The organism is Bradyrhizobium vignae (assembly GCF_004114425.1).
GTDB lineage: Bacteria > Pseudomonadota > Alphaproteobacteria > Rhizobiales > Xanthobacteraceae > Bradyrhizobium > Bradyrhizobium vignae.
This window is the reverse complement of the sequence record NZ_RDQF01000015.1, coordinates 55609-164602: the sequence shown is the minus strand read 5'-3', so window position 1 is coordinate 164602 and position 108994 is coordinate 55609. Positions and strand designations below refer to the sequence as shown.

The 108994-nt window shown below is 64.0% G+C and carries 120 protein-coding genes, 1 tRNA gene, 4 pseudogenes and 1 riboswitch (2 of these 126 running past the window's edge); of the genes and pseudogenes, 66 read left to right on the top strand and 59 right to left on the bottom strand.

The annotated features are described in order from the left end of the window. Together EAV90_RS15800 and EAV90_RS15795 are read left to right on the top strand one after the other, a co-directional pair. A protein-coding gene (locus EAV90_RS15800; protein WP_129143920.1) for a DUF4118 domain-containing protein crosses the window boundary here: on the top strand, positions 1-227 show its 3' portion. It extends 193 nt beyond the left edge of the window; the window shows 227 of its 420 coding nt (coding positions 194-420); its start codon lies beyond the left edge, outside the window; it ends in the stop codon at positions 225-227. A 129-nt stretch (positions 228-356) separates the two neighbouring features. Continuing rightward, a complete protein-coding gene (locus tag EAV90_RS15795; RefSeq protein WP_129143919.1) occupies positions 357-554 on the top strand; it encodes a hypothetical protein in 198 nt (65 codons plus the stop codon). Between the two features lie 242 nt (positions 555-796). On the opposite strand, the gene EAV90_RS15790 is transcribed toward EAV90_RS15795, so the two are convergent. Beyond that, positions 797-1774, bottom strand: a complete 978-nt coding sequence (locus EAV90_RS15790; RefSeq protein WP_129143918.1) for a LysR family transcriptional regulator — start codon at positions 1772-1774, stop codon at positions 797-799. 120 nt (positions 1775-1894) lie between these two features. Here EAV90_RS15790 and EAV90_RS15785 point away from each other — a divergent pair, with 120 nt between their 5' ends. The 11 genes from EAV90_RS15785 to EAV90_RS15740 all read left to right on the top strand — a co-directional run bounded on the left by EAV90_RS15785 (position 1895) and on the right by EAV90_RS15740 (position 11671). Further along, entirely contained in the window at positions 1895-2932 is a 1038-nt protein-coding gene (locus EAV90_RS15785) for a class 1 fructose-bisphosphatase (RefSeq protein WP_129143917.1), read from the top strand. A 10-nt stretch (positions 2933-2942) separates the two neighbouring features. Beyond that, the gene (locus tag EAV90_RS15780) at positions 2943-3818 is read left to right on the top strand and encodes a phosphoribulokinase (RefSeq protein ID WP_129143916.1); all 876 of its coding nucleotides are present in this window, start codon (positions 2943-2945) and stop codon (positions 3816-3818) included. A gap of 16 nt (positions 3819-3834) precedes the next feature. Next, positions 3835-5853: a transketolase gene (gene tkt / locus EAV90_RS15775; protein ID WP_129143915.1), complete on the top strand. Its 2019-nt coding sequence runs from the start codon at positions 3835-3837 to the stop codon at positions 5851-5853. Between the two features lie 13 nt (positions 5854-5866). Then, entirely contained in the window at positions 5867-6952 is a 1086-nt protein-coding gene (gene fba, locus EAV90_RS15770; RefSeq protein ID WP_129143914.1) for a class II fructose-bisphosphate aldolase, read from the top strand. A 31-nt stretch (positions 6953-6983) separates the two neighbouring features. Then, positions 6984-8444, top strand: coding sequence for a form I ribulose bisphosphate carboxylase large subunit (locus tag EAV90_RS15765; RefSeq protein ID WP_129143913.1), 1461 nt, complete (start codon positions 6984-6986; stop codon positions 8442-8444). Positions 8445-8455: 11 nt separating this feature from the next. Beyond that, positions 8456-8863, top strand: coding sequence for a ribulose bisphosphate carboxylase small subunit (locus tag EAV90_RS15760; RefSeq protein WP_122406815.1), 408 nt, complete (start codon positions 8456-8458; stop codon positions 8861-8863). Positions 8864-8961: 98 nt separating this feature from the next. Beyond that, the gene (cbbX, locus tag EAV90_RS15755; protein ID WP_164936958.1) at positions 8962-9897 is read left to right on the top strand and encodes a CbbX protein; all 936 of its coding nucleotides are present in this window, start codon (positions 8962-8964) and stop codon (positions 9895-9897) included. Further along, positions 9894-10631, top strand: coding sequence for a ribulose-phosphate 3-epimerase (gene rpe / locus EAV90_RS15750; RefSeq protein ID WP_129143911.1), 738 nt, complete (start codon positions 9894-9896; stop codon positions 10629-10631). Before cbbX ends, rpe begins: the two co-directional genes overlap by 4 nt. Before the next feature lie 44 nt (positions 10632-10675). Next, positions 10676-11071, top strand: coding sequence for a PAS domain-containing protein (locus tag EAV90_RS40590; RefSeq protein ID WP_430644731.1), 396 nt, complete (start codon positions 10676-10678; stop codon positions 11069-11071). Then, a complete protein-coding gene (locus tag EAV90_RS40585; RefSeq protein WP_245509533.1) occupies positions 11041-11415 on the top strand; it encodes a diguanylate cyclase domain-containing protein in 375 nt (124 codons plus the stop codon). Before EAV90_RS40590 ends, EAV90_RS40585 begins: the two co-directional genes overlap by 31 nt. A 43-nt stretch (positions 11416-11458) precedes the next feature. Next, positions 11459-11671, top strand: coding sequence for a hypothetical protein (locus EAV90_RS15740; RefSeq protein ID WP_122404736.1), 213 nt, complete (start codon positions 11459-11461; stop codon positions 11669-11671). A 19-nt stretch (positions 11672-11690) separates the two neighbouring features. Here EAV90_RS15740 and EAV90_RS15735 read toward each other — a convergent pair whose 3' ends face one another. Next, positions 11691-12527, bottom strand: a complete 837-nt coding sequence (locus EAV90_RS15735; protein WP_164936957.1) for a universal stress protein — start codon at positions 12525-12527, stop codon at positions 11691-11693. Positions 12528-12727: 200 nt separating this feature from the next. Between EAV90_RS15735 and EAV90_RS15730 the strand changes: the two genes are divergently transcribed. Next, positions 12728-14266 (top strand): Do family serine endopeptidase, encoded by a 1539-nt coding sequence (locus EAV90_RS15730; protein ID WP_129143909.1) that lies wholly within the window; start codon positions 12728-12730, stop codon positions 14264-14266. A 272-nt stretch (positions 14267-14538) separates the two neighbouring features. Continuing rightward, positions 14539-14901: a hypothetical protein gene (locus EAV90_RS15725; RefSeq protein WP_122406814.1), complete on the top strand. Its 363-nt coding sequence runs from the start codon at positions 14539-14541 to the stop codon at positions 14899-14901. A gap of 12 nt (positions 14902-14913) precedes the next feature. Here the strand turns inward: EAV90_RS15725 and EAV90_RS15720 are convergent, their stop codons facing one another. Next, positions 14914-15189 (bottom strand): DUF6496 domain-containing protein, encoded by a 276-nt coding sequence (locus EAV90_RS15720; protein WP_122404733.1) that lies wholly within the window; start codon positions 15187-15189, stop codon positions 14914-14916. Between the two features lie 88 nt (positions 15190-15277). Next, complete coding sequence (locus tag EAV90_RS15715) at positions 15278-15472, bottom strand: DUF3072 domain-containing protein (RefSeq protein ID WP_122404732.1); 195 nt, start codon at positions 15470-15472, stop codon at positions 15278-15280. 125 nt (positions 15473-15597) lie between these two features. Here EAV90_RS15715 and EAV90_RS15710 point away from each other — a divergent pair, with 125 nt between their 5' ends. Beyond that, positions 15598-15819: a hypothetical protein gene (locus EAV90_RS15710; RefSeq protein WP_122404731.1), complete on the top strand. Its 222-nt coding sequence runs from the start codon at positions 15598-15600 to the stop codon at positions 15817-15819. Positions 15820-16007: 188 nt separating this feature from the next. Here EAV90_RS15710 and EAV90_RS15705 read toward each other — a convergent pair whose 3' ends face one another. Both EAV90_RS15705 and EAV90_RS15700 read right to left on the bottom strand, forming a co-directional pair. Continuing rightward, positions 16008-16250, bottom strand: a complete 243-nt coding sequence (locus EAV90_RS15705; protein WP_122404730.1) for a hypothetical protein — start codon at positions 16248-16250, stop codon at positions 16008-16010. Positions 16251-16343: 93 nt separating this feature from the next. Beyond that, positions 16344-16601 (bottom strand): hypothetical protein, encoded by a 258-nt coding sequence (locus EAV90_RS15700; protein WP_129143908.1) that lies wholly within the window; start codon positions 16599-16601, stop codon positions 16344-16346. 141 nt (positions 16602-16742) lie between these two features. Here EAV90_RS15700 and EAV90_RS15695 point away from each other — a divergent pair, with 141 nt between their 5' ends. Continuing rightward, the gene (locus EAV90_RS15695) at positions 16743-16964 is read left to right on the top strand and encodes a hypothetical protein (protein ID WP_122404728.1); all 222 of its coding nucleotides are present in this window, start codon (positions 16743-16745) and stop codon (positions 16962-16964) included. On the opposite strand, the gene EAV90_RS15690 is transcribed toward EAV90_RS15695, so the two are convergent. Continuing rightward, positions 16961-18448, bottom strand: coding sequence for an HWE histidine kinase domain-containing protein (locus EAV90_RS15690; RefSeq protein WP_122404727.1), 1488 nt, complete (start codon positions 18446-18448; stop codon positions 16961-16963). The genes EAV90_RS15695 and EAV90_RS15690 overlap by 4 nt on opposite strands. Before the next feature lie 13 nt (positions 18449-18461). Beyond that, positions 18462-24758, bottom strand: a complete 6297-nt coding sequence (locus EAV90_RS15685) for a HAMP domain-containing protein (protein ID WP_129143907.1) — start codon at positions 24756-24758, stop codon at positions 18462-18464. 286 nt (positions 24759-25044) lie between these two features. On the opposite strand from EAV90_RS15685, the gene EAV90_RS15680 reads away from it, so the two are divergent. After that, a complete protein-coding gene (locus EAV90_RS15680) occupies positions 25045-25341 on the top strand; it encodes a hypothetical protein (protein WP_122404725.1) in 297 nt (98 codons plus the stop codon). Positions 25342-25347: 6 nt separating this feature from the next. Here the strand turns inward: EAV90_RS15680 and EAV90_RS15675 are convergent, their stop codons facing one another. Further along, positions 25348-25860, bottom strand: coding sequence for a DUF4142 domain-containing protein (locus EAV90_RS15675; protein WP_129143906.1), 513 nt, complete (start codon positions 25858-25860; stop codon positions 25348-25350). A gap of 93 nt (positions 25861-25953) precedes the next feature. Between EAV90_RS15675 and EAV90_RS40580 the strand changes: the two genes are divergently transcribed. The 3 genes from EAV90_RS40580 to EAV90_RS15660 all read left to right on the top strand — a co-directional run bounded on the left by EAV90_RS40580 (position 25954) and on the right by EAV90_RS15660 (position 26660). After that, positions 25954-26151: a hypothetical protein gene (locus tag EAV90_RS40580; protein WP_122406813.1), complete on the top strand. Its 198-nt coding sequence runs from the start codon at positions 25954-25956 to the stop codon at positions 26149-26151. Positions 26152-26197: 46 nt separating this feature from the next. Then, positions 26198-26386 carry a hypothetical protein gene (locus tag EAV90_RS15665; RefSeq protein ID WP_129143905.1) on the top strand — a complete coding sequence of 63 codons (189 nt, stop codon included), beginning with the start codon at positions 26198-26200 and terminating at the stop codon, positions 26384-26386. A 70-nt stretch (positions 26387-26456) separates the two neighbouring features. Then, positions 26457-26660, top strand: a complete 204-nt coding sequence (locus EAV90_RS15660) for a hypothetical protein (RefSeq protein ID WP_091892474.1) — start codon at positions 26457-26459, stop codon at positions 26658-26660. A 133-nt stretch (positions 26661-26793) separates the two neighbouring features. On the opposite strand, the gene EAV90_RS15655 is transcribed toward EAV90_RS15660, so the two are convergent. Next, positions 26794-27036, bottom strand: a complete 243-nt coding sequence (locus EAV90_RS15655; RefSeq protein WP_160118869.1) for a hypothetical protein — start codon at positions 27034-27036, stop codon at positions 26794-26796. A gap of 171 nt (positions 27037-27207) precedes the next feature. On the opposite strand from EAV90_RS15655, the gene EAV90_RS39520 reads away from it, so the two are divergent. Continuing rightward, entirely contained in the window at positions 27208-27375 is a 168-nt protein-coding gene (locus EAV90_RS39520; RefSeq protein ID WP_164936955.1) for a hypothetical protein, read from the top strand. Here EAV90_RS39520 and EAV90_RS15650 read toward each other — a convergent pair. The 7 genes and pseudogenes from EAV90_RS15650 to EAV90_RS15620 all read right to left on the bottom strand — a co-directional run bounded on the left by EAV90_RS15650 (position 27372) and on the right by EAV90_RS15620 (position 31787). After that, entirely contained in the window at positions 27372-27857 is a 486-nt protein-coding gene (locus tag EAV90_RS15650) for a hypothetical protein (RefSeq protein ID WP_122404721.1), read from the bottom strand. The genes EAV90_RS39520 and EAV90_RS15650 overlap by 4 nt on opposite strands. Then, positions 27857-28204 (bottom strand): DUF3147 family protein, encoded by a 348-nt coding sequence (locus tag EAV90_RS15645; RefSeq protein ID WP_129143933.1) that lies wholly within the window; start codon positions 28202-28204, stop codon positions 27857-27859. The genes EAV90_RS15650 and EAV90_RS15645 overlap by 1 nt, the downstream gene beginning before the upstream one ends. Beyond that, entirely contained in the window at positions 28201-28788 is a 588-nt protein-coding gene (locus tag EAV90_RS15640) for a phosphatase PAP2 family protein (RefSeq protein ID WP_129143904.1), read from the bottom strand. Before EAV90_RS15640 ends, EAV90_RS15645 begins: the two co-directional genes overlap by 4 nt. 76 nt (positions 28789-28864) lie before the next feature. Then, positions 28865-29082 (bottom strand): annotated as a pseudogene (locus tag EAV90_RS15635) (SDR family oxidoreductase); the annotation flags it as partial. A 41-nt stretch (positions 29083-29123) separates the two neighbouring features. After that, positions 29124-29675 carry a DUF4142 domain-containing protein gene (locus EAV90_RS15630; protein WP_129143903.1) on the bottom strand — a complete coding sequence of 184 codons (552 nt, stop codon included), beginning with the start codon at positions 29673-29675 and terminating at the stop codon, positions 29124-29126. A gap of 88 nt (positions 29676-29763) precedes the next feature. Continuing rightward, positions 29764-29991 carry a hypothetical protein gene (locus EAV90_RS15625; protein ID WP_027570944.1) on the bottom strand — a complete coding sequence of 76 codons (228 nt, stop codon included), beginning with the start codon at positions 29989-29991 and terminating at the stop codon, positions 29764-29766. 8 nt (positions 29992-29999) lie between these two features. Continuing rightward, positions 30000-31787 carry a thiamine pyrophosphate-requiring protein gene (locus EAV90_RS15620; protein WP_129143902.1) on the bottom strand — a complete coding sequence of 596 codons (1788 nt, stop codon included), beginning with the start codon at positions 31785-31787 and terminating at the stop codon, positions 30000-30002. Between the two features lie 146 nt (positions 31788-31933). Here EAV90_RS15620 and EAV90_RS15615 point away from each other — a divergent pair, with 146 nt between their 5' ends. From EAV90_RS15615 to EAV90_RS15605, 4 genes and pseudogenes are all read left to right on the top strand, one after another. Beyond that, positions 31934-32308 (top strand): PRC-barrel domain-containing protein, encoded by a 375-nt coding sequence (locus EAV90_RS15615; protein WP_129143901.1) that lies wholly within the window; start codon positions 31934-31936, stop codon positions 32306-32308. Positions 32309-32330: 22 nt separating this feature from the next. Continuing rightward, positions 32331-32489 (top strand): hypothetical protein, encoded by a 159-nt coding sequence (locus EAV90_RS39515; protein ID WP_164936954.1) that lies wholly within the window; start codon positions 32331-32333, stop codon positions 32487-32489. A gap of 198 nt (positions 32490-32687) precedes the next feature. Beyond that, positions 32688-33841, top strand: a pseudogene (locus EAV90_RS15610) (HlyD family secretion protein). Continuing rightward, entirely contained in the window at positions 33838-35451 is a 1614-nt protein-coding gene (locus EAV90_RS15605; RefSeq protein WP_129143899.1) for a DHA2 family efflux MFS transporter permease subunit, read from the top strand. The pseudogene EAV90_RS15610 and the gene EAV90_RS15605 overlap by 4 nt, the downstream one beginning before the upstream one ends. Here the strand turns inward: EAV90_RS15605 and EAV90_RS41710 are convergent. Further along, positions 35448-35574: pseudogene (locus tag EAV90_RS41710) on the bottom strand (winged helix-turn-helix transcriptional regulator); the annotation flags it as partial. The gene EAV90_RS15605 and the pseudogene EAV90_RS41710 sit on opposite strands and share 4 nt — an antisense overlap. Before the next feature lie 237 nt (positions 35575-35811). On the opposite strand from EAV90_RS41710, the gene EAV90_RS15595 reads away from it, so the two are divergent. From EAV90_RS15595 to EAV90_RS15575, 5 genes are all read left to right on the top strand, one after another. Next, positions 35812-36549 carry an SDR family oxidoreductase gene (locus EAV90_RS15595; RefSeq protein WP_122404714.1) on the top strand — a complete coding sequence of 246 codons (738 nt, stop codon included), beginning with the start codon at positions 35812-35814 and terminating at the stop codon, positions 36547-36549. 63 nt (positions 36550-36612) lie between these two features. Continuing rightward, positions 36613-37614 carry an NAD(P)H-dependent flavin oxidoreductase gene (locus EAV90_RS15590; RefSeq protein ID WP_129143898.1) on the top strand — a complete coding sequence of 334 codons (1002 nt, stop codon included), beginning with the start codon at positions 36613-36615 and terminating at the stop codon, positions 37612-37614. Between the two features lie 109 nt (positions 37615-37723). Then, complete coding sequence (locus EAV90_RS15585; protein ID WP_129143897.1) at positions 37724-38143, top strand: hypothetical protein; 420 nt, start codon at positions 37724-37726, stop codon at positions 38141-38143. Positions 38144-38256: 113 nt separating this feature from the next. Next, a complete protein-coding gene (locus EAV90_RS15580) occupies positions 38257-39822 on the top strand; it encodes an alkaline phosphatase D family protein (RefSeq protein ID WP_129143896.1) in 1566 nt (521 codons plus the stop codon). A gap of 144 nt (positions 39823-39966) precedes the next feature. After that, positions 39967-40785 carry an aldo/keto reductase gene (locus tag EAV90_RS15575; protein WP_129143895.1) on the top strand — a complete coding sequence of 273 codons (819 nt, stop codon included), beginning with the start codon at positions 39967-39969 and terminating at the stop codon, positions 40783-40785. Between the two features lie 41 nt (positions 40786-40826). Here the strand turns inward: EAV90_RS15575 and EAV90_RS15570 are convergent, their stop codons facing one another. Further along, the gene (locus tag EAV90_RS15570) at positions 40827-41279 is read right to left on the bottom strand and encodes a hypothetical protein (protein ID WP_164936953.1); all 453 of its coding nucleotides are present in this window, start codon (positions 41277-41279) and stop codon (positions 40827-40829) included. 160 nt (positions 41280-41439) lie between these two features. Here EAV90_RS15570 and EAV90_RS15565 point away from each other — a divergent pair, with 160 nt between their 5' ends. Then, positions 41440-41712, top strand: a complete 273-nt coding sequence (locus EAV90_RS15565) for a helix-turn-helix domain-containing protein (RefSeq protein ID WP_164936952.1) — start codon at positions 41440-41442, stop codon at positions 41710-41712. Between the two features lie 2 nt (positions 41713-41714). Here EAV90_RS15565 and EAV90_RS15560 read toward each other — a convergent pair whose 3' ends face one another. Further along, entirely contained in the window at positions 41715-42947 is a 1233-nt protein-coding gene (locus tag EAV90_RS15560; protein ID WP_129143893.1) for an aminotransferase-like domain-containing protein, read from the bottom strand. Positions 42948-43033: 86 nt separating this feature from the next. Next, complete coding sequence (locus tag EAV90_RS15555; RefSeq protein WP_164936951.1) at positions 43034-43561, bottom strand: DUF3124 domain-containing protein; 528 nt, start codon at positions 43559-43561, stop codon at positions 43034-43036. A gap of 67 nt (positions 43562-43628) precedes the next feature. On the opposite strand from EAV90_RS15555, the gene EAV90_RS15550 reads away from it, so the two are divergent. The 4 genes from EAV90_RS15550 (at position 43629) to EAV90_RS15535 (ending at position 49044) form a co-directional block, all read left to right on the top strand. Then, positions 43629-45359, top strand: a complete 1731-nt coding sequence (locus tag EAV90_RS15550) for a cation:proton antiporter (protein WP_129143891.1) — start codon at positions 43629-43631, stop codon at positions 45357-45359. Between the two features lie 176 nt (positions 45360-45535). Beyond that, positions 45536-46612 (top strand): 3,4-dihydroxy-2-butanone-4-phosphate synthase, encoded by a 1077-nt coding sequence (gene ribB, locus EAV90_RS15545; protein WP_129143890.1) that lies wholly within the window; start codon positions 45536-45538, stop codon positions 46610-46612. Positions 46613-46742: 130 nt separating this feature from the next. After that, positions 46743-47957, top strand: coding sequence for an acyl-CoA dehydrogenase (locus EAV90_RS15540; protein ID WP_024340297.1), 1215 nt, complete (start codon positions 46743-46745; stop codon positions 47955-47957). 166 nt (positions 47958-48123) lie between these two features. Beyond that, a complete protein-coding gene (locus tag EAV90_RS15535; protein ID WP_122404704.1) occupies positions 48124-49044 on the top strand; it encodes an MBL fold metallo-hydrolase in 921 nt (306 codons plus the stop codon). Positions 49045-49155: 111 nt separating this feature from the next. Here EAV90_RS15535 and EAV90_RS15530 read toward each other — a convergent pair whose 3' ends face one another. Together EAV90_RS15530 and EAV90_RS15525 are read right to left on the bottom strand one after the other, a co-directional pair. Then, positions 49156-50010 carry a DUF1499 domain-containing protein gene (locus tag EAV90_RS15530; RefSeq protein WP_122404703.1) on the bottom strand — a complete coding sequence of 285 codons (855 nt, stop codon included), beginning with the start codon at positions 50008-50010 and terminating at the stop codon, positions 49156-49158. 229 nt (positions 50011-50239) lie between these two features. Further along, entirely contained in the window at positions 50240-51868 is a 1629-nt protein-coding gene (locus EAV90_RS15525) for a fatty-acid--CoA ligase (protein ID WP_122404702.1), read from the bottom strand. Positions 51869-51933: 65 nt separating this feature from the next. Here EAV90_RS15525 and EAV90_RS15520 point away from each other — a divergent pair, with 65 nt between their 5' ends. Further along, complete coding sequence (locus EAV90_RS15520) at positions 51934-53067, top strand: extensin family protein (protein WP_129143889.1); 1134 nt, start codon at positions 51934-51936, stop codon at positions 53065-53067. Between the two features lie 137 nt (positions 53068-53204). Here the strand turns inward: EAV90_RS15520 and EAV90_RS15515 are convergent, their stop codons facing one another. Further along, the gene (locus EAV90_RS15515) at positions 53205-53891 is read right to left on the bottom strand and encodes a L,D-transpeptidase (protein WP_122404700.1); all 687 of its coding nucleotides are present in this window, start codon (positions 53889-53891) and stop codon (positions 53205-53207) included. Between the two features lie 336 nt (positions 53892-54227). Here EAV90_RS15515 and EAV90_RS15510 point away from each other — a divergent pair, with 336 nt between their 5' ends. Both EAV90_RS15510 and EAV90_RS15505 read left to right on the top strand, forming a co-directional pair. Then, the gene (locus tag EAV90_RS15510) at positions 54228-55205 is read left to right on the top strand and encodes a magnesium transporter CorA family protein (RefSeq protein ID WP_122404699.1); all 978 of its coding nucleotides are present in this window, start codon (positions 54228-54230) and stop codon (positions 55203-55205) included. A 206-nt stretch (positions 55206-55411) separates the two neighbouring features. Next, positions 55412-55630: a hypothetical protein gene (locus EAV90_RS15505; protein WP_122404698.1), complete on the top strand. Its 219-nt coding sequence runs from the start codon at positions 55412-55414 to the stop codon at positions 55628-55630. Positions 55631-55782: 152 nt separating this feature from the next. Here EAV90_RS15505 and EAV90_RS15500 read toward each other — a convergent pair whose 3' ends face one another. Beyond that, positions 55783-56535 carry an SDR family NAD(P)-dependent oxidoreductase gene (locus EAV90_RS15500; protein ID WP_122404697.1) on the bottom strand — a complete coding sequence of 251 codons (753 nt, stop codon included), beginning with the start codon at positions 56533-56535 and terminating at the stop codon, positions 55783-55785. Between the two features lie 50 nt (positions 56536-56585). Next, positions 56586-57227 (bottom strand): pyridoxamine 5'-phosphate oxidase, encoded by a 642-nt coding sequence (pdxH, locus tag EAV90_RS15495; protein WP_122404696.1) that lies wholly within the window; start codon positions 57225-57227, stop codon positions 56586-56588. A gap of 113 nt (positions 57228-57340) precedes the next feature. Between pdxH and EAV90_RS15490 the strand changes: the two genes are divergently transcribed. Further along, the gene (locus tag EAV90_RS15490; protein WP_162500392.1) at positions 57341-57748 is read left to right on the top strand and encodes an RT0821/Lpp0805 family surface protein; all 408 of its coding nucleotides are present in this window, start codon (positions 57341-57343) and stop codon (positions 57746-57748) included. 104 nt (positions 57749-57852) lie between these two features. After that, positions 57853-58815 carry a DnaJ C-terminal domain-containing protein gene (locus EAV90_RS15485; protein ID WP_129143888.1) on the top strand — a complete coding sequence of 321 codons (963 nt, stop codon included), beginning with the start codon at positions 57853-57855 and terminating at the stop codon, positions 58813-58815. A gap of 398 nt (positions 58816-59213) precedes the next feature. Here the strand turns inward: EAV90_RS15485 and EAV90_RS15480 are convergent, their stop codons facing one another. After that, entirely contained in the window at positions 59214-59984 is a 771-nt protein-coding gene (locus tag EAV90_RS15480) for an anti-sigma factor family protein (protein ID WP_129143887.1), read from the bottom strand. A gap of 105 nt (positions 59985-60089) precedes the next feature. Next, complete coding sequence (locus EAV90_RS15475; RefSeq protein WP_027570971.1) at positions 60090-60578, bottom strand: sigma-70 family RNA polymerase sigma factor; 489 nt, start codon at positions 60576-60578, stop codon at positions 60090-60092. 173 nt (positions 60579-60751) lie between these two features. Here EAV90_RS15475 and fabI point away from each other — a divergent pair, with 173 nt between their 5' ends. From fabI to aroC, 3 genes are all read left to right on the top strand, one after another. Further along, positions 60752-61567 (top strand): enoyl-ACP reductase FabI, encoded by an 816-nt coding sequence (gene fabI, locus EAV90_RS15470; RefSeq protein WP_027554293.1) that lies wholly within the window; start codon positions 60752-60754, stop codon positions 61565-61567. Positions 61568-61579: 12 nt separating this feature from the next. After that, positions 61580-62179 (top strand): histidine phosphatase family protein, encoded by a 600-nt coding sequence (locus EAV90_RS15465; protein ID WP_129143886.1) that lies wholly within the window; start codon positions 61580-61582, stop codon positions 62177-62179. 139 nt (positions 62180-62318) lie between these two features. Continuing rightward, positions 62319-63407, top strand: a complete 1089-nt coding sequence (aroC, locus tag EAV90_RS15460; RefSeq protein ID WP_129143885.1) for a chorismate synthase — start codon at positions 62319-62321, stop codon at positions 63405-63407. Positions 63408-63436: 29 nt separating this feature from the next. Here the strand turns inward: aroC and EAV90_RS15455 are convergent, their stop codons facing one another. Further along, entirely contained in the window at positions 63437-64273 is an 837-nt protein-coding gene (locus EAV90_RS15455) for a TetR/AcrR family transcriptional regulator (RefSeq protein WP_244607732.1), read from the bottom strand. Here EAV90_RS15455 and EAV90_RS15450 point away from each other — a divergent pair. The 3 genes from EAV90_RS15450 to EAV90_RS15440 are packed head-to-tail and all read left to right on the top strand — an operon-like array spanning position 64253 to position 66250. Then, positions 64253-64594, top strand: coding sequence for an ester cyclase (locus EAV90_RS15450; RefSeq protein ID WP_244608033.1), 342 nt, complete (start codon positions 64253-64255; stop codon positions 64592-64594). The genes EAV90_RS15455 and EAV90_RS15450 overlap by 21 nt on opposite strands. 29 nt (positions 64595-64623) lie before the next feature. Beyond that, a complete protein-coding gene (locus EAV90_RS15445) occupies positions 64624-65028 on the top strand; it encodes a hypothetical protein (RefSeq protein ID WP_122406807.1) in 405 nt (134 codons plus the stop codon). A gap of 31 nt (positions 65029-65059) precedes the next feature. Continuing rightward, positions 65060-66250 (top strand): adenylate/guanylate cyclase domain-containing protein, encoded by a 1191-nt coding sequence (locus EAV90_RS15440; protein ID WP_129143884.1) that lies wholly within the window; start codon positions 65060-65062, stop codon positions 66248-66250. A 43-nt stretch (positions 66251-66293) separates the two neighbouring features. On the opposite strand, the gene clpS is transcribed toward EAV90_RS15440, so the two are convergent. Genes clpS through EAV90_RS15415 form a run of 5 tightly spaced genes read right to left on the bottom strand, consistent with a single transcriptional unit; the run spans position 66294 to position 69035 of the window. After that, positions 66294-66599, bottom strand: coding sequence for an ATP-dependent Clp protease adapter ClpS (gene clpS, locus EAV90_RS15435; protein WP_122404688.1), 306 nt, complete (start codon positions 66597-66599; stop codon positions 66294-66296). Between the two features lie 42 nt (positions 66600-66641). Further along, entirely contained in the window at positions 66642-66983 is a 342-nt protein-coding gene (locus tag EAV90_RS15430) for a DUF190 domain-containing protein (protein WP_129143883.1), read from the bottom strand. 2 nt (positions 66984-66985) lie between these two features. After that, complete coding sequence (gene crcB, locus EAV90_RS15425; RefSeq protein ID WP_129143882.1) at positions 66986-67417, bottom strand: fluoride efflux transporter CrcB; 432 nt, start codon at positions 67415-67417, stop codon at positions 66986-66988. A gap of 6 nt (positions 67418-67423) precedes the next feature. Beyond that, on the bottom strand, positions 67424-67822 hold the full coding sequence (crcB, locus tag EAV90_RS15420; protein ID WP_122404685.1) for a fluoride efflux transporter CrcB: 399 nt from the start codon (positions 67820-67822) through the stop codon (positions 67424-67426). Between the two features lie 10 nt (positions 67823-67832). Further along, positions 67833-69035, bottom strand: a complete 1203-nt coding sequence (locus tag EAV90_RS15415) for an MFS transporter (RefSeq protein ID WP_164936950.1) — start codon at positions 69033-69035, stop codon at positions 67833-67835. 114 nt (positions 69036-69149) lie between these two features. Next, positions 69150-69226, bottom strand: a riboswitch (Fluoride riboswitch). 266 nt (positions 69227-69492) lie between these two features. Here EAV90_RS15415 and EAV90_RS15410 point away from each other — a divergent pair. Both EAV90_RS15410 and EAV90_RS15405 read left to right on the top strand, forming a co-directional pair. Then, on the top strand, positions 69493-70356 hold the full coding sequence (locus EAV90_RS15410; protein WP_122404682.1) for a DUF1194 domain-containing protein: 864 nt from the start codon (positions 69493-69495) through the stop codon (positions 70354-70356). 175 nt (positions 70357-70531) lie between these two features. Next, positions 70532-71167 (top strand): hypothetical protein, encoded by a 636-nt coding sequence (locus EAV90_RS15405; RefSeq protein WP_129143880.1) that lies wholly within the window; start codon positions 70532-70534, stop codon positions 71165-71167. Positions 71168-71257: 90 nt separating this feature from the next. On the opposite strand, the gene EAV90_RS15400 is transcribed toward EAV90_RS15405, so the two are convergent. Both EAV90_RS15400 and EAV90_RS15395 read right to left on the bottom strand, forming a co-directional pair. Further along, complete coding sequence (locus tag EAV90_RS15400; RefSeq protein ID WP_245509531.1) at positions 71258-71587, bottom strand: enoyl-CoA hydratase/isomerase family protein; 330 nt, start codon at positions 71585-71587, stop codon at positions 71258-71260. A 16-nt stretch (positions 71588-71603) separates the two neighbouring features. Continuing rightward, the gene (locus EAV90_RS15395; RefSeq protein WP_129143879.1) at positions 71604-72431 is read right to left on the bottom strand and encodes a nucleotidyltransferase domain-containing protein; all 828 of its coding nucleotides are present in this window, start codon (positions 72429-72431) and stop codon (positions 71604-71606) included. Between the two features lie 109 nt (positions 72432-72540). Here EAV90_RS15395 and EAV90_RS15390 point away from each other — a divergent pair, with 109 nt between their 5' ends. Continuing rightward, on the top strand, positions 72541-73143 hold the full coding sequence (locus EAV90_RS15390; protein WP_122404679.1) for a hypothetical protein: 603 nt from the start codon (positions 72541-72543) through the stop codon (positions 73141-73143). Here EAV90_RS15390 and EAV90_RS41245 read toward each other — a convergent pair. Further along, entirely contained in the window at positions 73140-73262 is a 123-nt protein-coding gene (locus EAV90_RS41245) for a hypothetical protein (protein ID WP_283810472.1), read from the bottom strand. The two genes, EAV90_RS15390 and EAV90_RS41245, sit on opposite strands and share 4 nt — an antisense overlap. A gap of 138 nt (positions 73263-73400) precedes the next feature. Continuing rightward, entirely contained in the window at positions 73401-74309 is a 909-nt protein-coding gene (locus EAV90_RS15380; RefSeq protein ID WP_245509530.1) for a GntR family transcriptional regulator, read from the bottom strand. Between the two features lie 90 nt (positions 74310-74399). On the opposite strand from EAV90_RS15380, the gene EAV90_RS15375 reads away from it, so the two are divergent. Genes EAV90_RS15375 through EAV90_RS15355 form a run of 5 tightly spaced genes read left to right on the top strand, consistent with a single transcriptional unit; the run spans position 74400 to position 79333 of the window. Beyond that, positions 74400-75335 carry a hydroxymethylglutaryl-CoA lyase gene (locus EAV90_RS15375; protein WP_129143878.1) on the top strand — a complete coding sequence of 312 codons (936 nt, stop codon included), beginning with the start codon at positions 74400-74402 and terminating at the stop codon, positions 75333-75335. Beyond that, positions 75332-76546, top strand: a complete 1215-nt coding sequence (locus EAV90_RS15370) for a CaiB/BaiF CoA transferase family protein (protein WP_129143877.1) — start codon at positions 75332-75334, stop codon at positions 76544-76546. The genes EAV90_RS15375 and EAV90_RS15370 overlap by 4 nt, the downstream gene beginning before the upstream one ends. A gap of 41 nt (positions 76547-76587) precedes the next feature. Further along, on the top strand, positions 76588-77634 hold the full coding sequence (locus EAV90_RS15365) for an ABC transporter substrate-binding protein (RefSeq protein WP_122404676.1): 1047 nt from the start codon (positions 76588-76590) through the stop codon (positions 77632-77634). Further along, the gene (locus EAV90_RS15360) at positions 77631-78479 is read left to right on the top strand and encodes an ABC transporter ATP-binding protein (RefSeq protein ID WP_129143876.1); all 849 of its coding nucleotides are present in this window, start codon (positions 77631-77633) and stop codon (positions 78477-78479) included. The genes EAV90_RS15365 and EAV90_RS15360 overlap by 4 nt, the downstream gene beginning before the upstream one ends. A gap of 2 nt (positions 78480-78481) precedes the next feature. After that, positions 78482-79333 carry an ABC transporter permease gene (locus tag EAV90_RS15355; protein WP_129143875.1) on the top strand — a complete coding sequence of 284 codons (852 nt, stop codon included), beginning with the start codon at positions 78482-78484 and terminating at the stop codon, positions 79331-79333. 66 nt (positions 79334-79399) lie between these two features. Here the strand turns inward: EAV90_RS15355 and EAV90_RS15350 are convergent, their stop codons facing one another. The 8 genes from EAV90_RS15350 to EAV90_RS15315 form a co-directional block, all read right to left on the bottom strand. After that, positions 79400-80647 carry a class I SAM-dependent RNA methyltransferase gene (locus EAV90_RS15350; protein ID WP_122404673.1) on the bottom strand — a complete coding sequence of 416 codons (1248 nt, stop codon included), beginning with the start codon at positions 80645-80647 and terminating at the stop codon, positions 79400-79402. Continuing rightward, positions 80640-81374, bottom strand: coding sequence for a TlyA family RNA methyltransferase (locus EAV90_RS15345; RefSeq protein WP_129143874.1), 735 nt, complete (start codon positions 81372-81374; stop codon positions 80640-80642). The genes EAV90_RS15350 and EAV90_RS15345 overlap by 8 nt, the downstream gene beginning before the upstream one ends. A 114-nt stretch (positions 81375-81488) precedes the next feature. Then, positions 81489-81671, bottom strand: coding sequence for a hypothetical protein (locus EAV90_RS15340; protein WP_129143873.1), 183 nt, complete (start codon positions 81669-81671; stop codon positions 81489-81491). A 137-nt stretch (positions 81672-81808) separates the two neighbouring features. Beyond that, positions 81809-83737: a 1-deoxy-D-xylulose-5-phosphate synthase gene (dxs, locus tag EAV90_RS15335; protein WP_122406805.1), complete on the bottom strand. Its 1929-nt coding sequence runs from the start codon at positions 83735-83737 to the stop codon at positions 81809-81811. Between the two features lie 626 nt (positions 83738-84363). Further along, complete coding sequence (locus EAV90_RS15330; protein ID WP_122404671.1) at positions 84364-84615, bottom strand: exodeoxyribonuclease VII small subunit; 252 nt, start codon at positions 84613-84615, stop codon at positions 84364-84366. A gap of 74 nt (positions 84616-84689) precedes the next feature. After that, positions 84690-85619: a histone deacetylase family protein gene (locus EAV90_RS15325; RefSeq protein WP_129143872.1), complete on the bottom strand. Its 930-nt coding sequence runs from the start codon at positions 85617-85619 to the stop codon at positions 84690-84692. Between the two features lie 122 nt (positions 85620-85741). Further along, positions 85742-87397: a bifunctional metallophosphatase/5'-nucleotidase gene (locus EAV90_RS15320; RefSeq protein WP_129143871.1), complete on the bottom strand. Its 1656-nt coding sequence runs from the start codon at positions 87395-87397 to the stop codon at positions 85742-85744. A gap of 214 nt (positions 87398-87611) precedes the next feature. Further along, complete coding sequence (locus tag EAV90_RS15315) at positions 87612-88370, bottom strand: enoyl-CoA hydratase-related protein (protein WP_129143870.1); 759 nt, start codon at positions 88368-88370, stop codon at positions 87612-87614. A gap of 189 nt (positions 88371-88559) precedes the next feature. Between EAV90_RS15315 and EAV90_RS15310 the strand changes: the two genes are divergently transcribed. Beyond that, a complete protein-coding gene (locus tag EAV90_RS15310; protein WP_245509529.1) occupies positions 88560-89867 on the top strand; it encodes an MFS transporter in 1308 nt (435 codons plus the stop codon). Between the two features lie 136 nt (positions 89868-90003). On the opposite strand, the gene EAV90_RS15305 is transcribed toward EAV90_RS15310, so the two are convergent. Next, complete coding sequence (locus EAV90_RS15305) at positions 90004-91782, bottom strand: acyl-CoA dehydrogenase family protein (protein ID WP_129143869.1); 1779 nt, start codon at positions 91780-91782, stop codon at positions 90004-90006. Positions 91783-92033: 251 nt separating this feature from the next. Here EAV90_RS15305 and EAV90_RS15300 point away from each other — a divergent pair. Both EAV90_RS15300 and EAV90_RS15295 read left to right on the top strand, forming a co-directional pair. Further along, positions 92034-92108: transfer RNA gene (locus EAV90_RS15300), tRNA-Gln, on the top strand. Positions 92109-92210: 102 nt separating this feature from the next. After that, complete coding sequence (locus EAV90_RS15295; RefSeq protein WP_129143868.1) at positions 92211-92891, top strand: hypothetical protein; 681 nt, start codon at positions 92211-92213, stop codon at positions 92889-92891. A 1025-nt stretch (positions 92892-93916) separates the two neighbouring features. Here EAV90_RS15295 and EAV90_RS15285 read toward each other — a convergent pair. Further along, entirely contained in the window at positions 93917-94261 is a 345-nt protein-coding gene (locus EAV90_RS15285; protein ID WP_129143866.1) for a hypothetical protein, read from the bottom strand. Further along, positions 94258-94881 (bottom strand): ParA family protein, encoded by a 624-nt coding sequence (locus EAV90_RS15280; protein ID WP_129143865.1) that lies wholly within the window; start codon positions 94879-94881, stop codon positions 94258-94260. The genes EAV90_RS15285 and EAV90_RS15280 overlap by 4 nt, the downstream gene beginning before the upstream one ends. Before the next feature lie 691 nt (positions 94882-95572). Here EAV90_RS15280 and EAV90_RS15275 point away from each other — a divergent pair. Beyond that, complete coding sequence (locus tag EAV90_RS15275; protein WP_245509528.1) at positions 95573-96277, top strand: hypothetical protein; 705 nt, start codon at positions 95573-95575, stop codon at positions 96275-96277. Here the strand turns inward: EAV90_RS15275 and EAV90_RS15270 are convergent. The 6 genes from EAV90_RS15270 to EAV90_RS15245 all read right to left on the bottom strand — a co-directional run bounded on the left by EAV90_RS15270 (position 96274) and on the right by EAV90_RS15245 (position 101155). After that, positions 96274-97170 (bottom strand): MBL fold metallo-hydrolase, encoded by an 897-nt coding sequence (locus EAV90_RS15270; RefSeq protein WP_129143863.1) that lies wholly within the window; start codon positions 97168-97170, stop codon positions 96274-96276. The genes EAV90_RS15275 and EAV90_RS15270 overlap by 4 nt on opposite strands. A 96-nt stretch (positions 97171-97266) precedes the next feature. Continuing rightward, complete coding sequence (locus tag EAV90_RS15265; RefSeq protein WP_129143862.1) at positions 97267-98484, bottom strand: NAD(P)/FAD-dependent oxidoreductase; 1218 nt, start codon at positions 98482-98484, stop codon at positions 97267-97269. 113 nt (positions 98485-98597) lie between these two features. Then, positions 98598-98900 carry a hypothetical protein gene (locus EAV90_RS15260; protein ID WP_129143861.1) on the bottom strand — a complete coding sequence of 101 codons (303 nt, stop codon included), beginning with the start codon at positions 98898-98900 and terminating at the stop codon, positions 98598-98600. Between the two features lie 97 nt (positions 98901-98997). Continuing rightward, positions 98998-99261 carry a hypothetical protein gene (locus EAV90_RS39510; RefSeq protein ID WP_164936947.1) on the bottom strand — a complete coding sequence of 88 codons (264 nt, stop codon included), beginning with the start codon at positions 99259-99261 and terminating at the stop codon, positions 98998-99000. Between the two features lie 210 nt (positions 99262-99471). Beyond that, positions 99472-100200: an SDR family NAD(P)-dependent oxidoreductase gene (locus tag EAV90_RS15250; RefSeq protein WP_245509527.1), complete on the bottom strand. Its 729-nt coding sequence runs from the start codon at positions 100198-100200 to the stop codon at positions 99472-99474. Positions 100201-100204: 4 nt separating this feature from the next. Then, the gene (locus EAV90_RS15245) at positions 100205-101155 is read right to left on the bottom strand and encodes a helix-turn-helix transcriptional regulator (protein ID WP_129143859.1); all 951 of its coding nucleotides are present in this window, start codon (positions 101153-101155) and stop codon (positions 100205-100207) included. A 445-nt stretch (positions 101156-101600) separates the two neighbouring features. Between EAV90_RS15245 and EAV90_RS15240 the strand changes: the two genes are divergently transcribed. The 3 genes from EAV90_RS15240 (at position 101601) to EAV90_RS15230 (ending at position 103593) form a co-directional block, all read left to right on the top strand. Continuing rightward, complete coding sequence (locus EAV90_RS15240; protein WP_245509526.1) at positions 101601-102179, top strand: hypothetical protein; 579 nt, start codon at positions 101601-101603, stop codon at positions 102177-102179. Positions 102180-102383: 204 nt separating this feature from the next. Continuing rightward, positions 102384-103136, top strand: a complete 753-nt coding sequence (locus tag EAV90_RS15235) for an SDR family oxidoreductase (protein WP_129143858.1) — start codon at positions 102384-102386, stop codon at positions 103134-103136. A gap of 67 nt (positions 103137-103203) precedes the next feature. After that, a complete protein-coding gene (locus EAV90_RS15230) occupies positions 103204-103593 on the top strand; it encodes a cupin domain-containing protein (protein WP_129143857.1) in 390 nt (129 codons plus the stop codon). On the opposite strand, the gene EAV90_RS41705 is transcribed toward EAV90_RS15230, so the two are convergent. The 4 genes from EAV90_RS41705 to EAV90_RS15215 form a co-directional block, all read right to left on the bottom strand. Then, entirely contained in the window at positions 103494-104129 is a 636-nt protein-coding gene (locus tag EAV90_RS41705; protein WP_129143856.1) for a tautomerase family protein, read from the bottom strand. The genes EAV90_RS15230 and EAV90_RS41705 overlap by 100 nt on opposite strands. A 55-nt stretch (positions 104130-104184) precedes the next feature. Next, the gene (locus EAV90_RS40150) at positions 104185-104562 is read right to left on the bottom strand and encodes an EamA family transporter (protein ID WP_208738502.1); all 378 of its coding nucleotides are present in this window, start codon (positions 104560-104562) and stop codon (positions 104185-104187) included. Next, positions 104538-105167 carry a DMT family transporter gene (locus EAV90_RS40145; protein WP_208738501.1) on the bottom strand — a complete coding sequence of 210 codons (630 nt, stop codon included), beginning with the start codon at positions 105165-105167 and terminating at the stop codon, positions 104538-104540. Before EAV90_RS40145 ends, EAV90_RS40150 begins: the two co-directional genes overlap by 25 nt. An 86-nt stretch (positions 105168-105253) precedes the next feature. Next, the gene (locus EAV90_RS15215; protein ID WP_129143855.1) at positions 105254-106105 is read right to left on the bottom strand and encodes an AraC family transcriptional regulator; all 852 of its coding nucleotides are present in this window, start codon (positions 106103-106105) and stop codon (positions 105254-105256) included. 186 nt (positions 106106-106291) lie between these two features. Between EAV90_RS15215 and EAV90_RS15210 the strand changes: the two genes are divergently transcribed. The 4 genes and pseudogenes from EAV90_RS15210 to EAV90_RS15195 all read left to right on the top strand — a co-directional run. Beyond that, the gene (locus tag EAV90_RS15210; protein ID WP_129143854.1) at positions 106292-107056 is read left to right on the top strand and encodes a DUF6875 domain-containing protein; all 765 of its coding nucleotides are present in this window, start codon (positions 106292-106294) and stop codon (positions 107054-107056) included. Positions 107057-107119: 63 nt separating this feature from the next. Further along, positions 107120-107596: a DUF6130 family protein gene (locus tag EAV90_RS15205; protein ID WP_129143853.1), complete on the top strand. Its 477-nt coding sequence runs from the start codon at positions 107120-107122 to the stop codon at positions 107594-107596. A 63-nt stretch (positions 107597-107659) separates the two neighbouring features. Then, on the top strand, positions 107660-108421 hold the full coding sequence (locus EAV90_RS15200) for an SDR family oxidoreductase (RefSeq protein WP_129143852.1): 762 nt from the start codon (positions 107660-107662) through the stop codon (positions 108419-108421). Positions 108422-108527: 106 nt separating this feature from the next. Then, positions 108528-108994 (top strand): annotated as a pseudogene (locus EAV90_RS15195) (VOC family protein) (its annotated part continues 76 nt past the right edge of the window); the annotation flags it as partial.

Genomic DNA, 108994 nt, shown 5'->3' with positions numbered 1-108994 from the left:
CGGTATTTGCCGCGCTGCTCACTGTTCCGCTGGTGTGGTGGGCGTTCATACCGCCCGCCTTCCAGTTCAACTCGCTGACCAGCGCAAATGCCGATTCCATCAACCTGTTCTGCCTCCTGGCCGTGCTCCTGATCGGCCTTGCCGATCTCTGCCGCGAGACGATGACGATCATCAGAAGCGGCGGGCTGAAACCTTCGGGCGAGAGCGCGGCAACGAATTCGCAATAGATCGCGCCGCGCACGTTGCGCTCGCGCAACAGTCCGGCAACCATCCGCGAACTTGCCGCGCGCCGCTAACTTTTCGAAAAAGATTTGGCCGCAGTTTCTCCCGCGGGAATGACGAGGGAGTTTTCGGACATGAACGGTCACGCCATCTTGGAGAACGTGCGCCGCTACCGCGGCATTGCATCGCTCTATCGCCAGACCGCAGCATTCCGCCCGGGCCAGAGCTGGTCGCTGCTGGAGCAGGCGAGGGATTGGGAAGCGCGGGCGCTGTCGGAGCTGGAGGCCTATTTCGCCACGCGCACCGACTGCAACGCCCCGCTCGCGGCCTGATCGCCGGCCGTCGGCGTGGACGTGAACCGGCTCGCCGACGGCGCGACCGCCCACGGGGCAATTACGGAGTTGCCCCCGCACTCTTGTGTGCTAGCAACGGGCCGATCGAGACATTTTTCACGTCGGCCGGGGCACGCGATGAGCACCTTCAACCGCATCTTCACGACGGAGCGTCTGCTTCAGATCATCGTGATACTGGCGGCAACCGTCGCCATGAAGCTGATGAGCTGAGCGCCGGCCGGCTACTGCCCGCCGAGTTCGGGCACATCAGGCAGATAATTCGATCCTTCCGAGCCCAGGAAATCGAACATCGCCTGCGCCGGCGGCAGCAACACCTTATCGCTGCGGCGGATCACGTACCATTGCCGTACGATCGGCAGCCCTGCAACGTCGAGCACGACGAGCCGGCCCTCGGCAAGCTCATGCGCCACCGTGTGGGCCGAGATGAAGGCGATGCCGAGCCCGGCGATGACGGCCTGCTTGATGGTCTCGTTGCTGCTCATCTCCATGCCGATGATCGGCTCGAGATCCGACTTCTGGAACATGCCCTCCATCAGTGTCCGCGTGCCCGAGCCGGGCTCGCGCGTGAGGAAGGTCTCGTGCACGAGGTCGGTGAGGTTGAGGCCGGAATCCTTCTCCAGCCAGTGGCCCTTGCGCGCGACGATGATGTGCGGATTGCGTCCGAGCTGACGGACGTCGACGCTGACGTCGGCCGGTGGCCGACCCATCACCGCGAAATCGAGGTCGTAGCCGTGCATGGCCTCGCGGATCTCCTCGCGATTGCCGATGGTCAGCTTGATCTCGATCTTGGGATAGCGCTTGGAGAACGCCGCGATCGCGTGCGGCACGAAATATTTCGCGGTCGACACCGCGCCAAGCTGCACCGTGCCGCCGGTCCGGCCTGCCAGCAGGTCCAGTGCGCCCTGGCAATCCGTGATGGCGGCCTCGACCCGCTCGGCCAGCGCCAGCACCTCCTTGCCCGCCTCCGTCAGCAGCATGCCGTCGCCAGTCCGCTGCACCAGCGGCAGGCCGGCAAGATCCTGAAGCTGCCGGAGCTGCTGGGTTACGGCCGGCTGCGTCAGCCCGAGATGGCTGGAGGCCGCCGTCACGCTGCCCTTGGCCGACAGCGCCGCAAGCGAGCGCAGCTGCCGGATCGTCAGATGCCGGAGCTGGGTCGCCGCATGGCCGGCGCCATTATAAGAAAATTCTTTGAGGCTCATTATGATTAGAAATTTTCCTTATTAGGCCGCCCCTGTCAATCTCCTGATGCCGGGACCGACCGCGCCAACCTCCAGAGGGGAGGGAAACTGGATGCGGCGCCGGCACAGGGATGGACGCAGATGACCGGGCAACTCAGGCTGGACGACCACCTTCAACGGTATTCCGAGACCGCACCTCACGCGCTCGCGGTGGCGGGCGCCGTCGATGCCATCGCAGCGGCCGCGATCGAGATTGCCGACCTCGTCGCCTCCGGCGATCTCGCCGCCGGCTCCGGTCTGACCAGGGGCCGCAACAGCGACGGCGATGTCCAACGGGATCTCGACGTCCAGGCCGACGCGATCCTGCGCCGCTGCCTCGGTCGGCTGCCGATCGCGGCGCTGGCGTCCGAAGAAATGCGCGAGGCCCAGATCGTCGACCGCGAGGGCCGCATCTGCATCGCGATCGATCCGCTCGACGGCTCCTCCAACATCGACATCAACATGACCGTCGGCACGATCTTCTCGATCCTGCCGGCGCCTGATGATCTCTCGCTGGCCTTCCATCAGCGCGGCTCGGCACAGCTCGCCGCGGGCTTCGTCACCTACGGCCCGCAGACCTCGCTGGTGCTGACGCTCGGCGTCGGCGTCGACATCTTCACGCTCGACCGCAAGGCCGGTTGCTTCCGCCTCGCGCGCAGCGGCGTGCAGATTTCCGAGGCCTGCGAGGAGTTCGCGATCAATGCGTCGAACCGCCGACATTGGGACCCGCCGGTGCGCGCCTTCATCGATGAATGCCTCGCCGGCGTCGAGGGGCCGGCCAACCACGATTTCAACATGCGCTGGATCGGCTCGCTGGTCGCGGAAGCCTATCGCATCCTCACCCGCGGCGGCGTGTTCCTTTATCCCTCGGACGCGCGCCCCGGCTACGGCGACGGCCGCCTGCGCCTCACCTATGAGGCGCATCCGATGGCGATGATCATCGAGCACGCCGGCGGCTCGGCCTCGACCGGGCGCGAGCGCATCCTCGATCTGTCCGCGCAGAGCCTGCACCAGCGCGTGCCGTTGATCATGGGCTCCAGCAACGAGGTGCGGCGCGCCGAGGAGCTGCATTGCGATCCGCTGCTGGTCGCCAGCGTTTCAGCGCCGCTGTTTGCGCGGCGTGGATTCTTCCGGCTGTAGGAGGACGAGCATGTCAAGGAAGCATCCGATCATCTCCATCACCGGCTCGTCCGGCGCCGGCACCACCTCGGTCAAGAAGACGTTCGAGCAGATATTTTTCCGCGAGAAGGTCAACGCCGTCTACATCGAGGGCGACGCCTTTCATCGCTACGACCGCGCCGAGATGCGCGCGCAGATGGCGAAGGAGGCCGAGCGCGGCAACAAGCACTTCAGCCATTTCAGCCCCGAGACCAACCTGTTCGAGGAGCTGGAGCGCGCCTTCCGCGACTACGGCGAGACCGGCACGGCGGTGACGCGGCATTACGTTCACGACGCCGAGGAATCGGTGCTGCATGGCGCCGCGCCCGGCACCTTCACCGACTGGAAGCAGCTGCCGGAGAACTCCGACCTGCTGTTCTACGAGGGACTGCACGGCGCCGTGGTCACGGATAAGGTGAATGTCGCGCGCTATGCCGACCTCAAGATCGGCGTCGTGCCCGTCATCAATCTCGAATGGATCCAGAAGCTGCACCGCGACCGCAGCGCGCGCGGCTATTCGACCGAGGCCGTCACTGACACGATCCTGCGGCGGATGCCCGACTACATCCACTACATCTGCCCGCAATTCACCGAGACCGACATCAATTTCCAGCGCGTGCCGACGGTGGATACCTCCAATCCGTTCATCGCGCGCTGGATTCCGACGCCGGACGAATCGATGGTCGTTATCCGCTTCAAGAATCCGCGCGGCATCGACTTCCCTTATCTGCTCTCGATGCTGCCGCAGAGCTGGATGTCTCGCGCCAATTCGATCGTCTGCCCCGGCGCCAAGCTCGATCTCGCGATGCAACTGATTCTGACGCCGCTGATCATGCAGCTGATCGAGCGCAAGCGCGGCTTGAAGTGAACAGGGAGAAGATCCGATGAACATCTCCGTCCATGCTGAAGCCGACCTCACGGCCGTCAAGCACAACGATCTCGCCAACGCTGTCCGCTTCCTCGCGGTCGATGCGATCGAGACATCGCAGTCGGGCCATCCCGGCCTGCCCATGGGCATGGCCGATGTCGCAACCGTGCTGTTCTCGCGCTTCCTGAAATTCGACTCGGCGCATCCCAACTGGCCGGACCGCGACCGCTTCGTGCTGTCGGCGGGCCACGGCTCGATGCTGCTCTATGCGCTGCTGCACCTGACCGGCGGCGATGTCAGCCTCGACGACATCAAGGCCTTCAGGCAATGGGGCTCGAAGACGCCCGGGCACCCCGAATATGGTCATACGCCGGGCGTCGAGACCACGACGGGCCCATTGGGGCAGGGGATCGCGACCGCGGTCGGCATGGCGCTCGCCGAGCGCATGGCCAATGCGCGGCATGGTGACGGGCTTGTCGATCACTACACCTATGTCATCGCGGGCGATGGCTGCCTGATGGAAGGCATCAGCCAGGAGGCGATCTCGCTTGCCGGCCATCTCGGGCTCGGCCGGCTGATCGTGCTGTTCGATGATAATGGCATCTCCATTGACGGCCCGACCTCGCTCGCAACGTCGGACGACCAGCTCGCGCGCTTCGCCGCCTCTGGCTGGTCGGCGCGCCGGGTCGACGGGCACGATCCCGAAGCCGTTGCGCAGGCGATTGCTGAAGAGCGCGAAACCGCAAAACCCTCGCTGATCGCCTGCCGCACCATCATCGGCTATGGCGCGCCTGGTAGACAGGGCACCGAGAAGGCGCACGGCGCGCCGCTCGGCACCGAGCAGACGGCAGCGGCGCGGCGGACGCTTGGTTGGGACTATCAGCCCTTCGTGGTGCCGATCCCGGTGCTCAAGGCGTGGCGGATGATCGGGCAGCGTGGGCAGGTCGATCGCCTCGCCTGGCTCGATCGCTACGAAGGTGCGACGCCAGAGCAGCGCGATCTGTTCGTCGAGGGCAAGGCCGTGACTCTGCCCGCCGCCTACACGCTTGCCGCGGCGAAATTGCGCGAACGCTTCGCCAGCGAGCGGCCAAAGCTCGCGACGCGGCAGGCCTCGCAACAGGTGCTCGATGCCATCGCCGGGACGATTCCCGGCCTGGTCGGCGGCTCCGCGGACCTGACGCATTCGAACCTGACGCATGCCAAGGCGCAGGCTCCGGTCAAGAGCGGTGCGTTCGCCGGCGACTACATCCATTACGGCATCCGCGAGCACGGCATGGCCGCCGCGATGAACGGCCTCGCGCTGCATGGCGGCTTCATCCCCTACGGCGGCACGTTCCTCGCGTTCTCCGATTACAGCCGGCCCGCGATCCGCCTTGCGGCCTTGATGCGGCTGCGCGTGATCCATGTGATGACGCACGACTCCATCGGTCTCGGGGAGGACGGGCCGACGCATCAGCCGGTCGAGCATCTCGCGGCGCTGCGCGTCATTCCGAACCTGCTCGTGTTCCGGCCGGCTGATGCCGTGGAGACGCTGGAGGCCTGGGATTGCGCGCTTATGGCGGAGCACCGTCCATCCGTGTTGTGCCTGTCGCGGCAGGCCCTGCCGACCTTCCGCAGCGATGCGCGCGGCAAAAACCGCGTCGCGCGCGGTGCTTACCTCGTTGTCTCCCCGGACGGCGGCCGCGATGTGACGCTCATCGCAACCGGCTCCGAAGTGTCGATTGCAATGGAAGCCGCGCGTCTGCTCGCGACCGAGCACATTCGCGCCGCTGTGGTCTCTGCACCTTGCTTCGCACTGTTCGAGGAGCAGCCGGAAGATTACCGCGCCTCCGTGCTCGGCACTGCGCCGCGCGTCGGCATCGAGGCGGCCGTGCAGAGCGACTGGTCGCGCTGGATCGGGATGGACGGCGAATTCGTCGGCATGCGCGGCTTCGGCGCCTCAGCGCCCGCGCCCGTGCTATATCGCGAATTTGGAATCACGCCGCAGAGCATTGCGAAAGCCGCCCGCCGGGCGATCGCCCGCAAGAGCCAATAAGGAGGGCGACCCTTTGGCCCGTATCACCCTTCGCCAATTGCTCGATCACGCCGCGAGTCACGGCTATGCCGTGCCGGCGTTCAACATCAACAACATGGAGCAGGGCATTGCGATCATGCAGGCGGCGGCCGAGGTCGACGCGCCCGTGATCATCCAGGCTTCGCGCGGCGCGCGCACCTATGCCGGCGATCTCATGCTCTCGCATATGATCGACGCGCTGGAGCGGACCTATCCCGATATCCCGCTCTGCATGCATCAGGACCACGGCAATGACGAGGCGACCTGCGCCTCCGCCATCGCCCATGGCTTCACCTCGGTGATGATGGACGGCTCGCTCAAGGCCGATGCAAAGACGGCGGCCGACTATGACTACAATGTCGCGATCACCCGCCGCGTCGTCGATCTCGCCCATTGGGTCGGCGCTTCGGTCGAAGGCGAACTCGGCGTGCTCGGCTCGCTGGAACACGGCGGTGGCGAGCAGGAGGACGGTCATGGTGTCGAGGGCAAGGTCAGCCACGACCAGCTGTTGACCGATCCGGACCAGGCCGTCGACTTCGTCGGTGCGACGAAGGTCGACGCCCTGGCGATCGCGATGGGCACCTCGCATGGCGCCTACAAGTTCAGCCGTAAGCCCGATGGTGACATCCTGGCGATGCGAGTGGTCGAGGAGATCCATCGCCGGCTGCCGAATACACATCTCGTCATGCATGGCTCTTCGTCGGTGCCGCAGCCACTGCAGGACATGTTCAACGAGTTTGGCGGCGAGATGCCGCAGACCTGGGGTGTGCCGGTCGAGGAGATCGTCCGCGGCATCAAGAGCGGCGTGCGCAAGGTCAATATCGACACCGATTGCCGGCTGGCGATGACCGCCGTGTTCCGGAAAGTGGCGGCCCAGGCGCGCTCCGAGTTCGACCCGCGCAGGTTCCTCAAGCCCGCGATGGACGCGATGCGAGAGCTGTGCCGCGAGCGGTTCGAGCAGTTCGGCACGGCGGGCCATGCGAGCAAGATCAAGGTGGTCCCGATGAGCGAGATGGCGCGGCGCTATCGCGCCGGCGAGCTTGATCCGCGCATCGACGCCCGCGAACCGGTCGCAGCCTAGTCATTCAGAGAGAGAAGAGCAGGAGAGAGCCATGAACGCACATGCAGGCACGGTCCGCGGCAAAGAGCGCTATCGCTCCGGCGTGATGGAATACAAGCGCATGGGCTATTGGGAGCCCGATTACACGCCGAAGGACACGGACGTGATCGCGCTGTTCCGCGTCACGCCGCAGGAGGGCGTCGACCCCATCGAGGCCTCGGCTGCCGTTGCCGGCGAATCCTCAACCGCGACCTGGACGGTGGTGTGGACCGATCGACTGACAGCGGCCGAGAAATATCGCGCCAAGTGCTACCGCGTCGATCCCGTCCCGGGCTCGCCCGGCTCGTATTTCGCCTACATCGCCTACGATCTCGACCTGTTCGAGCCGGGCTCCATCGCCAATCTTTCGGCTTCGATCATCGGCAACGTGTTCGGCTTCAAGCCGCTCAAGGCGCTGCGCCTCGAAGACATGCGCTTTCCGGTCGCCTATGTGAAGACGTTCCAGGGACCGGCGACCGGCATCGTGGTCGAGCGCGAGCGGCTCGACAAGTTCGGCCGGCCACTGCTGGGCGCGACGGTGAAGCCGAAGCTTGGTCTGTCCGGCCGCAACTACGGCCGCGTGGTCTACGAGGCGCTGAAGGGCGGGCTCGATTTCACAAAGGACGACGAGAACATCAACTCGCAGCCCTTCATGCATTGGCGCGACCGTTTCCTCTACTGCATGGAGGCGGTCAACCGCGCGCAGGCTGCCTCGGGCGAGGTGAAGGGCACCTACCTGAACGTCACCGCGGGCACCATGGAGGACATGTACGAGCGCGCGGAGTTCGCCAAGGAGCTCGGCTCGGTCATCGTCATGATCGACCTCGTGATCGGCTACACCGCAATCCAGTCCATGGCCAAATGGGCCCGGCGCAACGACATGATCCTGCATTTGCACCGCGCCGGCCATTCGACCTATACGCGGCAGAAGAGCCATGGCGTGTCGTTTCGCGTCATCGCCAAATGGATGCGCCTCGCCGGTGTCGACCACATCCATGCCGGCACGGTGGTCGGAAAGCTCGAAGGCGATCCCAACACCACGCGCGGCTACTACGATGTCTGCCGCGAGGACTTCAACCCGACCAAGCTCGAGCACGGCCTGTTCTTCGACCAGCACTGGGCGAGCCTCAACAAGATGATGCCGGTCGCTTCCGGCGGTATCCATGCCGGCCAGATGCACCAGCTGCTCGACCTGCTCGGGGAGGACGTCGTGCTGCAGTTCGGCGGCGGCACCATAGGCCATCCCATGGGCATTGCGGCTGGTGCGACCGCCAATCGCGTGGCGCTGGAAGCGATGATCCTCGCCCGCAATGAGGGCCGCGACTATGTCCACGAAGGGCCGGAGATCCTCGCCAAGGCGGCCCAGACCTGCACGCCGCTGAAGGCCGCGCTCGAGGTCTGGAAGGACGTGACTTTCAACTATCAATCCACCGACACGCCGGACTTCGTGCCGACCGCGCTGGAAACCGTCTGAGGAGAATGGAGATGAAGATCACCCAGGGCTGCTTCTCGTATCTGCCCGATCTGACCGATGACCAGATCTCCAAGCAGGTGCAATACTGTCTCGCCAATGGCTGGGCGGTGAATATCGAGTTCACCGATGATCCGCATCCCCGCAATACCTATTGGGAGATGTGGGGCCTGCCGATGTTCGATCTCCAGGATGCCGCCGGCGTGATGATGGAGCTCGCCGAGTGCCGCAGGGTCTACGGCGACCGCTACATCCGCATCAGCGGCTTCGATTCCAGCCACGGCTGGGAATCGGTGCGGATCTCCTTCCTCGTCAACCGGCCGAAGCAAGAGGCGGAGTTCGAGCTCGTGCGGCAGGAGGTGGGGGGCCGCGCAATTCGCTACACCACGGTGCGCCGGCCGGCCGCGCACGCGTCAGCTTGAGTCTTTCGCTTCCGCGCGGAGCTCTCCCTGCTCCGCATCCTTGGCGGACCACTGCTTCGTCGCTCCCCTGCGGCGAAGCCCTTTTATTCGAGGTGCCGATGCTCGATGTGCCCCACGCAACCACGACCGAACACAGCGAGACCCAATTCGATCTCCGCAAGGAGGCTGAAGCGGCCGGGATCACCGATACGCTGCAACAGCTCGATCAGGAGCTGATCGGGCTCAAGCCGGTGAGGAACCGCGTGCGCCAGATCGCCTCGTTGCTGCTGATCGAGCGCATCCGGCAGCGCGCGGGCCTTGCCGCCGCACCGCCGACGCTGCACATGTCGTTCACGGGCAATCCCGGCACAGGCAAGACGACCGTCGCGCTGCGCATGGCCAAGATCCTGCACGGCCTCGGCTTCGTGCGCCGCGGGCAGGTGATCTCGGTGACGCGCGACGACCTCGTCGGTCAGTATATCGGTCACACCGCGCCGAAGACCAAGGAGATCTTGAAAAAGGCGATGGGCGGCGTGCTGTTCATCGATGAGGCCTATTACCTGCATCGTCCCGACAACGAGCGCGACTATGGCCAGGAATCGATCGAGATCCTGCTCCAGGTGATGGAGAACCAGCGCGAGGACCTCGTCGTGATCCTCGCCGGCTATGGCGAGCGGATGACGAGCTTCTTCGCCTCGAATCCCGGCTTCCGCTCGCGGATCGCCCACCACATCGAATTTCCGGATTATTCGGAAGCCGAGCTGCTCGTCATCGCCGAGCTGATGCTGAAGGAGCGGGGTTATCGCTTCTCGGCAGCGGCACGCGAGGCGTTCGAGAAATACATCGCGCTGCGCCGGACCCAACCGTTCTTCTCCAACGCGCGCTCGGTCCGCAACGCGGTCGATCGCATCCGCCTGCGGCAGGCCGATCGCCTGGTGTCCGATCTCGACCGCATGCTCGATGTCGCCGACCTCGAAACCATCGACCCGGCGGATGTCCTCGCAAGCCGCGTCTTCAGCGGTGGTCCGGTTGCGGAAAGGAGCGTGAGGGCATGAGCAGCGAGATCCTTGTTGCCCCCTCGATCCTGGCCGCCGACTTCGCGCGTCTCGGTGAGGAGATCGCGGCCATCGATGCCGCCGGCGCCGATTGGATCCATTGTGATGTGATGGACGGCCATTTCGTCCCGAACATCAGTTTCGGCGCCGATGTGATCAAAGCGATACGGCCGCTGACGAAGAAGGTTTTCGACGTGCATCTCATGATCGCGCCGGTTGATCCCTACCTCGAGGCGTTCGCGAAGGCAGGCGCTGACGTCATCACGGTCCATGCCGAAGCGGGGCCGCATCTCGACCGCTCGCTCCAGGCGATCCGCGCACTCGGCAAGAAAGCGGGCGTCAGCCTGTGCCCCGCGACGCCGGAAAGCGCGATCCAATACGTACTCGACCGTATCGATCTCGTGCTGGTCATGACGGTCAATCCTGGCTTCGGCGGTCAGTCCTTCCTCGAGTCCCAGATCGAGAAGATCAGACGAATTCGAACAATGATCGGCGACCGGCCGATCCGGCTCGAGGTCGATGGCGGCATCACGCGCGACAATGCCGCTGCCGTTGCCGGAGCGGGCGCCGACACGCTGGTGGCGGGATCCGCGGTGTTTCGTGGCAGGGATGGCACTGAATACGCCGCCAACATTGCGGCCATCCGCCTCGCGGCCGAGACGGCGCGGGTTGCAGGATTGCACGACATTTCCGCGCAACCGGCACGTGCCAGGGAGTCTGCGCGTATCCGGTAGATTACGGATGACACGCGGCCTCAGCGCCGCTCTGCTCTGAGGAAATCTTTCCGGCGGACGTGGCCCGCATGGTCACCGAGCAGGACCGCCGGGTTATCGCGAGCGGCATGCCGATGTTCCTCGAGGAGCATCTGCTCGAAGTCGGCGAAGGCCGCGACCGCGTCGTCAATTCACGCAAAATGCTGATCGCGGATGGCGACGGGAATCCGCAATACTTGGTTGGCGTGATCGAGGACGTCACGGAGCGCGTCACCACCCGGCAGCGCATCAGCCATCTCGCGCATCATGACGTGCTGGCTGACCTGCCGAACCGCAGCGCCTCCAATGCGGCGCTCGCCGAGCGGTTGAAGCGGGCGGGGGAGGCGGCGACCAGAGCCTCGATCTCGACCGCTTCAAGGAGGTCAACGACGTGTTCGGTCACCCCGTCGGCGACCTGCTGATGCGAGCGGCGGCTGACCGACTTGCCACGGAAGCCGAAGGCGCCTTCGTCGCCCGCATCGGCGGCGACGAGTTCATGGTCTTGATGCCCGAGGACGCGCGCCGTGAGGACGTTCTGGTGCTGGCTGAACGCCTGGTCGAGACGATCGGCCAGGGAGCTGGAGGTCGACGACTATCTCTCCAACGTAGGCCTCAGCGTCGGCATCGCGTTCTGCAGTCGTTCCCGTTCGACAAGATCAAGCTCGAGGTTCCAGGCGTCCGCCGGCGCTATTTGGAACTTGGGTCTGACGACCAAGTTCAAGTGCGGGGGCGCAGCAAATCTTTTGCACAACCGCCATCGACCTGACGCAAATCAGGGCAATAACCCTTAGCAAGCGAGGGAGGGTCTCATGGAGAACGTACGTCGCTACCGGGCGCTGGCGTCCCTCTGTCGCCAGCAGGCGGCCTATCGGCCGCTCCAGAATTGGGAACTGCTCGGCCGGGCCGAACATTTCGAACATCTCGCCGAAATCGAGCTGAAGGCGCATTTCGACGCCTGCAATGTGCAACGCGACAAGGACGCCGCCGCGCCCACGACATGGGAAACTCCCGTCGCAGCGTGATGGCGCCATCCGGCACGGCTCAATGCGACATCAGCGTCGGGACCGTCATGGCATCCAGCATGGCGCGGGTGACGCCGCCGAGAACGCGCTCCTGCAACCGCGAGTGGCCGTACCCGCCCATCACCAGGAGATCGAGACTCTCGTCCGCCGCCAGTGACAGGATGGTCGGTTGAATGTCGGCGCGCGTTGCCGAGAGGGCGACCGTGCGGGTCGACAGTCCGCGCCGGCGGAGATGTTTTGTCAGACTGTTCGCTGACGCTTCGTTGGAGGCGGCCTCGGTCTCGTTGATGGTGATGATCACGATCTCTGCGGCGCGCGCCAGGAACGGTGCTGCGTCGCGCACAGCGCGGGCAGCGAGGCGGCTGCCATCCCAGCAGATGCCGATCCGGTTTGCCTTGAAGGCTCCACGGAAGGTGTAGGGTAGGAACAGGACCGGGCCGCCCGCCTGGAACAGGATCTCGCGTGGCATGTCGTTGTCGAACGAGCCTTGCGTCGGATCAGGCTGAAGCACGACGCTGAGGTCGTGCAGTCGCGCCATCTCGCCGAGCGAGCCGGCTGCATCCGCCGGGATCGAGCCGAGTGCGTGGCTGGCGTAGGAGATGCCGGCGTTCGCCGCCTCGCTCTTGAACACCGCGAGCGCGGCCTCGGCCCGCTCCACGGCGCGCTCGCGTTCCAGTTCGAACACGGCCGCCACCGTGGCGCCGCCTTCCATCACGTAAGCTGCACTGGTTGCGACATAGCCGACCGCGACCGCGTCGAGATGCGCGTTGAGTTTCGCCGCGAGCGAGATCGAGCCGTCGATCGCCGAACGCATGGGACGTTCGGTGGGAATGTGGACGAGAATGTCTTTGTACATGGCGCGCCTCCAGTGGACATCATCCGGTGGTTGCAGTTTTTCACTGCGCGAAGGACCCGTGTTGAGCTGCATCAAACGGCTGCTTGCTGCGCCTGCTCCCCCATTCTTTGCCGAGATTTAATCGGGTGGACGGGACGCCGTAAGGTAGCAACGACCATGTTGAGGGCAAGGCGACACCAGCTCAACATGGACATTTCGACATGAACGATCGCATCAATTCCAACATTACCACGTCTCGCAAGATCTTGCGGCCGCGCCGGCTCGTGCTGCTCGGCACCGTGGCCGCGCTCGGCGTGGCCGCCCTGTCAGTTGCCCCAGGCACTTCGCCGTTCGGGATGAACTCCTTCATTGCGCCGGCTCAAGCTGCGGAAGCCGTCGCAACACCGCCGGGCTTCGGCGATCTGGTCAGCAAGGTCAAACCCGCGGTGATCTCGGTGCGGGTCAAGATCGACCGGGACAACGACAAGAGCGCGATGCTGCAGCAGAACCGGATGGACCAGGACGAGGCTTCTCCGTTCGACCAGTTCTCGCGGGAGTTCGGCTTCCGCTTCCCGGGTGGCACGAACGGCGTGCCGCACCGCCACCAGGTCATCACCGGCGAAGGCTCCGGCTTCTTCATCTCCGCTGACGGCTATGCCGTGACCAACAACCACGTCGTCGACCATGCCGAGTCCGTCCAGGTGACGACCGATGACGGCACCATCTACACCGCAAAAGTGGTCGGCACCGATCCGAAGACCGACCTTGCCCTGATCAAGGTCGACGGCAAGAAGGACTTTCCGTTCGTCAAGTTCTCCGACCAGAAGCCGCGCATCGGCGACTGGGTGGTCGCGGTCGGCAACCCCTTCGGTCTTGGCGGCACTGTGACCGCCGGCATCGTCTCGGCCAGCGGCCGGGATATCGGCAACGGTCCCTATGACGACTTCATCCAGATCGATGCGCCCATCAACAAGGGCAATTCCGGCGGGCCGGCTTTCGACATGAACGGCAACGTCATCGGCGTGAACACTGCGATCTTCTCGCCCTCGGGCGGCTCGGTCGGTATCGGCTTTGACATTCCGGCTTCGACCGCCAAGCTCGTCGTCGCGCAGTTGAAGGAGAAGGGCGCGGTGACGCGCGGCTGGCTCGGCGTTCAGGTGCAGCCGGTGACGGCCGAGATCGCCGACAGCCTCGGCCTGAAGCAGGCGCGCGGCGCCATCGTCGACAATCCGCAGGACGGCAGCCCGGCGGCCAAGGCCGGCATCGAAGCGGGCGACGTCATCACCGCCGTCAATGGCACCACGATCAAGGACTCCCGCGATCTCGCCCGCACCATCGCCACCTTGGCGCCGGGCACGTCCGTGAAGCTCGATATCTTCCGCAAGGGCGACAGCAAAACGGTGACCCTGACGCTCGGCGAGCTGCCGAACGAACAGCAGGCCGCGAACAAGGCCGATGACGGCAAGATGCAGCCGAGCGCCGGTACGCCGCGCCTCGGGCTTGGTCTGGCTCCAGCCGGCGAGGTGCAGGGCGCCGGCCAGAAGGGCCTCGTCGTCACCGAGGTTGACCCGCAAGGGCCGGCGGCGCAGCGCGGCATCCAGACCGGTGACGTCATCCTCAATGTCGGCGGCAAGGCGGTCAGCAATGTCGGCGAGATGCGTTCGGAGCTGGCGCAGGCCAAAGCGTCGGGCAAGCGCAGCGTTCTGTTGCAGGTCAGAAGCGCGGATGCCACCCGCTTCGTCGCGGTGCCGCTCGCGTAAGGCGAAGCTCGACCGGCGCAAGTCCAGAAAGGCGGCCCTCGGGCCGCCTTTCGCATACGCAATCAAGCTCGCCAAGGCCCGATAACATTCTCGTTAACGGCAGGGACGATGACCCGGTGCGTCCGAAAAAGCCGTGTTCACTGGTCACAGTTCCTCGGTGCCTCTGTGCTCTGCTGCGACGTAGCCGCGGGGCCCAGTTGCAAGCCTGGAACTTCGAACCTTCCCGGCGCCTTGTGGAACTGGCCGGTGGTTCACATTTGATCGGTGCCGACATGGATCGATTGAAGCTCTCGCTGAGGAGTGCGCTGCTCCTGGCGCCATTGGTGCTCTGGCACGGAAACGCGCTCGGGCGCGACGACGGCCGCTACGCCGACTCGCCCCTCAAGCCCTGGTTCGACAGCCTGCGCAGCCATCTGGGTCCGTGCTGCTCGGATGCGGATGGGGTCGCCGTTGCCGATCCAGACTGGGAGTCGCACAACGGGCGTTACCGGGTGCGTCTCGATGGACAGTGGATCGAGGTGCCGGACGAAGCCGTCATCACCGAGCCGAACCGTGCAGGCCGCACCATGGTGTGGCCGGTGAAGACTGCGTTCGGGATTTCGATCCGCTGCTTCATGCCGGGGAGCATGATCTGAGACTGATCAGCGTCAGCGCTTGCTGGATTTGCGCTTCGACGACTTCTTCGACGACGTCCTGGAGGTCTTCTTGGCGCTCTTGCGCTTCGACGCCTTCTTCGGGACCTTCTTGCCCTTCTTGCGTGCCTTCGACAGTCCGATTGCGATCGCTTGCTTGCGGCTCTTCACGCGGCCGCCGCGTCCCCCACGGCCGCTCTTCGCGGTGCCCTTCTTGTAGCGCCGCATCTCGCTTTCGACATCGCCGCCGGCGCTGCGTGAGTAACGGCGTTTCTTTGCCTTGCGTGCCATGCATGTTCTCCCTTGGCCGAAGAAAAACCATTCGGCACGGCCATGGTTCCGGGAGCGCCTATGCAATGTTCCAAACGCGAACCGCTGCCTAGAAGGAATTCGCCAGCTCTATCTCCGCTTCGAGGGCCTGGATGCGCCGTGCGGCCTCGCTAAAGGACAGATCCCGTGCGTATTGGGCGGGTTGATAGGCCTCTTCACTCAGCCGTTTCAGCCTGAGGCCCTGCGCTCGCGTCATCTGCTCGCTCAGGAAAGCCCTGGCATCGTATTGACCTTGAACCTGCATGTCTCTCCTCCTCTCGCCTCCGTCCAGAAATCGTGACTTGACTATATGTTCTTATTTTGTTCTAACAAGGCATGGACAACAGAATTAATGAAATTCGACGTAAAATCAGAGCCTTGAGGCTTGAGATGGCCGACGTCGAGGCGTCGGTGCGCGACCTCGTCGAGCGCGATCACGACTGCACAGAAAGGGCCCTGGCGCAGATGGATCTGCGCCGGAAAATCAACCTCCTGATCGACGAATGGAGGGCGGCTGGTGGCAGCGACGTTCTGCCCGATGTCCGCGACCGGGTGCGCCTTCGTCCCGTGAAGCCAGTCGGCAATCCCGTCCACGCAATCGGACGCCGCTGAGATCTTTGGAAGCGTATGGCGGAGGAAGAGCAGGACCCATACCGGATCTCGCAACTGCCCGTCGAACCGCGATGGCGTTGAGCGTGCGTCCCGGGTGCCGGAAGCGCGTGGATGCCGGATCCTGACAGCTCGGAGCGTCGAGCAAGGGCCCCGCAGTGGCGGAGCCCTCCATGGATTACGGGGAGCGCCTATTTGGTGTTGGTCATGCCGCCTTTGTTCGTCATGGTGCCGCCCTGATCGGACCCGGGACCAGAGCCGCCTTGGCCGGAAGGATCCGCGCCCCGGGTAGACTTGGTATTGGCGCCGGTGGTCTGCGACGATGACATCGAGGATCCGTGCTTGGCCTTATGCGACTTCGCCTGGGCGGCGAACGGCGCGGCGGCTAGGCCGGTTGCCAACATTACGGCGAGAGCGAGCTTGGTCGTCTTCATGCGGGAAACTCCCTGAGTTGAATTGACGCAGGCAGCCAACCGCTATTCGCCGCAGGAGTTCCCAACAAAGCATTTCCACGCGTCACGCACGCTTCAAGATTGCTTGTCCTCTGCGAGGATGAACACGACGCCAGTGAGCGTTGCGCCGATCGCGAACGTCGTCACCAAGGTGAGGACGAAGACCACAACGGCTTGGCTTCCGCCGTTATTGAGCAGGTTGGCCACGGCCCGATTGGACAGGACGAGCGCGAGGCTGAAGATGAGGCCGAGGGCTGCGCCCATCATCGCATGCGTCATCAGCTTGATAAGGCCGCTGGCAGAGATCAGCTCAGACGACTTCTTGGTGCGCATGGGACTGAATCCCGAACTGGCATGCCAACGCACGCGCAATTGCCGGGTTCCACCAGATCGAACGAATTTGTCGTCACTCGCTTCATCCGACGTTCATGCCGGGCTTGCGAGGATGGGTGTCATCAAAACGGGAATATCGATATGGGTAAGGTAGTCTTTCTTTACCGCTCGCTGGCCTATCGTAGCGCGGCCGTGGACATCTTGCGCAAAGCCCGCAGGCTGCCGCGCGGAGCAGAGCGAAATGCGGCACGCCGCTACGCCAGGGCGTTGCGCGATCTCGCCCGAACGGAGGCCTGGCTGGAAGGACGGGTCGCGCGCGAACCGCGGATGGCCCGGCGGGTGACGAGCGCAGCGTCCGGTTAGCCGGATGCGCGCTGCAATTCGGCGGAGCCAGCGGTATCGAATTTGCCGGGTGCGCTGGTCGCCGTCTTGCGTGTCAACGGCACCTCCAGGCGGCACAACAGGCCTTCGGCTCGCCAATCGAACTGCGCCTGTCCGCCAAGCTGGGACTCGATGCTCGCAAGCAGGCTCCGCGTGCCGAAGCCGCGCGATTTCGGTGTCATGACCAGCGGACCGCCCGACTCCTCCCAACACAGCGTGAGCAGTTCGTCCTCGACCTGCCAATCGATCGCGAGCCGTCCCGATCGGGTCGAGAGCGCGCCATACTTTGCCGAGTTGGTGAAGAGCTCATGCAGTGCGAGTGCCAGCGTCTGGGCCGTTGCCGGCATCAACTGAACTTCGGGACCTGCCAATCTGATCTGGTCGCCGAGCGAATAGGGCGCAAGCTCCTCGTCGATCAACTTGGAGAGCTCAGCGCCCTGCCAACTCGACAGCGACAGGATGGTATGCACGCGCGCCAGTGCATTGATGCGCCCCTCCACCGCGTTGACATAGGCCTTGACCTCGTCGGCCCGCGTGAGGCGCACGATCGACTGCGCCAGCGCCAGCGCATTCTTGGCGCGGTGATCGACTTCCCGCGCGAGGAGGTTCTGCCGCTCTTCGGCGCGCTTGCGTTCTGTGATGTCGACGGTGACGCCGCTGACGCGCACCACGCGCCCGCTCTCGTCGACCGTCGCGGCCGCCGTGCCGACGCACCAGCGCACCTCGCCGTCGGGCCGCACGATGCGGAACTCTGTTTCATAGGCGCGCGTGCCCTTGTTGAATTCGGCGATCGCTTTGCGCAATTGATCGACGTCATCGGGGTGCAACAGCGCCTGAACGTTGGCCGGATTGACCTCGAAGCTCTCCGGGCTGACGCCGAAGATGCGGTATTGCCCCTCGTCCCACATCCAGTCGCCGCTGATCCAGTCCCAGTCCCAGGACCCCATCTTGCCGGCAGCGATCGCCATGCTGCGCCGCTGCTCACTCTCGCGCAGCTTCGCGGTGGAGCTCTCCAGTTCCGCGGTGCGTGCGCGGACGCGGTCCTCCAGCTCATGATTCAGCCGTTCGAGCTCGCGCGTCTTGCGGTAGAGCTCGGCAAACACCTTGATCTTGGCGCGCAGCACTTCCGGCACGACCGGTACCGGGACGTAATCGACCGCGCCCATCTCGTAGCCGCGCAACCGGTCGATGTCGCTGACCTGGATGGCCGAGATGAAGATCATCGCGGTCTTCTGGAAGCGCGGATGCTCGCGGATCATCGCGGCGAGCTCGAAGCCATCGAGCTCGGGCATGCAGACGTCGACCAGGATCACCGCGATCTCGGTCTTGAGCAGAACCTCCAGCGCCTCGCGCCCCGAGGAGGCGATCACGAGGTTCTCGCCGAGATCCTTCAGAATCACCTCATAGGCGAGCAGCTTGGCGGGCTGATCGTCGACGAGGAGGATGTTGACCTTTTCGTGGTCCATTCGCGGATCCAACTCAGCGGTGCAGCCACATGCGGATCGCAAGCAGCAATTGGTCGGTGTTGACGGGCTTGGCGAGGTAGTCGGACGCGCCGGCTTCGAGGCACTTCTCGCGGTCGCCCTTCATCGCCTTGGCGGTCAATGCGATGATCGGAACACGGGCGAAGGCCGGGTTCTCGCGGATCACGCCGATGGTCTGATAGCCATCCATCTGCGGCATCATGATGTCCATCAGCACGATCGCGATCTCCGGATTGGATTCGACCAGTGTTACCGCCTCGCTGCCGGTCGTCGCCGTCAGGACCTTCATGCCGCGTCGTTCCAGCACGCTCGACAGGGCGAAGATGTTGCGGGCGTCGTCGTCGACGAGCAGTGCGGTCTTGCCGATCAGGTCCTCGTCGGAACTGTTCAGCTTCTCCAGCATACGCTGCTTCTCGATCGGCAGTTCCGTGATCACGCGGTGCAGGAACAGCGCGGTCTCGTCGAGCAGGCGTTCCGGCGACTCCACCCCCTTGACCACGATGCTGCGTGCCATGGTGTGGAGCTCGGCATCCTCTTCCGCCGACAGCTCGCGTCCGGTGAACACCACGACCGGAATGTTCGACAGCGTCTCGTCATTGCGGATCTGATCAAGCACCTCGAATCCGCTCATGTCGGGCAGCCGCAGGTCGAGCACCACGCAATCGCAGGGCTGCTCGCGCAGCGTCGAGAGCGCGCCGGCCCCGGTATCCGCGGCCAGGATCTCGATGTCGTCGTGGTGCAGGAGCTCGCGGATCGAGAGCTGCTCGGCCTCGTTGTCCTCGACTATCAGCAGCCGCTTGCGCCGCGGCCGCGCATATTCCTTGATCTGCGTCAGTGCGGCCGATACGCCCTCGGTGGTCGTCGGCTTGTTGACGAATGAGAACGCGCCGCGTGCCAGCGCATGCTGGCGGTCCTCGTCGAGCGTAATGATCTGCACGGGGATGTGGCGGGTGAGCGGATTGTGCTTGAGCTGGCTCAGCACGGTCCAGCCGAGCATGTCGGGCAGGAACACGTCGAGCGAGACGGCCGTCGGCTGGTACTGCTTGGCCAGATCCAGGGCCTCGGCGCCCCGGGCAGCGACCAAGACCTTGAAGCCCTTGTCACGGGCCAGATCGACCAGCACACGGGCATAATGCGGGTCGTCCTCGACGATCAGGAGGATGGTGTCGCCAGGCTCGAGGTTAAGCCGGTCGTCGGGAAGCTGCTCGATGACGCGCTGCTGGTCAGGCACGGCCGGCTGTAGTGCCGGCGGCTGGCTGTATTGCTGTGACGCCGGCGCGGCTCGCGACGCGAGCGTCGGGCCGGAATATTTCAACGGCAGATACAGCGTGAAAGACGAGCCCTTGCCCGGCGCGCTGCGCAGGTGGATCTCGCCTCCGAGCAGGCTCGCGAGCTCGCGGCTGATCGCGAGCCCGAGTCCGGTGCCGCCATATTTTCGGCTGGTGCCGGCGTCCGCCTGCTGGAATGCCTCGAAGATCAGCTTCTGCTTCTCCAGGGGAATGCCGATGCCGGTATCGGACACTTCGAAGGCGATCACGGCCGGCGCGGAGTTCAGCACCGGGTGGTCGATCCCCCAGCCGCCGACCGCGCCGGCGACCTTCAGGCGCACTTCGCCTTCGGCGGTGAACTTGAAGGCGTTGGAGAGCAGGTTCTTCAGGACCTGCTGCAGGCGCTTGGAATCGGTGACGATGCTGCGTGGCAGGTTCGGATCGACATCGATCTTGAACGACAGATTGCGGTTGTCTGCCTCGTGCCGGAACGGCCGGCCGACGGTCTCGAGCAGGTTCGCGGTCAGGATCTCCTCGGCGTCGACCGTCACCGTGCCGGACTCGATCTTGGAGAGATCGAGAATGTCGCTGATGAGGTTGAGCAGGTCGGTGCCGGCGCCATGGATGGTGCGGGCGAATTCGACCTGTTTGGCAGAGAGGTTGCCGTCGGGGTTGTCGCTCAGCTGCTGTCCGAGGATCAGGATCGAATTCAGCGGTGTGCGCAGCTCGTGGCTCATATTGGCGAGGAATTCGGACTTGTATTTCGAGGTCAGCGCGAGCTCGGTCGCCTTCTCCTCGAGCGCGCGGCGGGCCTGCTCGATCTCCTGGTTCTTGCGTTCGACCTCGACATTGCGCTCGGCGAGCTGCTGCGCCTTCTGCTCGAGCTGGTCGTTGGTCTGCTGCAATTCGCGCTGCTGGGTCTGCAACTCGCCGGCGAGCTGCTGCGACTGCTTCAGCAGACCTTCCGTCTGCATCGTCGCTTCGATCGAATTGAGCACGATGCCGATGGAGTCGGTGAGCTGCTCCAGGAACGTCATTTGCGAGGTCGTGAAGGAGGTGAGCGAGGCGAGCTCGATCACGGCCTTGACCTGGCCTTCGAACAGAACCGGCAGCACGACGAGGTTCTTCGGGGCGACACGGAACAATGCGGAATTGATCGGCACCACGTCCGTCGGAATGTCCGCAACGACCCGCGGGCGCCTGTCGAGCGCGCACTGGCCGATCAGGCCCTCGCCGAACTGCAGCACGCGTTGATAGGGAAAGACGCCGTCGCTGGCGTAAGAGGCGAGCAGCAGGAGCTGCGGGTTGTTCTCGTTCTCGACCTGGTAGATCACGCCGGTATGCGCGTTCACCAGCGGCGACAATTCGGTAAGCAGCAGACGGCCGACGGTGGTGAGGTCGCGCTGGCCCTGGAGCATGTTGGTGAATTTCGCCAGGTTCGTCTTCAGCCAATCCTGCTCGGTGTTCAGCTCGGTCGTGAGCCGCAGGTTGGTGATCATCGTGTTGATGTTGTCCTTGAGCTCCGCGACCTCGCCGCGGGCATCGACCTGGATCGAGCGCGTCAGGTCGCCCTTGGTCACGGCGGTGGCCACTTCCGCGATGGCGCGCACCTGTGAGGTGAGGTTGGCCGCCAGAAGGTTCACGTTGCCGGTGAGATCCTTCCAGGTGCCGGCTGCGCCGGGCACGTTGGCCTGGCCGCCGAGCCGGCCTTCGACGCCGACCTCGCGCGCCACCGACGTCACCTGATCGGCGAAGGTCGCGAGCGTCTCGGTCATGTTGTTGATGGTCTCGGCGAGCGCCGCGACCTCGCCCTTCGATTTCACAGTGAGGTTCTGCTTGAGGTCGCCGTTGGCGACGGCGGTCACCACCTTGACGATGCCGCGCACCTGCTCGGTCAGGTTCGCCGCCATGAAGTTGACGGTGTCGGTGAGATCCTTCCATGTGCCGGCGACGCCGGGCACCTGTGCCTGGCCGCCCAGCTTGCCCTCGGTGCCGACCTCGCGGGCCACGCGCGTCACTTCGCCGGCGAAGGCGTTGAGCTGGTCCACCATGGTGTTGATGGTGTTCTTCAGCTCGAGGATCTCGCCCTTCACGTCGACGGTGATCTTGCGGGAGAGGTCGCCGCGCGCGACCGCCGTGGTCACTTCGGCGATGTTGCGGACCTGCGTGGTGAGGTTCGCAGCCAGGAGGTTGACGTTGTCGGTGAGGTCCTTCCAGGTGCCGCCGACGCCGGGCACGACGGCCTGACCGCCGAGCCGTCCCTCGGTGCCGACCTCGCGCGCGACACGCGTGACTTCGGCGGCGAAGGAGCGGAGCTGCTCGACCATCGTGTTCAGCGTGTCCTTCAAGAGAAGGATCTCGCCGCGCACGTCCACCGTGATCTTCTTCGAGAGGTCGCCGCCGGCGATGGCGGTCGCGACCTCGGCGATGTTGCGGACCTGGGCCGTCAGGTTGGAGGCCATGAAGTTGACGTTGTCGGTGAGGTCCTTCCAGGTGCCGGCAACGCCGGGCACCTCGGCCTGACCGCCGAGCTTGCCTTCGGTGCCGACCTCGCGGGCGACACGCGTGACTTCACCGGCGAAGCCGTTGAGCTGGTCCACCATTGTGTTGATGGTGTTCTTCAGTTCGAGGATTTCCCCCTTCACGTCGACGGTGATCTTGCGGGACAAGTCGCCGCGCGCCACGGCGGTCGTCACTTCGGCGATGTTGCGGACCTGGGCGGTGAGGTTGCCCGCCATCGAGTTCACGCTGTCGGTGAGGTCCTTCCATGTGCCGGCGACGCCGGGCACGTTGGCCTGACCGCCGAGACGGCCTTCGGTGCCGACCTCGCGCGCGACACGCGTGACCTCGCCCGCGAAGCGGTTGAGCTGGTCGACCATCGTGTTCAGCGTGTCCTTGAGCTGAAGGATCTCGCCGCGCACGTCCACAGTGATCTTGCGGGACAGGTCACCACCGGCGATCGCGGTCGCGACTTCGGCGATGTTGCGCACCTGGGCGGTCAGATTGCCCGCCATCGAGTTCACGGAGTCGGTCAAATCCTTCCATGTGCCGGCGACGCCGGGCACGTCGGCCTGGCCGCCGAGCTTGCCGTCGGTGCCGACCTCGCGGGCGACGCGCGTGACTTCGCCGGCGAAGGCGTTGAGCTGGTCGACCATGGTGTTGAGCGTTTCCTTCAGCTGAAGGATCTCGCCCGACACGTTCACCGTGATCTTCTTGGACAAGTCGCCCTTCGCCACCGCCGTCGCGACCTCGGCAATGTTGCGGACCTGACCGGTCAGGTTGGAGGCCATCGAGTTGACGCTGTCGGTGAGGTCCTTCCAGGTGCCGCCGACGCCGCGCACGACGGCCTGGCCGCCGAGCTTGCCTTCGGTGCCGACCTCGCGGGCGACGCGCGTGACTTCGCCGGCGAAGGCGTTGAGCTGGTCCACCATGGTGTTGATGGTGTCTTTCAGCTCCAGAATTTCGCCGCGCACGTCCACGGTGATCTTCTTCGACAGGTCGCCGCCGGCGACCGCCGTCGTCACCTCCGCGATGTTGCGGACCTGCGCGGTCAGGTTCGAGGCCATCGAGTTGACGCTCTCGGTCAGGTCCTTCCAGGTGCCGGCAACGCCGAGCACGTTGGCCTGGCCGCCGAGCCGGCCCTCGGTACCGACCTCGCGGGCGACGCGCGTCACTTCGCCGGCGAAGGCGTTGAGCTGGTCGACCATGGTGTTGAGCGTCTCCTTCAGCTGAAGGATCTCGCCCGACACGTTCACCGTGATCTTCTTCGAGAGGTCGCCGCTTGCGATGGCGGTGGCGACGTCGGCGATGTTGCGGACCTGCGCGGTCAGGTTCGAGGCCATGAAATTGACGTTGTCGGTGAGGTCCTTCCAGGTGCCGGCGACGCCCGGCACCTGGGCCTGGCCGCCGAGCTTGCCTTCAGTGCCGACCTCGCGCGCCACGCGCGTCACTTCCGAGGCGAACGAGTTGAGCTGGTCCACCATCGTGTTGATGGTGTCCTTCAGCTCCAGGATCTCGCCGCGCACATCCACCGTGATCTTGCGTGACAGGTCGCCGCGCGCCACGGCGGTGGTGACGTTGGCGATGTTGCGCACCTGCGCGGTCAGATTGCCGCACATCGCGTTGACGGAGTCGGTGAGGTCCTTCCATGTGCCGGCGACGCCGGGCACGATCGCCTGGCCGCCGAGCTTGCCGTCGGTGCCGACCTCACGCGCCACGCGCGTCACTTCGGAGGCGAACGAGCGGAGCTGGTCCACCATCGTGTTGATGGCTTCCTTGAGCTGAAGGATCTCGCCGCGGACGTCGACCGTGATCTTCTTGGAAAGGTCGCCGTTCGCGACCGCAATCGTCACCTCGGCGATGTTGCGAACCTGGTTGGTCAGGTTGTTCGCCATCGAGTTGACGCTTTCGGTCAGGTCCTTCCAGACGCCGGTCACCTCGGGCACCTGGGCCTGACCGCCGAGCTTGCCCTCGGTGCCGACCTCGCGCGCGACGCGCGTCACCTCGGAGGTGAACACGCCGAGCTGCTTGATCATGGTGTTGACGATGGTCGCCGACTGCAAAAACTCGCCGCCGAGCGGACGGCCATCGACGTCGAGCTTGACGGTCTGGAGTAGGTCACCTTGTGCGACGGCGGCGACCGCGCGAGTCACCTCGCGCGTTGGCCACAAGAGGTCGTCGATCAGCGTGTTGACCGAACCTTCCATGTCGGCCCACGAGCCTGAGGCGAGGCCGAACTTCACGCGCTGGCGGGTCTTGCCTTCGCGCCCCACCACCTGGCCGACCAGCTCGAGCTGCTGCGCCATGCGCTGGTTGGCGGCGATGATTTCGTTGAGAGTGTCGGCAATCTTGCCGTCGATGCCGAGATAGTCGCCGCTCATCCGCACCGAAAAGTCACCGCTGCGCATCGCCTGCAAGGCGAGCAACAGCTCCGCCCGGGAATCCGGCTCCGACGTACCGTTGGTTCTTGGCTTTGGGACGCGACGACCGGAGCGTGATGCAGTTCCGGGATCGAGGTCGCTCATATGATTCCCCCGCAGGCGTCGGCCGAATCCGCGGCAAGACGCGTCTGGTCGAAATGAAAATAGAGCGTCAGCCAAATTCGAAATCAAGCACCAAGGTGCGGCGCTAGGAAATGGAACCCGCTTTGCTCAGCCCGGCCAAGATAACGATGATCATCCGAATTGGTTCCACACCACTTGGAAGGAAAATGCGTCGGGCGCCCGTCGCTCTGCTGGACCATTCGGCATTCCCTGTTCGGAACGGAGCGCCGCGCCCCACGGTTAGCTCACAACGACCAGGAGAACAGAAATGAAAGCAGGATTTGCCGCCATCGCTGTCATCGTGTTTGCCGCGGGATCGGCTTTGGCGCAGGGCGGTGCGCCCAGCGGGCGCGGAGCCGCGACCGGCGACCCCGCCGCAAGCTCCGCCAACCCGCGGGCGGAAACGCCGACCACCGGGACGGCCGGCCGGTCGAATCCGAGCGGCAGCGGCACGTCATCTTCGGGCGGCAAGGACGACAATGGCGATGCGGGTTTGGACAAGATGCCCGAGAGCGACCGCACCGTGCGACAGCAGAGCCAGCAACATCATCCGAACGACAAGTAGCGGCGGCTATTTGTCCGCCATGGTGCGCTCCGCGTCCCTGACCTGCGAACGCAGCATCGGGAGCTGTTCGCGCGCGAACGCTGCGAGCGCCGCATTGTCGGGCGCCTTCAGATAGCGTTCAAGCAGGCTGATGATCGATTCGTACTCGGGAATCTGCGCGGCATAGAAGCTTCTGACGTAGGTTGGACCATCCGACATTTCGGGCTCGACGAGGCTCGCGGTCGAGGATGTCGCCCTGCCGATGTGCGGCTCCGCGCCGATTGCCTCCTGGATCTCCTTCAGACTCTTGTCGCGCTTGGCCGCTTCCTCGGCGCGCAGGGCGGCGAGATTCTTGACCTCCGCATTGCCCTTGAGGTCGGTGTTCTCAAGCAGACCCTGTTGAAATCGGCTGAAATTGTAGACGCCGCTGATAACCTCGACGGCGGTCGGCTGCCGTTCGCCAGGCTTTCGCTCGCCGGTACTGTCGCCAAGTGCCGCGGTGCTGATGAATGCAAGGATGATCGCGGTAACGACTCGCATCGATGTTAATGACGAGCGGCGCGCCGAGTTCCCTGAGTATTACGATCCGGTAACCGGGTTGCGATGCGAGAGTTCCGTCCCCACGTCGTTCACATGAAACAGTCTGACATCTTCAGGGATAACGCCGATAACTGTCTTCAGCTTGCCGAGCGAGCCGAGGGGAAGCCCGCCCATAAGCGCTATTCGCGCATGGCCGAGGCCTGGACGGCGCTCGCGAACGAGCAGGATTGGCTCGACGGCGAGATTCCGCCCCTTCCGCTCCACACTGCTGCTCCGAAGCAAGACGTGTGAAATCTGCATGTGAGATCGCTCACGGAAGGCAAGCAACTGATTTGGGATGATCCGGGAACTGTCGATCGCGTCGATTTCCAGTTTTCAGAAGGAGGTTTTGACGATGGCTCCACGTCTGGCTCTTCTTTCCCTCATTCTCGCCTTTGGCGTCTCGGTCGCCTTCGCGACGGTGACGACGCTACGGCAGGTGCATCTCGAGAACGCATCCACTACCGTTCACGCGACGCGCAGCTAATTTTGTATCGGAACATTCGACGCCGCAGTGCGTAAGCGCTCTGAGACACCAGGAGAAGCGAGAGCCCATCATGGCCCATTCCGACCATGGCATCGTCAAGGACAAGCGTGCGGAGGAGCAGCCGCGTGACAAGCGGCGTGCACAGTCCGTGCACAAGACGGATCCGAAAGGTTCGCCCTCGCGTGAAGCGACGCGCGATCCCAAGCTGAACGACGATAGCAAGACGCCAGGATCCGGCGTGATGCCGGACGGCTCCAGCGACGCGACAGGCTAGTTCCCACCGGAACGAATTCCCGCGGGAAGAGTCGACGGATTGCTTCCGGTTGTCATGCCCCCGGTGCGCCGGAAGCAATCTCCAAGGACGGTCCTGGCACTCCCGTGCCGGGGCCGTTTGCTTATGGACCGAGTCAGCTGCCGCTCTCTGGATCCCCCTGAGTATGTCCGTCAGGCCCGCGGCCGAACACGCCGAAGCTGCTTGACTTCACACCGGCGGCGGCATCAACGCCCGCAGCGGCCAGTCCGAACTTGAGGAGTTCGCGGACCGCTGCCGCCCGCGTCGGCATGCGGTGTTTGAACCGGAAATCGTCGATGGCGGCCAACTCTTCCGGCGATAGCATGACCTGAAGGCGCTCGGCGCGAAGGTCGTTCATGGCGATCACGCAAATTGAGTAGGTTGAGTAGTTTACTCAACGAACCAACTTGGAGGGGGTTCCTCTAGAGCCAGAAATGTCTCCAACTGAGTAGAAATGCGTTGCAAATCAATGAGTTGTGTTTGAAACCTATTTTGCCATACCGCATTCTTCCCAAAAGGGAGAGAGGCCATGACGGATGAAGTCAGGCTACCTCGCAAGCTTTCCGAAGAGCCCGAAGCATCCGAGCCGGTGCGGCCAAGCCATCAGAAGGTCATCGATCAGGTCGAGCGCTGGGCCAACAGCCCGGGGCTCCAGCCGCCGCAATCGCAGAGTTCGAAGGAGCCGAAAGCGAGCTAAGGCTTCACGAAGCGAGAGCGCTTTGCCGATGGTGAGCGGGCTGGTCGGTGCGACCTGCGCGTGACACGAAGCTTACGCCTGACCCACCAAGCCGACACGGAAACGCTTGCCCAAACCCCCAACGCCGCAATGAAAGCGAATGCGATGCTTGCGCCGACGGTGGCATGGAAGATGGCGGCGAACGCCGCGAGGCCGATGCTGCCGAGCGCCGCACCTGCGGCATCGAGCGCCGCGGCCTTCTGTCCGCGGCGCCGTCCGCTCAGGCCGGCCTTCTCCTTGGCGTGACGCTCGTGGCTTTCGATCAGCGTCGCGCTGGCACAGAAGATTGCCGGAAGTGCAAGAAAGAGCCCGCCGACAGAAACACCGAATTGCGAGCCGATGGCTCCGGCGAGCACCGTCGCGCAGCCGCCGAGCACGAAGCGAATGGCGTATTCGTACCATCGCGTCTCTTTCAGCGCCGATGACGACAGCTTAACCAGCATCAGGCGGCACCTCCCAAGCCGGCGAGCAGACCGAAGGCGACCACGAGCCATACGACGAAAGCGAGGATCGTGGCGGGGAGCGCGCCGAGACGGAACCTCATCAACAGGTGGCAGACGACGAGGCTGTAGCAGGCGAGCGCGATGGCGCCATAGATCATCGTCCAGCTCTCGGCGGCGGCATATTGCGGGCCGTGCTGGACCACGGCGATGCCGAGGGTGGCCAGCGCGACCGACGGCGCCGCGCCGAGCAGCCCGGCAAAGCTTTTTGGCCGCAGCATGTCGCCGAAGATTGCGAAGACGGATACGATCAGACCGCCGGCAACGAAGCGCACGAGATATTCCGTCATGGCCGTCCCCGCGAGGCTTCGGACGGCTGCTGCCGTGACTTCGCCAGCGTGAACGGCCTGAACAGTCGCTCCACGACGATGCCGAGCGTGAATCCTGCCACCACGTCGCTGGTCCAGTGCGCGAGCAGCGCCACGCGCGTCAACGACAGCGCTACGGCCAGCGAACGTGCCAAGCGGCGGGAGGCCGGAGGCAACAGGCCGGCGGCTGAGGCAAGGGCACCCATATGCACAGCGTGACCTGAGGGAAACGCGTCGCGGGGACGCCCCGAATAAGGAACACCGCGCCAGTGGCCGCTCACCGTCAGCCGGTCCGGCCTCGTCTGATCGAACAAGGTTTTCAAGACATGCGGTAATACGGCCGTCACCAGCGAAACCATCAGGACGTGATCGGCAACGGGACGCTGCTGCGGATGCCGGAGGCGGGTGTAGAGCCATCCCGCCGCAGCGAGCGCGACCAGCACGTGCTCGTCGGCGCCCCAGGTCATTGCTTGGGCGGCGTGCTCGAGGTCTGAATTGGTGTTCTGTGCGATCTCGTTCGCGACCGCCGTATCGATCCGGGTGGGTTTGACTGTTACGAGCGCCATCGGTCCGCCGGCGAGATGTCCTCCATGACGATTTTGTAAAGCCCGTAGATAAAGAAGGTTCCTGAGTTCCGACCGCGGGCATCGGCCCACCGGTGCGTCCTGTCCTTCTGATCAACGCGATCACCTCCTGCGCATCCGGCTCCTCAGCCGGCAGATAGTTGATGCCGACATGGGCGCCTTCGCGCGCATAGGCGATCGCGGCGGCGCGGCCCATGCCCGAAATCCCCGCCGGTGATCAGCGCCTTGCGGCCGGCAGCTGGAGCCCTTGTAGCTGGTCTCGCACGACGAAGGACGCCGGCCGGGCCGGCGTCCTCGTTGGATAGCGACTGAGGAGCCTATTTGGATTGACCGACGCTCGGCGCCTTGCCGAGCTCCTTGGCCATGTCGAGATGGTGCTTGAGTGCCGGCAGGGTCTTGCCGGCCCAATCCTTCAGCGCAGCATTGTCGCCGCCCTTGGCGTAGCGTTCGAACAGCGACACGGCGTCTTCATGGGCGCTGACCTGGTAGGAGTTGTAGTCCGAGCTGAAATCCTTGCCGGTCGCGCCTTTGAGCTTGTCGAGCTTGCTTTGGTGCGAGCTGTCGAGTGCCGTCGGCAGCGTCGCCTGGACCTTGCCGTTGCCGACCAGTCCCTTCAGCTCGCCGCTGGTCTTGGTGTGATCGGTCACCATCTGCTGCGCGAAGGATTTCTCCTGCGCATTGCCCTTCTGCTCGGCGAGCTTGCTCGACTCGATCTCGAACATGTCGCTGATGGCGACCTCCTTGACGAAGTCGGTTGTGGTCGGCGCGACCCCGAACGCCGAGTTGACGCCGGTCTTCTCGCCCAGCGATTGGGCCAATGCGGGGCTTGCCAGAAGCACGCAAGCAACGGCAACGGCGGTTCGTTTCATGATCCGATCCCTCCAATTGGTCGTGCGGCCACTTGCCGCGTCATGTTGCGCCGATCAACACGTCGCGAAGGCCGAGGTTCCTAACGGACTAGTCCGTGGGATTCCGGCCGGTCCGCGGATTGATGGGATCTGTCGGCTTGCGTCGAAGCCGCTCGGGCAGAAACGGCTCGGCCGGCGTGGCGGTTGCGTCGGCCCGTACGTCGGCATGACGCTGCGCCCGCTCATGCGGCGTCCGGTTGTCGTTGAAATGCCACTTCACGTCGACGCCGTCGACGGGGTCGTTGACGCCGTGCTGGATATCGCGGAAGTCACTCATGGTTCGCCTCATTGCTTTCCCGGCAGGATCGATTCGAGCACCTGCCGCGCTGCTCCCTTGATCATCCCGCTTTCGTTCGGATCGCCCTTCATCAGGGCGAGTGAAAAATTCCTTGCTTGCTGGAGCGTGATATGCGGCGGCAGCGGCGGCACCTCGGGATCGGTTTTCACTTCCAGCACGACGGGGATCTCGCTCGACAGCGCTTGCTCCCAGGCTGAGCCGAGCAGCTGTGGGCTATCGACGAAGATGCCGCGCAGGCCGATCAGATCGGCGAAGCGCGAATAGGAGACGTCAGGAATGCGCTGCGAAGCCTCGAACTTGGGATCACCGTTGATGATGCGCTGCTCCCAAGTGACCTGATTGAGGTCCTCGTTGTTGAAGACGCAGACGATGAAGCGCGGGTCCTTCCAATCGCGCCAGTACTTGGCAGCGGTGATCAGCTCGGCCATGTTGTTCATCTGCATGGCGCCGTCGCCGACGAGTGCAATCACGGGACGATCCGGACGGGCGTATTTGGCCGCGAGCGCGTAAGGCACCGCAGCGCCCATCGAGGCGAGGCCGCCGGAGAGCGAGGCCGCCATGCCGCGCCGCATCTTGAGGTCCCGTGCGAACCAGTTGGCGCAGGAGCCGGAATCGCTGGTGATGATGGCGTGGTCGGGCAGGCGGGGCGACAATTCCCAGGCGACGAGCTGTGGATTGACCGGCGCCGCGTGCTGATGCGCGCGGTCACCCAAGGTCTTCCACCATCTCGCAACGTCCTCTTCGATAGCTCTGCGCCAGCCGTCGTCGGCTTTGGGCTGGAGTCGCGGCAACAATGCGCGCAGCGTCTCGGCGGCGTCTCCGACGAGGCCGACCTCCATGGGAAAGCGGATCGACATCATGCTGGCATCGATGTCGATCTGCACGCCGCGCGCCGCTCCTTCCTTGGGCAGGAATTCGGCGTAAGGAAAGGCCGAGCCCACCATCAGCAGCGTATCGCATTCCATCATCATGTTGTAGCTGGGCTCGGTGCCGAGCAGGCCGATCGAGCCGGTGACCCATGGCAGGTCGTCGGGCAGCGCGGCCTTGCCGAGCAGTGCCTTGGCGCAGCCGGCCGACAGCCGGTCGGCGACCGCGATGACTTCGTCGGTCGCGTGAAGCGCGCCCGCGCCGACGAGCATCGCGACCTTCTTGCCGGAGTTGAGCACCTGCGCGGCGCGGTCGAGATCCGCCTCATGCGGCGTGATGCTGGGTGCGCTATAGCCGATGCCGGAATGCAGCGTGCCGTGTGCGCGGGGTGGATTCTCGTAAGCCTCTTCCTGCAGGTCGTTGGGCAGGATGATCACGGTCGGGGTCCGCCGCGCCAGCGCAATGCGCACCGCACGATCGATCAGGTGTCGCACTTGCGCGGGCGAGGATGCCTGCATGACGTACGCACCGGCGACGTCCTTGAACATCGAGAGAAGATCGAGTTCCTGCTGATAGTGCCCGCCGAGGGCGTTGCGCGACTGCTGGCCGACAATCGCCAGCACCGGCTGGTGATCGAGCAGCGCATCGTAGAGCCCGGTGACGAGATGGGAGGCGCCGGGGCCGGAGGTCGCAATGCAGACGCCGAGCTCGCCCGAGAACTTTGCGTAAGCGGTCGCCATGAATGCCGCCATCTCCTCATGCCGCGCCTGCACGAACCCGATCCTGCCTTCGGCCCGGTTCATTGCACCGAACACGCCGTTGATGCCGTCGCCGGGATAGCCAAAGATGTGGCGTACGCCCCATTGATGCAGACGCTGGACGATGAAGTCGGAGACGGTCTGGGACATTGCGTGTGGCCCTTGGTTCGCGGGTGCATGAAACTCAGAGAACCGCTCGTTTCGTGCGATGTTCCTGACCCGCTTAGGGAACATGCACCGGAACGATCGCGTGCCTCTCCGGTTGGTTTTGCACGTGGCTGAGTGGAGAATTTTCGATGCTGAAACAAAACGAACTGGAGCGCAGTGAGACGGGCCGTTTGATCGGCAGCGACAAGGTCGAGGGAACATCGGTCTATGGCGCCGATCGCAACCGGATCGGTTCAATCGAACGCGTGATGATCGACAAGATCAGTGGCCAGGTGTCATACGCCGTGCTCGGCTTTGGTGGATTCCTGGGACTCGGCAACGACCATTACCCATTGCCTTGGCAGTCGTTGAAATACGACACCGAGCTTGGCGGTTATGTCACCGGCATCACCACCAAGGAGTTGGAGGGGGCGCCGAAATACGGCGCGCGAAGCGATTGGAACTGGAGTGACGACGCCGCGGTACGCGGCATCAACTCCTACTACGGCGTTCCCTTCGTTTGAGATTTGAGGGAAAGGGAGATCGATGAGCAAGGAACGGCCCAATGACGATCCCCGGCAGCAGAACGACTGGGGCTCGCACCGGCAGACGGACAAGCCCTGGAAGGGCAATCCCGAGAAGGAGCAGGGCTCCGACGATGTGAAGCCCGATCTCGAGAAGTGGCACAAGACCAAGACGCACTGAGCCGAGTGCGCCACATTGACACTTCAGGCAAGCGCGGCGCGGAGAGTGCCGCGCTTGTGTTTTGAGCGGTGCAATCACGAATGGTGGTGAGCTTCTTCAAAGCCGGAACCATGCCTCGGCGCCGCGGTTGAGCTCGCGGCGCGCGAGCTGCTCTTCTCTGCTCTCCCGCCGGTTTAGTCCGAAAGAAAGGTGTTCATCGTGGATGCTCAGACACGGCAGCGTGATCCGGCGCGGAGCAGCCGCAGAGGGCGAACGAAGCGCCAAAAGCCTCCCCCGATCAGTCCCGCGACGCCGACGGCCAGAAGCCGGCGAAGACACCGTCGCTGCGCGATCGGCCTCGTGAGCACTGGCTGCTGGCGACCGTCGGCACCGTCGTGCTGGTCGCGGCCCTGGTCGGCGGCCTGCTCTATTGGCTCGAGGTCCGCCACTACGAGTCCACCGACGACGCCTTCGTCGCGGCGCGCAGCTTTTCCGTGGCCTCGAAGGTCGGCGGCTACGTGATCGACGTGCCGGTCACCGACAACCAGCATGTCAATGGCGGCGATCTGCTGGCGAAGATCGACGATCGCGACTACCGGATCGCGGTCGATCAGGCCACTGCGCAGGTTGAAGTCTCCAAGGCAAACATCGCCAACGTCGAGGCGCAGATCGTCTCCCAGGAGGAGCAGATCAAGCAGGCCCAGGCGCAGCTCGAGCAGGCGCAGGCCCAGCTCCAGTTCGCGCAAGAGGAGTTCAACCGCGCAGAAGATCTCGTCGAGAAGGGGGCCGGCACCGTGCAGCGCCAGCAGCAGACCCGCTCAGACCTTCAGGCGCAGCAGGCCAACACCGAGCGCGCCAAGACCGCGGTAACGACTGCGCAGGTCGGAATCAAGACGCTGCAGGCCCAGCTCGAAGGCGCCAAGGCGCAGCTCGAACAGTCGCAGGCGCAGCTCGATCAGGCGAAGCTGAATCTGCAATACACCAGCGTCGTCGCGGCCCAGTCCGGCCGCGTGGTGAAGCTGTCGGGCGCCAAGGGCACATTCGTCACGGCCGGCCAGAGCCTGATGATGTTCGTGCCCGACGAGGTCTGGGTCGTCGCCAACTACAAGGAGACGCAGCTCAACGACATGCGTCCGGGCCAGCCGGTCGAGATCCGCATCGATGCCTATCCCGGCCGCAAGCTGACCGGCCACGTCGATTCCGTGCAACCGGGCTCGGGCACCGCGTTCAGCCTGCTGCCGGCGGAGAACGCCACCGGCAATTACGTCAAGGTGGTGCAGCGCGTGCCCGTGAAGATCGTGGTCGACAACTGGCCGGCCGATCTGCCCGTTGGTCCCGGCATGTCGGTCGTGCCCTGGACCAGGGTGCGATGACGGATGTTACGCAAGTCGGGACCGCCGGCTGGTCGCCGGAGCGCTCGGCGGCCGGTGGGCACAATCCCTATCTGATCGCCTTCGTGGTCTCGATCGCGACCTTCATGGAGGTGCTTGACACCACCATCGCCAACGTCGCATTGCGCCACATCGCCGGCGGCCTCGCGGTCGGGATCGACGAGAGCACCTATGTCATCACCAGCTATCTCGTTGCCAATGCCGTCGTGCTCTCAATCTCGGGTTGGCTGTCGACCGTGATGGGGCGCAAGCGCTTCTACATGATCTGCGTCGCGACCTTCTCGGTGGCCTCGCTGTTGTGCGGACTTGCCTGGAGTTTGCAGTCGCTGGTGCTGTTTCGCATCCTTCAAGGCCTCGGCGGCGGCGGCATGGCCACCAGCGAGCAGGCGATCCTTGCCGACTCGTTTCCGCCGCAAAAACGCGGCCAGGCGTTTGCGATCTATGGCGTCGCCGTCGTGGTCGCCCCAGTGATCGGCCCGACGCTCGGCGGCTGGATCACCGACACCTATTCCTGGCATTGGGTGTTCCTGATCAACGTGCCGATGGGTCTGATCTCGCTGTTCCTCGTCGGCACGCTGGTCAAGGAGCCGTCGGGCGCGGAAGAGGAGAGGGCGGAGCTGCTGAGCAGAGGCCTGCGCGTCGACTACATCGGCTTCCTGCTGGTCGCGATCGGGCTCGGCGCGCTCGAATTCGTGCTTGACGAAGGTCAGCGCAATGATTGGTTCGGATCGAACATGATCCTGTTCTTTGCCCTTCTTGCCGCCTTCTGCCTGCTCGCATTGATCCCGTGGGAGTTGATGCGGGATGATCCGATCGTCGACATCCGCCTGATCGGCAGGCGCCAGTTCGGGTCCTGTTTCCTGGTCATGCTCGGCACATTTGCGGTGCTGATCTCAACGACGCAGCTATTGCCGCAGCTTTTGCAGACGGAGCTGGGCTATACAGCCATGCTTGCAGGATTGGTGCTGTCGCCGAGCGGCGTCGTGACGATGATGTTGATGCCGGTGGCGGGACGACTAGTCACGATAGTGCAGCCCAAATATCTGATCATGTTCGGCGCTGCGACTGCCGCACTTTCCATGTGGCATCTGACCGGGCTTACCGGGGAGATCACCTACGGCTATGCCGCGTTGGCGCGAATCTATCTCGCGGTCGCTCTTCCGTTCCTGTTCCTTCCGGTGACGACGGCATCCTATGACGGCTTGCCACCCGAGAAGACCAACCAGGCCTCCGCCCTAATCAATGTCGCGCGCAATATCGGCGGCTCGATGGGGGTTGCGCTGGCGCAGACGCTCCTAGCTCAGCGCCAGCAATTCCATCAGAGCCGCCTGATCGAGCACGCCGCGCCTTCGGATCTCGGCTATCAGCAGACCATCGACGCAATGACGCGCTACTTCCAGGCCCAGGGCTCCAATGCGAGCGATGCGGCGTCACAGGCGATCGCCTGGGTCGGGCGCACCTTGCAGCAGCAGGTCGATCTGCTCGCCTATGTCGACGTGTTCTGGACGCTCGCGATCGTCGCTGTACTGATGATTCCCACGGCGGCGGTGTTGCGCCCGATCGATCTGAGGGCGCCAGTGCGAGGGCACTAGGTCGTTCCAAGACCTGCTTCCCTCCGCCCCGGCCCCGCATGCACGTGCACCTGCTTGGCATGCAGCACCTCCGCATTCCGAGCACACCATCACGGGATCGAACAGCTTGCCGCAGCTCTTGTCCAGCGGTCGCCGACCACGGCGACGGTGCGGGAGAGCGAGCGGGGCTCTTCGTCCAGCGTGTCCCATTTCATGATGGGGTTCTCGCAAGTAGTCAGTCTGAAAAAAGGAACTAACTTGAGCTGTCAGGGATACTTTCACGTAAACTTGGCATTCGGTTGCCACTTCTATTTTAGAACTATAGCCTCCGGCACATTGCACACCGCACGCCCATAGTGCGGCTCACCGGAGGAGGCGATCTTGTCCAAGCGAAACGCCACTGCGGCCGTCATCGGGGCCGGCGATTTCATCGGCTCCGAGATCGCCAAGAAGTTTGCCGCCGAAGGGTTCTCGATCTTCGCCGGCCGCCGCAACGGCGACAAGCTCGCGCCGCTAGTGAAAGACATCGAGGCCGCAGGTGGCGAGATCCACGCGCGCTCGCTCGATGCACGGAAGGAGGACGAAGTCATCGCCTTCCTCAATGACGCCGACAAGCACGCGCCGCTGGAGGTCTGCATTTTCAATGTCGGTGCCAACGTCAATTTCCCGATCCTCGACACCACCGAGCGCGTGTTCCGGAAAGTGTGGGAGATGGCCTGCTATTCCGGTTTCCTTGCAGGACGAGAGGCGGCGCGGCTGATGCTGCCGCGCGGCGGCGGCAATATCTTCTTTACTGGTGCCACGGCCTCCTTACGCGGCGGCAGCGGCTTTGCCGCCTTTGCCAGCGCCAAGTTCGGCCTGCGCGCGGTGGCACAGGCGATGGCGCGCGAGCTCGGGCCGAAGAATATCCACGTCGCTCATCTCATCATCGATTCCGGGGTCGATACGGAATGGGTGCGTCAGCGCCGGCTCGAAGCGCTCGGGCCGAATGCGCTTGATAATCCCGATCTGCTGATGCCGCCGTCGTCGGTCGCCAATGCCTATTGGCAGCTTTATCAGCAGCCGAAGAGTGCCTGGACCTTCGAGATGGAGATCCGCCCGTTCGGAGAGAAATGGTGACCGCGGCGCAAAAGTCCGGCTAGACTGATCTCAACATCAAGCAAATTTCCGGGAGGTAGCTAAGTGAAGACCGCGATCACCGAACTATACGGCATCGAGCACCCCATCATTCAGGGCGGCATGCATTTCGTCGGCTTTGCCGAGCTGGCTGCTGCCGTCTCCAATGCCGGCGGGCTCGGCATCATCACCGGTCTCACGCAGAAGACGCCGGAATTGCTCGCGAAGGAGATCGCGCGCTGCCGCGACATGACCGACAAGCCGTTTGGTGTGAACCTCACCTTCCTGCCGACCTTCTCGGCGCCGCCCTATCCCGAATACATTGCCGCCATCGTCGAAGGTGGCATCAAGGCGGTGGAGACAGCAGGCCGCAGCCCGGAAGCCTACATGCCGGCGCTGAAGGCCGCCGGCATCAAGGTCATTCACAAATGCACGTCGGTGCGCCACTCGTTGAAGGCGGAGCGCATCGGCTGCGACGCCGTCAGCGTGGACGGTTTTGAATGTGGCGGACATCCGGGCGAGGACGACATTCCCAACATGATCCTGCTGCCGCGCGCGGCCGAGGAGTTGAAGATCCCCTTCGTCGCCTCCGGCGGCATGGCCGATGGACGCAGCCTGGTCGCGGCGCTGTCGCTGGGTGCGGCGGGCATGAACATGGGCACGCGCTTCATCGCCACCAAGGAGGCGCCGGTGCACCAGAACGTCAAGAACGCGCTGGTCGCTGCCACCGAGCTCGACACCCGCCTGATCATGCGGGCGCTGCGCAATACCGAGCGCGTTCTCAAGAACGCCAATGTCGACCGCCTGCTCGAGATCGAGCGCGAGAAGGGCGACAAGCTCACGATCGGCGATATCCACGAGCAGGTCGCGGGCGTGTATCCCAGGATCATGCTGGACGGCCAGATGGATGCCGGTGCCTGGAGCTGCGGCATGGTCGCGGGCCTGATCCACGACATCCCATCCTGCAAGGAGCTCGTTGATCGCATCATGGGCGAGGCGGAAACCATCATCCGCAGCCGCCTGATGGGGTTCCTGGACGGAACGGAAGCGACGCGAAAGGTCGCCTGACACGTCAAACTTCTTAACCACGGCCGCATTTGGCCGCTGGAATTGCCCGCGACGCCTCCTAAATAAGGGGTAAATTACCCCTTTAATGAATCAATTTCAGGAGGCGTCCGTGGTCCTGAAAAGCGTTCCCTTCGCAATTGCCTTTGCCCTCGGGGTCGCAGGGAGCGGTATCGCGCGCGCTGACGACTACAAGCCCGACGAATATTTCGGCCTCGATCTCTCCAAGTCCGTGCTGTCGCCGAAGCGTCTTGGGCCGGAGACGCACTTCGCACCCGTCGCGCTCGAAGCGCGCGGCGGCAACGAGGCGCAGGCGCGCGCCGAGCCCATCGACGTGCCGAAGAAGGTCGCCGCTGAACGGGTCCGTGTGGCCGCGCCGGAGGTCGCGCACGCGAAGAGCAACCAGCCGCGTGGCGCAGCACGCACCAGGCTGTCGCATCGCCGTGGCAATCCGCTCGATGCACAGGCGATGGACACGCGCATTCAGACCTGGCCCTGTCGCTCCGGTGGCATCTGCAACTGGAAGCGCTAGCTCACAGGCGTCACCCCCGTGTCTTAAAACCGTAGGCGCGGCGTCAAGAAACCGTAAGCTGGGAGTCAAGGAGCGCAGGCACCTTCCGTCGCGATTCGACGAAGGTCTCCTGAATGGCAACGCTCCGCGGCTCGCGCGCATGGACCCGGCGGCAGTTCCTGGTCCGCTCCGTCTCCAGCCTCACCATCGCCTCCCTTGCGAAGCCCCACCTGAGCCGCGCCGCCGATCGCCCGCAGATCGCAGGCGGCATCCAGTCCGGCGACATCTCCGACGGCTCCGCCGTGATTTGGGCGCGCGCCGACCGGCCTGCTCGGATGCAGGTGGAATGCTCGACCGTCGAAAGTTTCAAAACGATCATCGCGTCAGCGTCGGGCGATGCACTGCCCGACGCCGATCTCACCTCAAAACTACTGCTGAACGATCTGCCTCTCGGGCAGGACATCTTCTACCGTGTCCGCTTCGACGACATTGCCACCGGTCTTGCCGGCGAAAGCCGCGTCGGTCATTTCCGTACCGCGCCGGCAGCTGGCCAGTCGATCTCGTTCCTGTGGTCCGGCGACACGGCGGGGCAGGGCTGGGGCATCGACGTCTCCCGCGGGGGCTATCGCAGCTATCGGACCATGCTCGATAACCGTCCAGATTTCTTCATTCACTCCGGCGATCACATCTACGCAGATTGCGCGATTCCCGCCGAACAAAAGCTGCCGAACGGCGAGACATGGCGCAACATCGTCACCGAGGAGAAATCCGAGGTCGCGCACACGCTGGCGCAGTTCCGCGGCAACTACAGATACAACCATCTCGACGAGCACTTCCGCGCCTTTCACGCGGAGGTGCCGATGTTCGCGCAATGGGACGATCACGAGGTGACCAATGACTGGTCACCGATCGGTAGTTATGACGAGGCCGGCTATGAGAATGACGGCACGCCCCGCCTGGTCGCGCGTGCGCGTCGCGCCTTTTTCGACTTCATGCCGATCCGCGACATCGGCGCGCGAAAAGGACGCGTCTATCGCAAGATCGCCTACGGCCCGCTGCTGGATGTCTTCATGATCGACATGCGCAGCTACCGCGATGAGAGCTGGAACAAGAGCGATGATCACCGCGGCTGGATCCTCGGCGCCGAGCAGCTCGCCTGGCTGAAGCGCGAGCTCGCTGCCTCGCGCGCGACCTGGAAAGTGATCGCGGCCGATCTGCCGATCGGCCTGATCAGCCTGGATGCCATTGCGCTCGGCGATGGGCCGCCCGACCGGCGCGAGCACGAGATCGCCGATCTGCTCTCCTCCATCAAGCGCGCCGGTATCCGCAACATCGTCTGGCTCACTGCCGACATGCACTACACCGCCGCGCACTACTACGATCCGAACAAGGCGCAATTTCAGGATTTCGACCCATTCTGGGAATTCGTCTCCGGCCCGCTGCATGCCGGCACCTGGGGGCCTGGCGAACTCGACGACACCTTTGGCCCGGTCGCGATGTACCAGCGTGGCTGTAACCCCGCGCAGGGCGACAATCTGGCCCCGTGCTTCGGCCTGCAGTTCTTCGGCCGTGTCGGCATCGATGGTGCGACCGGTGTGATGAGGGTGACCCTAAAGGACGTCGACAACCGCGACCTCTGGTCGGTCGACATCGTGCCGCAGCCGCAGGTGCCTCGGTCCGTAGTGGCGCAGCATTCGTAGGCTGTTAACCCGATCTTGATTGGCCGCCGCGCTCCTCCCGCGCTAGGGTGAGGCTTCCCGCCACTTCTCTTCCATCACCGAAAAGTCTGCTCACGCGGCGTCGCCGCGCGCATCCGGTGGGCTGAAATACCAGGAGCCTGTTTCATGGATCATCTGAAAACACAGGGCATCAGCATGCCCAAGCTCGGCCTCGGCACCTTCCGCATGCAGGGCGATGCCTGCCGCGCCGCGGTCGAGAGCGCGCTTGCGCTCGGCTATCGCCACATCGATACGGCCGAGATGTATGCCAATGAGGAGCCGATCGGCTCTGCCATCGCATCGTCCCGCGTGCCGCGCGGCGAGCTGCACGTCACCACAAAAGTCTGGCATGAGAACCTCGCCCCGGACGCGATCCGCCGCGCTTTCGACGCCAGCCTGCAAAAGCTCCGGCTCGATCATGTCGATCTCTATCTCGTGCATTGGCCGTCGGGGGCTGCGAACTGGGGCGCGGTGTTCGAGACCCTGATGAAGCTGAAGGAGGAGGGACGCACGCGGGCCATCGGCGTTGCCAATTTCACCACTGCGCTGCTCAAGGTCGCGGTCGAGGAGATCAAGGCACCGATCGCCTGCAATCAGGTCGAATATCACGCCATGCTCGATCAATCGAAGCTGCTGGCCTATCTCCGGGCCAAGTCGATCCCGCTGGTTGCCTATTGTCCGCTGGCGCAAGGACGTTTCGCGACCGATCCGGTGCTGGCCGAAATCGGCGCCAGGCACGACGCGACCGCCGCGCAGGTCGCGTTGAAATGGCTGCTCGACCAGGACGGCGTTGCCGCGATCCCGAAGGCCTCGCGCCGCGAGAGCCAGCAGGCCAATCTCGATGCGTTGAAGATCACGCTCGACGATGCCGATCGCAAGAAGATCGCTGGGCTGGCGAAGGACAAGCGCTGCGTCAATCCCGGCTTCGCGCCGGCATGGGATTAGGCCGGCGTTCTCCCTTCCCCTTGTGGGAAAGGGAATGACAGCTAATCGCAGCGCTGCTGCGCCGGCGTTGGTGCGCCGGTGGTGACGTACTTGCCGTCCCTGATCGTGTACTCGCCGCGCTCGCTGCGATTGTAGATCGCGCGCAGGCTGCCGTCCTTCTGCAACAGGAGTCCGAATTCACGCGTCTGGTGCAACGATGGGAAGTACACCATCACATTGAGCAGGCCCTCGGCGTTCACTGTGGCGGACACCACTTCGTTTTCGTCCCTGGCCTCGCCGAAATCGCGGCGGTACATCACCCGGCCGTCTTTCCGGATTTCGTAAGTCAGGAACGCGCCCCTGTCGCGGTCGGGCTGGGCCGCGCAGTCGACCGCCCACGAGCCGAACAGGCCCCATTGCTCCACGGTCGCAGCCAGCGTCTCGGCGCCGGCCAGGGAGGTGAACGCGACCCACAGCACCGCAGCCGCGATCCAGCAGCCAAAACGACGCATCATGTCCTGAAAGACCCCGCCTCGAAGAATTCCAAAGTGTAGCATCACGCTCGCGGCCGTTCCAACGTCAGCCGCCGATCGCTCGCGAATTTGATCCGCATCAATGAAGCTGGGCGTTTCGAGGGTAAGATTGCATTTCCCGAAGGCGAACGTGGATAGACCAATGCTGAATCAAGTGATGGATTTTGCGGGCGAAGTGCTGCCGGGGAGCTGCGCCGTACCGCCTTATTCCGAGGCCGCGTTTCTGACCGAGCTGGGCGATCGTTTACGGTCCTCGCGCATGCGCTGCGACCTGTCGCGCCGGGAGCTTGCCCGCCGCTCCGGGATTTCCGAGCGCTACATCGCCCAGATCGAGGCCGGTAAGGGCAACGTCTCCATCGTCTTGTTGCTGCGGCTGGCCTCCGCGATCCACGGCAGCCAGCCCCAGGCGGCCTGATATCAGGCTCGCGTCTCCACATTGGCGCTCCGGGCGGGCACGCCGAATTCCTTGCGGCAGACTTCGGCCAGCACCGCGACGCCTTCGCGGATCTGCTGATGCGTGAGGCTGGCAAAGCACAGCCGCAGCCGCGAGCTGGAATGTTCCTTGCTGGTCGACCATTCCGGCCCCGGATTGATCGAGACGCCGGCGGCGAGCGCGGCCTGATAGAGTCTCAGCGTATCGACCTGATCGGGTAGCTTCACCCAGAGGAAGATGCCGCCCTTCGGCTCATCGAATTCGGCAGCCGTCCCGAACTGTTCGTCGAGCGCTTCCATCAGCGTGTCGAGCTTGGTGCGCAGCGCCTTGGTCAGGGCCGGGACATGGCTTGCGAAATGCGGCTTGCAATAGGTCGCGAGCACCATCTGCTCCAGTGCACCGGAGCCCGCATCTGTCTTCAGCGCCAGCATCCGCGACATCACCTCCCAGGGCGCCACGACGAAGCCGACGCGCAGGGCCGGCGCGATCGACTTGGAGAACGAGCCGATATGGATCACGCCGCCATTCGGGCTCATCGCGTAGATGGCGGGCGGCCGCTGCCCCGACCAGACGAGGTCGGCATAACAATCGTCCTCGAAGATGGGCACCCCGTATTCGGTCGCGAGCCGCACCAGTTCGGCGCGCCGGCTCTCGGGCATGATGCTGCCGGTCGGGTTCTGCACCGTCGGAATGGTGTAGATGTATTTTGGGCGGATGCCGCGGCTCCTTAGGTCGGCCAGCGTCGTCGCCAGCACGTCCATGCGCATGCCGTCCTTGTCGAGGGGAATGCCGACCACTTTGACACCGAGCCGCGCCAGGCGGGTCAGTGAGCCCTGATAGCTCTCCTGCTCGAAAATCACGGTATCGCCGCGCGCCAGCAGCGTCGCGTTGACGAGATCGAGTGCCTGGAGCGAGCCGGATACGATCAGGAGATCGTCGACGGTACAGCTGATGCCGGCATCGCGCCCGAGCTTCGTCACCAGGAATTCGCGCAAGGGCAGGTAGCCCTGCGGGCCATGCGCCAGCCCGTAAGTGGCGAGCGAGCGGCCCTCGCGTCGCAGCACCGTGTTGGTCGCCTCGATCAGCTCGTCGAGCGGCACCTGCTCGGAATCGTTGTTGCCGCCGACGAAGTTGTATTTGGCAAGGCCCGTCCAGCGCGCAGAAGGGGCCGGCAGCCCTGCGGGAAACAGGGGCGCGAAATCGAAGCTGGACGTCATGGGAGCATTCCTCGTTTTGTTGTTGTTGAGCGTCGGGCTTTGCACCGGCCGCCTTACTTCTTGCCGGCCGTCCTGGTCGGGCGGCCTCACTTCTTTGTGGCCGTCCTGGTCGGACGGCCTTGGCTGATGAAAGCGTAATGCGCGTTGGCGATGCCGCCAACCATCAGCGCTTCGACCACCGGCTCGGCGATCTCGCCCGTGGCGGCCCAGTCGACGAGAAAATTGGCTCCGGTCCCGCCGCGCACGTCGTCGGTCGGAATGAAGATCGAGACGGTGGCGAGCGGCCTCAACGCCACCGGCGTCTTCAGATAGCTCTCGACCTGCTTGCCTGCGGTGTCGAAATAGGCGATGCGTTTGATGACCAGCGGCTGGGTCTCGGAGGCGTTGTGCACGCTCAATGTCACCGAGAAGTCGACGCGCAGCTTGCCCTGGCTCATCGCGACGCTGGAATAGGCGGGCACGTAGAATCCGCCGGAGACGGCGAGGTCCTCCTTCGGCAGCGGGATGAGCGAATCGGCAAAGTTTTGTTCGATATTGACCTTGGATTGCGCGGCGGCGGGCACGGCAAAGGCGAGGGGAGCTAGCAGCATGGCTGCGACGATCCCATTCCGCATGTGACGAATTGCTCGCTTGTCGCGCCGCAACCCGTCTCTAGGGTGCGGCAAAACGGACCAATTTGGCATGCACGAGCTCATTCGCGACATCACTCTCTGTATCCTGTTTGCCTGGATGCTGGGTCTGCTCGCCCATTTCTCCCGACAACCCTTGATCCTGGCCTACCTTATCGCCGGCTTTTGCATAGGTCCATTCGGCGCCGGCTGGGTCAAGTCGCAGGAATCGATCAGCGTCATCTCCGAGCTTGGCCTGATCTTCATGCTGTTCATGATTGGGCTCGAGATCGACCTGAAGAAGATCGTGCGGGCGGGCAAGGTGATCCTGTTCGCGGCGGGCGGGCAGCTCCTCGGCGGCTGTTTGCTCGGGGTTCTGTTCTTCGTCGGCATCGGCCTGTCGCTCGGCGGCGGGCATTTCGATGCGGTCTATCTCTGCGTCGCCTGCGCGCTCTCGAGCACCGTCATCATCGTCAAGGTGCTCTACGAAAAGCGCGAGCTCGATACGCTGCCGGGTCGGATCACCCTCGGCATCCTGGTGCTCCAGGACATCTTCGCCATCCTGTTCCTGGCGGTGCAGCCGAGCCTGGCCAATCTGCAGGTCAGCGTCATCCTGCTCTCGATCGGCCGCGTCGCGGTGCTGGTCGCGGCCGCGCTGCTGGTCAGCCGCTATGTGCTGCCGCGCCTGTTCCATCAGATTGCCCGGCGGCCCGAGCTGATCCTGCTCGGTGCGCTCGCGTGGTGCTTCCTCGTCGCCGAGACCGCCGAGCGGCTCTCGCTGTCCCGCGAGATGGGCGCGCTGATCGCCGGCGTCTCGCTCTCGACCTTCCCTTACGCGCTCGACGTCACCGCCAAGGTCACCACACTGCGCGACTTCTTCATCACGCTGTTCTTCGTCGCGCTCGGCATGACCATTCCCGTGCCCGGCCTCTCGGTGATCGGCCTTGCCTTGATGATCGCGGCGTTCACGGTGGCGAGCCGCCTCGTCACGACGTTCACGCCGCTCTACCTGATGAAGCAGGGCCTGCGCGCCAGCCTGTTGCCCGCGCTCAACCTCGCGCAGATCTCGGAATTCTCGCTGGTGGTGATCCAGACCGGCGTCACCGACCATCACATCGCAGCCGAGACGGCGAATGCCGCCTCCTTCGCCTTCGTGGTGCTGGCGGTGCTCTCGACCTTCGTGATGACCCGCAGCGACGAGATCACCCGTTGGGCGATCGGGCCCTTGAAGCGGGTCGGCCTGCGCGATCTCGATCATGGCAACGGCCATGCCGAGGAGGGACACGGGGGCGGCCACGGCGAGGCTCGCCGCATCGTCATCCTCGGCTTTTTCCGTGCGGCGAGCGCGCTTCTAGCCGAGATAGAACGGCAGACGCCGGTGCTGCTCGAGCAGATCACCGTCGTCGATTTCAACCCCAATGTGTACCAGACCCTGCTCTCGCGCGGTTTGCACGTGATCTATGGCGACATCAGCAATGTCGATACGCTGATTCACGCCGGCATTGGCAAGTCCGAGATGATCATCCTCAGCGTGCCGGATTCGCTGCTGAAGGGCGCTACCAACGAGAAGCTGGTCCGCCACGTCCGCGCGCTCAATCCGACCGCCCTGATCGTGGCTACGGCCGACCTGTTGGCCGACGTCGGTGCTCTCTACGAGGCCGGCGCCAGCTACGTCACGGTGAGCCGGCTCAGCGATGCACATGAGCTGTTTACCGTGATCGAAGCCGCCCAGGCCGGTTTGCTCGAGGACAAGCGCGCCGAACTCGACCAGCGGCTCGGCGAGCGCCGCGAGGTGCTGCCCTGACGGCGTCCGGCCGGCTTCCTTGCGGGCAATCTGCGCCTATATCGCTGGTATGCCCGGTGCAAGCCTGAAACCCATCGGCAGGCCTGCCGTCTGGCATATGTGGTTGCGCTGGGGAGACTAGCGCCCCGACCCAAGTCCGGCTAAGCCTCCCGGCCATAACCGATAGAGATTGGGAAATGCCCGATAGCGTTCAGGAAGTCTTGCAGGCCTTTGCCCGGGGTGAGCTCGTGGTCGTCACCGACGACGAGGACCGTGAGGGCGAGGGCGATCTGATCGTTGCCGCCTCGCTCTGCACCGCCGAGAAGATGGCGTTCATCATCCGCCACACCTCCGGCATCGTCTGCGCGCCCGTGACCACCGAGGACGCGCGCCGCCTGCGGCTCGATCCGATGGTCGCCCACAACGATTCCGCGCACACCACCGCGTTCACGGTCTCGATCGACTACAAGCCCGATGGCGGCACCGGCATCTCCGCCGAGGAGCGAGCTTCGTGCTGCCGCGCGCTCGCCAATCCCAATGTCGGCGCCCACGATTTCGCCCGGCCGGGCCACATCTTCCCCCTGATCGCCAAGGACGGCGGCGTGCTCTTGCGCTCCGGTCACACCGAAGCGGCCGTCGATCTCTGCAAGCTCTCCGGCCTGCCGCCGGTCGGCGTCATCAGCGAGTTGATGAACGACGACGGAAGCGTGATGAAGGGTGAGCAGGTGGCCCGCTTCGCCGCCGAGCACAGGCTCAAGCACGTCACCATCGCGGACATGATCGCCTACCGCCAGGCGCGCGAGAAACTGATCGAGCGGGTTTCGACCTTCGTCACCGAGAGCCCGATCGGTCCCTTGCAGGGCTATGCCTACCGCTCGCCGTTCGATTCCATCGCCCACGTTGCCTTCGTCTATAATGGTGTCGGCGACGGCAAGAACGTGCTGACGCGCTTCCACAAGCCGAACATCGTCAAGGACACCTTCACCGGCCACAAGCGCATGGCGGTCGTGCTCGAGCATTTCAAGAAAGCAGGCCGTGGCGTGCTGGTTTACTTGCGCGACGGCGCGGCCGGCGTCCCCGTGGCCCCGCTGCCGGACGAGTCGTCGACCGAGGCCGACCGCAACCGGCAGTGGCGCGAGGTCGGCGTCGGCGCGCAGATCCTGCGCGATCTCGGCGTCACCTCGATCCGGCATCTCACCTCCTCGGTGCATGACTACAAGGGTCTGTCGGGCTTCGGCATCGAGATCGTCGCCAACGAGCAGCTCGAAAGCTGACCACCGCTACGAGGTGCGCGCCGCTGCGCCGCCCCGGAACGATCGAAACCAGGATGCAATTGAACTTGTTGCCGCGGCGCTTTAATTTGTCGGGCAATTATCGACGGAACCAGACGCGAAAGGACGTTTCATGAGCGTGCGCCCTCAGGCCAAGGACAAGCCGGCTGCGGCTTCTTTCCAATGGGACGATCCGTTCCTGCTCGACGAGCAGCTCACCGAAGACGAGCGCATGGTGCGCGACACTGCGCGCGCCTACGCCCAGGACAAGCTGCTGCCGCGCGTCTCCAAGGCCTATCTCGAAGAGAAGACGGACCGCGAGATCTTCAACGAGATGGGCGAGCTCGGCCTGATCGGCATCACGCTGCCGGAAGAGTATGGCTGTGCCAATGCGAGCTACGTCGCCTATGGCCTCGTCGCGCGCGAGATCGAGCGGGTCGATTCCGGCTATCGCTCGATGAATTCGGTGCAGTCCTCGCTGGTGATGTACCCGATTTACGCCTATGGCGACGAGAACCAGCGCAAGAAGTACCTGCCGAAGCTCGCCAGCGGCGAGTGGGTCGGCTGCTTCGGCCTGACGGAGCCCGACGCCGGCTCCGACCCGGCCGGCATGAAGACCCGTGCCGAGAAGGTCTCGGACGGCTATCGCCTCACCGGCAGCAAGATGTGGATCTCGAACGCGCCGATCGCCGACGTGTTCGTGGTCTGGGCCAAGTCGGCCGCGCACGACAACCAGATCCGCGGCTTCGTGCTGGAGAAGGGCATGAAGGGCCTCTCCGCGCCGAAGATCGGCGGCAAGCTCTCGCTTCGCGCCTCCATCACCGGTGAGGTCGTGATGGACGGCGTCGTGGTTCCGGAAGACGCCCTGCTGCCCAACGTCTCCGGCCTCAAGGGTCCGTTCGGCTGCCTCAACCGCGCCCGTTACGGCATCTCCTGGGGTGCGCTCGGGGCCGCCGAGGACTGCATGCATCGCGCCCGCCAGTACACGCTCGACCGCAAGCAGTTCGGCAAGCCTCTCGCCGCGACCCAGCTGGTGCAGAAGAAGCTCGCGGACATGGAAACCGAGATCGCGCTGGGCTTGCAAGCCTCGTTGCGCGTCGGCCGCCTGATGGACGAGGGCAAGTTCGCGCCCGAGATGATCTCGATCGTCAAGCGCAACAATTGCGGCAAGGCCCTCGATATCGCCCGCACCGCCCGCGACATGCACGGCGGCAACGGCATCTCGATCGAGTATCACGTAATGCGCCACGTCCATAATCTGGAGACGGTCAACACCTACGAGGGCACCCACGACGTCCACGCCCTGATCCTCGGTCGCGCGATCACGGGCATTCAGGCGTTTTTCTGAGCGTCTGAGGGGCGAGGCGAGGAAACTCTTCTCCGTCACGGCCGGGCAAAAGCGCAAAGCGCGTCTTCGCGCTACTTGTCCCGGCCATCCACGTCTCAGGCCGCGAGAAGAACGTGGATGCCGGCACGAGGCCGGGCATGACGAAGTCAGTAAGGTACGAGCAGCCATGTCCGACAATGACGACATCCCGTTCAACCGCAACTTTCCGCTGAAGCCGGGAATCGTCGAGGAGGTCCGCCCCGGCGTGCGGCGCGTGCTCTGCAACAATCCGAGCCCGTTCACCTTCACCGGCACCGTCAGCTACATCGTGGGCCGCGGCAATGTCGCCATCATCGATCCCGGCCCGGATGACGAGGCGCATGCGGCAGCGCTGCTCGATGCCGTGCACGGCGAGACGGTGACGCACATTTTCGTCACCCACACCCATCGTGACCATTCGCCGAACACCGCGCGGATCAAGCAGGCGACGGGTGCGCCGGTTTACGCCGAAGGCCCGCATCGCGCCTCCCGCCCGCGTTTCGAGAGCGAGAAGCACAATCCGGAGTCCGGCGCCGACCGCGATTTTGCGCCGGATGTCAACCTCGCACACGGCGACGTCGTGGAAGGCGGCGGTTGGCGGCTCGAGGCCGTGGCGACGCCCGGCCACACGGCCAATCATCTGGCATTCGCCTGGCCCGAACGAAAGTTCAACTTCGTCGGCGATCACGTGATGGGCTGGTCGACCTCGATCGTGGCGCCGCCCGACGGCTCGATGACCGACTACATGGACTCGCTGGACCGGCTCGCGGCACGTGAGGAGGATCTCTATTTCTCAGGCCACGGCCCCGAGATCCCCGAGGGGCCGCGCTTTGCGCGGTTCCTGATCCGTCACCGCAAGGCGCGTGAGGCCTCGATCCTGCACCGCCTTGCCAAGGGCGAGACCGACATCCCGACGATGGTCCGCGCGATCTATATCGGTATCGATCCGAGGCTGACGACGGCCGCCGGCTATTCCGTGCTGGCGCATCTGGAAGACCTCGTCGCCCGCGGCGTGGTGGCAACCGATGGCGACCCCGTAATTGGCGGGACCTACAGGATGGCGAGCTAATCCCTCGTCATTCCGGGGCGATGCGAGGCATCGAGCCCGGAATCCATTCATCCACCAAATCTGCAGCTCGATGGGTTCCGGGCTCGCGCTATCGCGCGCCCCGGAATGAGACTATTTCTTCACCGTCTTCGCCGGCGCCTTGGGCGGCGCGACCGGCGTCTTCTTCACCGGCTTGAGCGCGTCGGCATCGGCGGCGGTGTTGAGATCGTCGATGAATTTTTTGACGCGCGCGGCGTTGCTGCCGAGATCACTGTCGAAGTTGCGCGAAGCAGAACGGATATCGACGCGGGAATCATCGCCGTCCGGCACGACCCTTATCGAAACGTCCTCGCGAAAACCCATGATCGGCGTGCGCGCGACCGCTTCAATGCGGCCGATGCGGCGCGGTGGCTGCGGTGCGCGCTCATCGATCACGATCCATTTGCGCTTGTGCACGAGCTGGAGCGCGATTGCATAGGCACGGTCGGCCGAAATCTCCAGCTCGACGGGCTCGATGTCGGGATAGAAGTGGCGCTGCTGCTCCGCCGAATAGAGGCCGGCGTAAACCGCGGTGTTGGTGCCCTCGCCGGTGCGCAGGCGCGCCAGCGCGTCGAAGCGCGGCGGATCGATCGGGTCGGTGGTGATGTCGTAGATCGGCGGCAGCTTGCGATATTGAAAGGCCAGATAGGCGGGGTAGGCGAGGATCGCCCCGTCGATCAGGAAGGCAAGCAGGATGCGCGCCATGCCACGCGAGCCGTTCTGCCAGATCGCAGCAAAGCCGGCGAGCCCGAACAAGATCGAGAGGCCGGCGATCGCGAGCCCGCCGAAGAAAGTCACAAGCGCCGGCTTCGGCTCCAGGAAATCGAAGCGCACGATGATGATCGACACCACCACCGCCGCGACCGCGAACACGGCCAGATTGCGCGCCCAGCTCGCGAGGCTGGACACGGGCTCCGACTGGTAGGGAGCGGAAAACCTGCGGACCATCGGGTGAGCTCTGCCGGATGTTGAGGGCGGCGCCGGCCGATCTGGCGCGACGATGCGCCGTTGAGACCACGGCCCGGAGGCAAATTCAAGGGAGGCCGGACTCTGGACCGTCATTCCGGGGCGATGCCAACGGTATCGAACCCCGGTGCGCCCTTGCGCACCTGGGAATCTCGAGATTCCGGGTCTGGTCCTTCGGACCATCCGGAATGACAGTGCGTGCCCTCGTGCGCTACGCCGCCGCGTTCGGGAAGCGATAATCCTTGAATTGGTCGCGCAGTGCCGTCTTCAGGATCTTGCCCGTCGCGGTATGCGGGATGCCGTCGACGAAGACGACATCGTCGGGCATCCACCATTTGGCGATCTTGCCATCCATGTATTTGAGGATGTCCTCGCGGCTGGCCTGCTGGCCCTGCTTGAGTTGTACGATCAGCAGCGGCCTCTCATCCCATTTGGGGTGGAACACGCCGATCACGGCGGCTTCCGCGACGGCCGGATGACCGACCGCGAGGTTTTCGAGGTCGATCGAGGATATCCACTCGCCGCCGGACTTGATCACGTCCTTGGAGCGGTCGGTGATCCGCATGTAGCCGTCCTCGTCGATGGTCGAGACATCGCCGGTGTCGAAGAAGCCTTCCTCGTCGAGGATGTTGGTGTCGACGTGGTAATAGGCCTTGGCGACGGCGGGCCCGGAGACCTTGAGGCGGCCGAAGGTCTTGCCGTCCCAGGGCAGTTCCTTGCCGGCGTCGTCGGTGATCTTCATCTGCACGCCGAAGGGCGCATAGCCCTGCATCTGGAGCACGTCGAGTTTGGCATCGCCCGTTGCATTCTGGAACGGCGGCTTCAGCGCCGCGACGCTGCCGATCGGGCTCATTTCGGTCATGCCCCAGGCGTGACGCACGTTCGAGCCCATGTCGAGGAAGGCCTTGATCATCGAGCGCGGCATCGCTGAGCCGCCGCAGATCACCATCTTCAGATCCGGCAGCTTGAGATTGTTGGCGGCCATGTGCTGCAGCAGCATCAGCCAAACCGTGGGCACGCCGGCGGTGTGCGTCACCTTCTCGGTCGAGAGCAGCTCATAGACCGAGGCGCCGTCGAGCTTGGCGCCGGGCATCACCAGCTTGGTGCCCTGCGAGGGCGCGGAGAAGGCAATGCCCCAGCTGTTGGCGTGGAACAGCGGAACCACCGGCAGCATCGTCTCGGCGGCGCTGGTGCCGAGCGCGTCGACATTGTTGGCCATCAGCGCGTGCAGCACGTTGGAGCGATGCGAGTACAGCACGCCCTTCGGGTCGCCCGTGGTGCCCGACGTGTAGCACATCGCGGCCGCCGTGTTCTCGTCAAAGTCCTTCCATTTGAATTTGCCGTCGGCCTGCGCAATCCAGTCCTCGTAGGCGACCGCATTCTTCAGCGTGGTCTCGGGCATATGCGCCTTATCGGTGAGCACGATGTAGCGCTCCACGCTTGCCAGCTTGTCGGCGATCTTCTCCAGGATCGGAACGAAAGTGATGTCGGTCATCACGATGCGGTCCTGTGCATGGTTGATGATCCAGGCGATCTGCTCGGGGAAAAGCCGGGGATTGACGGTATGGCAGATGGCGCCGATCCCCATGATGCCGTACCACGCCTCGAGATGGCGCCAGGTGTTCCAGGCGATCGTTGCGACGCGGTCGCCGAGCTTGATGCCGTCGCGCTCCAGCATCTGGGAAACCTTGAGCGCGCGCTTGTGGATCTCGGCGTAGTTGGTGCGATGGATCGGTCCCTCGACCGAGCGTGTGACCACCTCCTGCTTGCCATGAATCCTGGCGGCGTGTTCGATGATCCGGTGGCAGAGCAGGGGCCAATCTTGCATCAAACCAAGCATTCCGACGTTCCTCCGAGAAGTCGCTGGGCGCTTTGTCGCTCTCAGCGTTGGGCCAAAGAATTGTCATGACTTTTAGCCTGCCGGACTTTCGCCGCAAATGGTCTTGTCGCGGCTATATGTCCGCTGGCGCGGCAATGGTTACCGCTGCGCTCGGGCTGTTGCTCGTGCCTGCCGAGAGGGCAGAAGCGCGGAAATATCCTGTGCCACTCGATGTCTTCGGCCTTGGCACACCACGGCCGCGCGCGGCCGTTCATGCCGCCAGGATTCCGCTGCCAAAACCGCGCCCCGCGGAGGCTCCCAAGGCGCTGGAAGGGGCACTGGAAGGGGCACCGGACGAGGCCCCACCGGAAGCGGAGGGAAAGCCGTCCGACCAGCCGAGCGCCGATAAGCCTGCCGAGGCAGCCTCGCCACGCAAGAAACAAGCCTCAGCCTGCCGCCTCGCGCTGACCGAGGAGATTGCGATCGCGCCCTCAATTCCGGATATCCGCGGCCCCGGCGGCTGCGGCGGCGAGGATCTGGTGCGGCTGGAAGCCATCGTGCTGCCGGACAAGCGCAAGGTGACGGTCAAGCCGGCGGCGATCCTGCGCTGCACCATGGCATCCGCAATCGCCGACTGGGTGCGCAAGGACATGGTGCCGCTGGCCGCGAGCCTCGGCTCGCCCATCAGCGACCTCGACAATTTCGATTCCTTCGAATGTCGCGGCCGCAACCGCGTCGCTGGCGCGATGCTGTCCGAGCACGGCAAGGCCAATGCCATCGACATCCGCGCCATCAAGCTCGCCAATGGGCAGTCGATCGGCCTCACCGACCGCGCCATATCGCGCGAGGTGCGTGAGCGCGTGCTGCACTCGGTGTGCGCGCGCTTCTCCACCGTACTCGGCCCGGGCTCGGACTGGTACCACGAGGACCACATCCATCTCGACCTGGCGCAGCGCCGCAACGACTACCGGATCTGTCAGTGGAACGTGTGGGACCCGCTGCCACAGGTTGCTCCGCTCTTGCCGGCGGAGCGCCCTGAGGAGGCGCCGCCGCGCGAGGTGGCGGCGAAGCCCGAGGCAAAGGAAGGTGCTGATGATGAGGCGGCGGAGAGATCCTCTCCGCCCGAGGACAAGCCAGCGCCCAAGCAGAAGGCTCAATCGTCCAAATCGGCAACAAACAAGCCGGCAGCAAACAAGCCGGCAACAAAAAAGCGCCGGTGAAACCGGCGCTTCTGGATGTCTAAAGCGCGATGAGATTTGGATGAATCGTCATCGCGCTTTAGCTTGTTGTTTACGCATGATCTTTCCGGAAAACCGCTTCGCACTTTTCCGGATCATGCTTTAGGGCTCGGAGGCGATCAGTAGCTGCCCGCTTGGCCGGTTTGGCTGGTGCCGAGCGCCAGCCGCGAGTTGTACGGCGAGTCGCCATGCTTGGGCTCGAGCACCACGACGATGGTGCCGACCTTGACCCGGTTATAGAGGTCGATTGCGTCCTCATTGGTCAGGCGGATGCAGCCTGACGAGATCGAGGCGCCGATGTATTCCGGCTGGTTGGTGCCGTGGATGCGGAACAGCGTGTCCTTGCCGCCCGAATAGAGATACATCGCGCGGGACCCCATCGGATTGTCCGGACCCGGGGCGACATAGGTCGGCACGCCCAAGCGTGCAATCTCACCGGGCGTCGGATGCCAGGCCGGCCATTCGGTCATGCTGCCAACCTTGGCGATGCCTGACCAAGCCATGGCCTCTTCGCCGACCGTGATGCCGTAACGGATCGCTTTGCCGCCCTCCAGCACGTAATAGAGGTAGTGATTGTCGGAATCGACCACGATCGAGCCCGGGGCTTCCTTGCGGTGGTATTCTACGATGGCGCGGCGGAACGGCTCTGCGACGGGGGTGTTTTCGTACCGGACCTTGGCCAGGAGTTCCTTGTCCTTTGGCTTAAAGGCCTTGGTGTCGGTCGCTTCATAGTGCGTGGCCTGCATGCAGCCCGACAGCATCAGGCCAGCGGCCAAAATCCCCAACTTAACTTTCAGCGACGACATGGTTTGGTTCCAATCAAAACAATACCGTGCGGAAGGCCTGAGCTTAGCGCCCAAGTTCCTCGACTCCGTTAATCTCATTATCGTCGAAATCTGCCACAATTCCAGCGCTGAAGCCTTTTTCCCGCGCTGCAAGACCTCAGCTGTGGCTTTTCTGCCGCAAATTTGGGGGTGTTGTGAAGGTTTTTTGGCCAGACGCGCCAGGCTGTCGATTCCGTGCCACAGTTGAGCCCCGGGGTCGCCACAAATGCAAACGCTCCGTTAATGTTGTTGTCATCGTGAACCTGTCAGAATCGCGCTAAGGGCTGTCATTCTGTCGCAGGTTCTCTGGAGCTTTTGATGTTTGCGGTGTTTGTTCCCTCCGAGTCCGCCCTCAAGAAGGCTGTCATCGAGGATCTTGCGGCGGTGCCGGAGAACGCCGTCTGGATCGACCTCGTCAATCCGAGCGCGGCCGAGGACAAGGCGGTGGAGCGGCTCGCGGGCATCGCCATCCCGACCCGGGAAGACATGCAGGAGATCGAGATCTCCAGCCGCCTCTATATGGAGAACGGCGCGCGCTACATGACAGCGACCCTGATGTGCCACTCCGATACCGACATGCCCCGGACCACGGCGGTGACCTTCATCCTCGGCGACCACCGCCTGGTGACGGTGCGCTACGACCTGCCGAAGCCGTTCGCCCTGGTCGAGGCCAAGCTGGCTCGCTCCTGCACGCCTTCCATCACCGGCGAGATGGTGCTGATGGAACTGCTCGACGCCGTGATCGACCGCTGCGCCGACATTCTGGAGCGTTGCGGCACCGAGATCGATCAGGTCTCGCACGACATCTTCGAGCCCGAGAGCGAGCGCCATGGGCAGGCAAAGCGATATTCCCAGATCTTGATCTCGATCGGCCGCAAGGGCGACTTGACCTCGAAGGTTCGCGAGAGTCTGGTGTCGATCGGCCGCGTCGTGACGTTCCTGTCCGCGGTCGTCGAGGGCGTGAAATGGTCGAAGGACATGCGCGAGCAGCTCAAGACCATGCAGCGCGACGTCGCCTCGCTGACCGACCACGCCTCCTATCTGTCCAACAAGATCACCTTCGTGCTCGATGCCATGCTCGGCGTCGTCAATCTCGAGCAGAACAACATCATCAAGCTGTTTTCGGTCATGGCAGTTGTCCTGATGCCGCCGACGCTGATCGCCTCGATCTACGGCATGAATTTCAAGGTGATGCCGGAACTCGAATGGGTGCACGGCTATCCGATGGCGCTGGTGATGATGCTGCTCGCCGCCATCGTTCCGTACTGGATCTTCAAGTGGAAGAAGTGGCTGTAGGTTGCCGGGCTCGAGCAAAGATACCTACCGAGACCTTACGCTGCTCGCTGAGACACGGTGAATCGTGTCGCAGAATAGATCGGGATTGCGGCGACGCGGTGATGTGTGCGTCGTGCCGCAATTCCTCCGGTAAAATTTGAGCGGTGGGCTGAACGTTTGCGCGAAACTTGTCTGCGATAAGCAGTGCGTAGCCGCGAGGAACAGCCATGGTTGAAAAACACATAACGTCGCCCCGCAACGTCATCGATCTGGCGAACTATCGTCAGGTCCTGGCGAGCGGCAAGGCGCCGTCGATGTCGGCACGCATGTGCCGGCACTGTGGTGCTCCGCTGCTCGATGGTGAGAACGACGACGACTGCTCGACTGCATTCAATGCCGCAGCCCCCAGGCTGCGCGATCGGTCACGTCGGATTCGAATCGATTGAGGAACGGAAGATAAGGGCAGGCGATCCAGATCTTGCGGCGGCGTTGTCTGGATCGCCTTGCTTCCCAATTCAAGCTACGGCGAAATCAGTTGATCAATTCATCCGTCATTCCGGGTTCGATGCTTCGCACTGCCCCGGAACGACGCTCACCGTCACACGTGCTGGCCGCCGTTGATGTGGATCTCGGCGCCGTTGACGTAGGACGAAGTATCCGTGCACAGCACGTAGATGATTTTTGCGACCTCGTCGGGCGTGCCGAGGCGGTGCATCGGGATCTGCTGCTCGACGATCTTCTCGGTGCCCGGCGACAGGATCGAGGTGTCGATCTCGCCCGGCGCGATCGCGTTGACACGCACGCCGACGCGGCCGAAGTCGGAGGCCATCTCGCGCGTCAGCGCGGCGAGTGCCGCCTTCGAGGTGGCATAGGCGGCGCCGGCGAAGGGGTGCACGCGCGAGCCCGCGATCGAGGTGACGTTCACCACCGAGCCCTTTGCCGCCTTCAATTCCTCGATCAGCCCGCGCGCCATCATGATCGGCGCGAAGAAGTTGACGTGGAAGACATGCGTCCAGGTGTCGAGATCGGTGTCGACCGAGCCGAGTCGGGAGCCACCGGGGCCCTTGGGCGAGATCGCGGCGTTATTGACCAGCGCATGCAGCGTGCCACCTTCGAGCCGGCGGCGGATTTCGCTGATTGCGCGCAAGGTGTCCCCGGGGTCGCCGAGGTCGACCTGGATGTGGTCCTCAGGGCCGGCGTCCCACGGACAGTCCTCCGGGAAAGGATGCCGCGAGCAGGTGATGACGCGCCAGCCCGCCGAGGAAAAGCGGATCACCGTGGCGTGGCCGATGCCGCGGCTGGCTCCGGTCAGAAGCAGCGTACGACGCGGTGCATTGGACGAATGCGGCATGGACATCTTTCAGGTTGGCCCAAAGCTCGAGACAAGATTCAAGATGAGGCTCAAGGATACATCCGCGTCTTGGACCATTTCTGACCGGCGGCGTCACGGCGAAATTCGATGCGGTCGTGGAGCCGAAACGGGCGGTCGTGCCAGAACTCGATACGCAAGGGCGTGATGCGCCAGCCGCTCCAGCCCGGCGGCCGCGGCACTTCGCCGATGACGTATTTGGCCGCAACCTTGGCGATGGCTTGTTCGAAGGCGAAGCGGCTCTCCAGCTCTTGCGACTGCTTGCTCGCCCAGGCGCCGATCTGCGCCTGCTTGGGGCGCGTCGCGAAATAGGCGTCGGCCTCCGCGTCGGTCACCGGCGTCACGTTGCCGCGGATGCGGACCTGACGGCGCAGCGACTTCCAGTGAAAAAGTAATGCTGCCTTAGGATTTGCGGCGAGCTCGCGGCCCTTCTGGCTGGCGATGTGGCTGTAGAAGACGAAACCATCGGCATCGAAGCCCTTCATCAGCACCATGCGCACATCAGGCAGCCCGTCAGGGTCGACGGTTGCGAGCGCCATGGCGTTCGGATCGTTCGGCTCGCTCTTGATCGCCTCGTTCAGCCAAGCCTCGAACAGCGCAAATGGCTCATCGGCAGCGGTGAAATCACCGGATGTTAAGGGTGTCTGGTGTTTCATCGAGGTCGTGTCGGTCATGTCTGGAGTCCGAGTTGCGTCCCGCGGCCCAAAACGCGTTGTTGTCCGCTACCGCCCTATATAGGGCATGGGGACGCGTTGGCCTATCGGCGATCCGGCCGTCCGGCTTCGTCATGACGATGATTCTGATCGGGGTTGGCACCGGCGGCTGCAGCTTTTCCCGCAACGACAGCAGCGCCTATGCCAAAGCCGATGACGGCGATCTCACCGGCTCGATCGCACGGCCGGCGAAGGATGCCCCGCCGACCGAGACCGATCTCGCCTTCACCCGCAACGCAGCCTCCGACGTCCTGAGCAAGGGCGACAAGGATTCCAGCCAGCACTGGGAGAATCCGGAGACCGGGGCCCGCGGCTCGGTGACACCGATCGCGCAGTCCTATGCCGCCGAGGACGGCCGCAAATGCCGCGATTTCCTGGCAAGCTACGTCAATGGCCGCACTGAAAGCTGGCTCCAGGGCGCCGGTTGCCAAAGCAGCCGTGGCCGTTGGGAGATTCGTACGCTAAAGCCGTGGCGGAACTAGGTTCAGCGCAAGCTGAGTTGCAAAAATGCCACTCTCTTCCCACATGAACGGCAGGTGGGGTGGGGAGCCCTTAACAATTCGATTTCTTGAAGGAGACGTGACGAATGCGCGACCCCTACGAGGTCTTGGGGGTGCCGCGGAGCGCCAACGCTGCCGCCATCAAGAGCGCCTATCGCAAGCTGGCCAAGAAGCACCATCCCGACAGCAACAAGGGTGACCCGAAGGCCGCCGAGCGCTTTGCCGAGATCAACTCGGCCAACGAGATCCTCGGCGACGAGGACAAGCGCAAGCAGTTCGATCGCGGTGAGATCGACGCCGAGGGCAAGCCGCGCTTCCAGGGCTTTCCGGGTGGCGGCGGCCCACGCGGCCGCGCGGGCCCCGGCGGGTTCGAGAGCTATACGTTCCGGAGCGGCGGTGCGGGCGGCCCGGGCGGCGGCGCGTTCGAGGATATTCTCAACAGCATGTTCGGCGGCGGGATGCGGGGCGCGCGGCCGGGGGCCGGCGGCGGCGCACAGTTCGAGTTCGACACCGGCGGCATCGGGCTCGATCTCGATGTCAACGTGGCCATGTCCGTCTCGCTGGAGGAGTCGGCCAAGGGTGGCGAGAAGCGCATCCGGTTGCCGACGGGCAAGGAGCTCAACGTCAAGATTCCCGCTGGCGTCGCCGAAGGCCAGCAGATTCGGCTCCGGGGGCAGGGCGAGAGCGCGCCAGGCCATCCGCCCGGCGATCTCCTGATCACGATCAACATCGCGCCGCACCCGTTCTTCAAGGTCGAGGGTGCCGACCTCAAGATCGACCTGCCGGTCACGCTTTACGAGGCGGTGCTCGGCGGCAAGGTCCGCGTGCCCACCCTCGGCAATGCCGTCGAGCTCTCGGTCCCCAAGAACACCTCCAGCGGCCGGACCTTTCGCCTCAAGGGCAAGGGCCTGCCGAAAGCCGGTGGAACCGGGGATCTCTTGGTGACCATCAGGATTATGCTACCAGACGGGAACGACGCCGAGCTCGAGGCATTGATGGAGAGGTGGCGGGACCAACATCCCTACAATCCGCGGAGTGGGCTCGGCTAAGCATGATCCGGACCCGGAGGGCCGCGCTAGCGCGAAAGTGCGCAGCGGTCTTCCGAAGAGGTCATGCGCAAACGACAAGAAGCCGCCATTCCGAGGCCACCTCGACGATCGGAGCATTCTCTTAAAGGATGATGCTCAACATACGGCTGAAGCGCGCATTGCGCTTCGACGCTGACATTTGAGACGTGTCGGCTGTCCGGCGGGGCAGCCGACAAAGGTGCGGCCTCGAGAGGGGGACCAGCGCGGTACCAAAAACCCCAATCGAGGCCGCCTGCGTCGATCGGCGGATCGAACGCCACTCATAATCGCGTGAACACCCGGTGCGATAATGAGACGCGTCGATGTCCTGATTCCAAATTTTCGATGACGGAATCTGGGCACCATGCTCATGCGGTTGCTCAGGTGCCGTTTTTCTCCGCCTGGTCGTAGACGGCCTGTGCCACCCTGGTCAGCCGGTCGCGGTCACTGCTGCCGCTGACGACGTAGCCGACGCCGCGGTCGGCCCAGAACAGCGCGCCGTCCTTGTCCGTTTTGGCGTAGCGCATTTGCGTTGCACCATTCTCGGTCTTGGCGGAGTAGATCGTGTACCGCTCGCCCGAGGCACCCTCATACATCAGGAACGACGCTGGGCCGTTCGGTCCCGGCAAGAGCCGGCCGCCAACCAGCTTCAGCCCGCTCGCCTCCAAATTCGGAGCGAACACGGTCCAGCCGCAACGCCGGGTCAGCCAGGCCTGCAAGTGGTCGCGCTCGTTGCCGCCGACCTCGACGGGGTGGCGGACCTCGACGACATAGAGCCGATGGGCGTCGAGCGCGTCCGCCGTAAAGCTCTGGAAGGTTGAGGGCGCATTGGCAGCACCATGCGCGACCCAACCGGCCGTGCCGCCGGCGACGAAAGCAACCAGCACGGCCGCGGCGGCGCCATAGAGCCATTGCCACGGGCGGCGCTCCAGCCGCTCCAATTCCAGGCGCGCCGGCACCGGTTCCTGGGCGACGGAATCGTAGCGGGCGTGCAGCATCTCAGCCATGGCACGCCAGGACTGCACGCGCTCGGCCTCGTCGGGATGGGCGGCAAGAAAGGCCTCGACGTCGGCGCGGCGCTCGGCCGGCAGCTCGCCATCGACATAGGCGTGCAGTTCGTCCTCGGTCACTGGGATCTTGCGGTCGTTCATATCGGTCGTCTCTGGCTCTGCGGCCCAAAAAATCGTTCGTGGCTCAACTTCGCTCGCGTCCTCTGCAGTCTGCGGGCGCGCGAAACGCGATGCATCACCCTGTCCTCATTTCACCCGCCTGAGCGCCGGGCGCTCGCCCTCCAGCGAGGCTTTGACGTGGGCCCTGGCGCGCGCCAGGCGCGACATCACGGTGCCGATCGGCACGCCCTGGATGTCGGCGACCTCGCGATAGCTCATGCCTTCCAGCATCACCAGCAGCAGCACCGAACGCTGTTCCTCGACGAGCGTCGCCAGCGCCTTCTCGATGTCGCGTCCTTCGGCCTCGGTCCCGCTGGCATCCGGATTGTTCTCCGTCAGCGGCATGAATTGCGGGCGCCTTGCCAGCGAGCGCCGCCGGTTCTTGTTGAGGTTGGTCAGGATCGTATAGAGCCAGCTCCTGACGTCGCCCCCGAGAAACAGCCGCTCGGAACGCAGCGCCCGTACCAACGTGTCCTGCACCAGATCGTCGGCCGCATCCGCATCGCGCGTCAGCGCACGGGCATAGCGGCGCAACGCCGGGATCATGGCTTCCACACTCTGGCGAAACGCATTCATTGAGGTCTTGACGTTCCTGGCGTTCGGCGCGAGCGCCTCAACCATCATAACACCCGAGCGGAACGGCTATTCCGGCACTCGAAACAGCGTTAACGCCGCGGATTAGGGCTGTACCGCAGGGGAGGGCTGGTGTACCTCCAGACCTCAACGAGAGCTCGACGGGACGTTCAAAAATGGCGCAGAATTCAGGTCTGATGCAAGGCAAGCGCGGGGTGATCCTCGGCGTTGCCAACAACCGCTCGATCGCCTGGGGCATCGCCAAGGCATGCCACGCCGCCGGTGCCGAACTCGCCTTCACCTATCAGGGCGATGCGCTGAAGAAGCGCGTCGAGCCGCTTGCCGCCGAGATCGGTGGTCTCGTGCTCGGCCATTGCGACGTCACGGATGCCGCGACCATCGATGCCGCCTTCGCGGTGCTGAAGGAGAAGTGGGGCAAGATCGATTTCCTGGTGCATGCGATCGCCTATGGCGAGCAGCTCGACGGCCGCTACGTCGACACCACTCAGGAGAACTTTTCGAAGTCGATGCTGATCTCCTGCTATTCGTTCACCGCCGTGGCGCAGCGCGCCGAGAAGCTGATGACGGATGGCGGCTCGCTGATCACGCTCTCCTATTACGGCGCCGAGAAATGGATGCCGCATTACAACGTGATGGGCGTGGCCAAGGCGGCGCTGGAAGCCAGCGTGCGTTATCTCGCCGCCGATCTCGGCGAGAAGAACATCCGCGTCAACGCGATCTCGGCAGGCCCCATCAAGACGCTCGCCGCCTCCGGCATCGGCGATTTCCGCTACATCCTGAAGTGGAACGAATATAACGCGCCGATGCGGCGCAACGTCTCGACCGAGGACGTCGGCGGCAGCGCGCTGTATTTCCTCTCCGACCTCTCGCGCGGCGTCACCGGCGAGGTGCATCATGTCGATTCCGGCTATCATGTGCTGGGCATGAAGCGCCCGGACGCACCCGATATCGCGCTGGGTGGCAAGGATTAACGTTCAGCCGACATGCCGGTGCCCACGATCTACTTCCTTCGCCACGGCGAGACCGAATGGAACGCGCTCGGCCGGCTCCAGGGCACCAGGGACGTCCCGCTGAACGCACGCGGCCGCAGTCAGGCGGTGCATGCTGCCGGCGTTCTGGCCGATCTGTTCAAGCGCGAGGGCAAGGACAGAGCGGCCCTGCCCTATGTGTCGAGCCCGCTCGGACGTGCGCGTCAGACCATGGAGCTTTTGCGCGGAAAGCTCGCGCTACCGGCCGCCGATTATTCCCTCGACGACCGCCTGCGCGAGATCGGTTATGGTGTCTGGGAGGGGCTGACGCTGGCGGAAAGCGAGGCCTCAGATCCCGATGTCTATGCAAGGCGCCTTGCTGACAAGTGGACGGTGGCGCCAAGCGGCGGCGAGACCTATGCGGCCGTGCAGCTCCGCATGCTCGACTGGTACGACTCGCTTCTGGTCGATACCGTCGCGGTCGCCCATGGCGGTACCTGCCGCGCCCTGATGGTGGCCTTGGGCATCGAGACCCCCGCCAGCGCCGCCGAGCTCTATATCGAGCAGGGCGCCGTCTACGTGTTCCGCGACCGGAGGCTGGAGAAGTTTAGTTAAGCCTGAGTTTTCGTCATTCCGGGTTCGCCCTTCGGGCGCCCCGGAATGACGGGAACGGGGTTGAACGCCATGCCCCTCAGGGCTACGAACGTTGACAAGCAACGTTTATGTAAAACGTCAACGCGAGGCGGCAGTTCGAATGTCCTTCAACACCTTCGGCCATATGTTCCGCGTCACCACCTTCGGCGAGAGCCACGGGATGGCGATCGGCTGCGTGGTCGACGGCTGCCCGCCCATGATTCCGCTCACCGAGGCCGACATCCAGAAGGACCTCGACCGCCGCCGGCCCGGACAGTCGCGCTTCACCACCCAGCGCCAGGAGCCGGACCAGGTGAAAATCCTGTCCGGCGTCATGGCGCATCCGGAGACCGGCGTGCAGGTGACGACGGGGACCCCGATCGGGCTCCTGATCGAGAACACCGACCAGCGCTCGAAGGACTATTCCGAGATCAAGGACAAGTTTCGTCCCGGTCATGCCGACTTCACCTATGAGGCCAAATACGGCCTGCGCGACTATCGCGGCGGCGGGCGCTCCTCCGCGCGCGAGACCGCGATGCGCGTTGCCGCCGGCGCGATCGCGCGAAAAGTGCTGCCCGCCGTGAAGGTGCGGGGCGCGCTGGTGCAGATCGGCCCGCACAAGATCGACCGCGACAAGTGGGACTGGGACGAGATCGCCAAGAATCCGTTCTTCTGTCCCGACAAGGACAAGGCCGCGTTCTTCGAGACGTATCTCGACGGCATCCGCAAGAGCGGCTCCTCGATCGGTGCCGTGATCGAGGTCGTCGCCGAAGGCGTGCCGGCAGGTCTTGGCGCGCCGATCTACGCCAAGCTCGATTCCGATCTCGCGGCTGCGATGATGACCATCAACGCCGTCAAGGGCGTCGAGATCGGCGCCGGCTTCGGCGCCGCCGAGCTCACCGGCGAGGAGAACGCCGACGAGATGCGCACCGGCAATGACGGCACGCGCTTTCTGTCCAACCATGCCGGCGGAGTCCTTGGCGGTATCTCCACCGGACAGCCGGTGGTGGTGCGTTTCGCGGTGAAGCCGACCTCGTCGATCCTGCAGCCGCGTCTCACCGTCGATCGGCAGGGCACCGATACCGAAATCTTCACCAAGGGCCGCCATGACCCCTGCGTCGGCATCCGTGCCGTCCCCGTCGGTGAAGCCATGATGGCCTGCGTGCTGGCGGATCATTTCCTGCGCGACCGCGGGCAGGTCGGGCGCTGATTTAGAGCGCTCCTTGGAAATACGCGCTCCTATTTGCGCCGCGCTTCCGCAGCATCGATCCGGGCCTGATTGACAAGCGCCTGTGCCGCCCAGGCGGCGGCAGCGAGTGCCTCTTCGACGCTGGCGCCGCCGATGTCGCGTATCGCCAGCGCGGCCTCGCTGCCCATCACCATCGATAGCGCGTGGGCGAGGCGTCGGCGTGCGGCGGATGACAGTTCCCCCTTCAGCGACTCGACGATTGGCAGGATGAATTTCATCCGCCGGCCGGGCCGTGGCGGCCGTGCGCCCGGATCGTTGTCGAGCCACACGGCCATGAACGAGCGCTCCATCACATGCAGACCGACTTCGTCGCTCAACATCAGCTTCATCATTTCGCGTGATGCACGCGAGATGCCGTCAATCGGATCATCGCCGGGCCGCCAGATGCGCTCCAGGGCCACAAGCCCGCGTTCTGTTGCCGTCTCGCTGATCAGGGCTTCGAGCGAAGAGAAATAACGATAGGCGGTGGCGCGCGAGACCAGCGCGCGCTCTGCCACTTCGGCAAATGTCGGGTTGCGTCCTTCGTCGCGAAACGCCATCGCGGCGTCGATCAGGGCCTGGCGTGTGCGGCGCTTCTGGTTTGCGCGGCTATCGGTCTCGATCTGAGTCCGATGCGCGCTCCGGCTTGACTTCCTGTCGGGCATATGTGAGACACGTGTCTTATTAAGGGACTTTGTCTCACTATAGCGAATTGTCCCAGCAAAGGGAAACCGATGAACGACGAATTGAAGAAAACCTTTGATCGCATGATCGACCGCCACTTTCATTTTGAGGCCGAAGACGACGTTGATGGCGTGTTGAGCACGATGGTCGATGACGTCGAGCATGACGTCGTCGGATATCCCACCGGCCCGGTCCACGGAAAGACCGCGGCGCGCGGCTTCTACGACGCTTTGTTCGCCGACCTTTCCGGCGAAAAGGTCACCACGCTGCGACGTTACTACGGGCCGGATTTCGTGGTCGACGAGAGCCTGTGGGAAGGAACGGCGCCCGGCGCGCCGTTCGGGATTCCTGGCCACGGACGCAAGCTGAGCTTTCGCCTGCTGCACGTGTTCGACATGGCGCCCGACGGGCAGATCAAGCGCGAAAACGTCTGGCTAGATTTCGCGGCGATCCTCAACCAGCTCAACGCACCGCAGGCCGCATGAGCAGGAGATCGATCATCGAGGAGGACATCATGACCGACAATCCGTGTGCCCGCGCCTGGCTCCGGCTGGCGGCCATCTATTTCGCCGCCGGGGTCATCCTCGGCGTCGTGATGGGCGCGTCCGGCGACCATTCGCTGTTCCCGCTCCACGCCCATATCAACCTGCTCGGGTGGGTCTCGATGGCGTTATTCGGGCTGACAGCCAAGGCCTATCCCTCGGTCGCGACGGGACGCGCCGCCGGCGCGCAATTCTGGATGCACAATGTCGGTGTTCCCGTGATGCTCGGCGCGCTGCTGCTCAAACTCTGGGGCATCAAGGCCGCCGAGCCCGTACTCGGCGCCGCATCCATTGTCGTTGGATTGAGCGTGCTGCTGTTCGCATGGCTTGTCATCACTCGCATCGGCACGGACAGCCGCGCGGCGAGATCGGCTTGACGCGGCCCGTCGTCCGTCGGCAAATGGGCTCATGGAAAGTTCCGAGCTCCAGCGCATCTCCAAGTGGCTGATCGACGGCGCCCGGTCGTCGGTGGAGCCGGCCGCGATGATCGCAGATTTCTGCGAACGTATGGTCGCCGCCGGCCTGCCGCTGTGGCGGTTCGGCATCTTCATCCGCACGCTGCATCCGGAGATCTTCGGCCGCAACTTCATCTGGCGGCAGGGTGAGGAGGTCGAAATCGGCAGTGTCGATTTCGACATTCTGGATGCCCCCGAATTCGCCCGCAGTCCGCTCCGCATCGTGTTTCAGCAGGGGCTGGAGGTCAGGGGACGGGTGAACGATCCCGACAGCAAGCGATTCCCGTTCATCGAGGACATGCGCGCCGAAGGCGCGACTGACTATGTTGCCGTGCCGGTGCCTTTTCTCGATGGCTCCATCCACGCGACGAGCTGGGTCACGCAGGATCCCGGCGGATTCAGCGACGATGACATCGCGGCGATCCGAAGCATCATAGCGCCGCTCGCGCGCGTCAGCGAGATCATCAGCCTGCGCCGAACCGCCGAGATGCTGCTCGACACCTATGTCGGCAACCGCGCCGGCGCGCGCATTCTCGGCGGCCAGATCCGCCGCGGTCACACTGACACCATGCAGGCGGTGATCTGGCTTTCGGATCTGCGCGGCTTCACCGCACTGTCGGACCGGCTGCCGGCCGAGACCGTGGTCGAGATCCTCAACCAATATTTCGATTGCCAGGTCACCGCGATCCGCGGCCATGGCGGTGAGGTGCTGAAATTCATGGGCGACGGCCTGCTCGCGGTGTTTCCGATCGACGAATATGTCGGCGATGCCGCGCATGTCTGCGCGCGGGTGCTGGAGGCAGCGCGCGAGTCCCGCGCCAGCGTCGAGGCGCTCGCCTTTCCTGTCGGCGAGGTCGTCGAGCGCTTCCGCTTCGGCGTCGCACTGCATGTCGGCAACATTCTCTATGGCAATATCGGCGGCGGCAATCGCCTCGATTTCACCTGCATCGGCCCCGCCGTCAATCTCGCGGCACGGCTGGAGAAGATCACGGGTCGCCTGGGGCGGACTGTCGTCGCCTCGGAAGGTTTTGCCAATGTCTGCCGCCACGACTGGCGCGAGCTCGGCGAATTTCCGATCGCGGGATTTTCCAAGGCGCAGCGCGTTTATGGGCTCGCCGAGGAAACGCCGGTGGTGATGGCTTGACGTGCAATGAGCTGAATGTCGTTCATTGTCGCAAGACGAAGCGCTACTCTTCCGGCTCCGTCGTGAACAGCAGCGGATAGCCCTTGGCGCGGCCGGCGTCGGTGGCGCGCGTGGCCTTGGTCTCGGCGACGTCCTTGGTGAACACGGCGACGACGCAGGCGCCAAGCTTGTGGGCGGTAATCATCACCTTGTAGGCCTGATCCTCGGTCATGCGGAATTCGGCCTTCAACACCATGGTGACGAATTCGCGCGGGGTGTAGTCGTCGTTGATCAGGATGACCTTGTGCAGCCGCGGCCGCTCGACCTTGGTCTTCGTCCTGGTTTTCGGCTTGGTGACGGCGTCGTTCATTCCGCCTCCTGGACACGGCGGCTTGGGTTCCCTGCCGGGCGATCAGCCTGCGGCTTTCGCACCATATTGCAGGACCTGCACCTTCTCCAAGGTGATCAGCCCGCTCGACATCATGCCGTCCAGGATGGGCAGGAATGCGTTGATGTTATCCTCGCTGTCGACGATCTCGATCAACAGCGGCAGGTCTTCCGACAGCCGCAGGATCTTCGAGGTGTGCAGCCGGCTGGACTTGCCGAAGCCCATGGGACCACGCAGCACGGTGGCGCCGGCGAGGTGCCGTTCGCGCGCGGTCATCACGATCGCTTCATGCAGCGGCTTGCCGTCGAAATGATCGCTCTCGCCGATGAAGATGCGCAATAAAACAGCCTGATCGGGGATTTGCATGGTCAGCTCCTTGCCAAGCGGCTATAGCGTCTTGCCATCATATGGCCTGCCCAGACCGATACCAGCCAGCAGATGACGGACGCCGTGATGTAAGAGAGCGCTGTCCATTTCATGCCGGCGTGAAACAGGCGGAAAGTTTCCAGGCTGAAGGTCGAAAACGTGGTGTAGCCGCCGCAAAAGCCGGTCATGACGAACTGCCGGTGCTCAGGCCGCGCCAGCACGCGTCCGTCGGGGCCGGTCAGCGTGGCGTAGAAGCCGATGATCAGTGATCCCGTCGCGTTGATGAAGAGCGTCGCGAAGGGAAAGCCGGGGCCGGTATCGAGCGCGAGCCCCACAAGATAGCGCGTCACCCCGCCGACGATGCTGCCGGCAGCAACCCAGGCATAGAGCACGAAGCTGCGCCAGCGTTCGGCAAAAGGGGAAGGGGGGCTCATCAGCCTCTAGCCTCCCAGACGATCCGCAAGGAGGAAGCCGCAGCTGACGGCGGCGAGGCACAGCCCGACCGAGGCGGCGACATTGCCGAGCGCCGAGAGCGGCTCGCCGCCACGCGCGAGCGTCAGCGTTTGCAAGCTGAACGAGGACACCGTGGTGTAGCAGCCGAGAAACCCTGTTACCGCGAACAGCCATGGTGTGGGTGATGCGAAGACCGAGCCCGGATGCGCCGCCAGTGCGCCAAAAACACCGATCAGGAAGGCGCCCGTGACGTTGATGGTCATGGTGCCCCACGGAAACGTTTCGCCCAGCCGCCGCGCGATCGCACCGGAGACGAAATAGCGCGCGCAGCCGCCCAGCGCGCTGCCGATCACGATCGCAATTGCTCCGCTCAGCAAGATGAACAGCCCCCCGTCATCACTTCTCCCCCACCGCCAGATTCTTGCCGACGGCGAGCAGCCCCACCAGCGAGACCAGCGCGAAGCCGAGCCCCGCAAGGAACGTTCCTACCGGACCATAGGCGTCCCACAAGGCGCCTGCGATCACGCTCGCGGCCAGCAAGGCAAGCCCGGTGAACAGGTTGAAATAGCCGAACGCGGTGCCGCGCAGATCCGGCGGCGCCGCATCCGCGACGAGCGCGGAGAGCAGCCCTTGCGTCAATCCCATATGCAGGCCCCACAGCACGATGCCGAGCGCAAGGCCGGCCAAATTCGGCAGCAGCGCCAGCGCAAGGTCGGCGCCGGCGAGGAAAACGAGGCCGAACGCGAGCAGGCCGGTCCGGTTGATCCGGTCCGACAGCACGCCGGCCGGATAGGCCGACAGGGCATAGACGATGTTCATCAGCACCAGGACCGCCGGGACCCACATCGCATTGAGCCCGATGTTCTGTGCGCGCAGGATCAAGAAGGCCTCGCTGAAGCGTGCGAGCGTGAAGACGATTCCGACCGCCACGACACGCCAATAGACCCTTCCGAGCTGCTGCATCGCGGCGAGATTGAGCGGGTTTTCTGCAGGTTTCCGGCTCGGATCCGGCTCCGGCTCGTCCACCGCGAACGCGATCAAGCCAAAGGACAGGAATGCCGGCAGCACCGCCACCCAGAACACGAGGGCAAAATTATCAGCCGTCCTCCACATCAGGCCGATCGCCACGAGCGGTCCGACGAACGCGCCGACGGTGTCGAGCGATTGCCGCAGGCCAAAGCTCGCGCCGCGCAGGCCGACGGGGGCGATATCGGCGATCAGCGCATCGCGCGGCGCGCCGCGAATGCCCTTGCCGACACGATCGATGAAGCGCGCAGCGACCAGCCATCCGACGCTGGGCGCGAGTGGGAACAGCGGCTTGGTGAAAGCGGCAAGCCCATAGCCGAGCGCGGCGAGCAGCTTGCGGCGTCCGAGCCAGTCCGACAATGCACCGGAGAAGATTTTCGTGATCGAGGCGGTCGCCTCCGCGATGCCCTCGATGAAGCCGACGGTGAGCGTGGAAGCACCAAGCACGGTGACGAGATAGACCGGCAGCAGCGCGTGGATCATCTCGGAGGAGATGTCCATCAGCATCGAGACGAAGCCGAGCACCCAAATCCCCCTGGGCAGCGTGGCGCGTGCAGCCTTCGATGTCGTCATCGTCACGTCTTTGCCTTCTCCCTCTCCTGGCCCTCGCCACCAGGCAACAAAAAACCCGCCATCGGCGGGTATGTCCATGCTCCCGCCAAAGGCAGAGGCCCAAAGATTGCCTCTCCTCAAGCAGGAGTCATCAGCCCACGAGGTCATCGACCGCCGGGCGGTTGTCGGGGGACTCCATCCCCATCTGTGCAGCCAACCCTAGCATGGAAATCGTGCCGGACAAGTGGGCGGGGTGCGTGTCTCCACTGGCACCGTCATTGCGGGTTCTCGCTTTGCGAGTCCAGGAATGACAGCCCGCGAGATCGCGCGTGTTCCGGTGACGCAAGCGCGGCAACATGGCGGCAGCTTTGCGTGACGCGCGCCAATTCCTTAACTCGAATGTGAAGCGGAAGCGATCTTCGGCCTTTGCGGCAAGCCGATTGCATGTCACCATCGCGTCATACGACGGGAGACTGCGATGCGTTTGCTGTTCTCGATCGGGGCTGTGCTGGTGGCCGGCATCATAGCCGGGGGGGAAGTCGCGGGCATCGCGGCACCAGGACCCAAATTCGAATCGTCCAAGAATCAACCGCAGCGGCTTGCGGCCGACAAGGACGCGCAGACGGTCGATATCGAGCTGATCCTCGCGGTCGATGTGTCCTACTCCATGGACATGGACGAGCTCGCGATCCAGCGCGAGGGCTATGCGCAGGCAATCCAGTCGAAGGAGTTCCTGCAGGCGCTGAAGCTCGGCCCGAACGGCCGCATCGCGGTGACCTATTTCGAGTGGGCCGCCTCCAGCGACCAGAAAGTCATCATTCCCTGGCGGCTGATCGACGGACCTGAGACGGCGGACGCGGTCGCCGCCGAGATCATGAAGACGCCGATCCGGCGCGCGTCGCGCACCTCGATCTCCGGCGCAATCGCCTTCGCGATGCCGCTGTTCGACGAAGATCCCTATCGGGGCTTGCGCCGTGTCATCGACATTTCCGGCGACGGTCCCAACAACAATGGCGGTCCGGTCACCGTGGCGCGCGATGCCGCGCTCGAGAAGGGCATTATCATCAACGGCCTGCCGATCATGGTCAAGGAACCGTCCTATTCGACGATGGATATCGACAATCTCGATTTCTATTACGAAGACTGCGTCATCGGAGGTCCCGGCTCCTTTGTCATCCCGATCAAGGACCGCGACAAGTTCAAGGAAGCGATCCGCACCAAGCTGCTGATGGAAGTCGCCGGCCGCACGCCGGAGCGTCCCGTGATGCGCGTTGCCGACAAGGAGCCGCGCGTCAACTGCCTGATTGGCGAGAAGATCTGGTCGGATCGCTGGGGACGTTAGCGCAACCCGTTGGGACGTTTCGCCTCATCTCGCCCGGCGGTTGAATTTAACCGCTCGTTAACCGGTACATGGCCCTAATCCGGTCGATTCAGTTCGTTTCCGATCGCTGTTTTGACTTTGCTGTCGGACGCGCGAATGAGAGCGGGGTCATCGCACCCGTCCACCGAGCAATCCAATGGCCATCGTCACCTCGAGCACCAGCCAGATTTCTCCCGCCAACGAGCGGCTGTATCACCAGAGCGCGCTGATCGGTGACTGGAAGGGCAATTGGGTGGGCAACAACCAGCCCGTCGGCTTCAAGGTCGTGAACATCCGCGGGTCCCGGGCGCAGGTCGAGTACACCCATAACGGCCACACCGAACGCGGCTTTGGCGAGGTCAAGGGGACGCTCATCACCTTTGGCGGGGTCACGGTCGGCACCAAGGACGGCAAGAACATGGTGCTGCTGTTCTCGTTCGGGGGCGCTGGCAAGCAGGCCGCCAATCTCGAGAAGCAGGACCCGCCGGCTTCTGACAGCCGCCTCATGGGAAGCTGGGGCGGCTATTCCCCCGACAACGGCAAGAGCGCCAGCTTCAAGGTGCTCTCGGTCAACGGCAAGGAAGCGCAGGTCAGCGTCACCACCGACGGTGTCACCCGCCAGGGCACCGGCATCGTCTACAAGAACGTCATCATGTTCGGGCAGACGCAGATCGCGACCGACGACGGACAGAACGGCAAGGTCATCTATCAGGTCGGCTCGAAATCATTCATGGTCCCGGTGACGAAATATCCGCCGGCGGATTCGTCGTCCTCCGTCGACAAGACCGCCTGAGGCTGCCGTCCTCACCATTTCGGCGGCCGCTTCTCCACGAACGCCTTCAGGCCCTCCTGCGCCTCGTCCGACGTCGCGACATTGCAGAAATCATCCACCGCGCTTGCAATGCTGCGCCGGTAATCGAGATCGATCTGGCGCATGAAGGCGGCCCGGCCCATCCGCAGCACGGCGGCCGATTTTTTCTGCGAACTGTGCGGCGAGCTTCACCACCTCGGGCTCAAGCTCCGCATCGCCGACGACGCGGTTCACCACGCCGAGCTCGCGCGCTTCCATGGCGCTGAAGACGCGGCCGGTGAACAGCAGCTCGAAGGCGCGGTGACGTCCGACGATGCGCGGCAGATGCGCATAGTGGATCGCCGGGATGATGCGGGCGATGTTGCCTGCGCGCTCGTAAGTGACGGGACTATCGGATGTCACCGGGTTCTCCATGCTTTCAAGATGTCAGCAGCTTCAACTGCCGGTCGATCCTGCGCAAGATCTCGCAGGCCGGCGCCAAGGCGCCGGTGCCGATCAGCCGCCAGACCTCGTTGGTCTGCTGTGCCAGATGCGGGATCGTCAACGGCAGGCGGGCGGCCTCCTGAAGCGCGCCCTTTTCGTTGATGAGATAGCGTTCGTTTAGTGCGAACAGGATCTGTGCGATGCAGGCGAGCGACCTGTAGAGGCATCCCACGACATGAGTCTGCTCGCCGCGCGCTGCCGCAGGCTCCGCATTCTCGACACCGAACGAGATTTCCCACTGGAAGCGCCGGATCAACGCCGCACGCAGCGCCGGCGGATAGGGCAGCGCGATTGATTTGAGCCGGGCGATCACGCCGTTAGGATCGTGCAGAGGCTGACAATACGCGATCTCGCCCATCCAGATCGCCGAGCAGAAGCCGTGCGGATGGCCGGGCTGGTAGTCCATGGTGACCACCCCGGCGCAGCAGGATTCCATGACGGCCTCGACCGCGTCGGCGTCACGGTAGAGCAGGTCGACCTTGCGGCCCTCCACCGAAAGCCAGGCGCCGCCGACGATCCACTGACCCCATTCTCCGACCGGCGTCACGGTCGTAGTGGCGGGATCGTCAGCAATGTCCTTCGCGGCGGCCAGCACCCGTTCGGTGTCCAGCGGAATCGCCGTCTTGAAATAGAGGCCGATATCGTAGTCCGACGCGGCGTGTGCACTGCCCCGCGCGCGCGAGCCGCCGAGCACGACAGCCTGAACGCCCGGTACGTCGGCAAGAGCGAATGTCAGGCGGGTGAGCAAGGGATCAGGCGGCATCAGATGCGGTTCCCCGGAATACCTGCGGCCGCGACGCCGGCACGGTCACTCTGCTGGCTTTGACGATGGTCGAGGAGTATAATTTGCGAAATTCTCGACGGTTATCTGAATGTTCAACCTTGCACGTTCATCTCTCCTTGCAGCTCTCGCGGTGCTCTGTCTCGGCGGAGAGCTGGTTCATGCGCAAGTCGCGCCGCTGAGATATTGGATACCCGGCGGGCCCTTCGGCCTCGGTGGAGGCGCCGGCCAGAGCTCCGATTTCCACTATGGCAATTTTCCGAGCTTCAACGCCGGCGATGCGGCTTGGCGTACCAGCTATGCGAACGGTTTCTTCGTCGGCAGCGAGCGCGGCAATTTTGGCTCGAGCGGCTTCAATCAGGCCGGTTCGGCCGGCAATTTCAGCGCGCTGTCCTATGACAGCACGCAGTTCGGCTACAACATCAAGACGGCCGGCGGCATGCCCGTCACGTTCTTCGCCGGTTTCGAGACACTGAAGTTCGGCAACGGCATCGGCAGCTCACTGGCGCCGCTCACCTCCAGCGCTTCGCCCGGCTATGGCGGGTTTGCGGGTGTCGAATTCAAGCCGACCTCCAACCTCAGCCTGTCGTTCGGGGTCGGCTATACCCAGCAGCAATCGGGCCGCATGGACAGCGACATCAACTCCTCGATGCTGCCCGGCGAGTCTCCGGCGCTGGGCGGCTTGCGGCGCTAGAGCATGATCCGGAAAAGTGTGAAGCAGTTTTCCAAAAAGATCGTGCTCCGAAATAGACCCAAAGCGCGCGCGAGCGCCTCCGCCTCGTTGAAGCGGATCCAGCTGACGAGCTCGCGCATGAATGCTTTGTCGCGCATTTGCGCCGAGTTGCCCTCGAGCGCATAGTTGGCGACCCCAGCGATCGCGGCGCGTTCGATTGTCAGGATCGCCGCGACCTTCGGCTCATGACAGCGTGCCAGGTAATTTCGGTTTGAGCATCACGACACGCCCGCCACCAGCGGGCGTTGCAAGTGCCTGGCCATCAGGTCCGCCGCCTTGGCGTAGCGTCGGGTTTCCAGAACGTCGAGCAGGCGCAGATGCTCGCGCACATGGCGCCGCATGCCATCGCGATCGGTGAAGCTGCGATAGGCGAACAGGCGCCTGATCGAGTTCACGCGCTTGAGCGCTTCGAGGAAGAATGGATTGCCGGCGCCACGGACGATCTCTTCATGGAATTCGCAGCCGGAGTGAAAGATCTCGCCGATCGTCATCTTCTCGAGTTCGCCGTCGAAGACGCGCTGTTGGCGTTCGCGCAAGCGAATGATCACCTCCTGCGGCAGCGCAAAGCCGGGCAGCAAGATCGCCGCCGGCTCGATCACCGCGCGAAAGGCCTTGGCCTGCGCTTGAGCTTCGGGACTCGAGACCGTCTCCGCGAAGCGCCAGCCATAGCCGGGCAGGCGTGCGATCCAGCCCTCGGCGGCGATGCGGTCGAGCAGCCGCTGCAGCTCGGCCCGGCTCAGACCGTAGCGGCGCATCAGCTCAGCCTCCGTGACGTTGGCCGGGAGTCGGCTCGCGAGCACATCGCCTGCAATGGTCGCATATACCTGCTCGTTGCGCCTGACGGCCGCGAGCGCCGGCTGGGCGGCGCCGCTGGTGGGATTCTTGGCCAGCACGAAGCCGCGATGCGGTTCGCCGCGCGCTAGCCCCGCCGCTTCCAGGGCCTTCAGGCCGAGCCGGATCGGCGCGCGTGAAAGGTCCAGCGCGTCCGCAAGCCGTTGTTCGATCAGGCGGTCGCCGGCTTTCATGCCCTCGCGGCGGGCGAGCGCCATGATCAGGCCGGCGAGATGTTCGGCGCGCTCGGAACCGTTCTTCTCGTTGCGCTGTCGGGAACTATCGGATGCGATCATTGCAGTGCACGCAAGCTTTAGGGCTTGACAGACTGTCCCACGGATTGTTCTTTTATGCAATAATATACAATCTATCAGGGGAGAGCCCAGATGGCGAGCACGCCCGATGTCCACATTTGCGAGGTCGCTCCCCGCGATGGTCTCCAGAACCTGGACACCTTCGTTCCGACCGAAGCCAAATGCGCGTTGATCGACACGATCGCCGCTGCGGGCGTACGCGAGATCGATGCCGGCTCCTTTGTCCCGGCGAAGGTCGTGCCGCAATTCGCCGACGTCGACGTGGTGATGGCGCATGCGCTCACGCACAAATCGGCGACCATCGGCGCGCTGGTGCCGAACCAGAAGGGCGCCGAGCGCGCCATCGCGGCCGGCGTCAACGCCGTCTATTTCGTCATCTCGGCGAGCGAAACGCACAATCGCGCCAACGTGCGCCGCACGATAGAAGAGCAGATCGAGGGATTTCGCGCGGTCCGCGCCGCGATCGACGCCCGGCCAGCGGATCAGCGGCCGTTCTTGATGGGCGCGATCTCCACCTCCTTCGGTTGCTCGCTGGAAGGTGAGGTGAGCGAATCGGCCGTATGCCGTGTGGCACGCGGTTTTGCTGAAGCCCAAGCCGATGAGATCGGGCTTGCCGACACCGTCGGCTATGCGACGCCGAAATCGATCCGGCAGATCGTTGCTGGCGTACAGCGCGAGGTCGGGTCACAAATGACGCTGCGGCTGCATCTGCACGATACGCTCGGGGCCGGCCTTGCCAATGCCGTCGCCGGCCTCGAAGCGGGCATTCGCCGCTTCGATGCCGCAGTGTCCGGCCTCGGTGGCTGTCCCTTTGCTCCCGGCGCGCGCGGCAACATCGTCACCGAGGATCTGGTGTTCATGCTGGAGCGCATGGGACTTTCGACCGGCATCGACCTCGATCGCCTGATGCAGACGCGCGAGATTCTCGCCCGCCATATCCCGGCAAAACATTTGACCGGGCATCTGCACGAGGCCGGTGTTCCCAAGGTCCTGCGGAGCGCGGCATGACCATGGCTGCGCGTGAGACCGCATCGGAGCTTCGTCCGCTGGCGGGCATTCGGGTGATCGAGTTCAGCCAGATGGTGATGGGGCCGAGCTGCGGCCTGATCCTCGCCGATCTCGGCGCCGACGTGATCAAGGTCGAGCCGCCCAAGGGGGACCGCACCCGCACCTTCAAAGGGCCCGCCGCCGGCTTCTTTGCGACCTACAGCCGCAACAAGCGCAGCATCGCGCTGGATACGTCGACTGCGGAAGGTCAGGACGTGGCGCGCAGGCTGATCGAGAACAGCGACGTCCTGATCGAGAACTTCCGGCCGGGCCTGTTGAAGCGGATCGGCCTCGACTACGAGAGTGTCGCGGCCTTTGCACCACGCCTGATCTATTGCTCGCTCAAGGGCTATCTGCCCGGCCCGTACGAGAACCGCCTGGCGCTCGACGAAGTCGTGCAGATGATGGGCGGCCTCGCCTATATGACCGGCTTGCCCGACCGTCCCATGCGCGCCGGCGCCTCGGTCAACGATGTCATGGGCGGAATGTTCGGCGTGATCGCGATCCAGGCCGCGCTGGCCGAGCGGCAGCGCACCGGCCGCGGCCGCTACATCCAGAGTGCGCTGTACGAGAACAACGTGTTCCTGATGGCGCAGGCCATGATGTGCGAGGTGGTCAGCGGTCAGCCCTCGATCCCGTATTCGATCAAGGATAGCCCGTGGCCGGTCTACGATCTCTTCGACACCCGGGACGGCTCTAAACTGTTCGTCACCATCGTCGGTGAAGAGCAATGGGAAGCGTTCTGCCGCGCCTTCGATCGCGAAGCCTGGCTCTCTGATCCGCGCTTTGCGACGAGCAACGACCGCGTCGATCATCGCAGCTGGCTGATCCCCGAGATCGCGAAGATTTTCGAGCAATGGGACAAGGCCGATCTCGCCACGCGCCTCGAGCAGCTCGATCTGCCTTATGCACCGGTGAACAAGCCCGGCGATCTCTTCGAGGATCCGCATCTCAACCGTTCGGGTGGCCTGACCGACATTCGGCTTCCCGACGGTCGCGAGGCCAAGACGCCGCTATTGCCGATTTCCATGGATGGAAGGCGCCTGCCCAACCGCTACGATCCTCCCGGGATCGGCGAACATAGCAGTGAGATCCTGAGCGAGATCGGCATGTCGCCGAATGAGATCGAAGCACTGCGACAAGCAGGGACGGTCAAGGTCGCGCCGCCCTGACCGATCGGCGCGATCGAGCAGAACCAAGGGAGGAGGAGCACATGAGCATGACAAGGCGCCAGGCGCTGATCGCGGGCTCAGCATGGGCCGGCGCATCGCTGCTGCCGGGGCAGCTGCGCGCCGAGGCCAAGCAGGTCTCGCTCGCCTTCGGGCCGGTGTCGCCGGTCTACGCCATCGGCATGATCGCGGAGCTGAAGGGGTACTTCAAGGACGAAGGGCTCGATTCCAAGCTCGTTACCGGCAATGCCGGCACATTCGGCCGCCAGACGTTGGCGGCAGGGCAGGCGCTGTTCGCCCACGGTGACGCCAGCCATCCACTTCAGCTCGGTGCGCGCGGGAAGCCGTGCAAGATCCTGCTCGCGACCGAGATGGTATGCTCCTACGCCAACATCATGGTCCGGCAGGACCTCTATGACAGCGGCATCAATTCGGTCGAGAAGCTCGCGGACTATAAGCGCGCGGATGGCGCCAAGCCGATCGTCGCCGCGACCGCCATCGGATCCGGCACCTGGGTGTTCGGCACTTATGTGTTCGAGGCGCGCGGGCTGAGCAGCAAGGTGAACTGGGTCGCAGGCGGCGGGCCCAACACGATGTTCCCTTCGCTGCAGACCAAGCAGTTCGACGCCATCATGGCGCCGCCGAGCTGGATCGTCGAGGTCGAGAAAAAGGGCTTTGGCAAAACGATCTACGACACGTCCAAGCCGGGCGTGTTTGAAAAGGATTTCGGCGGGACGCTGCCCGTGCTGGTGATCTACACGCTCCAGGACACGGTCGAGCAGGACAAGGCGATGGTGCAGGCCTATGTCAACGCGATCTATCGCGCCATGGCCTTTGTGAAGGCAACGCCGCTCGCGGAGGTGCAGGCGCTGGTCACGCCGAAATATTTCTCAGGGATAGATCCGGACGCGGTCAGCGCCGAGCTCGGATTCGACAAGTCGACCTGGGCCTATGACGGCGTCATCGACAAGGCTTCGTTCGAACGCGGCGCCAAGCCCTGGTACCGCAAGGGGACCGACATTCCCGAGACCAGGTACGAGGATGTCGTCGACATGAGCTTCCTTCAGACGGCCAGGGCGAAATACAAATGATCGCCCCGCCAGGCCAGGGCCTCGCGCTCGCGCGCGGCGACGTTCCAGCAGCGGCGGCGCGCACTCGCATTGCCGTGCAGGGGCTTGCCAAGCGCTTCAACGCGTCCGGACGCGAGTTCGTCGCGGTGGATGACGTGTCCTTCGAGGTCAAGCAGGGCGAATTCGTCGCGCTGCTCGGTCCATCCGGCTGCGGCAAGAGCACCATTCTCAACATGGTCGCGGGGCTGCTGCCGCGCTCGGGCGGGCGCATCCTGATCGACGAGGACACGGTGGAGACCGGCAAGGTCAACCCCAGGGTGGGTTATGTCTTCCAGCGCGATACGCTGTTCCCGTGGCGAACCGTGGAGCAGAACATCGGTTATGGGCTGGAGATCGCGGGACTGCCGAAGACCGAGCGAGCAGGCCGCGTTGCTTCGGCCGTCGAGAAAGCCGGCCTCTCGGGCTTTGCGCAGAGCTTTCCGCGCATGCTGTCCGGCGGCATGCGCCAGCGCGTCGCCTTGATGCGCACGCTGATCCTGGAGCCCGAGATCCTGCTCATGGACGAGCCGTTCGGTGCGCTCGATACCCACACCAAGCTCGAGATGCACAAGACGCTGCTGGAGATCTGGGAGCGCGAGCGGCAGACCGTGCTGTTCGTGACGCACGATCTCGGCGAAGCGTTGACGCTGGCGAGCCGCATCATCCTGCTGTCGGCGCGGCCCGGGCGTCTCAAGGAAGATTTCGACGTCGCCATCCCGCGCCCGCGCGATCCCGTGGCCGTGCGCGAGACCGCCGAGTTCGGCCGCCTCTATTCCCACATCTGGCATTCCCTCGGCGAAGAATTCCGCCGCACCAGGGCCGACTGATCATGTCCAACAGCCGCACCGTCATCCTGCTCTGGCAACTGGCCATTCTCGCAGCCATTCTCGTCATCTGGCAGTGGGGCTTCGAATGGAGCAGGGCGCTGCTGCCGAAGGCCTACGTGCCGAAGATCCTCGATCCCTATTTCGTCGCCAGGCCATCGCTGATCTGGCAAAGTTTTCTGCGGCTTGGCTGCTTCTCCGACGCGGCCGGCTTTTCCGCCTGCATCACGGGTAGCGACAACAATCTGTGGCTTGCGACGCTCGTCACCCTGAAGAACACCTGGTGGGGCTTTCTGTTCGGCTGGGCGAGCGGCATCGCGGCCGGCCTGGTCCTCGGCCGTTCGGACTTCCTTGCCCGCGTGTTCGGACCCTACATCGTGGCGCTCAACTCGATACCGCGCATCGCGCTGGTGCCCCTCGTCATCCTGATCTTCGGCCTCGGCGATCTCTCCAAGATCGCGACGGCATGGCTCGTCGTGTTCTTCGTGGTGTTCTTCAACACCTTTGAGGGAACGCGTGCGGTCGACCGCGATCAGATCGCCGCCGCCCGTCTGCTCGGCGCCAGCGAATTCACGGTGCTGCGCACGGTCGTGATTCCCTCCGCGCTCGCCTGGGTGTTTGCGTCGCTGCTGCCGGCGGTGTCGTTTGCGCTGATCGGCGTCATCGTCGGAGAATTCATCGGCGCCGAACGCGGGCTCGGCAAGCTCATCATCGAGGCCGAGGCCCGCGCCAATGCCAGCGAGATGATGGTCGCCATCTTCGTCATGATGTTCGTCGGGATCCTGCTGGCGATCGCGGTGCGCTCGCTGCAGTCCTACCTGTTGCGATGGCAGCCGCAATTCGAGCCGTCGGCGTAGAGCATGATCCGGAAAAGTGTGCAGCGGTTTTCCGGAAAGATCATGCTCGAACAGTAGAGTCCGGCGTCATCGGCTGAACCGTGCCACCAGCTCCACGTGCGGCGTGTGGCGGAACTGATCGACCGGCACCACCGCTTCCAGCCGATAGCCTCCGTCCATCAGCAGCCGCGCGTCGCGGGCAAAGGTTGCGGCGTTGCAGGACACAGCGACCACGACGGGCACCTTGCTCGCGGCGAGCTTGAGCGCCTGCGCCTGCGCGCCCTGGCGCGGCGGGTCGAACACCACGGCGTCGAAGTCGCGCAGCTCCTGCGGCACCAGGGGGCGGCGGAACAGATCGCGCGGCTCGCACCTGATCGGCTTCAGGCCCGGTGTGCGCGCGGCTTTCGTGAGGGCCGCGATGGCACCGGCGTCGCTGTCATAGGCGGTGACGCGGGCCTTCTCGGCGAGCCGCAGAGCGAACGGGCCGACGCCGCAGAAGAGATCGGCGACCTCCTTGGCTTTGCCGATGCGCTCAGTGACGAGCGCCGCAAGCGTCTCCTCGCCCGCCACCGTCGCCTGCAGGAATGAACCTGGCGGCAGCGTCACCTCCGCGCGGCCCATCTTCACCGTCGGTGGCAGGCGCTGCAGCACCAGCTCGCCGTGCCGCGTCAGTCGTGCCAGGCGATGCTGCTCGGCGACGCGCGACAGCGCCGCGACCAGCGGCGTGGGCAGCGGGCCGGAGCCGCGCACGTCGACGTCGAGGCCGTTGGCGGTCGCAGTGACCTGGATGTCGAGCGGCTTCGTCACCGGCATCTTGGAGGTCAGCGGCTCGGCCAGTGCCCAGGCGGCATCGAGCGCCCCCTCGAGTGTGGGATCGAGGATGGGACAGCGATGAATCGGAATGACGTCATGCGAGCTCGCTGCGGAGAAGCCGACCTTGAGGATGTCATGCGTGCCGAACCGGCCGTGCAGCGTGATGCGGCGGCGTCCGGCGCCGTGGGCATCGACCAGCGGCGCCACCTCGCAATCGACGCCGGCCTGCGCCAGCGTGTCCACCACGATATCGCGTTTCCAGGCGCGATACGGCTCGGCCGCCCAATGCTGGATGGCGCAGCCGCCACAGACGCCGAAATGCGGACAGAATGGCGCGATGCGTTCGGGACTTGCGACCTCCACCGCGAGCAGCTTGCGGCGGTCGGGATGGTGGCCCACGACGTGATCGACTTCGACAGTCTCACCGCCGAGCGTGTAGGGCACGTAGATTGCTTCGCCGGCGTCGAGGCTGACGCCGTCGCCGCGATGGCCGACATGATCGATGGTCAGCCGTTCAACCACGGCGCGCGCCCAGAAAGAATTCGATATTGCCGTCACCGCCGGTGATCGAGGAGGGGAACACCTCGATGTCTGTGCAGCCGAGCGAAGCGGCAAAGGCCGCGATGTCGTCGCAGATCTCCTGGTGCACGGCGGCGTTGCGGATGATGCCCTTCTTGTTGTGCTTCCGGTCCGCCTCGAATTGCGGCTTGATCAGCGCCAACAGGCTCATCGGCGCGGCCGCCAGCGACAGTGCCACCGGCAGCACCGCCTTCAGCGAGATGAAGCTGACATCGATGACGACCACATCGGGCCGCGCCGGCAGGCGCTTGCCCTCGTAACTGCGGATGTCGGTCTCCTCCATCGAGACGATCTTGGGATGATCGCGCAGCGAGGGATGCAGCTGGCTGCTGCCGACATCGATTGCGAACACCAGGCTGGCGCCGTTCGCCAGCAGCACCTCGGTGAAGCCTCCGGTGGAGGCGCCGACGTCGAGGCAGACATGGTCCTCGATATCAATCGGGTAGCGCTCCAGCGCTCCGGCGAGCTTGACGCCGCCGCGGGAGACGTAGGGGTGCGCGGGCTCGGCCTGGATCACCGCGTCCTCAGCGATCGTCTCCGACGGTTTCGAAACCTGCTTGTCGTCAGCCGTGACGAGCCCGGCTTCGATCGCCGCGCGTGCACGCGCCCGGCTCTCGAACAGGCCGCGCTCGACCAGCAATGTATCAGCGCGCTTGCGGGGACGGGGCATCGGATCTCCGGGGCGGTGAAACGCTAAAGCATGATCCGGAAAAGTGCGAAGCGGTTTTCCGGAAAGATCATGCGTAAACAACAAGCTAAAGCGCGATGACGATTCATCCAAATCTCATCGCGCTTTAATGTAGCGATCAATCGCGCTGCCGCCATCCGGACTCAAGCCTCGAACTCGGCAGATCGTGCTGGACATCGATGGAGGTATCATGACCGGCACCACCAGCGGTTGGCTGAACACGGCCGACATTTTCATGAAGCGAGAAGTGCTGGGATCGAGATCTGCGCCACGGCGCATGCTCTGCTCCCTCCCTCGCTTGCGGGGAAGGCTCAGGGAGAGGGTGTCTCCGCGAGGAAGAACCTTCTACAGGAGAAAGCCCTCACCCGAAGCTGAGCGTCACCTCTCCCGCAAGAGAAGCGGAAGAGGTGAAACCATCAGGCCAGCTTGACCGTCTCGGTCTTCACATCCTTGCCGAGCGCCTCGAACACCTTGGCGACGATGCCCTTGGCGTCGAGGCCGGCGCGGGCGTACATCGCCGCCGGCGTGTCGTGGTCCTGGAACACGTCGGGCAGCACCATCGAGCGGAACTTGACCATGCCCGTATCGAGCACGCCCTGGTCCGTCAGGAACTGCGCGACATGCGAGCCGAAGCCGCCGATCGAGCCTTCTTCGATCGTGATCAGGATCTCGTGGTCGCGCGCGAGCTTGAGCACCAGCTCGGTGTCGAGCGGCTTCATGAAGCGCGCATCGGCGATCGTGGTCGACAGGCCGTGGGCGGCAAGCTCATCAGCGGCCTTCTCGCATTCGGCGAGGCGGGTGCCGAAGGAGAGCAGGGCGATCTTGCTGCCCTGGCGGATCATGCGGCCCTTGCCGATCTCGAGCGGAATGCCGACCTCGGGCATCTCGACGCCTCGACCTTCGCCGCGCGGATAGCGCAGCGAGCTCGGACGGTCGTTGATCGCGACCTGGGTCGCCACCATGTGCACGAGCTCGGCCTCATCTGCCGCCGCCATGATCACCATGTTCGGCAGGCAGCCGAGATAGGCGTTGTCGAACGAGCCGGCATGGGTCGCGCCGTCGGCGCCGACGAGGCCCGCGCGGTCGATCGCGAAGCGGACAGGCAGACTCTGGATCGCGACGTCATGCACGATCTGATCGTAGCCGCGCTGCAGGAAGGTCGAGTAGATCGCGCAGAACGGCTTGTAGCCTTCGGTCGCAAGACCGGCGGCGAACGTCACCGCGTGCTGCTCGGCGATGCCGACGTCGAAGGTGCGGTCGGGGAAGGCCTTGTTGAAGATGTCGACGCCGGTGCCCGACGGCATCGCCGCGGTGATGGCGACGATCTTGTCGTCCTTCTGCGCTTCCTTGACGAGGCTCTGGCCGAATACGTTCTGATAGGCAGGCGCGTTCGGCTTGGCCTTGGCCTGGGTGCCGGTCGCAACGTCGAACTTGACGACGGCATGGTACTTGTCCGCGGACGCTTCCGCCGGGCCGTAGCCCTTGCCCTTCTGCGTCACGACATGGACCAGGATCGGGCCGGTCTCCATGTCGCGGACGTTCTTCAGCACGGGCAGCAGATGGTCGAGATTGTGGCCATCGATCGGGCCGACATAGTAGAAGCCGAGCTCCTCGAACAGCGTGCCGCCGTCCATCATGAAGCCGCGGGAATATTCTTCGACGCGATTGGCGCGGTTGGCGAGGATCTTGGGCAGGCGCTTGTTGATCTGCTTGGCGGCATCGCGCAGCGTGCGATAGGTCTTGCCCGAGTAGAGCCGCGACAGATAGGCACTCATGGCGCCGACCGGCGGCGCGATCGACATGTCGTTGTCGTTGAGGATGACGATCAGGCGCGAGTTCATCGCACCGGCATTGTTCATGGCCTCATAGGCCATGCCGGCCGACATCGCGCCGTCACCGATCACGGCGATGACGTTGTTCTTGCCGCCGGAGAGGTCGCGCGCCACGGCCATGCCGAGGCCGGCGGAGATCGAGGTCGAGGAATGCGCCGCGCCGAACGGATCGTAGTCGCTCTCGCTGCGCTTGGTGAAGCCGGACAGGCCGCCGCCGGTGCGCAGCGTGCGAATGCGGTCGCGCCGGCCGGTGAGGATCTTGTGCGGATAGGCCTGGTGGCCGACGTCCCAGATCAGCCGATCGCGCGGCGTGTCAAAGACGTAGTGGATCGCGGTTGTGAGCTCGACCACGCCGAGGCCTGCGCCGAAGTGACCGCCGGTCACCGAGACTGCATCGATGGTCTCCTGCCGCAGCTCGTCGGCCACCTGGCGAATCTGCTCGACCTTGAGCTTGCGCAGGTCTTCCGGCGTCCGGATGGTGTCGAGAAGCGGCGTCTTACTGTATGCGTTCACGGCGATTTCCAATTTGTCAGCGCCGGAAGGTCATTCCGGTGCGCGATGGGTTTGCACAATATCGGCGCAGCGCGAGTCCTCAAACCGTCGGAGCCACCTGCACGGGGAATGCCCCGTCTTCAAGCTTAGGTAAGCTTAGGTGCGCTCCGGTTCAGTCTCTGTGATCCCTGTCACTCAGATCGGCTTCGTCCGTCCCAAGCCAATTTCATTAGCAATTTGAAGCGCTTGTCGTCGGTGATTGGTGCCCACGCAAGGCTTGCAAAAAGCCACACTCCGCGCAGCTTTACACCAAAGCTTGGGCCAAAGCCAACCCGCCGGACCGATTGTGGGTATGCAGGTGTAACTGGCGGGCCACATTGGTTAACCGTAGCCCGGGATAAGTGGCTCCGGCCCTGCTCGTTCCCTGGCAGGCTTTTTTGGCCTGAATGAGAGCTTTTTCGCCCTCAACGGCCGATTCTAGAAGGGGACGGCATCAATCCGCCGGCACGGAAACCGCGATGCCTTTCGAGAACGGCGCCGTGCAATCCTGAAAACGAAGCGGCGTCCACGCGCCCCTGAAGGCGTCTCGCGGGGGCCCTGCGTCGTCGGGCGACTGAGCGGGAAAGTCTAGGCTTCACTCCGGACGATTACTGGACGTCGAGCGGAGCAGTGCCCGTGGCCTGGCCGCTGGCATCGGTGGTGATCTTGTCGACGCGCGCCTCGGCTTGGCGCAGCAATTCCTCGCAGCGCCGCTTCAGGGCCTCGCCGCGCTCGTAGATCGTCACGGATTCCTCAAGCGGCACCTTGCCCTCTTCGAGCCGCTTCACGATCGTTTCGAGTTCCTCGATCGCGCGCTCGAAGGTGAGCCTGGAGACGTCGATTTGAGTATTTTCGGCCATATCCGTTTCCGATTGCCCGATTCGCCTTCACCTTGGAGAAAGCAGAGTTTTGCGGGCGTAATGTGGCGGGTGCGTCAAGCGCCCATCAGGGCGCCGACATGCGCCGTAACAGATTCTTTCAGTCCTTGCAGGTCATAGCCGCCCTCGAGCACCGAAACAATGCGGCCTCCGGCGGTCTTGTCGGCGAGATCCATCAGCTTGCGCGTCACCCAGGCATAATCCTCCGCGCGCAGGTTCAGCGAAGCCAGCGGATCGCGATAGTGTGCGTCGAAGCCCGCGGAGATGATCAGGAGCTCGGGGCTGAATTTTTCGAGGTGCGGCAGGATCAGATTCTCGAACGCGGAGCGGAATTCCGGGCCGCCGTCCTCGGAGGCGAGCGGCGCATTGACGATGGTGTCGTGGTCGCCGCGCTCGCTCTTCGCGCCGGTCCCTGGAAACAGCGGCATCTGGTGCGTCGAGCAGTACATCACGGTCGGGTCCGACCAGAAGATGTCCTGCGTGCCGTTGCCGTGATGCACGTCGAAATCGACGATGGCCGCCCGCTTGATGCCGTATTTGCGCTGGGCATGGCGCGCGGCGATAGCGACGTTGTCGAAGAAGCAGAAGCCCATCGGCTTGCCGATCTCGGCATGATGGCCGGGCGGGCGCACCGCGACGAATGCGTTGCGATGCTGGCCCGCCATCACCGCTTCGGTCGCCGCTACCGCACCGCCGACGCCGCGCATCACCGCCTCCCAGGTGCCCGGCGACATCGAGGTGTCGCCGTCGATATAGACCTGCCCGCTCGTCGGGGCGATGTGGCGCAGCTCGGTGACGTAATGCTCGTTGTGGCAGAGCGTGACGAGATCGAGATCGCCCTCCGGCGCTTCCTCGCGCGCCAGGAACTGGAAGCGCTCGTGCGACAAAGCTTCTTCCACCGCGCGCAGACGATCCGGCCTCTCGGGGTGTCCCGGCGGCGTGACATGGTCGAGGCAGGCCTTGTGGGAAAGGAGAAGCGTGCTCATCAGGTCGGCCTCATGGGATGCGGGCTTTTGACGTGGTTGGCGCATCGGGCGCCAAAACGCAATGCAAAACCCAATCTAAGCGCTTGGCCGGGAATGGCAAAGGGCCGCCCGTTTGATCCGGATCAATTCACGCGCAGGATGCGGGTGGGCGGTAGCGGGCCGATCGGCCCGTGCGCCCGGAAAAACGCGAACAGCGCGTCCGCGTCGTAGCCGCCATATTGCGGCGCCGTGCCCTGCTTGGCGACGGTAAACCCGTCTCCGCCGACGGCGAGGTAATCGTTGAGCGTGACGCGGTAGCCGCTTCCAGCTTCGATCGGCCTGCCGTTGAGCGTCATGTTCTCGAGGCTGACGCGCTCGCCGAATGGCTTTGATGCATCCCAGGTATAGCTGAACCCGTTCGACACCTGGAGAATCCGCGGCCGCTTCGGGTCCAGCCATTGCTGCTCGAGCATGTCCTTGAGCTGGCTGCCCGTCAGCGTCATGGTAACGAGGCGGTTGCGGAACGGCTGGCTGGCAAAGACATCGCCGAACGTGATCGCGCCATTCTCCTTCGGAACGATGTCGGTGCGGATGCCGCCGGGATTGGTGAGCGCGATGACAGCGCTGCCATCCTTCGCATCGCGGGTTGCGAGCAATTGGGCGTCGGCAATGATATCGCCAAGCGCGCTTTCGCCGGACTCGTTCGGCACGCGCGACAGCGTCTGCGTCACCGAACCGGCCGGCCGGTTGGCGATCGGCGCAGAGAGCTTGTCGTAGGCGTCGATCAATGCGGTCTGCTCGGGATCCTTGGCCAGCGAAGCGTTGGCGACGATGACATTCTCGGCCTTGGCGCCGACGATGTCGCGCGTTGTGGGATCGAGCTTGAGGTCGATCGCGGTGACCAGCGTGCCGAATTTGTCGCCGCTGGTGATGAGCCGTCCGTCGATATCGCAGACATAGGCGCGGTGGGTGTGGCCGCTGACGACGACGTCGACGGCGCGGTCGAACTTCTTGACGATATCGACGATCGGACCCGTGATGGCAGGGCATTCATTGTAGTCGCCGGCGGGTTCGCCGCCCTGATGGATCAGCACCACGATCGCTTCGACGCCGCGCGCCTTCAGCTGCGGCACGAGCGCGTTCACCGTCTCGGCCTCGTCGCGGAATTCGAGTCCGGCAATGCCCGCTGGCGAGACGATGCCGGCGGTTTCCTTCAACGTCAGCCCGATGAAGGCGACGGGGATGCCGTCGAACTCCCTGATCTCGTAGGGCGGCAGCACGCTCTTGCCGGTCGCGGTCTCGACGGTGGACGCCGCGAGGTAACGGAATCTGGCGCCCGTGAAGGGATGCGGTCCCTGGCAGCCGTCGACCGGATGGCAGCCGCCGTTCTGCATCCGCAAGAGTTCGGCCTTGCCCTCGTCGAATTCGTGATTGCCGACCGAGCTGATCGCAAGGCCCATCATCGAGAGCGACTCGATCGAGGGCTCGTCGTGGAACATCGCCGACAGGAACGGGCTCGCGCCGATCAGATCGCCGGCCGCGACGAAGATGGTGTTCTTGCGCCCTTCGCGCAGCTGCTTCACCAGTGTCGCCATGTACTCGGCGCCGCCGGCCGCCACCATCACTTTCTTGGTCTTGTCCTCAGGGTCATTGATGCGGATGCCGCCCGGCGGCGGCCGCAGATTGCCGTGGAAATCGTTGATCGCGAGAATGCGCAGCTCGACGGGGGCCGCGGTCTGGGCAGAGGCGGGAAGGGCGCAGGTCAGCGCGAGTGCGGCGAGAATGGATCGGTATCGCATGGAACCGACACTAGTCGGTCCGCGCGAAGATTTCACGAAGCATTGTCGTGAACGTGCCGCACTTTCTTCCTTCTCCCCTTGTGGGAAAAGGTGGCGCGGACGAAGTCCGCGACGGATGAGGGGCCTCCTCCGAGCCCTCGATGCGGCATCGTTCGCGGAGACATTCCCCTCACCCGTCTCGCCGCTGGCCCACAAGGAGAGAGGGAGGAGGGGCCTACCGCTTCTTCCTGTTCGCGAACGCGTTGAACGCGGCAATCGCCTCATCCGACTTCAGTCGCTCGCCGAACAGATGACCTTCCTGGTCGATGCGGCGGGTCAACTCCTCTGGCGGGGCGCGCAGCAGCTTGCGCGAGGTTGCGACGGCCTCGGCCGGCAGCCGGCAGATCTCGCGCGCCACCTTGCGCGCCTCGACCTCGGTGTGTCCCGGCGAGACCACGGTGTTGACGAAGCCTGCGGCCTGCGCCTCCGCGGCGGTGAAGGTCCGGCCCATCACCAGCAGCGCGAAGGCGCGCTGGTAGCCCATCGTGCTCGGCATCAGGAGGCTGGCGGCACCGACCGGCACGAGCCCGAGATGGATGTAAGGTGCGGAGAAGGTCGCAGCGTTCGAGGCCAGCACATAGTCGCAGTGGAACAACATCACGGTGCCCATCCCGATCGAGGCGCCGTCGACGGCTGCGATGATCGGCTTGGCATTGAGGGCGAGGGAATAGAGGAATTTGGCGCCGTTCGACAGCATCTCGGGGCGCGATGCGTCGGCGTGGAGAAAATCGTCGATGTCGTCCCCGGCGGTGAAGACGCCGGAGCCGCCGGTGATGATCATGCAGCGGATGTCCGGATTGTTCTGGGCGGTGTCGATCGCGCGGCTCATCTCCCGGTACATGTCCTGGGTGATCGCGTTCTTCTTGCCCGGACGGCGCAGGGTGATCACGCGCGTTCCGCGCTCTTCGGTGACGATGATGTTGCCATTCGGCATGAGAGCCCCCCTGCGCGCCGCGGCCCTTGCCGCTCGCGAGTCTCGCGAAGCAACAGCCTACATCATCTCACAGGCGTGCCAATGCGCTCGCTCAATCTTTCGGCGGCGAATTCCCATAAGTTTGATGCATGGCACCTGCCGCCGTCGCGTCTCGCAACAATTGGCTACAATGTTTCATTTGAAAAACCGGTGGTTGTGGGGCACGATCCGGCGCCCGTTCCATTCGATGGACTGCCCGATTTGACGATTGCGGCAACCCATATTGACGAATCCTCGCTGCACTACCGCGGCTGGCGCGTCGTGCTGGCCTGCTTCCTGATGGCCTTCTTCATGTTCGGTTTCGGGCTCTACGGCCAGGGGGTCTATCTCGCCGAGCTGCAGCGTGCCCATGGCTGGCCGGGCACGCTGGTTTCCGCGGCCAGCACCTTCTCGTTTCTCCTGACCTCCGTGCTGGTCGTCTTCACCGATGGTCTGCTCGAGCGAATCGGGTTGCGCTCGCTGATCCTGTGCGGCCTGATGGCGCTCGGCGCCTCGACGGTGCTGCTGGCGCTGATGCAGACGCCATGGCAGCTCTATCTCGCTTATGCGCTGATGTCGGTCGGTTGGACCGGTATGGGCACCGTTGTGATTGCGATCCTGCTGAATTCCTGGTTCGAGCGCCGGCGCGGGCTCGCGCTCAGCCTCGCCTTCAACGGCGCGACCTGCGGCGGCATCATCCTCGCCCCGCTGCTGCTGTCGCTGACCGGCAGCATCGGCTTCCGTTCCGCGATGCTGGCGACCACGCTCGCGATGATGGTGCTGGTGCTGCCGGTGGTCGTGACCTGCATCGGCTGGCCCACCGGGATGTCGCTGGCATCGGGCGGGCGTCCGCGCGCCGGCGGTGCGGCCGCACCAAGCCATCCCCGCAAAGCGTTGCTCGCCAATGCGGCGTTCTGGACCATGGTGCTGCCGATCGCGATCGCGCTGCTGGCGCAGATGGGATTCATCATCCACCAGGTGACGTTTCTGGAGCCGTTGATCGGGCGCGCCAGTGCCGGCCTTGCCGTGACCATCATGGCGGCGATGGCGATCGTCGGCCGCCTGTCGCTTGGCCTGTTCGTCGACCGGCTCGATCCGCGGCTCGCCTGTGCGGCGTCGATGACGAGCCAGGCGGCGGCACTGTTCGTGCTTCTCCAAAGCACGAGTCCGACCGTTCTGCTGGCCTGCTGTGCCGTTTACGGCTTTTCGATCGGCAACATGATCACGTTCCCGCCCTTGATCATCCAGCGCGAGATCGGCGCTGCCGCCTTCGCCGCCGCAATGGGACTGGGCACCTCGATCAGCGGCATCGTCAGCGCCTTCGGCCCTGGCATCGTCGGTCTCGTGCGCAGCCTCACGGGCAATTACACGACGGCGTTTGCGATGTGCGTCGTGCTCGATCTCGTGGCGGCCGGAGTCGTGCTGTGGCGGCCGAGGAGAAGGGCGGAGAAAACGCCAAATTTATCAACGTTGCCCTGAGGTGGCCGCTTGTTCAGCGGCCCTCGAAGGGCGACGGCCCGGCTGCATCCCGGCCGTTCCATCCTTCGAGGCTCGCGATGCGTTCGCATCCCGAGCCTCGCACCTCAGGATGACGGATCAAGAGCGACGTGCCCACTTACCCCAGCAGCACCGCGTCCGCCGCCGCGACCGACTCCGCGCTCTCCGTCACGGTGCGCTCGAGCGCTCCCGCCTGCACCGCGATGTTCTCGGCAAAGAAGCGCGCGAGCGCGACGTAGCGCGCAGCGTCCGTATTGGCTTCGGCCTTGGCGGCGAGCGCCTCGGAGGCGAGCAGGCAGCCGCCGAGCGTCGCGCCGAACTGTTGCAAGTAGGGCGTCGCACCCGCAAGCGCCTCGTTTGGTGCGGAGGCAACGCGCTCCAGCAGCCATTTGCTGGTGCGCGTGACTGCCTCCAGCGCCTCGCGCAGCTTCGCACCCGTCGTGCCGAAACCGGGATCGTTGGAGGCCTCGACCTGCTTGACGGTCGCGGAGAGTTCGTCGAGCAGCGCCCACACCGCCGCGCCGCCATTGGCCGCGAGCTTGCGCGTGACGAGATCGATCGCCTGGATGCCGTTGGTGCCCTCGTAGATCGCGGTGATCCGGGCATCGCGGTAGTGCTGGGCCGCGCCGGTCTCCTCGATGAAGCCCATGCCGCCATGCACCTGCACGCCGAGATAGGCGACCTCGTTGCCGATATCGGTGGAATAGGCCTTGGCCATCGGCGTCAGCAGCGCCGCGCGTGCCGCCGCATCGGCGCGCACCTTCGCGTCCTTGGCGCGCGTCGAGACGTCGATGGCGACTGCGGTCGCATAGCAGATGGTGCGCGCGGCCGCAGTCTGCGCCCGCATCCGCATCAGCATGCGTTTGACGTCGGGATGCACGAAGATCGCATCCGAGCCGTCGCCCGTCTTGCCGACCGCGCGGCCCTGCTTGCGCTCCTGCGCATACGACAACGCCTGCTGGTAAGCGCGGTCGGCAACGCCGACGCCTTCCAGGCCGACGCCGAGGCGGGCCTGGTTCATCATCGTGAACATGCAGCGCATGCCCTGGTTCTCTTCGCCGATCAGGAAGCCGATGGCGCCGCCATGATCGCCCATGGTCATGGTGCAGGTCGGCGAAGCATGCATGCCCAACTTGTGCTCGACACCGCTCGCATAGATGTCGTTGCGCTGCCCGAGCGAGCCGTCCTTATTGACCATGAACTTGGGCACGAGGAACAGCGAGATGCCCTTGGTGCCGGCGGGCGCATCGGGCAGACGCGCCAGCACGAAATGCACGATGTTGTCGGTCATGTCGTGCTCGCCATAGGTGATGAAGATTTTCGTCCCCTTGATGCGATAGGTGCCGTCGGGCTGCTTTTCGGCGCGGGTGCGCAGCGCGCCGACGTCGGAGCCGGCCTGCGGCTCGGTCAGCTGCATCGTGCCGGTCCATTCGCCGGAGACGAGCTTTTCGAGATAGATCTTCTTCAGCTCGTCGCTGCCATGCGCGTCCAGCGCCTCGATCGCCGATGCCGTCAGCAGCGGGCAGAGGCCGAAGGCGACATTGGCCGCGCTCCAGATCTCGGTGCAGGCGGCGTTGATCGCGAGCGGCAGGCCCTGGCCGCCGAAATCTTCGGGGCCGGACACCGCGTTCCAGCCGCCCTCGGTCCAGCGCTTGTAGGCGTCAGGCCAGCCCGGCGCGGTCGTCACCTTGCCGCCCTCGAGCTTGATGCCGTGCTCGTCGCCGACCTTGTTGAGCGGCGCCAGGACGTCGGATGCGAACTTGCCGGCTTCCTCAAGCACGGCGGCCGCGAGGTCGGCGTCGAAATCGCCATAATGGCCGGCCTCCAAGGCGGCCTTGAGGCCCGCGCCATGGTTGAGCGACAGCAGCATGTCAGAAATCGGCGCGCGGTAGGTCATGGCTCACTCCCGAGGACAATTGTTGGCGCCGTATTCCCATGAAACGGGGGCGGTCTCAACTGGGTGGACGTCGGGATGGCTGGGCCGGAACGGGGCGGCCATTGGGGCTCGGAATAGTGTGTGGGCCGCCGGCGGACTGGGCCAAGGGTATTTTGCCCTTCCAGACGGTTGAAATGACGCGCCGCTCCCTATAGACCGGCTGCCACCGACGGGAATCTGCGGTAGCCGGTTCTACCCCGTTCGCCGTCTGTTGGGGCGTAGCCAAGCGGTAAGGCAGCGGATTTTGATTCCGCCATTCGGAGGTTCGATCCCTCCCGCCCCAGCCAGAGAGCCCTCCGCGCCTGAAAATCCTGATGAATTCGGCCTGGCTGGGGAGCTGAGGCACAGCTCTGCGACACATTCCTGCTGCACAGGGTGTCGCTCGAACCATGGCTTTCCACATCTTTCGCCGCGAAGCGGTCTACTACTGGCGGCGCCGGACCCTGCTCGCCCCACTTCCCGAGATCGTCCCAGCCGGCGCAGTTGATGAACGGCGGCGTCTGAAAGATCGCCTTCGCGCTGTCGATGGGGAGCTTGCGCCTCTCGTCGCGGGCGCGCTTGTTCTTGCTGCGGCTCTTTGCGCGCAGTTTGGTCAGATCGATGCTTTCCAGGCTCTTCACACCGCGCGCGATGGCGTGGTCGAAGATCTGGCCGAGGAAGGTCGCATGGCGATTGAGCGTGCCGCCACCGATCCCACGCTTGGCCTGCACGACGGATCGCCCCTTCTCGCGAAGCTGCTCGATCGTCAGTTGCTCGTCCCGCGTCGACTTGCCGTAGTGCTTGTAGATGTCGAAACGCAAGAAATCGACGAACTTCCCGACGTGTTGCTGACGCAGCAGGCCGAGATCGAGAATGCGCTGATCCTGGACCATGAACTTGACGAACAGGTTTGCGATGCTCTTCGCCTGCCGCTGGGTTTTTTCGTCCCAGTGCTCGTCCGCGTCATTCTGCTGGACGACGCGGTCAGCAAATTGGGCGAAGTCGGCCATCGGAATGAACTGCGGGATCGTGGGAGCGTCGACCTTCGGTGGATCGGCGGGGCGATCCACCGAACGATTCACAATCGATGAAGCCGGCTTCGGTGGATCGCTCCCGGCGAGCATCATGCGATCCACCAGCCCGTCGTCCTCGATCCTCGCTCCACCGTAGCGCCGGTCGGACTGGGCCAGCGCCAGCTTCATCCCGCGAAGATAGGTCCCCTGGGCCACGGCGAGATTCATGGCGGTCGGCTTTGCCGCGACGCCCTCGATCATGCCCCGCAGGATGTAGTGCTTCGTCGGGACGAGTTCGTTGACGCGGAGCATGGCCAGGTGGTCCTGGACCGCCTCGATGTCGAGCTCGGAGAGCCCGTCGGCGGCCATGCGCTCGCGATCCTCGTCGCGTACGACGGCCGTGACGCCCTGGGCGTCCAACAGCGCATAAGCCCAATAAGCCCTTTTGTCGTAGGCTTTCGCCTGGGCGACGTCGAAGCCGGGCCCGCTCTTGGCTGCAAGGGCCACCCGGTCGAGCTTGGCCAGATGCCGGTCGACGACGGCATGGAGCATTGTCTCGATTTGAGATCGCGTCAGATGCGGGTCGGCGCCGTCGGCAAACATCGCGATGTCGTCCAAGGTCAGGTTGAGTTGGGTGGCCAGGCGACGGGCGGCAAGGCGGCTCGTCGTCCGAAGGCTCATGGAAAGATGCGGGCGGCCGAAGCGAATGGCAAGCGCACGAGGGGTGCGGATCAGCCACGTGGCTGCATGCATGTGGCGCGCGGACCATCTCGTCCCGGATATCGAACATAGACGCCTTGCGGGCACACGAATTCTTCAGATGAGCGCCCCGACGCGCATAAACCTCGACGTGGGGAAACTGATATGGCATGATAATCGTCTCCTTTTGGAGACTGTTATCTTTGACGCTTCGGCAAGCCGGAAGCGCTTTCTCGCAAAATTCCCTACGGACGTACACCTAGTCGGTTCACTAGGTGTGTCTCGCGGCCCCTCTCTGACGTACTTCGCTCAGCCATAGAGTAAGCAGTATCACCCCTAGTCTAGGAGCAGGCGACGATGGATCGGTACGGCTGGGCGACCGCCAAGGATAAAGCCTATGGCCGCTATTTGTAGCTGTCGGAGGATGGGGGTGTGGACGGCTCGTCCTGCGATATCGGGAAGCCAAGTCGGCGGCGCAGGTCGAGCCGGCTGGGATTTCCAGGGAGAGCTTGCTTCTTCCGAAGAGCGTCCTCGATCGCGATGACGAACACGTCGTTGATCTTGCACCGGGCATCGGCTGCCAGCCGGCGGACGGCGCGATGGAGGTCCTCACTGACAGTCAGGGTTGTGCGGCAGCTCTCTTCGGTGGTCCCAGTCACCTGCCTCCCGGGTGCGCTGTCACGCAGGGCCTTTCGCAAATTCTGCGCCGAGGCCGCAAAAGCCATCGAAGGGTCGGTACGCTTGTTCACTGAACCAACTCCAATTTCTTGAGAATCCAATCCGTCGCGGCACGGACCTCCAGTGCCGCAGGCCCTTCGGGCTCGTACTCGACGACGCCGAGCCCCAGTGCGACGGCGTCTTGATAGGCGACGCGATAGGCAAGGTGTGCGTCGACCACGGTCCCGAGCTGCCGGTGCAGTCCAAGCCAATGATTGAGGCGCTGGTTCAATCGGGACGGCGTGCGCGTCAAAAGGATTGCGTACTCGATATCCTCCTGGACAAAGGCCGCCTGGATACGGGTGGCCACGGCGTTCGCCAGATAGGTCGGTTCGGTGACGATGATCGCCAAGTCAGCGAGCCTTGCTGCGTCGGCAAGGGTGTCGGTGTCATGGGCCGGGGTGTCGACGAAGATCAGGTCGAAGGCGCCCTGATTCTCAGCGAGCCAGCCGGGCAGTTGACGTGCGTTGATGGACGTGACGAGGGGAGCGGCACCCCCACGCGCCGCCGCCCACATTGCGCTGGACGCTTGGGGGTCGGTATCGGCAATCGCCACGGAAAGACCCCGAGCCCTCGCGGCCACGGCCGCGTTCACAACCGCCGTGCTTTTCCCGGTCCCGCCTTTCAACTGCACCGCCGTTGCGACGCGCATGTATGCACCTCCTATTGTGCTCCAGCATGAACGCAGGAGCCGTAATGATCAACTCGACGAGATTTTCCCGAAAAGCCGGGTGAACGCCGATGGCATCGGCATTGAGGGGACGTATGCCATGCGGCTGCCTAAAGTTTTCCACCGGGAAATTAGTCAGCCAGTCGGCTGTGCTCGTCGCCTAAAGCGATGCTGTAAAATCACCCCATCACCCCATCACCGCATCACCGCATCACCGCATCGCCGCATCACTGCATCACTGCATCGCTGCATCGCTGCACGGCATCATCGCCATGGCACTGTGCGCCGGCGTCAGCGCCGCGCGACCGATGAGGAGGGATGCGGCTCGTGATGCCGGTCATGGTTGACGTTAACGCGATTTAACTATGCTCTCTCGGAAGGCTTGCGCTCAAACGTGCGAGGCCTATTTTGGGTGCGTCCGCTGCGCCTGAGCGCGGTCGTGCAGCCCGTGGAGAGGTTGCCGGACCTCCGTACCCGAGGCCACTCTGTGGCGAAGGCGTGAAGGCTCTCCATCGACTTAGCCTTCTCTCGGGATGCTTCGCGCACCCCATGAAAATCCTCTGAAAACGACGCCCCTGAGGCGTCAATCGACGCGCAGCGTTGGGCTTGCGCGATACGATTGGCGTCGCGGTGGCCTAGCATAGGGAGACTAGTCCTCGGACTAGTCCTGCAAATGACTGTGCATGCCGACGCCGAGGAAGCATCTGAACGTGGTCCCGACACGCGTGATCAAGGTCCGGGATCGGACACCTCTGAAGAATCTCAATTTGACGAAAAAGCCGCGGAATTGGGCCTTGAACCGACGAAGGCCTACGTTCGCGTCGCCCGCGCAAAGAAAAAAATTTCCAAGGCGGCTGAGGTCAAACGAGAGTACCGAGCCCGACGGAAGGCAGAGGGATTCGAACAATACGTTGTCGAGGTGCCTAAGGAGGCCAAGGACGCCGTCTACGACGTGGCACAGGCGTTCGTCGCCGACAAGGATAACAGCAAGAATGTTCGCTCGACTGTTCTGTCGGTCGTTTCAAGCGAAGCCCTGCTCGAGCTGATCCAACTCCTCGTCCAATCCGGGGTGGACGCCTCGTCGATCATCGAACTGATCAAGCGCGGAGATTTGGCCAAGATGACCGCGATCCGTGCGGCCCGTCCTGATCTGCTTGACGATGTCGCCCGCCTGGTGAAGACCCATGATGACTTCCTCTCCGTTCTGGACTGCCTTGTCAGCCATGCGGGCGATATCTCGGCTGCTTCCGCCAAGGGCTTGTTGGAGGCGGCCGTCGCGGCGTCCGACTGTCCCGAGGCTCTGCGTTTCATCGAAGTTCGCCAGCGTGGTGGCCTCCGTGCTCGTCTCCTGGGTTGGGTACTCAGAGGCATGCACTAGTCAGTGAAATGTCTTATCGGCCAATTCTGCTCCGAGCAGATCGACCTACGATCGCAAGGACAGCTTTTCCGACGAGTGGTAGGACTAGTCCTGCGACTAGTCCTGGGAGCCGGACGATTCAGTCGTGGGTCATGCTCGAAGCCGTTGTGCACGTCGGGGTGGTCGAACCCGACCTGGAATACGGCATCGCCGGCGAACGTCAGCCGATCGCCGCCGGAGTTGAGGCGGACCACACAGTGGCCGGGGGTGTGGCCACCGGTGCGCTGGGCGACTAGGCCCGGCGCGATTTCAGCCCGGTCGTCGAACGTCCGCAGGTAAGTGCGGTATTCGCGCAGGAACTTCTGCGCGGTCGATTCAAGCACCTCCGGAAAACCCTCCGGCATGGAGACGAGGGAGAAATCGGGCTTCGCCCAGAACTTGACCTCGGCTGCGGCCACGTGGATCCGCAGGTCCGGACGAAGCTGCTCCTTCACGCCGTCGACGAGCAGCCCGCCGACGTGGTCCATGTGCAAGTGGGTCAGCACCACGTCGGTCAGGTCCGCAAGATCGATGCCGGCGGCCTCCAGTCGATGGGTCAACTGTCCGGCCTTCGGCAGATTCGAGTTCACTCCCGCCCCGGTGTCGACCAGGATGGTTCGGCCGCCGCTCCGCACCACAACCACATTCAGCGGCCAATCGAGCATTTCCGGCGGCAGCATTAGCTGGTCGATCACGGCCTGCCGGGCAGCCGGGTCGGCGGTAGCGACCAACACATTGGTTGGCAGATGCAGAACTCCATCGCTGATCACCAGCACGTCGATATCACCGACTTTCAGCGCGTAGCGCGATGGAACCAGCTCGTCGTGCATCGGTTTGCCAAGGCGTGAGGTGGGGGATGTGTAGTCTCGGTTCATGTGTTTCTCTCCTCTTTGATGGAAAAGCCGCTGGCCGGTGTTGGTTGAGCGGTCTGCGCGGCAAGCGCGGAGCGCGGCCCGCTTCGCGTGAAGGCTCTAGAGGAAGCCAGTCACATCAGTCACACGTTCGGGATCGGCCACAGCGAGCGCAGCGGCACGCTCTGCTTTCGGCGGATAGATCCAGACGGTGTTGATCTCCTGCTTGGTCTCCTTGGCGACGTCGCCGACCATGGCCACCTTGCGTTCCCAGCCGGTCGTGAAGAGCGCACCGGCCTCGCCAAGGTCCAGGCAGGTCACGTATCCCTTCTGGTGGTAGCATTTGGTCGGTACCCCCAGGAGCTCCGCGGCAGCGTTATTGCCCGCGAACGCGCCCATCCGCGTAGCGTGCTGGCAAGACATCAGCGCGTAGTTGCCTTCATTGTCGCAGGCGGCGCGCGCGGCGTCGCCCGTGGCGAAGACGCCGTCCACTCCCGGTACGCGCAGATCGCGGTCCACCAGCAGCCGGCCGAAATTGTCGCGCTCGGCGGGAATCTGCTGGGTCAGGGGCGCAGCGCGAATGCCCGCTGCCCAGATCACGGTCTCGCTTTCGATGTGCTCGCCGTTGGACAGGGTGACGCCGGACCCGTCGAGCGAGGCGACGCCGGCGCCGAGCCGGGTCTCCACGCCGAGCTTGCGCAGGGCGTCCTCGATGACGGGGCGGGCCCCTTCACCCATGTCGGGGGCGATCGCAGGATTTCGATCGACGATGATGACGTGCGGCTTGGCGTCTTTGCCGAAGATATCGCGCAGCCGCGCCGGCATTTCGGTGGCCGCCTCGATGCCGGTGAAACCTCCACCCGCCACGACGACGGTGTCGCGGCCGTTCACGGCGGGGCGCTTGGCGAGGCCTTTCAAGTGCTTGTCGAGCGCTACCGCATCATCGAGCGAGTCGACGGCAAAGCCGTGCTCGGCGAGGCCCGGAATCTTCGGACGGAACAGTTTGCTGCCGGTGGCCACGACCAGGCGGTCATAGGACAGCGTCTTCCGTGGCCCCTTGTCAGTTGCGATCTGCACCGTGCGGGACTTTGTGTCGATCGTCTCGGCGCTGCCCTGCACGTAGTTGACGTCGATCGCGTTGAGGACGTCGAGCAGCGGCGCCGTCAAGGTCTCGGGCTTCGGCTCGTACAGCCGGGGGCGGACGACGAGCGTCGGCTCCGGCGAAACCAGCGCGATCTCGAGCTCTTCCGGCGAAACGCCCTGGATGTCGCGCAGGCGGGCGGCGGAGAGGGCGGCATACATGCCGGCGAAGCCGGCTCCGATGATGACTAGTCTCATATCTTTGCTCCTTGCTTTGGTCTTCCAAAAGTCCGCGCGCGCTACCGCCACCGCCCTTCATCAAGGGTGGCGATCGACGACGACGCGAAGGCGTGAAACGAGGGCGTCAGCCCTTATGGGGGGAGGCACTCCGGCGAGCGCGCTGACATAGGAGTCTTCAGCGACCAGCCTTGTCGAAGAACGACGGGCTGAGCCGAGCCCAGAACCCAATCCTGGTAGGGCAGCGAAGGGCGGTCCCGCGTCGTGATGGAGATCGCGGGATAGGTTCTCTGCAGGGATTGTACCGGGATCTCCACCTCTTCGCCGGTTGCCGAGGTGAACCGCACGGCCAGCGAAAGTCCGTACAGGACCGCTGTGGCAAGGCCGCGCCGGCGTGAGGTGATTGCAAGCTGGTTGACCAAGGTGTTCCGGATCATGGTCGATCTCCATCGGCGTTCGTTGGACGGTGATGGTGTAGTCCACCGCGCGCTGCGCTGCCCCAGAGGGATTGCCGTAGCTGTCGAGCGATTGCTGCTAATGAACGCGTTTGCGCCGGTCGCTGGGGATAGCGTCGGATGCCAGCCAAGGCTGATGCTTGGCGCGCCACTTCGGGCCGGGGCCGCGCATGTAGTGCAGCTCGGGCCGGTAGCTGTCGCGAATGTCCATGACCAGGTTACGCACGACGCCGGCGAAGTCGGAAACGGTCTCGGCCGTCTTGCTGGCAAAGCCGGAAATTGCGGACCAGTGTGAGAAATTCAGAGCGATCGCACGGGAATCGACGGTGCTCTTGCGGATCATCGTTCTTCTCCATCCGGTTGGATGTGGGCATTGCGATGATCTAGCGGATCTGAGCTGCGGCCGCCCCAGCGCGATTGCCGTGCCTGTAGAGCGATTGCTGCCAACTCATGTGCCTGCGGCAATCGCTCGGTGTTGCGGTCACCTCCTGTGACGAATGTGGCCGGCGAGGACGGCCTAGTGCGGCTGCGTTAGGAGGATGTCTCGTCCGTATCACGCAGCATGTTCATGTGCCGCAGGGGCGTAGCTGGTTTCGAAGGTCCAGGCGTCCTTGGGCTGGCTGTAGAGATGCCAGAGCTGCTCGGCCACCGCCGAGGCCTCCTTCGATTCCGGAGACACAAGGGTGCAGACAGTCACCGTCGCAACGTGAATTCCCTTGTCCCGGAACGGTTCGAAAATCCCCTGGGCCAAGGCGCGAATACCGGCCTTGCCGATGCTGATCGAGAGAAAGTCCGCACTGGGAGCGAGCGCGAAACCGCCGCCCGTCAACAGGATCGCACCCGATCCATGCTCCTCCTTTTTCGGAGCAACGGCCTGCGCCGCGACGAGCGCACCTCCGATGTTCACGGCAAGATCATAGTTGAAGCTGTCGCGAGGCTGTTCAGACAAGGTCGCCTTGCGTGCGGAGGCGGCGTTGTAGTGCAGGACGTCGATCGAGCCGTGCTGCTGCTCGACTTCAGCGACCAGCTCCGCGATGCCCTTCGGATCGCTCGAGTCCACCTGTCGCGCGTCCGCCTTGTATCCTTTCCTTGTCAATCTCTCGGCCAGCTCCTGCGTCTTGGCCACGCTGCGGGCGGCCAAAACCACTTGGAAACCTTCTTTGGCGAACCGTTCGGCGGTCGCGAAACCCATGCCCGGGCCCGCGCCGATGCTGAGAAATGTCTTCATCGCCTGTCTCCTTTCGACGCTGCACTTGAAACGGGTGAGACCACGGTTGCCCAAACCATCACGATATGCGTCTTCGCCAATCGCTGGGGGTTTCTCCGGTCAGCTTCCTGAACGCCGCTGCGAAGGCGGTCTGAGTGGAATAGCCGAGCGCGGCAGCGACGGAGACGACCGACACCTGGGTATCGCGCAGCATGTTCATGGCTTGCTCGAGCCGGTTCTGGCGCAGCCAGGCGTGCGGCGAGAGCCCGGTGCTTTCTTTGAAGGCGCGGCAGAAGTGGAAGCGCGACAAGCCGGCGTCGGCCGCAAGCGCTGCAAGCGAGACGTCCGCATCGCTATCCGAACGCAGACGTTCGATATCGCGCGCCAGTACCTTGGGCGACAGCCCGCCCATGATCGGCAGGAACGTTGCCGGCGAGCCGGCGTACGCGGCGAGCAATCGCGTGGCCAGAAGATCGCTCAGTTGGTGCCTGAACAACGAATCCAGCGCGGCGCAGCCTTCTAGGGCGTCCGCCGCGCTCAGCAGCAATCGGGCTGTAATGGGGTCGGGATGCGCCGTTCGTTCCACAAGGTCGCCGGGAGCCGCCGCTCCGGCTTCCTGCGCAACGCGTTCCAGCGTTGTCTGTGGAAGGTAGAGGTGGACGACGCTCAAGGGCTGGTAGATATCCCAGCGCGAGGATGAACCTGCCGGAATGACCGTTACGGTCCCGGGACGCGTCATTCCGTTCAGGAACGCTTTTCCGTCGCGGCGTTCGAACCGAACCGGCTCGGCGGGAAAAGCCATGATCACATGATCGACCATCGGCTTGACGACGTCGTGCAGGGGATCATGCCTCCAGAAGGTGATCACGCCGCTGGACGGATCCGAAGCCATCTGCAGCGGCGCCATCTTGAGCACGCGCGCCATTTCTTCATCGGCGTGAAGGCGCTGCTCGCCCAGCGGCAAATCGCGCAGCTGCGCCGGAGTCGCGCCTTGCTTCTGCCCAATATCTCGCAAGCGCGGACCGCTCATGGACCGTCCTCGTCGTTGAGGCGCAACCTGATCGAGCTTTCGATCTCCGTTCTAGCCGTTGTCCGGCCTGGCGTCCTGCCTAAATTCGCCGCGGATTTCAATTCTGAACGGTCGTTGTGCTCTGCAGACGCCCAAAGTCGCATTCTGCCGTTGCCGCGGCGGCGCAGGGGGCGCCGTCGCACAAGCCACCGCGCAGGAGATGGTCAGCACCGCAGACGTTTTTGGTTGTCATTGACCACTGTGAAGCTCTGACGAAGGCGGACAACCGCATTCTGGCAACTGCCGTCATCATGCGGGGAAATGAGAATCCAGCGCACATCTTAACAGCAATATCTCTACAACCGCCTCAATCGCTCTGGGGCAGGCGCACGCTCGGTCCCTTAAGCAGTGGCCCAACCAAACAGATGGAGATGACAATGGCTTGGGCCGAAATCGGAGGCGGATCATGATGCTTGGTGTGAGCTTGGCGACGTTCACGATGGTCCACGTGATCATCAGCCTGGTTGCAATCGCGGCGGGCCTCGTCGTGATGTTCGGGATGTTCGGCTCGAAGCGGATGCCGAACCTCACCGCTGTTTTCCTTACAGCCACCATCCTGACCAGCGTCTCGGGGCTTCTGATTCCGCCGCTGCTGTTCGAGAAGCCGTTGCCGTCCCATTTGATCGCAATCCTCTCGCTGGTTCTGCTGGGGATCGCGTGTTTTGGGCTTTACGGCATGAAGCTGGCCGGTTCTTGGCGCTGGATCTACGTGCTCACCGCGCTCCTCTCGCTTTATCTCAACGTCTTCGTGCTGGTCATCCAGTCCTTCCTGAAAGTACCGGCATTGCATGCGCTGGCGCCAAGCGTGCCGCCGGCCGAGCCGCCGTTTGCCATCGTGCAGGGCATTGTGCTGGTATCGTTCGTGGTCGTGATCATCGGCGCGATCCGGCGCTACCGTCCGGCGCCGGCTGCCGCCGACATCCGCCCCCGAAGCGATCTGACGCCGGCATCTTGGGGCACGCGCTCCCTCTCAACGCGCAAATGAGTCGTTCGGCCGGCTGCCGATCGATCAGCCTTATTGACTGATTGCGGACCGCCGGCAAAGCCTCGCGTATGGTATCGTCGATGCGGTCAGGTGAGCCCCATCGCGCTTCTCGCCCGGCGCAGCAGCGCTCGCGACAACTGCGATGCGTCCATGATTGCCTTGAAGCTAAAAGCTGAGCACGTCTAACGATAACGGAGGATCACCATGAAGATCGTCGTGATCGGCGGTACCGGCCTGATCGGTTCGAAGACCGTCGCCATTCTGCGTCAGGGCGGCCATGAGGTTGTGGCCGCCTCGCCCAAGAGCGGCGTTAACACCATCACTGGGGAGGGGCTCACCGAGGCCATGACGGGCACGAAGGTAGTGATCGACCTCGCCAACTCGCCCTCATTCGAAGACAAGGCGGTGCTCGAATTCTTCGAGACCTCCGGCCGCAACCTTCTCACGGCGGAGGCCGCAGCGAACGTCCGGCACCATGTCGCGCTGTCGATCGTCGCGACCGACCGGACCGACAACGGCTATTTCCGCGCCAAGGTCGCCCAGGAGAAACTGATCGAGACCTCCAGCATCCCGTACACCATCGTCCGCGCAACGCAGTTCATGGAATTCCTCGGCGGCATCGCCGATTCCAGCGTGGATGGCAACAAAGTCAGGCTCCCGCCTATCCTATTCCAGCCGATCGCGTCGGACGACGTCGCTGCCATGGTTGCCGATGTGGCACTCGCGCCGCCGCGAGGCGGCATCGTGGAGATCGCAGGACCGGAACGAGCCCCGTTCAACGAAGTCATCGCCCGCTATCTCAAAGCGGTGGGCGATGCGCGCGAGGTCGTGAGCGATCCCGAGGCCGGATACTGGGGCGGCCGGGTCAGCGAGAACTCGCTTGTGCCGCTCGGCGAGGCGCGTCTCGGCCGTATCGGTCTGGACGAGTGGCTCCGCCGCTCGAAGGCAGCGGCCTGATCTCCATGGGAGGAACGCCAGTTCTCTCAGGAGGGGATCCGGACCGACGAACTAAGGAGCGGCGACCATGACGATCAAACTCGCGGCGTTGGCTCTTCTGTGCCTCACGGCCGGCACGGCGGCGGCTCAGGAGCCCAACGTCACCCCACTGATGTCCAAGGACCTTCCGGAGAGTCCCGGCCGCGAGGCTCTGATGATCACGGTCGAGCATGCGCCCGGCGGCTCGAGCGCCATCCACCGGCACAATGCACATGCGTTTGTCTACGTGCTGGAGGGGTCCGTCGTGATGCAGCTGAAGGGTGGAGAAGAGGTGACGCTGACACCGGGACAGTCGTTCTATGAAGGCCCGGCTGACGTTCATGTCGTCGACCGGAACGCGAGCGCAACCCAGCCGGCTAAATTCCTGGTGCTCCTGATCAAGGACAAGGGCGCACCGGCGCTGGTGCCAGCACAGTGATCGGGACGTGGTCGAGCAGACATGTCGTGCCTAGTTAGGTGGTGTCCTGAGGGAGCCCGAAAAGAGCTCTTCGGAGCGTCCGCGGCCGCCGGGCGGGCCGCGATCGATTGCATGAAGGCCTGATCATCCAGCGGAAGTGCGGCCGTCCAAGGCCCTTCGTCACCAGGCTCTGGCAGCACATGGCCGAATTCGATCATCTGCCGCGGAGGTAACTCATTGAGGTAGACCCAGACGGCCCGATGACTTTCAGCACCCGCTGCCAAAGCCACGGCTTCGGCCATCAGCTTTATCATCCGCGTTTTGTCGACGGCCGCACGTCCGGTTCGGATGTAGCCATACACAAAGATCGTTTCGTGTGTCAGCGGCGCCCCACCCATGAACCAATCTCCAAGGTCTACTTGCTGGAAGATCACTTGCGCAAAAAAGCCGGGTGCGCCTGTAATCTCGCTGTGGATCCTAGTGATCTCGCTCGCGATCCTTGCTTTTTGCCCGGCGGCGAGGCGATCGCCGGAGCTCATGCAGAAATAGGTCGGCATCTTGTTCTCCTCGAGCTGAATGTCGAGATTCGTTTGCTTCCTCCGGGGCAACTGGTCAGTTCTTGGCCCGCCAAGAATGCTCTGTTCGCTTGCCGAGTTGCAACGCCGCCACGCCGGCGAGGACGAACACCACGGCGACGCATTCGAGAGCATCGATGCTCTCACCCGCTACGAGGATGCCAATGACAAGTGACACGATCGGCGGAATGTAGGTTACGCTCGAAGCGGCGAGTGCGCCCAGGTTGGCCAATATGTAATAATAGAGGATATAGGCCAGACCCGTCCCGCAAATTCCAAGGCCAAAAACAAGCCCGATCCAAGCGCGGGTGTCGCTGAAGACTGCGTCGATTCCGTCCAGGTGGATCGCCATCACCAAGAACACCACCGCGAACCCGAGCTGGTACGTCGTCAGCGCCGAGACAGGAAGCTGCAAGGGGCTGATGAACTTGCGAGCATAAACGCGAAGGAGCATCCGAGGCTAAAGGAACCCACCATCATATACGCGATCCCTTCCATACCAACGTAACCGACGGCCGACCACGGCCGCGCGATGAGAACCACGCCGAGGAGGCCGAGAGCGACGCCTGCCGCCTTGGTGAGCGTGATGATCTCGTCGCGCAAAAACAGGTATGTGCAGATGAAGGCAAACAAGGGAATCGCTCCGCTCAGCAAACCGGCGATGCTGGACGGAAGAAGTGCGGCCCCTTTGGCAAAGGCAAAGTAGTAGATTGCTGTCGCCAATAGGGACATGACGATGAAGTGATGCGCGTACCGAACGTGTTGCCAACGCAAAGCCCTCTGCCACAGCGCATAGAGAAATACGGTTGGAAACGCGAAGACAACACGGAGCAGCACGATCTGTGCAGGAGAGATTTCCGCGGCGGCCCACTTCATGAAGATGAAGTTGCTGCCCCAGATCAGGCCCAGGAAGACGAAGGCGAACAGAGCGATCCCCTTCGCCGATTTCGGGTCGGCGACATCGATTCGCCGACGCAGAGCAGGTGCTTCGTGCGCCAACGACACGTTCTTCGTTGTCATGGAGTTCTAGCCTCGCCACGCGCTGGCGTCATCCAGCCGATGCGCGCAACGTAGTCGAGACCAGCAACGCCGGTCTTGTCGATTCCTTACCTGGCAGATGACGTTTCCGCCGCGAACCGACCGGGAGTGACCCCCGTAAGTCGCTTGAAATGGCGGGTAAACTGGCTCTGGTCGGAAAAGCCCACATCGAGCGCCGCCTCGGCCAGACCCCTTCCTGATCTCAGCAGCGCCTTTGCGCGTTCCACCCGTAGGCTGACGAGGTAGGAATGTGGCGGCATGCCGGTTCCTGCCGAAAAGGCTCGAATGACCTGCGTGCCGGAGACACCTGCAGCCTGCGCGAGGTCGGCGATACTGACCTGACTTTCCGCATTGGCATGAAGGTAGTCGCGAACGAGGGACGCCGTACGCGGAGCGGCTCTCGCCCGCCTCGCTTCAGGCAGAAAATTGCCATGACGTGCGAACAGCCGCCGAAGAAAGACAGCGATGCGCGTTTGCCGCTCCAGCAGAGTTTCTTTGCGTTGCGAGGAAATGTGCAGACCAACGAATTCGCGATAGAGCTCCTGATCGTGGATGACATGTTGTCCAATGCACCACTCTCCACTCGAGGCGAGGCGGCGTGGCTCTTCCAGTGCGCCCGCAACGAGTGCAGGAGAGGGATAGAACATCCTGTAGCGCCAACCTCGTTCGGTTGCCGGTCTTCCTTCATGCACGACGCCGGGATCGATTGTACACAGCGTCCCCTCAGGCATAATCAAGGATGGTGACCGCCCCGGCTGGAAGTGCTGTCCGCCGGCTTCGATGACGCCAATCGCAAATGTCTCATGCACATGGAGAGGAAAAACGAAGTCGCGATAATCGGCAAAAAGAAATTCTGTGGCCGCGAACGAATCATCGGACCATGCCATCGATTGGTTACCGTTCGGCAGCCTGTCGGCCATCCGTGCAATCCAATTCCTCAATCAAAATGGGCAATGGCGCGAACATATGATCGCGTCAGCTTCTTGTCGAGGTGATGGGGATAGCGATCAGTCTTCACACTTCCGTGCAGCAGGTAAGGAATCGACAAGATCGGGGCGAGTGGCGCCGCTATCTCCAGCCCATAGCTCATCAAAAGGAGATGCGATGTGACCCTCGAAACGCCTGCCCCAATTGCGGCTTGCATCACGCTCGCCGCGAGCGCCCTTGCGGAAAACGCGAGGACGCTTCGTGGCCCGGCAGGACGGTCCCTGCCGGCACCGGCTGCCAATCTCTTCCTGCCGGAGGATCTCGACGACGTCGGCAGGACGAGCGAGCTGATCGAAGGGGATCGAGACGCGCTTCGCGCGGTCTCGGATTGGATAAATGGCTTCGTAGCCAAACCCGACAAGCAACTCGGCCGCTCGGGGCCTGTGTGCCCCTTCGTTCCTCGGGCCATCGAACGTACGACGCTCTGGCTCGCTCCCGAGCGGATCGCCGACCGGCGCGTGCAAGATGTCGTCCAGCTCGTCGGCGACTACAAGAAAGTGTTCATTGACTCTCAGCCTCTCGATAGCGAGGCCGTCTACAAATCGGTCGTCATTGTCTTCACCGACCTATCAGCAGAATGTGCAAAGTCCCTGTTTGACCAAGTGCTGGAGCATCTCGCCGTGCGATCCTATGCCGAAGATGGATTGGTGCTCGGAGCGTTCTACGAACGCAACGAAGGGACTGCGATTTACAATCCCAGTTTTCGACCGTTCACCGCGCCGGTGCCGCTCCTGCTGATAAGGCAGGCAGTCGTCAGCGACTGGAAATTCTTTCTGGACAGCGAACAGTGGCTGGATCTCTGGGCCCGCCGCTTTCAGGGTTCTGCGGTCCGTGCGCTCGCCGACGAACTGCGCCGCCAGCCGTGGCGCGCGAAGCGCGACTAGTCACCGGCTTTCTTACATCGACCCGAAGAACTCAGAATCTCACTTCTAGAAGAAGGTAGTGCCATGACTCACGTCAAGATCCCTGCCGCTGCCATAGCGGCCTGCGCAGTGCTCGCAACCGACGCGTCAGCCCAAACCGCAAGGGAAATCCGCGGAGCTTCGCCGTACGTCGCCGTCGAGAACGAGCCCGCTCCCAAGCTGATCGTCGATCCCCCGCTTCCCGAGGGTTTGGCGATCGGCGTCTTCTGGGCGCAGTATCGAGTGGAAAACGTTCGCATCGTCCAGGTGTTCGGGGCCGGTGCGCGCCAAGTGTCGCCCCGTATTGGTCATCTTCACATCACCGTCGATGACCTGCCGTGGTGGTGGGCGGACGCGAGCGACAACAACACCGTCGACATCGCCGGCCTGCCTGCTGGTCCTCACCAGGTGACGATCGCGCTGGTGGATGCCGACCACAACGTCTTCCCCGGCCAGGCGACGACACTGAAATTCGTCGTGCCCGAGCACCAAAAGACAAGCCACGCCGGCCACCACAAGTAGGCCACCCGTCGACGACAGGAAGCTCGCTTCCGGAAGTCAACAGCCCAAACGATCGGAGAACTCATGCTAAACGGAAAGACCGCGCTGATTACTGGTGGCACATCGGGCATCGGCCTCGCCACCGCAAAACTCTTTCGCGCCAACGGTGCGCGAGTTGCCATTACGGGCCGCGAAGCGGACGCTCTCGAGCGGGCGCGTGAAATCATCGGCGGGGACCTGCTGATGCTGCAAACCGACGTGCTATCTCGCGACGCCCTCCGAAAGATGGCTTCCGATGTGCAGCATAGCTTCGGCTCGCTCGACATTTTCTTCGCAAATGCTGGTGTGGCCTATGTGACGCCGCTGGCGACCACCAGCGAGGCGCAATATGACGCGCTCATGGACACGAATGTCAGATCCGTGTTCTTTTCGGTCCAGGCGGTCGAGCCCATCATGCGCGAGGGGGCCTCCATCATCTTGAATACGGCCTGGTTGAACCAGGTCGGTGTGGCCGGTCGTGCTATCCTGTCGGCGTCGAAGGCAGCGGTACGATCCTTCGCCCGGACGCTGTCGGCCGAGCTGCTCGCGCGGCGCATCCGCGTAAACGCGGTCAGTCCAGGGCTGATCGAGACACCCATTCTTCGGGGCGTAGGTCAATCCGAACACCCCGGTCAGACCGAAGCCCAGTTTCGCGAGTATCTCGATGGCGCCAGTAAGCTGATTCCGCTCGGACGACTTGGAAGGCCCGACGAAATCGCGGCTGCGGTTCTGTTCCTCGCGAGCGACGCATCGAGCTACATGCTTGGATCGGAGATGGTCGTCGATGGCGGGTTCGCCGAGCTTTGAGGGGGCAACACAGCACGAACGTACGAAAGGAATCGAACCCATGAGCAAACTCAAGACCGAGGGAAGAAGGACTCCGCTGGACACTCTCAACTCGCAACGCCTCGCCATGAAGCTGGAGGTCGCCGTCCTCCCGGTTGCCGACGTCGATCGCGCGAAGAAGTTCTACAGCGATCTCGGCTGGCGGTTGGATGCCGACTTCACCCGTGCCGATGGCTCGCGCGCGGTCCAGTTGACGCCGCCCGGGTCGCCAGCATCTATTCAGCTTGCGGCGGCCCCGCTCCACTTTCTCGTCGTCTCCGATATCGGGGCAGCCCGCGATGAGCTCATCAGACGAGGGGTCGAAGTAAGCGAGGTGCTTCACGGGGGGCCCAACGGCCGCGTCTCGGGTCCTGATCCGGAACGGCCGAGTTGCGGAACGCTTGCCACGTTCCTTGATCCGGACGGCAATGGTTGGATCGTCCAGCAAGTGACGGATCGGTTGCCGGGCCGGTTGGAGGCTGACACCAGCTTTGCGTCGCCGCGGGAGCTCGCCGAAGCGCTCAGGCGTGCGGCGGCCGCGCATGGAGAGCATGA

Bases quoted from the DNA above. Each gene is read 5' to 3' on its own strand.
- EAV90_RS15500 (WP_122404697.1), bottom strand. From the start codon at position 56,535: ATGCCGCATTCGTCCAATGCACCGCGTCGTACGCTGCTTCTGACCGGA.
- EAV90_RS15700 (WP_129143908.1), bottom strand. From the start codon at position 16,601: ATGCGCACCAAGAAGTCGTCTGAGCTGATCTCTGCCAGCGGCCTTATC.
- EAV90_RS15620 (WP_129143902.1), bottom strand. From the start codon at position 31,787: ATGTCCCAGACCGTCTCCGACTTCATCGTCCAGCGTCTGCATCAATGG.
- EAV90_RS15330 (WP_122404671.1), bottom strand. From the start codon at position 84,615: ATGGCCGAAAATACTCAAATCGACGTCTCCAGGCTCACCTTCGAGCGC.
- EAV90_RS15675 (WP_129143906.1), bottom strand. From the start codon at position 25,860: ATGCGAGTCGTTACCGCGATCATCCTTGCATTCATCAGCACCGCGGCA.
- EAV90_RS15530 (WP_122404703.1), bottom strand. From the start codon at position 50,010: ATGGTCCGCAGGTTTTCCGCTCCCTACCAGTCGGAGCCCGTGTCCAGC.
- EAV90_RS15655 (WP_160118869.1), bottom strand. From the start codon at position 27,036: ATGAACGACCTTCGCGCCGAGCGCCTTCAGGTCATGCTATCGCCGGAA.
- EAV90_RS15575 (WP_129143895.1), top strand. From the start codon at position 39,967: ATGGATCATCTGAAAACACAGGGCATCAGCATGCCCAAGCTCGGCCTC.
- EAV90_RS15555 (WP_164936951.1), bottom strand. From the start codon at position 43,561: ATGCGGAATGGGATCGTCGCAGCCATGCTGCTAGCTCCCCTCGCCTTT.
- EAV90_RS15660 (WP_091892474.1), top strand. From the start codon at position 26,457: ATGGCCCATTCCGACCATGGCATCGTCAAGGACAAGCGTGCGGAGGAG.
- EAV90_RS15540 (WP_024340297.1), top strand. From the start codon at position 46,743: ATGAGCGTGCGCCCTCAGGCCAAGGACAAGCCGGCTGCGGCTTCTTTC.
- EAV90_RS15265 (WP_129143862.1), bottom strand. From the start codon at position 98,484: ATGAGACTAGTCATCATCGGAGCCGGCTTCGCCGGCATGTATGCCGCC.
- cbbX (WP_164936958.1), top strand. From the start codon at position 8,962: ATGCTCGATGTGCCCCACGCAACCACGACCGAACACAGCGAGACCCAA.
- EAV90_RS15475 (WP_027570971.1), bottom strand. From the start codon at position 60,578: ATGAATGCGTTTCGCCAGAGTGTGGAAGCCATGATCCCGGCGTTGCGC.
- EAV90_RS15430 (WP_129143883.1), bottom strand. From the start codon at position 66,983: ATGCAAATCCCCGATCAGGCTGTTTTATTGCGCATCTTCATCGGCGAG.
- EAV90_RS41705 (WP_129143856.1), bottom strand. From the start codon at position 104,129: ATGCCGACCTATTTCTGCATGAGCTCCGGCGATCGCCTCGCCGCCGGG.
- EAV90_RS15215 (WP_129143855.1), bottom strand. From the start codon at position 106,105: ATGGCCGACAGGCTGCCGAACGGTAACCAATCGATGGCATGGTCCGAT.
- EAV90_RS15740 (WP_122404736.1), top strand. From the start codon at position 11,459: ATGGAGAACGTACGTCGCTACCGGGCGCTGGCGTCCCTCTGTCGCCAG.
- EAV90_RS15785 (WP_129143917.1), top strand. From the start codon at position 1,895: ATGACCGGGCAACTCAGGCTGGACGACCACCTTCAACGGTATTCCGAG.
- EAV90_RS15760 (WP_122406815.1), top strand. From the start codon at position 8,456: ATGAAGATCACCCAGGGCTGCTTCTCGTATCTGCCCGATCTGACCGAT.
- EAV90_RS15725 (WP_122406814.1), top strand. From the start codon at position 14,539: ATGGATCGATTGAAGCTCTCGCTGAGGAGTGCGCTGCTCCTGGCGCCA.
- fabI (WP_027554293.1), top strand. From the start codon at position 60,752: ATGGCGCAGAATTCAGGTCTGATGCAAGGCAAGCGCGGGGTGATCCTC.
- EAV90_RS15580 (WP_129143896.1), top strand. From the start codon at position 38,257: ATGGCAACGCTCCGCGGCTCGCGCGCATGGACCCGGCGGCAGTTCCTG.
- pdxH (WP_122404696.1), bottom strand. From the start codon at position 57,227: ATGACCGACACGACCTCGATGAAACACCAGACACCCTTAACATCCGGT.
- EAV90_RS15370 (WP_129143877.1), top strand. From the start codon at position 75,332: ATGACCATGGCTGCGCGTGAGACCGCATCGGAGCTTCGTCCGCTGGCG.
- EAV90_RS15730 (WP_129143909.1), top strand. From the start codon at position 12,728: ATGAACGATCGCATCAATTCCAACATTACCACGTCTCGCAAGATCTTG.
- EAV90_RS15240 (WP_245509526.1), top strand. From the start codon at position 101,601: ATGATGCTTGGTGTGAGCTTGGCGACGTTCACGATGGTCCACGTGATC.
- tkt (WP_129143915.1), top strand. From the start codon at position 3,835: ATGAACATCTCCGTCCATGCTGAAGCCGACCTCACGGCCGTCAAGCAC.
- EAV90_RS15685 (WP_129143907.1), bottom strand. From the start codon at position 24,758: ATGAGCGACCTCGATCCCGGAACTGCATCACGCTCCGGTCGTCGCGTC.
- EAV90_RS15780 (WP_129143916.1), top strand. From the start codon at position 2,943: ATGTCAAGGAAGCATCCGATCATCTCCATCACCGGCTCGTCCGGCGCC.
- EAV90_RS15720 (WP_122404733.1), bottom strand. From the start codon at position 15,189: ATGGCACGCAAGGCAAAGAAACGCCGTTACTCACGCAGCGCCGGCGGC.
- crcB (WP_129143882.1), bottom strand. From the start codon at position 67,417: ATGAGCCCCCCTTCCCCTTTTGCCGAACGCTGGCGCAGCTTCGTGCTC.
- EAV90_RS15505 (WP_122404698.1), top strand. From the start codon at position 55,412: ATGGTTGAAAAACACATAACGTCGCCCCGCAACGTCATCGATCTGGCG.
- EAV90_RS15690 (WP_122404727.1), bottom strand. From the start codon at position 18,448: ATGGACCACGAAAAGGTCAACATCCTCCTCGTCGACGATCAGCCCGCC.
- EAV90_RS15565 (WP_164936952.1), top strand. From the start codon at position 41,440: ATGCTGAATCAAGTGATGGATTTTGCGGGCGAAGTGCTGCCGGGGAGC.
- EAV90_RS15510 (WP_122404699.1), top strand. From the start codon at position 54,228: ATGTTTGCGGTGTTTGTTCCCTCCGAGTCCGCCCTCAAGAAGGCTGTC.
- EAV90_RS15395 (WP_129143879.1), bottom strand. From the start codon at position 72,431: ATGCCGCCTGATCCCTTGCTCACCCGCCTGACATTCGCTCTTGCCGAC.
- EAV90_RS15455 (WP_244607732.1), bottom strand. From the start codon at position 64,273: ATGCTCGACGTCATCGACCATCGTGCTCAACACGCCATCAACGTCGTC.
- EAV90_RS15355 (WP_129143875.1), top strand. From the start codon at position 78,482: ATGTCCAACAGCCGCACCGTCATCCTGCTCTGGCAACTGGCCATTCTC.
- EAV90_RS15695 (WP_122404728.1), top strand. From the start codon at position 16,743: ATGGGTAAGGTAGTCTTTCTTTACCGCTCGCTGGCCTATCGTAGCGCG.
- EAV90_RS15705 (WP_122404730.1), bottom strand. From the start codon at position 16,250: ATGAAGACGACCAAGCTCGCTCTCGCCGTAATGTTGGCAACCGGCCTA.
- EAV90_RS15560 (WP_129143893.1), bottom strand. From the start codon at position 42,947: ATGACGTCCAGCTTCGATTTCGCGCCCCTGTTTCCCGCAGGGCTGCCG.
- EAV90_RS15325 (WP_129143872.1), bottom strand. From the start codon at position 85,619: ATGAGCACGCTTCTCCTTTCCCACAAGGCCTGCCTCGACCATGTCACG.
- EAV90_RS15340 (WP_129143873.1), bottom strand. From the start codon at position 81,671: ATGCGCCGTGGCGCAGATCTCGATCCCAGCACTTCTCGCTTCATGAAA.
- EAV90_RS15680 (WP_122404725.1), top strand. From the start codon at position 25,045: ATGAAAGCAGGATTTGCCGCCATCGCTGTCATCGTGTTTGCCGCGGGA.
- EAV90_RS15230 (WP_129143857.1), top strand. From the start codon at position 103,204: ATGACGATCAAACTCGCGGCGTTGGCTCTTCTGTGCCTCACGGCCGGC.
- EAV90_RS15280 (WP_129143865.1), bottom strand. From the start codon at position 94,881: ATGCGCGTCGCAACGGCGGTGCAGTTGAAAGGCGGGACCGGGAAAAGC.
- EAV90_RS15735 (WP_164936957.1), bottom strand. From the start codon at position 12,527: ATGTACAAAGACATTCTCGTCCACATTCCCACCGAACGTCCCATGCGT.
- EAV90_RS15795 (WP_129143919.1), top strand. From the start codon at position 357: ATGAACGGTCACGCCATCTTGGAGAACGTGCGCCGCTACCGCGGCATT.
- EAV90_RS15235 (WP_129143858.1), top strand. From the start codon at position 102,384: ATGAAGATCGTCGTGATCGGCGGTACCGGCCTGATCGGTTCGAAGACC.
- EAV90_RS15625 (WP_027570944.1), bottom strand. From the start codon at position 29,991: ATGAGTGACTTCCGCGATATCCAGCACGGCGTCAACGACCCCGTCGAC.
- EAV90_RS15360 (WP_129143876.1), top strand. From the start codon at position 77,631: ATGATCGCCCCGCCAGGCCAGGGCCTCGCGCTCGCGCGCGGCGACGTT.
- EAV90_RS39510 (WP_164936947.1), bottom strand. From the start codon at position 99,261: ATGATCCGCAAGAGCACCGTCGATTCCCGTGCGATCGCTCTGAATTTC.
- EAV90_RS15440 (WP_129143884.1), top strand. From the start codon at position 65,060: ATGGAAAGTTCCGAGCTCCAGCGCATCTCCAAGTGGCTGATCGACGGC.
- EAV90_RS15485 (WP_129143888.1), top strand. From the start codon at position 57,853: ATGCGCGACCCCTACGAGGTCTTGGGGGTGCCGCGGAGCGCCAACGCT.
- EAV90_RS15315 (WP_129143870.1), bottom strand. From the start codon at position 88,370: ATGCCGAATGGCAACATCATCGTCACCGAAGAGCGCGGAACGCGCGTG.
- aroC (WP_129143885.1), top strand. From the start codon at position 62,319: ATGTCCTTCAACACCTTCGGCCATATGTTCCGCGTCACCACCTTCGGC.
- EAV90_RS15445 (WP_122406807.1), top strand. From the start codon at position 64,624: ATGACCGACAATCCGTGTGCCCGCGCCTGGCTCCGGCTGGCGGCCATC.
- EAV90_RS15765 (WP_129143913.1), top strand. From the start codon at position 6,984: ATGAACGCACATGCAGGCACGGTCCGCGGCAAAGAGCGCTATCGCTCC.
- EAV90_RS15480 (WP_129143887.1), bottom strand. From the start codon at position 59,984: ATGAACGACCGCAAGATCCCAGTGACCGAGGACGAACTGCACGCCTAT.
- EAV90_RS15710 (WP_122404731.1), top strand. From the start codon at position 15,598: ATGGCCGACGTCGAGGCGTCGGTGCGCGACCTCGTCGAGCGCGATCAC.
- ribB (WP_129143890.1), top strand. From the start codon at position 45,536: ATGCCCGATAGCGTTCAGGAAGTCTTGCAGGCCTTTGCCCGGGGTGAG.
- EAV90_RS15715 (WP_122404732.1), bottom strand. From the start codon at position 15,472: ATGCAGGTTCAAGGTCAATACGATGCCAGGGCTTTCCTGAGCGAGCAG.
- EAV90_RS15415 (WP_164936950.1), bottom strand. From the start codon at position 69,035: ATGACGACATCGAAGGCTGCACGCGCCACGCTGCCCAGGGGGATTTGG.
- EAV90_RS15205 (WP_129143853.1), top strand. From the start codon at position 107,120: ATGACTCACGTCAAGATCCCTGCCGCTGCCATAGCGGCCTGCGCAGTG.
- clpS (WP_122404688.1), bottom strand. From the start codon at position 66,599: ATGAACGACGCCGTCACCAAGCCGAAAACCAGGACGAAGACCAAGGTC.
- EAV90_RS15650 (WP_122404721.1), bottom strand. From the start codon at position 27,857: ATGCTGGTTAAGCTGTCGTCATCGGCGCTGAAAGAGACGCGATGGTAC.
- EAV90_RS15570 (WP_164936953.1), bottom strand. From the start codon at position 41,279: ATGATGCGTCGTTTTGGCTGCTGGATCGCGGCTGCGGTGCTGTGGGTC.
- EAV90_RS15410 (WP_122404682.1), top strand. From the start codon at position 69,493: ATGCGTTTGCTGTTCTCGATCGGGGCTGTGCTGGTGGCCGGCATCATA.
- EAV90_RS15515 (WP_122404700.1), bottom strand. From the start codon at position 53,891: ATGTCGTCGCTGAAAGTTAAGTTGGGGATTTTGGCCGCTGGCCTGATG.
- EAV90_RS15260 (WP_129143861.1), bottom strand. From the start codon at position 98,900: ATGATCCGGAACACCTTGGTCAACCAGCTTGCAATCACCTCACGCCGG.
- EAV90_RS15525 (WP_122404702.1), bottom strand. From the start codon at position 51,868: ATGCTTGGTTTGATGCAAGATTGGCCCCTGCTCTGCCACCGGATCATC.
- EAV90_RS15320 (WP_129143871.1), bottom strand. From the start codon at position 87,397: ATGCGATACCGATCCATTCTCGCCGCACTCGCGCTGACCTGCGCCCTT.
- EAV90_RS15790 (WP_129143918.1), bottom strand. From the start codon at position 1,774: ATGAGCCTCAAAGAATTTTCTTATAATGGCGCCGGCCATGCGGCGACC.
- EAV90_RS15375 (WP_129143878.1), top strand. From the start codon at position 74,400: ATGGCGAGCACGCCCGATGTCCACATTTGCGAGGTCGCTCCCCGCGAT.
- EAV90_RS39520 (WP_164936955.1), top strand. From the start codon at position 27,208: ATGACGGATGAAGTCAGGCTACCTCGCAAGCTTTCCGAAGAGCCCGAA.
- EAV90_RS15405 (WP_129143880.1), top strand. From the start codon at position 70,532: ATGGCCATCGTCACCTCGAGCACCAGCCAGATTTCTCCCGCCAACGAG.
- EAV90_RS40145 (WP_208738501.1), bottom strand. From the start codon at position 105,167: ATGACAACGAAGAACGTGTCGTTGGCGCACGAAGCACCTGCTCTGCGT.
- EAV90_RS15275 (WP_245509528.1), top strand. From the start codon at position 95,573: ATGACTGTGCATGCCGACGCCGAGGAAGCATCTGAACGTGGTCCCGAC.
- EAV90_RS15200 (WP_129143852.1), top strand. From the start codon at position 107,660: ATGCTAAACGGAAAGACCGCGCTGATTACTGGTGGCACATCGGGCATC.
- EAV90_RS15450 (WP_244608033.1), top strand. From the start codon at position 64,253: ATGGTCGATGACGTCGAGCATGACGTCGTCGGATATCCCACCGGCCCG.
- EAV90_RS15640 (WP_129143904.1), bottom strand. From the start codon at position 28,788: ATGGCGCTCGTAACAGTCAAACCCACCCGGATCGATACGGCGGTCGCG.
- EAV90_RS15380 (WP_245509530.1), bottom strand. From the start codon at position 74,309: ATGATCGCATCCGATAGTTCCCGACAGCGCAACGAGAAGAACGGTTCC.
- EAV90_RS15535 (WP_122404704.1), top strand. From the start codon at position 48,124: ATGTCCGACAATGACGACATCCCGTTCAACCGCAACTTTCCGCTGAAG.
- EAV90_RS15630 (WP_129143903.1), bottom strand. From the start codon at position 29,675: ATGAAACGAACCGCCGTTGCCGTTGCTTGCGTGCTTCTGGCAAGCCCC.
- EAV90_RS15520 (WP_129143889.1), top strand. From the start codon at position 51,934: ATGACTTTTAGCCTGCCGGACTTTCGCCGCAAATGGTCTTGTCGCGGC.
- EAV90_RS41245 (WP_283810472.1), bottom strand. From the start codon at position 73,262: ATGCGCGAGCTCGTCAGCTGGATCCGCTTCAACGAGGCGGAGGCGCTC.
- EAV90_RS15295 (WP_129143868.1), top strand. From the start codon at position 92,211: ATGGCTTTCCACATCTTTCGCCGCGAAGCGGTCTACTACTGGCGGCGC.
- EAV90_RS15305 (WP_129143869.1), bottom strand. From the start codon at position 91,782: ATGACCTACCGCGCGCCGATTTCTGACATGCTGCTGTCGCTCAACCAT.
- EAV90_RS15345 (WP_129143874.1), bottom strand. From the start codon at position 81,374: ATGCCCCGTCCCCGCAAGCGCGCTGATACATTGCTGGTCGAGCGCGGC.
- rpe (WP_129143911.1), top strand. From the start codon at position 9,894: ATGAGCAGCGAGATCCTTGTTGCCCCCTCGATCCTGGCCGCCGACTTC.
- EAV90_RS15270 (WP_129143863.1), bottom strand. From the start codon at position 97,170: ATGAACCGAGACTACACATCCCCCACCTCACGCCTTGGCAAACCGATG.
- EAV90_RS39515 (WP_164936954.1), top strand. From the start codon at position 32,331: ATGAGCAAGGAACGGCCCAATGACGATCCCCGGCAGCAGAACGACTGG.
- EAV90_RS15390 (WP_122404679.1), top strand. From the start codon at position 72,541: ATGTTCAACCTTGCACGTTCATCTCTCCTTGCAGCTCTCGCGGTGCTC.
- EAV90_RS15605 (WP_129143899.1), top strand. From the start codon at position 33,838: ATGACGGATGTTACGCAAGTCGGGACCGCCGGCTGGTCGCCGGAGCGC.
- EAV90_RS15245 (WP_129143859.1), bottom strand. From the start codon at position 101,155: ATGAGCGGTCCGCGCTTGCGAGATATTGGGCAGAAGCAAGGCGCGACT.
- EAV90_RS15465 (WP_129143886.1), top strand. From the start codon at position 61,580: ATGCCGGTGCCCACGATCTACTTCCTTCGCCACGGCGAGACCGAATGG.
- EAV90_RS15665 (WP_129143905.1), top strand. From the start codon at position 26,198: ATGATCCGGGAACTGTCGATCGCGTCGATTTCCAGTTTTCAGAAGGAG.
- EAV90_RS15490 (WP_162500392.1), top strand. From the start codon at position 57,341: ATGACGATGATTCTGATCGGGGTTGGCACCGGCGGCTGCAGCTTTTCC.
- EAV90_RS15645 (WP_129143933.1), bottom strand. From the start codon at position 28,204: ATGACGGAATATCTCGTGCGCTTCGTTGCCGGCGGTCTGATCGTATCC.
- EAV90_RS15550 (WP_129143891.1), top strand. From the start codon at position 43,629: ATGCACGAGCTCATTCGCGACATCACTCTCTGTATCCTGTTTGCCTGG.
- EAV90_RS15365 (WP_122404676.1), top strand. From the start codon at position 76,588: ATGAGCATGACAAGGCGCCAGGCGCTGATCGCGGGCTCAGCATGGGCC.
- EAV90_RS15615 (WP_129143901.1), top strand. From the start codon at position 31,934: ATGCTGAAACAAAACGAACTGGAGCGCAGTGAGACGGGCCGTTTGATC.
- EAV90_RS40580 (WP_122406813.1), top strand. From the start codon at position 25,954: ATGAAACAGTCTGACATCTTCAGGGATAACGCCGATAACTGTCTTCAG.